At 65.0% G+C, this 115,343-nt stretch carries 96 protein-coding genes and 1 tRNA gene (2 of these 97 running past the window's edge); 48 read left to right on the top strand and 49 right to left on the bottom strand.

The window, feature by feature from the left end:
- Positions 1-705, top strand: partial view of a hybrid sensor histidine kinase/response regulator gene (locus tag DFR52_RS22410; RefSeq protein WP_210205896.1) — the 3' portion only. Its footprint begins 2,214 nt before the window's first position; 705 of the gene's 2,919 nt are visible here — the last part of the coding sequence; its start codon lies beyond the left edge, outside the window; it ends in the stop codon at positions 703-705.
- Positions 706-923: 218 nt separating this feature from the next.
- Here the strand turns inward: DFR52_RS22410 and pyk are convergent, their stop codons facing one another.
- Both pyk and DFR52_RS22400 read right to left on the bottom strand, forming a co-directional pair.
- The gene (pyk, locus tag DFR52_RS22405; RefSeq protein WP_110034296.1) at positions 924-2,363 is read right to left on the bottom strand and encodes a pyruvate kinase; all 1,440 of its coding nucleotides are present in this window, start codon (positions 2,361-2,363) and stop codon (positions 924-926) included.
- Positions 2,363-2,836: a DUF1036 domain-containing protein gene (locus tag DFR52_RS22400; protein WP_245415449.1), complete on the bottom strand. Its 474-nt coding sequence runs from the start codon at positions 2,834-2,836 to the stop codon at positions 2,363-2,365. The genes pyk and DFR52_RS22400 overlap by 1 nt, the downstream gene beginning before the upstream one ends.
- Before the next feature lie 193 nt (positions 2,837-3,029).
- On the opposite strand from DFR52_RS22400, the gene DFR52_RS22395 reads away from it, so the two are divergent.
- Both DFR52_RS22395 and DFR52_RS22390 read left to right on the top strand, forming a co-directional pair.
- Positions 3,030-3,812 carry an N-formylglutamate amidohydrolase gene (locus DFR52_RS22395; RefSeq protein WP_110034344.1) on the top strand — a complete coding sequence of 261 codons (783 nt, stop codon included), beginning with the start codon at positions 3,030-3,032 and terminating at the stop codon, positions 3,810-3,812.
- Between the two features lie 135 nt (positions 3,813-3,947).
- The gene (locus tag DFR52_RS22390; RefSeq protein ID WP_110034294.1) at positions 3,948-4,214 is read left to right on the top strand and encodes a DUF2312 domain-containing protein; all 267 of its coding nucleotides are present in this window, start codon (positions 3,948-3,950) and stop codon (positions 4,212-4,214) included.
- A 254-nt stretch (positions 4,215-4,468) separates the two neighbouring features.
- On the opposite strand, the gene DFR52_RS22385 is transcribed toward DFR52_RS22390, so the two are convergent.
- Together DFR52_RS22385 and DFR52_RS22380 are read right to left on the bottom strand one after the other, a co-directional pair.
- Positions 4,469-6,181: a peptidoglycan L,D-endopeptidase MepK gene (locus DFR52_RS22385; protein ID WP_170132331.1), complete on the bottom strand. Its 1,713-nt coding sequence runs from the start codon at positions 6,179-6,181 to the stop codon at positions 4,469-4,471.
- A 289-nt stretch (positions 6,182-6,470) separates the two neighbouring features.
- Entirely contained in the window at positions 6,471-8,036 is a 1,566-nt protein-coding gene (locus DFR52_RS22380; RefSeq protein ID WP_110034293.1) for a sigma-54-dependent transcriptional regulator, read from the bottom strand.
- A 176-nt stretch (positions 8,037-8,212) separates the two neighbouring features.
- On the opposite strand from DFR52_RS22380, the gene DFR52_RS22375 reads away from it, so the two are divergent.
- From DFR52_RS22375 to DFR52_RS22320, 12 genes are all read left to right on the top strand, one after another.
- Positions 8,213-10,063 carry a M3 family oligoendopeptidase gene (locus tag DFR52_RS22375; RefSeq protein ID WP_110034342.1) on the top strand — a complete coding sequence of 617 codons (1,851 nt, stop codon included), beginning with the start codon at positions 8,213-8,215 and terminating at the stop codon, positions 10,061-10,063.
- Between the two features lie 16 nt (positions 10,064-10,079).
- The gene (locus tag DFR52_RS22370) at positions 10,080-11,243 is read left to right on the top strand and encodes an aminodeoxychorismate synthase component I (protein ID WP_110034292.1); all 1,164 of its coding nucleotides are present in this window, start codon (positions 10,080-10,082) and stop codon (positions 11,241-11,243) included.
- Complete coding sequence (locus tag DFR52_RS22365; RefSeq protein ID WP_110034291.1) at positions 11,224-11,892, top strand: aminotransferase class IV family protein; 669 nt, start codon at positions 11,224-11,226, stop codon at positions 11,890-11,892. Before DFR52_RS22370 ends, DFR52_RS22365 begins: the two co-directional genes overlap by 20 nt.
- Before the next feature lie 68 nt (positions 11,893-11,960).
- A complete protein-coding gene (locus DFR52_RS22360; protein WP_110034290.1) occupies positions 11,961-12,368 on the top strand; it encodes a toll/interleukin-1 receptor domain-containing protein in 408 nt (135 codons plus the stop codon).
- Positions 12,365-12,775, top strand: coding sequence for a toll/interleukin-1 receptor domain-containing protein (locus tag DFR52_RS22355; RefSeq protein ID WP_110034289.1), 411 nt, complete (start codon positions 12,365-12,367; stop codon positions 12,773-12,775). Before DFR52_RS22360 ends, DFR52_RS22355 begins: the two co-directional genes overlap by 4 nt.
- Before the next feature lie 182 nt (positions 12,776-12,957).
- The gene (locus DFR52_RS22350; protein WP_110034288.1) at positions 12,958-14,409 is read left to right on the top strand and encodes a homospermidine synthase; all 1,452 of its coding nucleotides are present in this window, start codon (positions 12,958-12,960) and stop codon (positions 14,407-14,409) included.
- A gap of 121 nt (positions 14,410-14,530) precedes the next feature.
- Complete coding sequence (gene omp10, locus DFR52_RS22345) at positions 14,531-14,893, top strand: outer membrane lipoprotein Omp10 (RefSeq protein ID WP_110034287.1); 363 nt, start codon at positions 14,531-14,533, stop codon at positions 14,891-14,893.
- A 33-nt stretch (positions 14,894-14,926) separates the two neighbouring features.
- On the top strand, positions 14,927-16,180 hold the full coding sequence (locus DFR52_RS22340; RefSeq protein ID WP_110034286.1) for a phenylacetate--CoA ligase family protein: 1,254 nt from the start codon (positions 14,927-14,929) through the stop codon (positions 16,178-16,180).
- A gap of 152 nt (positions 16,181-16,332) precedes the next feature.
- On the top strand, positions 16,333-18,474 hold the full coding sequence (locus DFR52_RS22335; RefSeq protein WP_110034285.1) for a bifunctional metallophosphatase/5'-nucleotidase: 2,142 nt from the start codon (positions 16,333-16,335) through the stop codon (positions 18,472-18,474).
- 217 nt (positions 18,475-18,691) lie between these two features.
- Entirely contained in the window at positions 18,692-19,705 is a 1,014-nt protein-coding gene (gene hemH / locus DFR52_RS22330) for a ferrochelatase (protein WP_110034341.1), read from the top strand.
- Positions 19,706-19,813: 108 nt separating this feature from the next.
- Positions 19,814-20,821 carry an SPFH domain-containing protein gene (locus DFR52_RS22325; RefSeq protein ID WP_110034284.1) on the top strand — a complete coding sequence of 336 codons (1,008 nt, stop codon included), beginning with the start codon at positions 19,814-19,816 and terminating at the stop codon, positions 20,819-20,821.
- Complete coding sequence (locus DFR52_RS22320; RefSeq protein WP_110034283.1) at positions 20,818-21,276, top strand: NfeD family protein; 459 nt, start codon at positions 20,818-20,820, stop codon at positions 21,274-21,276. Before DFR52_RS22325 ends, DFR52_RS22320 begins: the two co-directional genes overlap by 4 nt.
- 24 nt (positions 21,277-21,300) lie before the next feature.
- Here DFR52_RS22320 and DFR52_RS22315 read toward each other — a convergent pair whose 3' ends face one another.
- Positions 21,301-22,296, bottom strand: a complete 996-nt coding sequence (locus tag DFR52_RS22315; protein ID WP_110034340.1) for a KpsF/GutQ family sugar-phosphate isomerase — start codon at positions 22,294-22,296, stop codon at positions 21,301-21,303.
- A 215-nt stretch (positions 22,297-22,511) separates the two neighbouring features.
- On the opposite strand from DFR52_RS22315, the gene DFR52_RS22310 reads away from it, so the two are divergent.
- A complete protein-coding gene (locus DFR52_RS22310; RefSeq protein WP_158285023.1) occupies positions 22,512-24,005 on the top strand; it encodes an outer membrane beta-barrel protein in 1,494 nt (497 codons plus the stop codon).
- Positions 24,006-24,044: 39 nt separating this feature from the next.
- On the opposite strand, the gene DFR52_RS22305 is transcribed toward DFR52_RS22310, so the two are convergent.
- Positions 24,045-24,923 carry a UTP--glucose-1-phosphate uridylyltransferase gene (locus DFR52_RS22305; RefSeq protein WP_110034339.1) on the bottom strand — a complete coding sequence of 293 codons (879 nt, stop codon included), beginning with the start codon at positions 24,921-24,923 and terminating at the stop codon, positions 24,045-24,047.
- Positions 24,924-25,184: 261 nt separating this feature from the next.
- On the opposite strand from DFR52_RS22305, the gene DFR52_RS22300 reads away from it, so the two are divergent.
- A complete protein-coding gene (locus tag DFR52_RS22300) occupies positions 25,185-26,342 on the top strand; it encodes a lytic murein transglycosylase (protein ID WP_425351246.1) in 1,158 nt (385 codons plus the stop codon).
- Positions 26,343-26,476: 134 nt separating this feature from the next.
- Positions 26,477-27,658: an SGNH/GDSL hydrolase family protein gene (locus DFR52_RS22295; protein ID WP_110034280.1), complete on the top strand. Its 1,182-nt coding sequence runs from the start codon at positions 26,477-26,479 to the stop codon at positions 27,656-27,658.
- 132 nt (positions 27,659-27,790) lie between these two features.
- Here DFR52_RS22295 and DFR52_RS22290 read toward each other — a convergent pair.
- Positions 27,791-27,865, bottom strand: a tRNA-Val gene (locus tag DFR52_RS22290).
- Positions 27,866-27,956: 91 nt separating this feature from the next.
- Positions 27,957-28,322, bottom strand: coding sequence for a cell cycle two-component system response regulator CpdR (gene cpdR, locus DFR52_RS22285; protein WP_110034279.1), 366 nt, complete (start codon positions 28,320-28,322; stop codon positions 27,957-27,959).
- A 181-nt stretch (positions 28,323-28,503) separates the two neighbouring features.
- Between cpdR and DFR52_RS22280 the strand changes: the two genes are divergently transcribed.
- The 3 genes from DFR52_RS22280 (at position 28,504) to hisN (ending at position 31,789) form a co-directional block, all read left to right on the top strand.
- Positions 28,504-29,406, top strand: coding sequence for an N-formylglutamate amidohydrolase (locus tag DFR52_RS22280; RefSeq protein WP_110034278.1), 903 nt, complete (start codon positions 28,504-28,506; stop codon positions 29,404-29,406).
- Between the two features lie 379 nt (positions 29,407-29,785).
- The gene (locus tag DFR52_RS22275) at positions 29,786-30,898 is read left to right on the top strand and encodes a diguanylate cyclase domain-containing protein (protein ID WP_110034277.1); all 1,113 of its coding nucleotides are present in this window, start codon (positions 29,786-29,788) and stop codon (positions 30,896-30,898) included.
- Positions 30,899-31,009: 111 nt separating this feature from the next.
- Positions 31,010-31,789: a histidinol-phosphatase gene (hisN, locus tag DFR52_RS22270; RefSeq protein WP_110034338.1), complete on the top strand. Its 780-nt coding sequence runs from the start codon at positions 31,010-31,012 to the stop codon at positions 31,787-31,789.
- 97 nt (positions 31,790-31,886) lie between these two features.
- Here hisN and DFR52_RS22265 read toward each other — a convergent pair whose 3' ends face one another.
- Positions 31,887-32,942 carry an alpha/beta fold hydrolase gene (locus DFR52_RS22265; RefSeq protein ID WP_110034276.1) on the bottom strand — a complete coding sequence of 352 codons (1,056 nt, stop codon included), beginning with the start codon at positions 32,940-32,942 and terminating at the stop codon, positions 31,887-31,889.
- 400 nt (positions 32,943-33,342) lie between these two features.
- Here DFR52_RS22265 and DFR52_RS22260 point away from each other — a divergent pair, with 400 nt between their 5' ends.
- Positions 33,343-33,810: an Hsp20 family protein gene (locus DFR52_RS22260; protein WP_110034275.1), complete on the top strand. Its 468-nt coding sequence runs from the start codon at positions 33,343-33,345 to the stop codon at positions 33,808-33,810.
- Positions 33,811-33,874: 64 nt separating this feature from the next.
- Here DFR52_RS22260 and DFR52_RS22255 read toward each other — a convergent pair whose 3' ends face one another.
- The 5 genes from DFR52_RS22255 to DFR52_RS22235 all read right to left on the bottom strand — a co-directional run bounded on the left by DFR52_RS22255 (position 33,875) and on the right by DFR52_RS22235 (position 37,802).
- Positions 33,875-34,471, bottom strand: a complete 597-nt coding sequence (locus tag DFR52_RS22255; protein WP_110034337.1) for a DoxX family protein — start codon at positions 34,469-34,471, stop codon at positions 33,875-33,877.
- A complete protein-coding gene (locus DFR52_RS22250) occupies positions 34,468-35,277 on the bottom strand; it encodes an HvfC/BufC N-terminal domain-containing protein (RefSeq protein WP_110034274.1) in 810 nt (269 codons plus the stop codon). Before DFR52_RS22250 ends, DFR52_RS22255 begins: the two co-directional genes overlap by 4 nt.
- Positions 35,264-36,184, bottom strand: coding sequence for an MNIO family bufferin maturase (gene bufB, locus DFR52_RS22245; RefSeq protein ID WP_110034273.1), 921 nt, complete (start codon positions 36,182-36,184; stop codon positions 35,264-35,266). The genes DFR52_RS22250 and bufB overlap by 14 nt, the downstream gene beginning before the upstream one ends.
- A 47-nt stretch (positions 36,185-36,231) precedes the next feature.
- Positions 36,232-36,525, bottom strand: coding sequence for a BufA1 family periplasmic bufferin-type metallophore (locus DFR52_RS22240; protein ID WP_110034336.1), 294 nt, complete (start codon positions 36,523-36,525; stop codon positions 36,232-36,234).
- A gap of 227 nt (positions 36,526-36,752) precedes the next feature.
- A complete protein-coding gene (locus DFR52_RS22235) occupies positions 36,753-37,802 on the bottom strand; it encodes a threonine aldolase family protein (RefSeq protein WP_110034272.1) in 1,050 nt (349 codons plus the stop codon).
- A 559-nt stretch (positions 37,803-38,361) separates the two neighbouring features.
- On the opposite strand from DFR52_RS22235, the gene gltB reads away from it, so the two are divergent.
- On the top strand, positions 38,362-43,080 hold the full coding sequence (gene gltB, locus DFR52_RS22230; RefSeq protein WP_110034271.1) for a glutamate synthase large subunit: 4,719 nt from the start codon (positions 38,362-38,364) through the stop codon (positions 43,078-43,080).
- A gap of 9 nt (positions 43,081-43,089) precedes the next feature.
- Positions 43,090-44,544, top strand: a complete 1,455-nt coding sequence (locus DFR52_RS22225; RefSeq protein WP_110034270.1) for a glutamate synthase subunit beta — start codon at positions 43,090-43,092, stop codon at positions 44,542-44,544.
- Positions 44,545-44,644: 100 nt separating this feature from the next.
- Here DFR52_RS22225 and DFR52_RS22220 read toward each other — a convergent pair whose 3' ends face one another.
- Complete coding sequence (locus tag DFR52_RS22220) at positions 44,645-45,268, bottom strand: 5-formyltetrahydrofolate cyclo-ligase (protein ID WP_110034269.1); 624 nt, start codon at positions 45,266-45,268, stop codon at positions 44,645-44,647.
- 325 nt (positions 45,269-45,593) lie between these two features.
- On the opposite strand from DFR52_RS22220, the gene DFR52_RS22215 reads away from it, so the two are divergent.
- The 7 genes from DFR52_RS22215 to DFR52_RS22185 all read left to right on the top strand — a co-directional run bounded on the left by DFR52_RS22215 (position 45,594) and on the right by DFR52_RS22185 (position 57,387).
- Positions 45,594-48,062, top strand: coding sequence for a glycogen/starch/alpha-glucan phosphorylase (locus DFR52_RS22215; protein WP_342587915.1), 2,469 nt, complete (start codon positions 45,594-45,596; stop codon positions 48,060-48,062).
- Entirely contained in the window at positions 48,059-50,260 is a 2,202-nt protein-coding gene (glgB, locus tag DFR52_RS22210; protein ID WP_110034267.1) for a 1,4-alpha-glucan branching protein GlgB, read from the top strand. The genes DFR52_RS22215 and glgB overlap by 4 nt, the downstream gene beginning before the upstream one ends.
- A gap of 34 nt (positions 50,261-50,294) precedes the next feature.
- On the top strand, positions 50,295-51,566 hold the full coding sequence (glgC, locus tag DFR52_RS22205) for a glucose-1-phosphate adenylyltransferase (protein WP_110034266.1): 1,272 nt from the start codon (positions 50,295-50,297) through the stop codon (positions 51,564-51,566).
- On the top strand, positions 51,566-53,017 hold the full coding sequence (gene glgA, locus DFR52_RS22200; protein WP_110034265.1) for a glycogen synthase GlgA: 1,452 nt from the start codon (positions 51,566-51,568) through the stop codon (positions 53,015-53,017). The genes glgC and glgA overlap by 1 nt, the downstream gene beginning before the upstream one ends.
- Entirely contained in the window at positions 53,014-54,642 is a 1,629-nt protein-coding gene (locus DFR52_RS22195) for an alpha-D-glucose phosphate-specific phosphoglucomutase (RefSeq protein ID WP_110034264.1), read from the top strand. The genes glgA and DFR52_RS22195 overlap by 4 nt, the downstream gene beginning before the upstream one ends.
- Positions 54,643-54,651: 9 nt before the next feature.
- On the top strand, positions 54,652-56,634 hold the full coding sequence (glgX, locus tag DFR52_RS22190; RefSeq protein WP_342587914.1) for a glycogen debranching protein GlgX: 1,983 nt from the start codon (positions 54,652-54,654) through the stop codon (positions 56,632-56,634).
- A gap of 264 nt (positions 56,635-56,898) precedes the next feature.
- Complete coding sequence (locus DFR52_RS22185) at positions 56,899-57,387, top strand: MaoC family dehydratase (RefSeq protein ID WP_110034263.1); 489 nt, start codon at positions 56,899-56,901, stop codon at positions 57,385-57,387.
- Positions 57,388-57,490: 103 nt separating this feature from the next.
- On the opposite strand, the gene DFR52_RS22180 is transcribed toward DFR52_RS22185, so the two are convergent.
- The 4 genes from DFR52_RS22180 to DFR52_RS22165 form a co-directional block, all read right to left on the bottom strand.
- A complete protein-coding gene (locus DFR52_RS22180) occupies positions 57,491-58,057 on the bottom strand; it encodes a sarcosine oxidase subunit gamma (protein ID WP_110034262.1) in 567 nt (188 codons plus the stop codon).
- Positions 58,050-61,046 (bottom strand): sarcosine oxidase subunit alpha, encoded by a 2,997-nt coding sequence (locus DFR52_RS22175; RefSeq protein ID WP_110034261.1) that lies wholly within the window; start codon positions 61,044-61,046, stop codon positions 58,050-58,052. Before DFR52_RS22175 ends, DFR52_RS22180 begins: the two co-directional genes overlap by 8 nt.
- On the bottom strand, positions 61,043-61,378 hold the full coding sequence (locus DFR52_RS22170; protein WP_110034260.1) for a sarcosine oxidase subunit delta: 336 nt from the start codon (positions 61,376-61,378) through the stop codon (positions 61,043-61,045). Before DFR52_RS22170 ends, DFR52_RS22175 begins: the two co-directional genes overlap by 4 nt.
- A 115-nt stretch (positions 61,379-61,493) precedes the next feature.
- Positions 61,494-62,747: a sarcosine oxidase subunit beta gene (locus DFR52_RS22165; protein WP_110034259.1), complete on the bottom strand. Its 1,254-nt coding sequence runs from the start codon at positions 62,745-62,747 to the stop codon at positions 61,494-61,496.
- Between the two features lie 287 nt (positions 62,748-63,034).
- Here DFR52_RS22165 and rpsU point away from each other — a divergent pair, with 287 nt between their 5' ends.
- Positions 63,035-63,334, top strand: a complete 300-nt coding sequence (gene rpsU / locus DFR52_RS22160) for a 30S ribosomal protein S21 (protein ID WP_245415453.1) — start codon at positions 63,035-63,037, stop codon at positions 63,332-63,334.
- A 130-nt stretch (positions 63,335-63,464) separates the two neighbouring features.
- Positions 63,465-64,307: a tetratricopeptide repeat protein gene (locus DFR52_RS22155; protein ID WP_110034334.1), complete on the top strand. Its 843-nt coding sequence runs from the start codon at positions 63,465-63,467 to the stop codon at positions 64,305-64,307.
- A 314-nt stretch (positions 64,308-64,621) separates the two neighbouring features.
- Here DFR52_RS22155 and DFR52_RS22150 read toward each other — a convergent pair whose 3' ends face one another.
- Positions 64,622-65,458 carry a hypothetical protein gene (locus tag DFR52_RS22150; protein WP_146215653.1) on the bottom strand — a complete coding sequence of 279 codons (837 nt, stop codon included), beginning with the start codon at positions 65,456-65,458 and terminating at the stop codon, positions 64,622-64,624.
- A gap of 210 nt (positions 65,459-65,668) precedes the next feature.
- Here DFR52_RS22150 and DFR52_RS22145 point away from each other — a divergent pair, with 210 nt between their 5' ends.
- On the top strand, positions 65,669-66,556 hold the full coding sequence (locus DFR52_RS22145; protein ID WP_158285022.1) for a LysR family transcriptional regulator: 888 nt from the start codon (positions 65,669-65,671) through the stop codon (positions 66,554-66,556).
- Positions 66,557-66,649: 93 nt separating this feature from the next.
- On the opposite strand, the gene DFR52_RS22140 is transcribed toward DFR52_RS22145, so the two are convergent.
- The 7 genes from DFR52_RS22140 to DFR52_RS22110 all read right to left on the bottom strand — a co-directional run bounded on the left by DFR52_RS22140 (position 66,650) and on the right by DFR52_RS22110 (position 77,025).
- On the bottom strand, positions 66,650-68,047 hold the full coding sequence (locus DFR52_RS22140) for an NAD(P)(+) transhydrogenase (Re/Si-specific) subunit beta (protein WP_110034255.1): 1,398 nt from the start codon (positions 68,045-68,047) through the stop codon (positions 66,650-66,652).
- 10 nt (positions 68,048-68,057) lie between these two features.
- Positions 68,058-68,474: an NAD(P) transhydrogenase subunit alpha part 2 gene (locus DFR52_RS22135; protein ID WP_110034254.1), complete on the bottom strand. Its 417-nt coding sequence runs from the start codon at positions 68,472-68,474 to the stop codon at positions 68,058-68,060.
- Positions 68,474-69,640: a Re/Si-specific NAD(P)(+) transhydrogenase subunit alpha gene (locus DFR52_RS22130; protein WP_425351242.1), complete on the bottom strand. Its 1,167-nt coding sequence runs from the start codon at positions 69,638-69,640 to the stop codon at positions 68,474-68,476. The genes DFR52_RS22135 and DFR52_RS22130 overlap by 1 nt, the downstream gene beginning before the upstream one ends.
- 59 nt (positions 69,641-69,699) lie before the next feature.
- Complete coding sequence (locus DFR52_RS22125) at positions 69,700-69,924, bottom strand: aa3-type cytochrome c oxidase subunit IV (RefSeq protein ID WP_110034253.1); 225 nt, start codon at positions 69,922-69,924, stop codon at positions 69,700-69,702.
- 132 nt (positions 69,925-70,056) lie between these two features.
- Complete coding sequence (locus DFR52_RS22120; protein ID WP_110034252.1) at positions 70,057-70,746, bottom strand: N-acyl amino acid synthase FeeM domain-containing protein; 690 nt, start codon at positions 70,744-70,746, stop codon at positions 70,057-70,059.
- 313 nt (positions 70,747-71,059) lie between these two features.
- On the bottom strand, positions 71,060-73,378 hold the full coding sequence (locus DFR52_RS22115) for a putative bifunctional diguanylate cyclase/phosphodiesterase (protein ID WP_245415448.1): 2,319 nt from the start codon (positions 73,376-73,378) through the stop codon (positions 71,060-71,062).
- Between the two features lie 167 nt (positions 73,379-73,545).
- Complete coding sequence (locus DFR52_RS22110) at positions 73,546-77,025, bottom strand: indolepyruvate ferredoxin oxidoreductase family protein (protein WP_110034332.1); 3,480 nt, start codon at positions 77,023-77,025, stop codon at positions 73,546-73,548.
- 466 nt (positions 77,026-77,491) lie between these two features.
- Here DFR52_RS22110 and DFR52_RS22105 point away from each other — a divergent pair, with 466 nt between their 5' ends.
- Positions 77,492-78,076: a TRAP transporter small permease subunit gene (locus DFR52_RS22105; RefSeq protein ID WP_110034250.1), complete on the top strand. Its 585-nt coding sequence runs from the start codon at positions 77,492-77,494 to the stop codon at positions 78,074-78,076.
- A complete protein-coding gene (locus DFR52_RS22100) occupies positions 78,073-79,869 on the top strand; it encodes a TRAP transporter large permease (protein WP_110034249.1) in 1,797 nt (598 codons plus the stop codon). Before DFR52_RS22105 ends, DFR52_RS22100 begins: the two co-directional genes overlap by 4 nt.
- 328 nt (positions 79,870-80,197) lie before the next feature.
- Here DFR52_RS22100 and DFR52_RS22095 read toward each other — a convergent pair whose 3' ends face one another.
- Positions 80,198-81,304, bottom strand: a complete 1,107-nt coding sequence (locus DFR52_RS22095; RefSeq protein WP_110034248.1) for a TRAP transporter substrate-binding protein — start codon at positions 81,302-81,304, stop codon at positions 80,198-80,200.
- Positions 81,305-81,643: 339 nt separating this feature from the next.
- Here DFR52_RS22095 and DFR52_RS22090 point away from each other — a divergent pair, with 339 nt between their 5' ends.
- A complete protein-coding gene (locus DFR52_RS22090) occupies positions 81,644-82,411 on the top strand; it encodes a gamma-glutamyl-gamma-aminobutyrate hydrolase family protein (RefSeq protein ID WP_110034247.1) in 768 nt (255 codons plus the stop codon).
- Between the two features lie 21 nt (positions 82,412-82,432).
- Here DFR52_RS22090 and DFR52_RS22085 read toward each other — a convergent pair whose 3' ends face one another.
- The 4 genes from DFR52_RS22085 to DFR52_RS22070 form a co-directional block, all read right to left on the bottom strand.
- Positions 82,433-82,855: a hypothetical protein gene (locus DFR52_RS22085; RefSeq protein WP_110034246.1), complete on the bottom strand. Its 423-nt coding sequence runs from the start codon at positions 82,853-82,855 to the stop codon at positions 82,433-82,435.
- A 103-nt stretch (positions 82,856-82,958) separates the two neighbouring features.
- Complete coding sequence (locus tag DFR52_RS22080) at positions 82,959-83,942, bottom strand: 2-hydroxyacid dehydrogenase (RefSeq protein WP_110034245.1); 984 nt, start codon at positions 83,940-83,942, stop codon at positions 82,959-82,961.
- The gene (locus DFR52_RS22075; protein WP_110034244.1) at positions 83,939-84,964 is read right to left on the bottom strand and encodes a LacI family DNA-binding transcriptional regulator; all 1,026 of its coding nucleotides are present in this window, start codon (positions 84,962-84,964) and stop codon (positions 83,939-83,941) included. Before DFR52_RS22075 ends, DFR52_RS22080 begins: the two co-directional genes overlap by 4 nt.
- Positions 84,965-85,043: 79 nt before the next feature.
- Positions 85,044-85,586, bottom strand: coding sequence for a MarR family winged helix-turn-helix transcriptional regulator (locus tag DFR52_RS22070; RefSeq protein WP_110034243.1), 543 nt, complete (start codon positions 85,584-85,586; stop codon positions 85,044-85,046).
- Between the two features lie 101 nt (positions 85,587-85,687).
- Between DFR52_RS22070 and DFR52_RS22065 the strand changes: the two genes are divergently transcribed.
- The 3 genes from DFR52_RS22065 (at position 85,688) to DFR52_RS22055 (ending at position 88,619) form a co-directional block, all read left to right on the top strand.
- A complete protein-coding gene (locus DFR52_RS22065; RefSeq protein ID WP_110034242.1) occupies positions 85,688-86,431 on the top strand; it encodes a creatininase family protein in 744 nt (247 codons plus the stop codon).
- Positions 86,432-86,535: 104 nt separating this feature from the next.
- Positions 86,536-87,630 (top strand): CobW family GTP-binding protein, encoded by a 1,095-nt coding sequence (locus DFR52_RS22060; protein ID WP_110034241.1) that lies wholly within the window; start codon positions 86,536-86,538, stop codon positions 87,628-87,630.
- Entirely contained in the window at positions 87,630-88,619 is a 990-nt protein-coding gene (locus tag DFR52_RS22055; RefSeq protein ID WP_110034240.1) for a WD40 repeat domain-containing protein, read from the top strand. Before DFR52_RS22060 ends, DFR52_RS22055 begins: the two co-directional genes overlap by 1 nt.
- Positions 88,620-88,827: 208 nt before the next feature.
- Here the strand turns inward: DFR52_RS22055 and DFR52_RS22050 are convergent, their stop codons facing one another.
- Positions 88,828-89,274 (bottom strand): glyoxalase superfamily protein, encoded by a 447-nt coding sequence (locus DFR52_RS22050; protein WP_110034239.1) that lies wholly within the window; start codon positions 89,272-89,274, stop codon positions 88,828-88,830.
- A gap of 208 nt (positions 89,275-89,482) precedes the next feature.
- The gene (locus DFR52_RS22045) at positions 89,483-90,550 is read right to left on the bottom strand and encodes a helix-turn-helix transcriptional regulator (RefSeq protein ID WP_110034238.1); all 1,068 of its coding nucleotides are present in this window, start codon (positions 90,548-90,550) and stop codon (positions 89,483-89,485) included.
- A gap of 248 nt (positions 90,551-90,798) precedes the next feature.
- Between DFR52_RS22045 and DFR52_RS22040 the strand changes: the two genes are divergently transcribed.
- The gene (locus DFR52_RS22040) at positions 90,799-91,047 is read left to right on the top strand and encodes a hypothetical protein (RefSeq protein ID WP_110034237.1); all 249 of its coding nucleotides are present in this window, start codon (positions 90,799-90,801) and stop codon (positions 91,045-91,047) included.
- 77 nt (positions 91,048-91,124) lie between these two features.
- On the opposite strand, the gene DFR52_RS22035 is transcribed toward DFR52_RS22040, so the two are convergent.
- On the bottom strand, positions 91,125-91,736 hold the full coding sequence (locus DFR52_RS22035) for a GNAT family N-acetyltransferase (RefSeq protein WP_110034236.1): 612 nt from the start codon (positions 91,734-91,736) through the stop codon (positions 91,125-91,127).
- A gap of 542 nt (positions 91,737-92,278) precedes the next feature.
- Here DFR52_RS22035 and DFR52_RS22030 point away from each other — a divergent pair.
- From DFR52_RS22030 to DFR52_RS22020, 3 genes are all read left to right on the top strand, one after another.
- A complete protein-coding gene (locus tag DFR52_RS22030; protein ID WP_110034235.1) occupies positions 92,279-93,172 on the top strand; it encodes a LysR family transcriptional regulator in 894 nt (297 codons plus the stop codon).
- Between the two features lie 162 nt (positions 93,173-93,334).
- Positions 93,335-93,994, top strand: coding sequence for a DUF1007 family protein (locus DFR52_RS22025; RefSeq protein ID WP_110034331.1), 660 nt, complete (start codon positions 93,335-93,337; stop codon positions 93,992-93,994).
- Complete coding sequence (locus DFR52_RS22020; protein WP_110034234.1) at positions 93,991-95,049, top strand: nickel/cobalt transporter; 1,059 nt, start codon at positions 93,991-93,993, stop codon at positions 95,047-95,049. The genes DFR52_RS22025 and DFR52_RS22020 overlap by 4 nt, the downstream gene beginning before the upstream one ends.
- Positions 95,050-95,066: 17 nt before the next feature.
- Here the strand turns inward: DFR52_RS22020 and DFR52_RS22015 are convergent, their stop codons facing one another.
- Both DFR52_RS22015 and DFR52_RS22010 read right to left on the bottom strand, forming a co-directional pair.
- Positions 95,067-95,273 (bottom strand): hypothetical protein, encoded by a 207-nt coding sequence (locus DFR52_RS22015; RefSeq protein WP_110034233.1) that lies wholly within the window; start codon positions 95,271-95,273, stop codon positions 95,067-95,069.
- 36 nt (positions 95,274-95,309) lie between these two features.
- The gene (locus DFR52_RS22010) at positions 95,310-95,993 is read right to left on the bottom strand and encodes a GNAT family N-acetyltransferase (RefSeq protein ID WP_110034232.1); all 684 of its coding nucleotides are present in this window, start codon (positions 95,991-95,993) and stop codon (positions 95,310-95,312) included.
- 82 nt (positions 95,994-96,075) lie between these two features.
- Between DFR52_RS22010 and DFR52_RS22005 the strand changes: the two genes are divergently transcribed.
- Positions 96,076-97,254 (top strand): pyridoxal phosphate-dependent aminotransferase, encoded by a 1,179-nt coding sequence (locus DFR52_RS22005; protein WP_110034231.1) that lies wholly within the window; start codon positions 96,076-96,078, stop codon positions 97,252-97,254.
- Between the two features lie 216 nt (positions 97,255-97,470).
- On the opposite strand, the gene DFR52_RS22000 is transcribed toward DFR52_RS22005, so the two are convergent.
- The 8 genes from DFR52_RS22000 to DFR52_RS21965 all read right to left on the bottom strand — a co-directional run bounded on the left by DFR52_RS22000 (position 97,471) and on the right by DFR52_RS21965 (position 107,108).
- The gene (locus tag DFR52_RS22000) at positions 97,471-98,100 is read right to left on the bottom strand and encodes a LysE family translocator (RefSeq protein ID WP_110034330.1); all 630 of its coding nucleotides are present in this window, start codon (positions 98,098-98,100) and stop codon (positions 97,471-97,473) included.
- A 284-nt stretch (positions 98,101-98,384) separates the two neighbouring features.
- Entirely contained in the window at positions 98,385-100,001 is a 1,617-nt protein-coding gene (locus DFR52_RS21995; protein WP_110034230.1) for a TRAP transporter large permease, read from the bottom strand.
- Positions 100,002-100,007: 6 nt separating this feature from the next.
- Positions 100,008-100,688 (bottom strand): TRAP transporter small permease, encoded by a 681-nt coding sequence (locus DFR52_RS21990; protein WP_110034229.1) that lies wholly within the window; start codon positions 100,686-100,688, stop codon positions 100,008-100,010.
- A gap of 130 nt (positions 100,689-100,818) precedes the next feature.
- Positions 100,819-101,823 (bottom strand): DctP family TRAP transporter solute-binding subunit, encoded by a 1,005-nt coding sequence (locus DFR52_RS21985; RefSeq protein ID WP_110034228.1) that lies wholly within the window; start codon positions 101,821-101,823, stop codon positions 100,819-100,821.
- A gap of 279 nt (positions 101,824-102,102) precedes the next feature.
- The gene (locus DFR52_RS21980; protein ID WP_110034227.1) at positions 102,103-103,485 is read right to left on the bottom strand and encodes a sigma-54-dependent transcriptional regulator; all 1,383 of its coding nucleotides are present in this window, start codon (positions 103,483-103,485) and stop codon (positions 102,103-102,105) included.
- 84 nt (positions 103,486-103,569) lie between these two features.
- The gene (locus tag DFR52_RS21975) at positions 103,570-105,354 is read right to left on the bottom strand and encodes a sensor histidine kinase (protein ID WP_110034226.1); all 1,785 of its coding nucleotides are present in this window, start codon (positions 105,352-105,354) and stop codon (positions 103,570-103,572) included.
- A 187-nt stretch (positions 105,355-105,541) separates the two neighbouring features.
- Positions 105,542-106,240, bottom strand: a complete 699-nt coding sequence (locus tag DFR52_RS21970; protein WP_110034225.1) for a tellurite resistance TerB family protein — start codon at positions 106,238-106,240, stop codon at positions 105,542-105,544.
- A gap of 106 nt (positions 106,241-106,346) precedes the next feature.
- The gene (locus tag DFR52_RS21965) at positions 106,347-107,108 is read right to left on the bottom strand and encodes a 2-dehydro-3-deoxy-phosphogluconate aldolase (RefSeq protein WP_425351241.1); all 762 of its coding nucleotides are present in this window, start codon (positions 107,106-107,108) and stop codon (positions 106,347-106,349) included.
- A gap of 47 nt (positions 107,109-107,155) precedes the next feature.
- Here DFR52_RS21965 and trhO point away from each other — a divergent pair, with 47 nt between their 5' ends.
- From trhO to DFR52_RS21950, 3 genes are read left to right on the top strand one after another with little or no spacing between them, the layout of a single operon-like run.
- Positions 107,156-108,091, top strand: coding sequence for an oxygen-dependent tRNA uridine(34) hydroxylase TrhO (gene trhO / locus DFR52_RS21960; RefSeq protein ID WP_110034329.1), 936 nt, complete (start codon positions 107,156-107,158; stop codon positions 108,089-108,091).
- Positions 108,088-109,335, top strand: a complete 1,248-nt coding sequence (locus tag DFR52_RS21955; protein WP_110034223.1) for an NAD(P)/FAD-dependent oxidoreductase — start codon at positions 108,088-108,090, stop codon at positions 109,333-109,335. Before trhO ends, DFR52_RS21955 begins: the two co-directional genes overlap by 4 nt.
- Before the next feature lie 24 nt (positions 109,336-109,359).
- Positions 109,360-110,364 carry a 4-hydroxyproline epimerase gene (locus tag DFR52_RS21950; RefSeq protein ID WP_110034222.1) on the top strand — a complete coding sequence of 335 codons (1,005 nt, stop codon included), beginning with the start codon at positions 109,360-109,362 and terminating at the stop codon, positions 110,362-110,364.
- A 100-nt stretch (positions 110,365-110,464) separates the two neighbouring features.
- On the opposite strand, the gene DFR52_RS21945 is transcribed toward DFR52_RS21950, so the two are convergent.
- The 4 genes from DFR52_RS21945 to xylB all read right to left on the bottom strand — a co-directional run.
- Positions 110,465-111,844: a GH1 family beta-glucosidase gene (locus tag DFR52_RS21945; protein ID WP_425351240.1), complete on the bottom strand. Its 1,380-nt coding sequence runs from the start codon at positions 111,842-111,844 to the stop codon at positions 110,465-110,467.
- Positions 111,845-111,867: 23 nt separating this feature from the next.
- A complete protein-coding gene (pcaD, locus tag DFR52_RS21940) occupies positions 111,868-112,668 on the bottom strand; it encodes a 3-oxoadipate enol-lactonase (protein ID WP_110034221.1) in 801 nt (266 codons plus the stop codon).
- 108 nt (positions 112,669-112,776) lie between these two features.
- Complete coding sequence (xylA, locus tag DFR52_RS21935) at positions 112,777-114,087, bottom strand: xylose isomerase (protein ID WP_110034220.1); 1,311 nt, start codon at positions 114,085-114,087, stop codon at positions 112,777-112,779.
- Positions 114,084-115,343, bottom strand: partial view of a xylulokinase gene (gene xylB, locus DFR52_RS21930; RefSeq protein WP_110034219.1) — the 3' portion only. 195 nt of this gene lie beyond the right edge of the window; 1,260 of the gene's 1,455 nt are visible here — the last part of the coding sequence; its start codon lies beyond the right edge, outside the window; it ends in the stop codon at positions 114,084-114,086. Before xylB ends, xylA begins: the two co-directional genes overlap by 4 nt.

Raw genomic sequence — 115,343 nt, 5'->3', positions numbered from 1 at the left:
GCCCTCGATGTCATCGAAACCGGTGTGCCGATCGACCTGCTCTTCACCGACGTGGTCATGCCAGGCTCGATGAAGAGCACCGAGCTTGCCCGGGAGGCCGCCCGCCAGCGGCCCGGCATGGCGATCCTGTTCACCTCCGGGTACACGGAGAATTCCATCGTCCACGAAGGTCGGCTCGATTCCGGCGTCCATCTGCTGAGCAAGCCCTACACCAGCGATGCAATGGCCCGCAAAGTGCGGCAGGTGCTCGAAAAGGCCGCCGCCGACACAGCGGCCGCCGAGGCCGCCATTGCCGCCAGTCCGCAGCCGGGAACGGCCGCGGTTCCCGCAACCGCCGCGGGCCTGGTGGTGCTCCTGTGTGAAGACGACATTCTCATTCGGATGAGCACCTCCGACATGCTGGCGGACATGGGAATGACCGTGGTGGAGGCAGGCTCGGGCGCAGAAGCGCTTCAGGCCATCCTGGCCAATCCGATCGATGTTCTCGTCACCGATGTCGGCCTGCCTGACTTCTCCGGCCTCGAGCTCGCGCTCCGGCTGCGCGAGACCCTTCCCGACCTGCCCGTCATCTTTGCCACCGGTCACACCGAAGTTCCCGGCTCGGAAATGCTCGGCCGGACGAAGATCCTGACCAAGCCCTACGTCGAATCGATGATCGACGCATGCCTGCGCGAACTGGGGCTGATCGCGGCCGCTCAGGGCTAGAGCATTTCCCGACGAGGTGAATGTCACTTCGTCCGGAAATGCGGCAAGCAGTAGCCTGGAACGCCTCGGCGATTGGTCATGTCGCCCAACGGGAACCGACGGTCCCATGCGCCGGATGGTCGGCGGCGCGGCGCCAACCGGCCGTCGGCCGCAGCGCGTTGCAACCGATAACTGCGAGTGACGCGCCTCAGCTTCTGCCTGTCGGCACGGCGCCGGTATCAGTGACCGGTGAGGCCGTCCGAGCCGATATAGGCGATGCGGAGCATGTTGGTCGATCCGGGCGTCCCGAGCGGCACGCCTGCGGATATGATCACCCGGTCGCCGGGCTTGGCCAGTTCCTCGCGGAAGGCGATCCGGCAGGCACGATCGACCATGTCGTCCAGATCGGTCGCATCCTCGGTCACCACGCAGTGCAGCCCCCAGACAACGGAGAGGCGCCGGGCGGTCTGGATGACGGGCGACAGGGCGATGATCGGCACTTGCGGCCGCTCGCGCGCCGAGCGCAGCCCGGTGGTGCCTGACGAGGTATAGCAGACGATGGCGGCAAGATTCAGCGTCTCGGCAATCTGCCGCGAGGCGAGCGAAATCGCGTCGGCGCCCGTCGGCTCCGGCTGCGGTCGCTGGGCATAGATGATGCCCGGGTAATTCTGGTCGCGCTCGATGCTGCGGGCGATGGCGCCCATCATCGCCACGGCCTCCACCGGATAGTCGCCGGCCGCCGATTCCGCCGACAGCATCACCGCATCGGCGCCTTCGAAGACGGCGGTGGCCACATCGGAGACTTCTGCGCGGGTCGGCACCGCAGCCGAGATCATCGATTCCAGCATCTGGGTGGCGACCACCACCGGCTTGCCGGCGCGGCGGCAGAGGCGGATCAGATGCTTCTGGGTACCGGGCACGGATTCGATCGGCATTTCCACTCCGAGATCGCCGCGCGCCACCATCAGCGCGTCGGAAAGCTCGATGATCTCGTCGATCCGCTCGAGCGCCTGCGGCTTCTCGATCTTCGACATCAGCGCAACCCGGCCGCGGGTGATCTTGCGCACTTCGGCCAGATCCTCCGGCCGCTGGATAAACGACAGCGCCACCCAGTCGACATCGTTGATGGCCAGCACGGCCTCGAGGTCCTTGTGATCCTTCTCCGTCATGGCACCGGTGTGAAGGATCGTGTCAGGCAGGCTCACGCCCTTGCGGTCGGAGATCTTGTTGCCGTTGACGACGACGCAGACGATGGACTTGCCATCGCACTTCTCGGCCTTCAGCTGCAGGCGGCCGTCATCGATGAGCAGGCGATCGCCCGGCTTGACCGATTCGAGGATTTCGGGGTGCGGAAGATAGACACGGTTGCTGTCGCCGGGAACATCCTTGCCGTCCAGCGTGAAGGACTGGCCTGCCTTGAGCTCGACAGCGCCGTCGGCGAACTTGCCCACGCGCAGCTTGGGTCCCTGCAAATCCGCAAGAATGCCGATCGGACGACCGCATTGCGATTCCACCGCCCGGATCCGCGTGACAAGGGTGCGCAGCATCTCGTGATTGGTATGGCTCATATTGATCCGGAACAGATCCGCGCCCGCCTCATGCAGTTTGCGGATCATGCCCTCTTCCGAGGAGGCCGGTCCGAGTGTGGCGAGGATCTTGACCTTGCGTAGCCGCTTCATCAATTCGGGCTTTCTTGAGCTGTTGCCGGCGCGTCGGACAGTTGGACCATCCAGCTGCCTTGTCGCCCGGTGTCATATTCCTTGAACCCTGCGCGCTGGAAGCCGCGGGCAAAACAGTCCTGCACTCCGACAACCTTGAACTCGTTGTCGGCGACGCACATGTTGACGTCGCCCGCCCAGCGGCCGCCACCCCCGGCGTCCTCGGCGTAGAGATAATAATAACGCGATTCCAGCTGCCCCTCGATCAGGGTTGCACAGGAATTGGCGGGGATCTGCCACCATCCCTCGGTCACCCAGCCCTCGGCCGTCCGGTACCCGATGGCCCCTCCCACGAGGGACTGGGTGCCGTTGCAGACGCGAAAATCAGCGCGGGCAACCCCGGATCCGGCAAGCAGGGCGACAGCCGCGATCGCCGTGGCCGCCGCGACACTGCACAACGATCCCCGGCACGATAGAAACAACTTTCCAAACATGGATATCGGACAGTCTCCGCAATGACTTTGACATGCGCTTTTTGCGCCGCAGTGGGACGAAAGTCAACGAAAGACCAAGCATCGCGGCATCACCGGAATGTTCCCCTCGCACTGCTGGTTGCAGCTCGAGACACCCCGTGCGATGGAGCAGTCGGCGCTTCGCGGCGTTCTCCAGCCCAACCCGGACACAGCCATGACCGATTTCCAGCCATTCGAGATCATCCCGGGCGACCCCCGCCAGACGATGGTGCTGCTCGCCGATCACGCAATGAACCGGCTGCCCGCCGAATACGGCGATCTGGGCCTGCCCGCCAGCGCCTTTGACCGTCACATCGCCTATGACATCGGCGTCGAGCAATTGACGAGGCGATTGGCCCACCGATTGGGAATGCCGGCGGTCCTGAGCTGCTTCTCCCGCCTGCTGATTGACCCCAATCGCGGCGAGGACGACCCGACGCTGATCATGAAGCTCTCGGACGGCGCCGTCATTCCCGCCAATCATCCGCTCGGCGACGCGGAGCGCCAGCACCGGCTCGATGCCTTTCACCGCCCCTACCACGCCGCCGTCGCCGCCACGATCGAGGACAGCACCCGAACCACCGGGCGCGCGCCTGTGGTGATCTCGATCCATTCCTTTACGCCCATCTGGAAGGGGGCTGCCCGACCATGGCACGCGGCTGTTCTCTGGGACAAGGACCCCCGCGCGGTCGCGCCGTTCCTCGACGCCCTGCGCGCCGATCCCGCCCTGGTCGTGGGCGACAACGAACCCTATGAGGGCGCTCTGGAGGGTGACACCATTTACCGTCACGGAACCTCGGCAGGACGCGCCCATGCGCTTCTGGAGATCCGTCAGGATCTGATCGGCGACGATGCCGGCATCGAGGCCTGGGTCGACCGGCTTGCCCCGATTCTCGAAGGCATCAACGCGCTGGCCGACCTGCACGAGGTGCGCCACTACGGTTCGCTCGTGGACTGACACCCGCTGCAAACCGAACCGGCATTCATTTTGCCGCACTCGGATGGAAATGTCGGGGAAATCCAACTCGGCCCTTGACCGCGGCGCGCGGGTTGGGCAGTTGACTGGCTCCAACCGACCAACGAGGAGTACTCCATGTCCGATGCAGGTGCTGTCGCACGCGACCAGCTTCGTTCCTTTGTCGAGCGTATCGAGCGCCTCGAAGAGGAGAAGAAAACCATCTCCGACGACATCAAGGATGTCTATGGCGAAGCCAAGTCGACCGGCTACGACGCCAAGGTGCTGCGCAAGGTGATCGCCATCCGCAAGCAGGACGCCAATGACCGTCTCGAGCAGGAAGCCATTCTCGACACCTATCTCCACGCGCTGGGCATGGCGCCCGAGCCGGAAGGTGTCGAATAATCCGCAGGCCTTTGCTGGACCCGACCCCTGCGCAAGCAATTGCGCGGGGGTTTTGCTGTCGGGCGCGAGGCCGGAGCACCCGGCAGCGGACCGGCTCGAATCGTCCCGAAGTGCTGGCAAGCCATGACTGTCGTTGGACCGCGCGAAATGCCGCGCCCATCCGCTCGACCGATGTGGTGATGCCAAAATGTCGGCGCTTCGGAGCCGTGATGCCTTGCCCGTTCAGGCGCCCCATGCCAAACCCTGCGCCGCTGTCAGCCGCCGGTTGAGAACTTTGCCATGGTGACGAAGTTGACGGCCGGGCCGGTGAAGGCGGCATGCGGCAGGTCGCCGGCATTCGGCGCGAAACCTGCGGCATAGACCTCCTCCGGAGCCGCGCGCAGCTGCGAGGCGACGAAACGCTGACCGTGCGCGGAGGTCGCTGCCAGCGGCGCAGCGGTGTCGCGAGCCAGCGCCCAGCGCGAGATGATCGTCTCGGTCAGCTTCGGCGCGATGCGGACGGACGCCCGCCGTCCCGCCGAGGCATCCCGTGCACTGGGACGGTCACCCTTGTGCGCGACAGCCACGGACGCATCGAAGGCGGAGGCAACCGGGCTGTCCGGCTGAGGCGCAAGCGCGGCGACCGCGAGGGCGGGTTCGGCCGCAGGCACCTGCGCATCGCCCGGCCGTCGGATCGGCAGCGGCACGAACGACTCCATCGACGCCAGCGCGGCAATCGTCGCCGATGCGCTTCCCGGTTCGGGTGCTTCGGCCGGCACGGGGAGAGCGGCCAGTGCCGTCACCCCGGTGGCAGGCGCCGCCAGGGCGGCAATCTCGGTTTCCGGAACGCTCGCGGCCGGTTCGACCTGCGGCTTGGCGGCGCGTTCCGCAAGCAACAGCGGAATCGGCGCCTGGATCTCGCTCAGGTCGCGTATCGTGGCAGTCGCGGGTGGGACGGTGGCGGCCGCGGCGGCCGCACTGGCAAAGGCGTCGATTTCCGCCTGCGCAGGAACCTGCGGGATCGGCGCCACCAGCGCCGCCGCACGGATCTGCGGCTCAGTTGCCGGACGAGACAGCGGGATCGGTGCCGTCGACGGCAGCACCACAACGCCGCCCACGGACTGCGCCTCGGTCACGCCGTCGCCTGCCGGCACACCCGGCAGGGCGGCCACTTCCACCTCGGCGGGGGGGACCGGCGCCCGTGTGGGTGTGGGCGCGGATTCGCCCGTATCGGCGACTTCATCCTCATCGCCACCGCCGAACAGCGCCGCCAGCAGTCCGCCGGACTTCTTGTCCGACCCGCTGTCGGCGCTCGAAGCGACGGAGGCCACGGCGCCATTGCGGCGCTTGTAGTCGGCGACGGCGACCTGATAGCCCGGCAGCGGCTTGCCGTCCGGAGGAAGATGCATGGTCTTGCCGTTGGGAAACAGCCGCACCAGTTCGTCGCGGCTCATGCGCGGCCATGCGCGCACGCCGCCGACATCGAGGTGCACGAAAGGCGAACCGGACTTGGGATAGTAGCCAACGCCGCCGCCCTGGAGCTTCATGCCGATTTCGCGAATCCGCGACAGCTTGACGCCGGGAATGTAGAAGTCCATCGCCTTGCCGAGCATGTGCTGGCTCTTCTTGGCCTGGCCGCCGCGGGTGCGGCGCAGCATGTCATTGGTGGCCGGCGAGCGATAAGCGGAGACGACATTGATATATCCACGCGCGCCGCTCTGGCGGTAGGTTTCCCAGAGCAGGTCAAACAGCCGGGGATCCATCTTGGTCGGTTCGTTGCGACGCCAGTCGCGCAGGAAACGGTTCAGCTTCTGCAGCCCGGCCTGATCGTATCTGCCGTTGCGCTTGTAGACGATCTCTGCCTTCTCTTTCGTGTGCAGGTAGTAGAGCTTGAGAGACCGCGTTTCGGCCATCGCCGAGCCGACGGTGACTGTGCCAATTGTGGTCAGGCCGGCCAAGAGCAGCATCACAAGCAGGCCCGCACGCATCACACGCGCCCCGGCTACCCGAAACGCGCGAGAGATCGGGGCCGCTTGGGCCACGGCGATGGATCGCTGGATTGTCGCTGCTATTGCCAATTCTGTCCCCGAGTATCGGAATGATCCGCCTTTGTCTCCAGATGAGAGACAAATGCGGTGACACCATGGCAAAAAGGTCACACGAACCCGCATTACGCCGCCATGGCATCGAACAGAACCATTTATAGTGAATCAAACACTAACAAGGAATGAACCAGATCAATCCGGCCACAGGAATCTCGTCAGCGGCGTCTTTTGGTCAGGCTGCGGTTCGCACCGGATTCTCCGGATCGATCGAATAGTCCTTCAGCTTGCGGTAGAGGGTCGAGCGGCCGATTCCGAGGCGGCGGGCGACCTCGCTCATCTGCCCGTTGTAGAAGGCCAGTGCGAAGCGGATCAGTTCCTCCTCCACCTCTGCCAGCGCTCTCACTTCGCCGTCCGGACTGGTGGCCAGCACGGCCTGACCCAGATCCGGCCCGTCATGGCCGGATCCCGGCCTCTCGGGCTCGATGGAAACGACATCGCGGGCGCCTCCGACGGGCGAGGAGATATCGGCCGGGCTGCCTCCCGGGACATCCTCGGCCTGGGCGAAGGACGCAAGCTTGGCAAAGCTCTCCGCCACGGCCGGATCAAGTCTCAGGTCGTAGCCCGGCCTCTGCGCGGCAATCTGCGGAAACAGGTCGGGCGTCAGCATGCCGGTATCGCACAGCACCACCGCCCGGTGGATGGCGTTCTCGAGCTCCCGGATGTTGCCGGGCCAGTCGTAGCCTGTGAGCATCGCCAGGGTTTCGGCGCTGACGCCGACGGATCCGGTCCGGCCGGTCATCTCGGAGAAACGCATCGCAAAATGCCGAACCAGTTGCGGTATGTCTTCCTTGCGGCGACGCAGGGCCGGCACGTGGATCGGGAACACATTGAGGCGGTAATAGAGATCCTCCCGGAAGCGCTCCGCCTTCACCTCTTCGATCAGGTCCTTGTTGGTCGCCGAGATCAGCCGGATGTCGACCTTCCTCGGCAGCCGTGCGCCGACGGTCTCGATCTCCCCAAGTTGCACCGCGCGCAGCAGCTTGACCTGGATGTCGGCGGGAAGATCGCCGATTTCATCAAGGAACAGTGTCCCGCGGTCCGCCTCCACGAATTTGCCCTGGTGCTTCTCCGCCGCACCCGTGAACGCGCCCTTCTCATGGCCGAACAGGATGCTTTCCACCAGATTGGCCGGGATGGCCCCGCAATTGACCGTGACGAAGGCCTTGGACCGCCGGTTGCTTTCGGACTGAATGGCGCGGGCGATCATTTCCTTGCCGACGCCGGACTCGCCTTCCAGCACCACGGGAATATCGGAGTTCGCCGCCCGCCGCGCCAGCTGCAGCACGCGCTCCATCGCCGGGCTGGCGGCGATGATGGTGCCGAAGCCTTCCTTGGCGACACCGGGCCGCACCGGCTCGGCCTGGGTCGATCGCAGCGCGATCGCCAGCGCATGGGCCAGCCGCTCCGGCGAGACCGGCTTGACGACGAAATCGAAGGCGCCGGCGCGCATGGCCCGGACGACCGTGTCGATGCCGCCCTGCCCGGTCTGGACGACGACCGGCTGCCTCAGCCCGGCGGCGGTCATGGCGGCCATCACCTCGATGCCGTCCATTCCCGGCATCATCAGGTCGAGCACCACCGCCTCGACCGGCTGCGCGGTGTCGGAGAGCAGCTCCAGCGCCGCCGCTCCGTCGAATGCCAGAACCGCCACATATCCGGCGCGCTCCACGGCCGCCTTGAGCAGGCGGCGTTGGACCGGGTCGTCATCGACGATGAGAATTCGACTGGTAACAGACATGGGCACCCCGTAGCGTGAATCGGCATGGCAGCAGGCTCGGCCACCGCGTTGCACGATGCCAGCAAAGGCTGAAAATCGCATTTCGGGAAAAGATTGCATTTTAGGGACCCTTGCCGCAAAACCCCATGGACGCCGAATCCGCGGTTTCGACCGCGTTCCCAACGAGGAATTGGATCATGTTGAGACATCGCCCTGCCACGACCATGTCCCGGGCTGCCGCAGCGGAAGCCGGCACCCGCCCCACCCTTGGCGCCCTGCCGTCCTGGAACCTGGCCGATCTCTATCCCGGCGCGGCCACGCCGGAATTCAAGCGCGATCTTGCGGCTTCCCTGTCCCGGTCCAAGGCCTTCGAGAGCCGTTGGAAGGGCAAGCTCGCCGACGCCGCCGCAACCTCCGGCGCCGACGGGTTGGGCGCCGCGATCGCCGACTACGAAGCCCTGGAAGAACTGATGGGCCGCATCATCTCCTATGCCGGGCTGAACTATTTCGCCGACACCTCGGACACCGCGGCCGCCAAGGTTTACGGCGACGTGCAGGGAGCCATCACCGACGCGACCGCCCATCTGCTGTTCTTCTCGCTGGAACTCAACCGGCTCGACGACGCACTGGTGGAAACGAGCTTTTCCCATGACGCGCTTGCGGCCCACTACAAGCCCTGGGTGATCGACCTCCGTCTCGACAAGCCCTACCAGCTGGAAGACCGCATCGAGCAGCTGTTTCACGAAAAGTCCATGACCGGTCACGGCGCCTGGAACCGGCTGTTCGACGAGACCATGAGCGCGCTGCAGTTCGAGATCGACGGCGAGAAGCTGTCGCTGGAGCCGGCTCTGTCGATGCTTCAGGACGCCGACCGGAACAAGCGGAAAAGCGCCGCCATGGCTCTGGCCGCGACCTTCAGGACCAATATCCGGACCTTCACGCTGATCACCAACACGCTGGCCAAGGACAAGGAGATTTCCGATCGCTGGCGCGGCTTCGAGGACATCGCCGACAGCCGCCATCTGGCCAACCGGGTCGAGCGGTCCGTGGTCGATGCCCTGGCCCAGGCCGTGCGTGAGGCCAGCCCCCGGCTGGCGCACCGCTACTACGCCATGAAGGCCCGGTGGCTCGGCCTCGAAAAGCTCGAGTTCTGGGATCGCAATGCGCCCCTGCCCGAGACCTCCGACCGGATCATTCCCTGGGACCAGGCCCGCGACACGGTGCTGTCGGCCTATCACGGATTCGCGCCGGAAATGGCCGACATTGCGCGCCAGTTCTTCGACCGGAACTGGATCGATGCGCCCGTCCGGCCGGGCAAGGCACCCGGTGCCTTTGCCCACCCCACAGTCCCCTCGGCCCATCCCTATGTGCTCGTCAACTACATGGGCAAGCCGCGCGACGTCATGACGCTCGCCCATGAGCTCGGCCACGGCGTCCATCAGGTGCTGGCAGGCTCGCAGGGCGCGCTGATGGCCTCCACTCCCCTGACGCTGGCCGAAACCGCCTCGGTGTTCGGTGAGATGCTCACCTTCCGGGCGCTGCTTGCCGCCACCCGCGACAAGCGCGAGCGCAAGGCCATGCTGGCGCAGAAGGTCGAGGACATGATCAACACGGTCGTGCGCCAGATCGCCTTCTACGAGTTCGAGCGCCGGGTCCACACCGCCCGCCGCGAAGGGGAACTGACCTCTGAGCAGCTGGGCCAGCTCTGGCTCGACGTGCAGGCCGAGAGCATCGGCCCATCCGTCAATCTTTCGGAGGGCTACGAGACCTTCTGGGCCTATATCCCGCATTTCATCCATTCGCCCTTCTATGTCTACGCCTATGCCTTCGGCGATTGCCTGGTCAATTCGCTCTACGCCGTCTACCAGAACGCACCAGAGGGCTTTCATCAGCGCTATTTCGACATGCTCAGGGCCGGCGGCAGCAAGCATCATTCCGAGCTGCTGGCGCCCTTCGGTCTGGATGCCTCCGATCCCGGATTCTGGGCCCGCGGCCTGTCGATGCTGGAAGGCCTGATCGACGAGCTCGAGGCGATGGAGGCCGGCTGACCGCGGCATCCCGGCCATGGCAATGGACCGTTCCCGAGCCCTCTTTCGCAACGACATCTCCGGCCACTGCATGGTTTTCACCAGGCCGCGGGATCTGATCATGGCACGCACCGCGGACGAGCTTCCGGTTGCTCTGGCGCGCCTGGAGAATGCCCGGGCGGACGGGCGATGGCTGGCGGGCTACCTGTCCTACGAGGCGGGCTTCGACTTCGAGGACAAGCTCAGGCCGCTGATCCGGGATCATCGCGAAACGCCGCTGGCCTGCTTCGGGGTCTTCGACGCTCCGGCCGGAAACGAACATCCGCTGGCCCAGCCGCCGGCGGAGCCTGCCGCCCGCCCTTTCCTGACCGATGTCCGGGCCGCCTGGGATCTCGAAGCCTACCGGATCCGCTTTGACCGCCTGCACGGGCATCTGCGCCGCGGCGACTGCTATCAGGCCAATCTGACGATGCCGATCACCGCAACCTGGCACGGCGACGCCCGCTCCGCCTTCTGGTCGCTCATCGAGCGCCAGCCCGTTCGCCACGGCGCCCTGATCGAACTCGGCGGCCCGGTTGTCCTGTCGCGGTCGCCGGAACTGTTCTTCTCCGTCGATGACCATGGTGTCATCGAAACCCACCCGATGAAGGGCACGGCCGCCCGCGGCGCCACGGTCGAAGAAGACATCGCCATCATCGCGGCCATGCGCGGTGACGAGAAGACCCAGGTCGAAAACCGCATGATCGTGGATCTGCTGCGCAACGATATCTCGCGCATCGCCGAGGTCGGCAGCGTGTCCGTGCCCCGCCTGTTCGACATCGAGACCTATCCGACGGTGCACCAGATGGTGAGCCACGTCCGCGCCAGGCTGTCACCCGGCGTCTCCGTTCCGAATATCCTCGCCGCCCTCTTTCCCTGCGGCTCGATCACCGGAGCGCCGAAGCTGCGCGCCATGCAGATCCTCCATGACCTCGAGACCGGGCCGCGCGACGCCTATTGCGGCGCCATCGGCTGGATCGACCCCGCCGGTCCGATGGCCTTCTCTGTGGCGATCCGCACGCTGACCCTTTTCAACGACGCCCGGGCCGTATTCAATGTCGGCGGCGGCATCGTCTTCGATTCAAGTGCCGAGGCCGAATACGAGGAATGCCTTCTGAAGGCCCGTTTTGCGGTGGAACGCGATGCAATTCACCTTGATTGAAACGTTTCGCTGGGAGCCGCAGACCGGCTTTGTCCGCCTCGACCAGCATCTGCGGCGCCTGTCCCGGTCAGCCGATGCGCTGGGCTTTCGCCAGCCGACCGACGCCCCTGCCCTGCTCGACGCGCTGGAGACCGGCGACACGCCCCTGCGCGTGCGGATGTCGATGAACTTCCGCGGCAGGATCGAGATCACCACCAGCCCTTTCGCGCCGCTGCCGGAGGGAACCGTCTGGAAGCTCCGCCTCGCTTCCGCTCGCCTCAACTCCGAGGATTCGCTCTACCGCCACAAGACCTCGCGCCGGGAACCCTACGAAGCGGCACGCGCCGAGTTCAAGCCGGAGGAGGCCGACGAGGTGCTCATGCTCAACGAGCGCGGCGAACTCTGCGAGGGCACCATCACCAACCTCTTCGTCGGATGCGGCGACGGCACTTTTCTGACGCCGGCTCTGTCCAGCGGTCTGCTGCCCGGCGTGCTGCGGGCCGAGATGATCCGCGAGCGCAAGGCCATGAGCCGGGTGCTGCTGCCCGCCGATCTCGTCGGCCGACCGCTCTATGTCGGCAACTCCCTGCGCGGATTGATCCGCGCCGAGTTCATCGAGGAGCAGACGAGGGCCGAAGCGATCGCTGTGGCCCATGAGAAGCAGCGATAGTCACAGGCGTGCCCCGAAGAGCTGGACTGTCACCTCCGGTCATGGAATCCTGTCCTCAAGGGGGCAGCATGGGCTACAAGATCTTCATTTCGCACGCTTGGGCAGACCGATGGCTGGCGTCTCAGATCGAACGTCGCGTCCGCGCTCTTGGCGCGGAGACCTTCATGGACACAAATGATATCGAGAAGGGCGACGATATTGAGGATCGTATCTTCACCGAACTGCCGAAATGCGACGAATTGTTTGCCCTCTTCACGCCATGGGCCATCGACCGAAACTGGCTATGGGTCGAAATCGGCGCGGCGCGAGGGCTTGGGCTGCGTATCGTGACCGCACTCTATTCGGTGGCGTTGTCCACGATCGATGCGGAGCGCGGAGGCTTGGCCTTTCTCAAAGCCAAGAATGCAGTGGACATCAACGATCTCGAATCTTATTTTGACGAGCTTAAGGATCGACTTGAAAAGGTTCGGCCATGAAGGACCAGAGCAGGTTTCCGGACAAGGGCTACTTCCTTTCCTACAGCCACGCCGACAGGGCATTCGCTCATCATATTTCCAAGCTCCTCCGGCAGCGCGGACTTGCGGTGATTGACTGGGAATCGGCCATCGAGCACGGCGCGGATAGTCAGGACACCATTTTCCGCGACCTTGAGAACGCCCGTAGCATGATCTTCATCGTCCCCGCCCGCGAGGGCGACGGAAAAAATGCGCTTGCCGAGTTGGGCGCGGCACGGGCACTGGGAAAACACATTGTGGCGGTCATGCCGGATTCCTCTCGCGCTTCGAATGCCGGTTTCGCCCGCCGTCTGACCGATTCTGCGGTGATTGATGCCAGCACCATGCGGGAAGACGCCCTGATCGACGCCTTGGCCTTGGCGAGCTGATGTGGAAAATCTTATGCGGCCGCCGTGACGGCAGGCGCGATTGAGGTCGGGGTCACCCCCATAACCGCCGACGCGCCAGGGAGGGCAAATCCCGAATCCGCTTTATTGTGACGCCGAAATGTGGTTTACGCCGCCGCTGTTGCGCTGCGGTTTTCCCGGCGCCCGAATTCATGGAGCATGAGATGGCCAAACAGGATTTCCCAGTCTACGGCGACATCACCGGACCGATCGTGATGATCGGCTTCGGATCGATCGGCCGCGGCACCTTGCCGCTGATCGAGCGCCATTTCCGCTTCGACAAGAGCCGGATGGTCGTCATCGATCCGCGCGACGACGCCGCCGACATGAAGATCCTTGCCGACGCAGGCATCCGCCACATTAAGGCTCATGTCACCAAGGAAAACTACAAGGACCTGCTCAAGCCCCTGCTGAGCGAAGGCGGAGGCCAGGGCTTCTGCGTCAATCTGTCGGTCGACACCGGCTCGGTCGACCTGATCAGGCTCTGCCGCAAGCTCGATGTGCTCTACATCGACACCGTGGTCGAGCCGTGGCTGGGCTTCTACTTCGACAAGAACATGAAGAACTCCGAGCGCACCAACTACGCGCTGCGCGAGACGCTTCGCCACGAGAAGAAGAAGAACCCCGGCGGCACCACGGCGGTCTCCACCTGCGGCGCCAATCCCGGCATGGTGTCGTGGTTCGTCAAGCAGGCGCTGGTCAACCTTGCCAAAGACCTGGACGTCAAGTTCGACGAGCCCGATCAGCATGACCGCGAAGGCTGGGCCAAGCTGATGAAGAAGGTCGGAGTCAAGGGCGTGCACATTGCCGAGCGCGACACGCAGCTGACCAAGAAGCCCAAGCCGCTCAACGTGTTCTGGAACACCTGGTCGGTCGAGGGCTTCATTTCCGAAGGACTGCAGCCCGCCGAACTCGGCTGGGGCACGCATGAGAAATGGATGCCGAAGAACGCCAAGAAGCACAAGAAGGGCTGCAAGGCAGCGATCTATCTCGAGCAGCCCGGCGCCAACACCCGCGTGCGCACCTGGTGCCCGACGCCGGGGGCGCAGTATGGCTTCCTCGTCACCCACAACGAATCGATCTCGATCGCGGATTACTTCACCGTCAAGGACAAGGACGGCGACGTCACCTTCCGTCCCACCTGTCATTACGCCTATCATCCGGCCAATGACGCGGTGCTGTCGCTGCACGAAATGTTCGGCAATGGCGGCACGGCCCAGCCGGTGCTGCACGTGCTCGACGAGAACGAACTGGTCGAGGGTCTCGACGAACTCGGCGTGCTGCTCTACGGCCACGACAAGAACGCCTACTGGTACGGCTCGCGCCTGTCGCTCGAGGAAACCCGCAAGATCGCTCCCTATCAGAACGCCACCGGCATGCAGGTGACCTCGGCCGTGCTCGCCGGAATGGTCTGGGCCCTGGAAAACCCCAAGGCCGGCATAGTCGAGGCCGACGAGGTCGACTACAAGCGCTGCCTGGAAGTGCAGATGCCCTATCTCGGCCCCGTCGAGGGTCACTACACCGACTGGACGCCGCTCACCGGCCGGCCGGGCCTGTTTCCGGAAGACATCGACGAGTCCGATCCCTGGCAGTTCCGCAACGTCCTCGTCCACTGAACGAAGCAAACGGGGCCGGATTTCCGTCCGGTCCCCCTTGCGCCTTGCTTTCGCCGCGTCCGCACGGCATGGTTTTATCCAGAATCGCCAGCAAGACGACATAAAGGGATAGAACCGAACCATGAACACCACCCGCATTGTCGCCATCGCGACCCTCGCCCTGACGCTGGCCGCCTGCCAGACCGAAACCTACAGCTATCGTGAGCCGGCGCCCCGCCAGGACACCATCGAAGGCCAGTGGGTGGACCCGAACGGCATCATTTCAAGCTTCTACAACGGTCGGTTCGAGACGCGCACCACGGATTCGAACTCGCTGCTGGCCGAGGGCAACTACCGTCAGATCTCGCCGCGGACGGTCGAGATCGAGCTGACATCGCTGTTGCGCAACACCACCTCGCGGGTCAACTGCGCCATGGTCACCCCGTCACAGCTCAATTGCACGTCTTCGACGGGTGCCCAGTTCTCGCTGGCGCGCCGCGCCTGACCTCACCTCTGCCGCGCCTTGGGAGGGGCAGGGATGACAGGACATTTCGACGCGCTTGAAACCCGCGACACCGCAGCGCGCGAGACGGATGCCTTCACGGCGCTCTCGAGCCTGTTGCGCACGGCCCTGCCGCGCCTGCCTGCGCTTGCCGCCTGGCTGGGCCATCCTGATCCCGACGCTCTTTCCGATCGCGCCGCGCTGGCGCGGTTGCCGGTGCTGCGAAAACCCGACCTGATGGCGATGCAGGCCGAGAATCCGCCCTTCGGCGGCCTGGCCGATCCGGATGCCCTCGCCGGCAACCGGGTCTTCCTGTCGCCCGGGCCGGTCTGGGAGCCGCAGGGGATCGGCATCGATCCCTGGTCGGCCGCCCGCGCGCTGTTCGCCGCGGGTTTCCGCAAGGGCGACATCATCCACAATGCCTTCAGCTATCACATGACCCCGGGCGGTTTCATCCTGGATGAGGGCGGTCGCGCGCTCGGCTGCCTTGTCTTTCCCGCGGGCACCGGCAACACCGATCAGCAGGTCGACGCCATCCGGCAGCTCAGGCCCGGCGGCTACACCGGAACCCCGGACTATCTCAAGATCATCCTAGAGAAGGCGGACGAGATGGGTCACGACCTTGGCTCGATCCGGCGAGCGCTGGTATCGGGCGGCGCGCTGTTTCCGGCGCTGAGGCAATATTACGCTAGCAGGGGAATCTCGGTGCTGCAGGCCTATGCCACCGCCGATCTGGGAATCATCGCCTACGAGAGTGCCGACAGCGACGGCCGACCGCATCCCGGCATGATCGTCAACGAGGATCGGATCGTCGAGATCGTGCGCCCCGGAACGTCCGACCCGGTGCCCGATGGCGAAGTCGGCGAACTGGTGGTCACCACGCTCAATCCCGCCTATCCGCTGGTTCGCTTCGGCACCGGCGACCTTTCGGCCATCCTGCCCGGTCAGTCGCCCTGCGGCCGCACCGCGCCGCGGATCAGGGGTTGGATGGGCCGCGCCGACCAGCGCACCAAGATCAAGGGCATGTTCGTCGATCCGAAGCAGGTGGCCGAACTGGTGGCGGCCCATCCGGACATTTTCCGCGCCCGGCTGAGCGTCACCCGCGTCAATGACGGCGACGCCATGGCGCTCCTGATCGAGCCGCGCGACGGCGCCAGCCCGGACACCGAGGCGGTGGCGGCGACTCTGACGGCGCTGACAAAACTGCGCGGCACGGTCAGCCTTGCAGCCCCAGGCAGCCTCCCCAACGATGGCAAGGTGATCTCGGATGAGCGTGACTATACGGCCTGACCGCGCCTGAGATTTCCCTAATCTCCGACCGCTCCTGACGAAGTGCTTGAACTTTCGCATCGTTGATGAAACCATTCTTTCAGTCATGGGGTCATCAACCTGACGTGGTTGGATGGCATTGCATGGATGGAACAGAGAGAGGGAGTCATCACATGAACGCTGCCATCAGGGCCGTGCTGTTGAGTACCGTGGTATTCGGCATTTCCACCGTCACCGCACTCGCCGACTACAGCCTCAACATTCTCCACATCAACGATCTGCACAGCCGCATCGAGGCCATCAACAAGTATGACTCCACCTGTTCGGCCGAAGAGGAGGGCAAGGGCGAGTGCTTCGGCGGCGTGGCGCGGCTGATCACCGCAATCGGCGAGACGCGCAAGGCGCTCGACGGCCAGAATGTGCTGCTGCTCAACGCCGGCGACAATTTCCAGGGATCGCTGTTCTACACCACCTACAAGGGGCTGGCGGAAGCGGAATTCCTCAACCTGATGAAGTTCGACGCCATGACCGTCGGCAATCACGAGTTCGACGACAGCGAGGACGGCCTGGCGGGCTTCCTCGACAAGGTCGAGTTCCCCGTCGTCACGGCGAATGTGCTGGCCAGCCACTCCTCCAAGCTCGGCGACCGCGTCAAGCCGTCGATCGTGCTGGAAGTCGGCGGCCAGAAGATCGGAATTGTCGGCGCGGTGGCCAACGACACCGAAGAGCTGTCGTCGCCCGGACCAAACGTGATGATCGCCGAGGATGTCGAGGCCATCACGGCCGAGGTCGCCAAGCTGAAGGCGGACGGGATCGACAAGATCATCGCGCTCACCCATGTCGGCTATCCGCGCGACCTCGAGGCCATTGCCAAGATCGCCGATGTCGACGTGGTGGTCGGCGGCCATTCCCACAGTCTTCTGTCCAACACCGACGAGAAGGCCGAAGGCCCCTATCCGACGATGGTCGACAATCCCGGCGGCTACAAGGTCCCGGTGGTCCAGGCCGGCTCCTACAGCAAGTATCTCGGCGACCTGAAGGTCGTCTTCGATGACAGCGGCGTGGTCAAGGAAGCCTCCGGCGATCCGATCCTGGTCGACGCCAAGTTCAAGCCGGACGAGGCCGCGGTTGCCCGGATCACGGAGCTTGCCGGTCCGATCGAGGAACTGCGCAGCAAGACCATCGGCGAATCCACCGCGGCCATCGAGGGCTCGCGCGATGTCTGTCGCGCCATGGAATGCTCGATGGGCAACCTGGTGGCCGACGCCATGGTCGATCGCGTCAAGGACCAGGGCGTGACCATGGCAATCACCAATGGCGGCGGATTGCGTGCCTCCATCGACGCGGGTCCGGTGACCATGGGCGAAGTTCTCACCGTGCTGCCGTTCCAGAACACGCTCGCCACCTTTGAGCTCAAGGGCTCCGACGTGGTGGCTGCTCTGGAAAGCGGGCTCAGCAAGATCGAGGAGGGCGCGGGCCGCTTCCCGCAGGTCTCCGGCCTCTCCTACAGCTTCGACGCCTCCAAGCCCGCGGGCGAGCGGGTCTCCGATGTCATGGTCAAGGAAGGGGACGCCTATCAGCCGATCGACCCCGACAAGATGTACGGCGTGGCCACCAACAACTTCATGCGCGGCGGCGGCGACGGGTATTCGATCTTCGAGACAGCCGGCGTGAACGCCTATGACTACGGCCCGGGGCTGGATCAGGTGGTGGCCGATTACGTGGCCGCCAACACGCCCTACACGCCCTACACCGACGGCCGCATCAAGGCCGCCGAGACGGCCGCCGCGGCTCCGGCCGCAGAGGTGCCAGCGACAGCTCCGGCTGCCGAGGCACCGGCAGCAACTCCGGCCGCTCCTGCAGCCGAAGCACCTGCAGCAGCTCCAGCGGCAGCTCCGGCAGCCGAGGCACCTGCAGCAGCGCCGGCGGCCGAAGTGCCCGCAACTGCCGCGGCTCCCGCTGCAAGCGAGCCCGTCAAGGTGCCGGAGCCCATGGCGGGATCCACCGACATCATGAACACGGCGCCGACGATTGCCGCAGAACCCTCCGCGCAACCGGCTCCGGCCGCGGAAGCCCCCGCGCCGGCTGCCGAAGCGCCCAAGACCGACATGGCTGCGCCCGCGACCGAAGCGCCCAAGACCGACATGGCCATGGACAAGTCCTCCCATGTGATCGCCTCCGGCGACACGCTGTGGGACATTGCCGGGGCTGTCTACGGCGACCCGACGATGTGGAGGAAGATTGCCGAGGCCAATCCGGATGCGGAAATCCGCGGCCTGACGATCGGCGAAACGCTGGCCATTCCGGCCAAATAGGCACCCACAGCCACCAGTTGTCGAAGGGCCCGGGTCAAACCGGGCCCTTTGTGCTGCCCTGCGACCCCATGGCGGTTGATTTGCACGCCAGAGCGCTTACTTTCGCGCCACCGCCTGTCACGGCTCCGGACCGCCCGGCCAAGCAGCAAACGAAGTGGAACTCCCCTTGAACACACCTGCGCCCCTCTCGGAAGAAACCGCCCGCCCGCTCGGGCCGCTGCCCGTCGGGCATCCGAGGGTCGAGGCGCGCAAGGTCGGCGTGCTGCTTGTCAATCTCGGCACGCCCGACGCCACCGATTTCAGATCCATGCGCCGCTATCTGCGCGAATTCCTCTCCGACCGGCGTGTCATCGAGACACCCAGGGCGATCTGGCTGCCGATCCTCTACGGCATCGTTCTCAACACCCGCCCGGGCCGTGTCGGCAAGGCCTATCAGACGATCTGGAACAAGGATCTCGACGAGAGCTACCTGCGCACCTACACCCGCAACCAGTCGGACCGGCTGGCCGAAGCGCTCGGCGACCACCCGACCGTCAAGGTCGACTGGGCCATGCGCTACGGCCAACCCTCGATCGCCGACAAGCTCGAGGCGCTCAAGGCCGCCGGCTGCGACCGCATCGTGCTGTTTCCGCTCTACCCCCAATACGCCGCCGCCACCACGGCCACGGTCAACGACAAGGCGTTCCAGGCGCTGATGAAGATGCGCTGGCAGCCGGCGCTGCGCACGGTTCCGCCCTATCATGACGATCCCGCCTATATCGAGGCCATCGCTGCCTCGATCGAAGCCCATCTGGCGACCCTCGACTGGGAGCCCGAGATCGTGCTGTCCTCCTTCCACGGCATCCCGCAATCCTACTTCGACAAGGGCGACCCCTATCATTGCCATTGCATGAAGACGGCGCGCCTGGTGCGCGAGCGGCTGGGCTGGTCGAAGGAGCGCTTCATGCCCACCTTCCAGTCCCGCTTCGGTCCCGAGGAATGGCTGCAGCCCTACACCGACAAGACGGTGGAGAAGCTTGCCAAAGAGGGGGTGAAGCGCATCGCCGTGATCAATCCGGGATTCGTCTCCGACTGCCTGGAAACGCTTGAGGAAATCGCCGGCGAAGCCGCGGAGATCTTTCACCACAATGGGGGCGAGCACTTCACCCACATACCGTGCCTGAACGATTCCACGGGCGGCATGGACGTCATCGAGGCGGTCGTCCGGCGCGAGCTGCAGGGCTGGGTCTGACATGCCGGGGGGCGTCCGGAGGCGCCCCGGCATTGCAAGTCCGGTCCGAAAGATCTAACTCACATTCGTGGCGCGAATTGCCGGCCACGCGCCAGGGGAGTGCCCGCCATGACCGGTCTCGACATCACAGTCATTGCATTCGTAGTCATCGTCATCCTGATCCTGTTCGCGGGCATCAAGACCATTCCGCAGGGCTATGCCTACACGGTGGAACGCTTCGGCCGCTACACCCGGACGCTGACGCCCGGCCTCAACATCATTGTTCCCTTCATCGACCGCATCGGCGCCCGGATGAACATCATGGAACAGGTGCTCGACGTCCCCACCCAGGAAGTCATCACCCGTGACAATGCCAGCGTGTCGGCCGACGCCGTGGCCTTCTACCAGGTGCTCAACGCGGCCGAGGCCGCGTACCAGGTGTCCAACCTTCAGCAGGCGCTGCTCAATCTGACCATGACCAACATCCGCTCGGTGATGGGCTCGATGGATCTCGACGAACTGCTCTCGAACCGCGATTCGATCAACGACCGGCTGCTGCGCGTCGTCGACCAGGCGGTCACCCCCTGGGGGATCAAGATCACCCGCATCGAGATCAAGGACATTGCCCCTCCCCGCGACCTCGTCGAATCGATGGGCCGGCAGATGAAGGCCGAACGCGAGAAGCGGGCCGAGGTGCTGGAGGCGGAGGGGTCCCGCAATGCGCAGATCCTGCGCGCCGAAGGCGCCAAGCAGTCCGCCATCCTGCAGGCCGAAGGGCGCCGCGAGGCCGCCTTCCGGGACGCCGAGGCGCGCGAGCGGCTTGCTGAGGCCGAGGCCAAGGCGACACAGCTGGTGTCGATCGCCATCGCCGAGGGCGACGTGCACGCGCTCAACTACTTCATCGCCCAGAAATACACCGAGGCTCTCGGATCCATCGCCTCGGCCAACAACCAGAAGGTCATCCTGATGCCGCTCGAATCCTCGGCGCTGATCGGGTCGCTGGGTGGAATCGGCGCCATCGCCCGTGAAGTCTTCGGCGGCCCCGACACCCCGTTGCCCACGCGACCGAGCTCCGTGCCTTCGCAGCCGGGCCGGCGCAACCGCCCCGCCGACACGCCTGAAGGCCAGGGCCAGTGATCCGCGCGCTCGTCATCGAACTCGGTCCCTGGAGCTGGTGGATCGGCGGCCTGGTGCTGCTGGCGGCCGAAATCGTTGTCCCGGGCATCTTCCTGCTCTGGATCGGCCTGGCGGCCATCGCCATCGGCGCGCTCTCGTTTCCCCTCTGGGACACGGCGGTCTGGAGCTGGCAGCTGCAGTTCGTGCTGTTTGCAGTGCTGTCGGTCGCATCTGCCCTTGTCGGCCGCAGGGTGATGGCCGGTCGCGGCAGCCAGTCCGACCAGCCGATGCTCAACCGGCGGATGGAAGGCCTCGTCGGCCGCACCGCCACGCTGGAGGAGCCGATCCTCGAAGGCCGCGGCCGCATCCGTCTCGACGACACGTTCTGGGTGGTCCAGGGACCGGACCTGCCGTCCGGGGCCAGGGTGCGCGTCGTGGCGCACGACGCCCGCAACCTGACGGTCACGCAGGCCTGAACGGGTCCGGGCGGGCCTGCGCCGTCAGGCCACGCCGATGCGAAGCAGATCGTGGAAGTGCACGATTCCCACCGGCACCCGCTCGGCATTGGTGACCACCAGCGCGCCGATATTGTGCTTGTTGAGAATGCCCATCGCCGTGCTGGCGAGCGCTGTCGGCGCGATCGTCTTGGGATTGGCGGTCATGATGGCATCGATCGGCAGCTCGACCAGATTGCGGCCGAGATTGCGCGCCACGTCGCCATCGGTGACGATGCCGATCAGAACGCCCGCATGATCGAGCACGCCGACACAGCCGAACTTCTTCTCCGACAGCGTCATGATCGCCCGCTGCGCGCTGGTTCCGCTCGGCACCAGCGGCATGGCCTCGCCGACATGCATGATCTCGCTGACATGGGCGAGATTGGCGCCCAGCTGGCCGCCGGGATGGAAAGTGTGGAAGTCGCCCGCCGTGAACCCCTTTGCCTCCAGCAGCGCCACGGCCAGCGCATCGCCTAGCGCCAGCTGCATCAGCGTCGAGGTGGTCGGCGCCAGTCCGTGCGGACAGGCCTCCTGCTCGCGCGGCAGCAGCAGCACGATGTCGGCCTCCCGCGCCAGGGTGGAGTCAGCGCCTGAGGTGAAGGCCAGCAGCGGGATCTGGAAGCGCCTGGAATAGGCGACGATGCCCTTGAGTTCGGCGGTCTCGCCCGACCAGGACAGCACCAGGATGGCATCATCGCGGGCGATCATGCCCAGATCGCCGTGATTTGCCTCGGCGGGATGGACGAAATAGGCGGGCGTGCCCGTCGAGGCGAGAGTGGCCGCGATCTTCGCCCCGATATGGCCGCTCTTGCCCACGCCGGTGATGATCACCCGGCCGGTGATCCCGCTCATCGCCTCGACCGCGCGCACGAACGCGTCGGAGAGACCGTTTGCGACGGCATTTGCCAGCGCATCCAGGCCGTTGCGCTCGATGGTGAGGGTGCGGGCGGCCGACTGCATGATGTCGGCGGCAACAAGTCCGGGGCGTATGGTTTTCATGCTGTCCGCATATCGCCTTCGCCGGACGCTGTCCATCATTTGCCGTTCCCGCAGCCATCGCCGGAATGGAAACCAAGCGTTAACCACAAGTGTTTACGGTTTGCAAAGAATTCAGGGATTCCGAGCCAGGCATGTTGTTTCCGGACCGCCGACACAGTTCACGACTCCGCAGCGGCCGAGGCCGCCTGCTGATGCTTGGCGTCGCGATGGCCGCCTTGACGGTCCAGACAGGGCAGGCTTCGGCCCAGTCCGCTTCTGGGGCTCTTGATTCCGACACCCCCCTGCGCAGCACCCTGGTGGAGCCGGCGAACGGCACCCCAATCGGGGCGGCCGCAGGCAGCCCGGCGCAGCGCCGCGACCCGACCGGCAATGATGAAGCTGCGGACACCGCCGATCCCGACGAACCTGCCACAGGCACTGTTCCCGCGACGCGGATCGAGCCGTTGAATGCCCGCGCCGCATCGGTGGACACGCTCGATGCGACCGAGGACAAGGCAGCCGACACCGAGGCCGGTTTCGGCCGCCAGAACGACCGCGCCGCGCCCGTCGACGATCTCAAGCCCGGTCCTGCCGCCGATCCGGACGCGGTTCCCGGATTTGCGATCGGGACATTGGTGCTAAGGCCCACGGTTTCGGAGAAGATCGTCCACGAGACCAGGCGCGACGGGTCGGGCACGACCGGCCGGACCTTCAGCGAGACCACCCTGACCGGCACTCTCGAATCCGACTGGTCACGCCACAGACTGACGGTGGACGGCGTCGCGACCCTGCAGAAGAACCTGTCGGGGACCGGGTCGGAGCAGCCAAGGGCGACTCTCGACGCCGTTCTCCTGCTCGATCTCTCCCGCGACCTCCAGGCGACGCTGAAGGCGGGGTATGACTTCAGCCGGGAAGACCGCACCGATCCCAACGCGGTCAGCGGTGCCGTGACCCAGGCGACGGTGGAGGTGTTCAGCGCCGGGGCGGCGGTGGAAAAAAGCATCGGCAACCTGCGCGGCACGGTAGCCACGGAAGTCACCCGCTCGGTCTATGGCGACGTGGTGCTGGCCGATTCCTCGGTCCTTTCCGGCGCCGACCGCGACACGCTCGCCGGCACGGTGAGCGGCCGCATCGGCTACGTGCTGTCGCCGGCGCTGATCCCCTTCCTGCAGGCCTCGGTGCAGCGCACCCGCTACGACCAGACGCTGGATGACAACGGCTTTGCCCGTTCCTCGACGGCCTATGCGGCGAAGATCGGCGCGGAAATCGATCTGGGCGAAAAGCTCAACGGCGAACTGGCCGCGGGCTATGTGCTGCGCGACATCGACGACGCCACCCTCACCGACATCGGCGCCGTCACCGTCGACGGCACGCTCAACTGGTCGCCGATGCGCGGCACCATGCTCACGGCAGGGCTTGCCACCAGCGTGGAGGCCGCGACCGCCGCAGGCGAGAGCGGATCGGTGGTCTACGCGCTGACCACAGGCCTCACCCGCGAACTGCGGCGGTCCGTGGTCGCCCGGTTGGGCTCGAGCATCACCTACCGCGACTACGCCTCAGACAGCCTGAGCCCCGACCAGGTGCTGTTCGGCGCCACGATGGGATTGAGCTGGTCGCTCAACAGATATCTCAGCCTGGATGCCGATGTCGGCTTCGAGCGCACCACCCAGCCGGGCAGTCCCGATTCGGACACCGCGCGCGTGGGACTCGGGCTGAAGCTCAAACGCTGAGACACACAGGGCGGCAGGTGGCAGGTGGCGGCTCCCGCCTCAGCCCAGCATCGCACGGATGCGGTCGGCCACCAGCGGCCTGATGTCGTCACGCTCCAGCGCAAAAGCCATGTTGGCGAGAATGAAGCCATCCTTGGAACCGCAGTCGAAGGTCTCGCCACCGAAGACATAGGCGGAGAACTCCTGCGACCTGGCCAGCGTGAGCATGGCGTCGGTCACCTGGATCTCGTTGCCGGCGCCCCGCTCCTGATGCGCCAGGATGTCGAAGATCTCCGGCTGCAGGATGTAGCGGCCATTGATGAAATAGTTCGACGGCGCCGTGCCCCTGGCCGGCTTTTCCACCATCTCGGTGATCCGGAAGCCGCCCGACAGGTCCTCGCCGCGCCCGACGATGCCGTATTTGTGCGCCATGTCCGGATCGCATTCCCCGACGGCGACGATGTTGCCGCCGACCCGGTTGTAGAGCTCGACCATGCCCGACATGCAGCCGATCGTGTCACGCATGATCATGTCCGGCAGCAGCAGCGCGAACGGTTCGTCGCCGATGATGTCGCGCGCGCACCAGACGGCGTGGCCGAGGCCCAGCGGAGCCTGCTGGCGGGTGAAGCTGGTCTGTCCGGCCTTGGGCAGCATGTCGTCGAGCGCCTTGAGCTCCGCCGTCTTGCCGCGTTCGCGCAGCGTCGCGTCAAGTTCCACCTGAATGTCGAAATGGTCCTCGATGACGCCCTTGTTGCGGCCGGTGACGAAGACGAAATGCTCGATTCCCGCGGCCATGGCTTCCTCGACCACATATTGCACCACCGGCTTGTCGACGATGGTCAGCATTTCCTTGGGCACTGCCTTGGTGGCGGGAAGGAAGCGCGTGCCGAGACCGGCAACGGGAAGGATGGCTTTTCTGATCTTGCGGCGGGTGGTCATCTTTGGGTCCAATTCCTCATGAAACATGCAACGGGCAACATATCAGCTTCGGCGGCAATTTCCTGCCGACTGTGTCTTAACACTCGGCAAAGGCTGCAAACTGACGTCCAATATGGTAAACGATTTGTTGACTCCTGTGTGCCATGATCACCGCTTCTCGCCCATTGATCACCTACGCAAACAAAGGATGGCTGTATTATGTTCCGCGCACCCCGGAAAATTCTCGGCGCCTCGACCATTGGCCTTGCCGTAGCCCTCAGCATGTTTTCGACCGCGGCGTATGCCGATGCCGGCTTCCAGGGATGGATCGCCAGCTTCTATGCCACCGCCGCCAAGAGCGGCATCAGCAAGAGCACCTATCAGCGGGCTTTTTCCGGCGTCCGCACGCCAGACGCATCGGTCCTGGAGAAGGCTCGCTATCAGCCGGAATTCACCACCGAGGTCTGGGACTATCTCGATTCGCGGGTCAACCCCTACACCGTGGCCAAGGGCCGCGAGCTGGCCAAGCGCCATGCCTCGACCCTGTCGGCCATCGAGCGTCATTTCGGCGTCGACAGGTCGGTGCTGCTTGCCATCTGGTCGATGGAATCCAACTACGGCGACATTCTCGAGAAGACTGATCGTCTGCACTACGTGCCGCAGGCGCTCGCAACCCTTGCCTATGGCGACAAGCGCCGTGCGAAATTCGCACGAACGCAGCTGGTTGCGGCACTCAAGATCCTGCAGGCCGGCGACATCGAGCCAAGCAGCATGACCGGCTCCTGGGCCGGCGCCATGGGCCACACCCAGTTCATCCCCACCAGTTACCTGGCCTTCGCGGTCGATGCCGACGGCAACGGACATCGCGATATCTGGAACTCGATTCCGGACGCCCTGGCGACCGCTGCCAATCTCCTGCACAAGAACGGCTGGCAGACCGGCAAGACCTGGGGATATGAGGCTGTGGCCCCGTCCGGAGGCAGCAAATATGCCGGCGCCACGAAGACGCTCAACCAGTGGGCTTCGCTCGGCTTCACCCGCCCGGGCGGCAAGAGCTTTCCACGCGGCTCCGAGCGGGCGGAACTGAAGATGCCGGCGGGCGGAAATGGACCGGCATTCCTGATGACGCGCAACTTCTTCATGATCAAGCGCTACAACAATTCCGACCTCTATGCCCTGTCGGTCGGCGTGCTTGCCGACCAGATCGCCGGCTATGGCGGTATCGACCAGCGCTGGCCGCGCCCGGCCGGCACGCTCGACATCACCGAGAAGTTCGAGTTGCAGACCCGGCTCAAGCAGTTGGGATATTATGACGGCGAGATCGACGGCAACTTCGGCTCGGGATCCAAGGCCGCCATTGCCGCATTCCAGTCGCGCGCCGGCTTGACCCAGGACGGCAATCCGTCGCAAAAGGTGCTCGAGAAGATCCGGGACCGCTGAGCATCGCGACGCGGCTCGGCCTTGCCGCAGGCAGGCTTGGTCCAGCGCACTGGAAGGCCTGTCCTTCGGGTCCGCAATCTGCAGCGTCCATCGGCGGCGGCCGTCCGGCGCCGCGTCACGGCAGGAGCCAAGCGATGCCATTGCCCCATCAGCCAAGACGTCCGGCATTCTTCGCCGCGCTTGCGATGGTTCTGGCATTGGCGCTCGTGGCCACCATGGCCGGCACCGCCTCCGCCCAGCAGCGCACGGAGCGCAAGTCGATCCTGCAGCTGCTGTTCGGCGGCGGCGGCGGCAATGCCAGCACGCCGGAGCCCGAGCCGACCAGGCCGGCGCGCACCAGCCGTCCGAAGACCGTGACGCGCAGCGCCGTGCAGGCGGCCGCGCCGGCGCCGGAAGTCACCAAGCTGGAGAACGCCCGTAAGATCCTGGTCATGGGGGATTTCCTGGCCAACGGCGTCGCCGAGGGACTGACGACCGGCTTCGCCGAGTCGCCAGGCGTGGTGGTGATCGATCGCAGCAACGGATCGTCCGGCCTGGTCCGGGACGACTACTACGACTGGCCGGCCGAGGCGGCAGGCATCATCAGCGACGTCGCGCCTGCGGTCATTGTCATGCAGCTCGGGTCCAACGACAGGCAGCAGATGCTCGTCAATGGAACGCGGGAAGCGGTCCGGTCCGCCAACTGGCTGGCTGAGTACCAGCGGCGTCTTGACGGACTGCTCGCGACGCTCGCCGCACCGAAGATCCCGGTGCTCTGGGTCGGGCTGCCGGCCTTCAAGTCTTCGTCCATGACCGCCGACATGGTGGCCCTGAATGCGATCTATCGCAGCCGCGTCGAACGCGTGGGCGGCGAGTTCATCGACATATGGGACGGATTCGTCGACGAGGATGGCAAGTTCGTCTTCACCGGCTCCGACATCAACGGCCAGCAGGTGCGGCTGCGCGGCTCGGATGGCATCAACCTGACCAAGGCCGGAAGGCGCAAGGTCGCCTTCTACGTGGAGAAATCCGTCCGGCGACTGCTCGGCGATGCCGCCGACGCCGACATCGCCACGCTGGGCGAGGACAACCTGCCCGAACTCAATTTTCCCTCTGCGCCCGCCGAGTCGGTCAACATCCTGCGCACCGTTCCCGTCAGCATGACCGACCCGGACCTCGATGGCGGCGGCGAACTGCTTGGCGGATCGACGACGCAGGCGGCCTTCATCCCGTCGCCGCGCGACCTGTTGGTGGAAAAGGGCGAGATCGCGCCGGCCCCGGAGGGCCGCGCCGATGATTTCAGCTGGCCGCGCAAGCCGGCCACCGCGGTGAAATAGCCCGCCGGCAGCGCTGGTCGAGCAGACGAGCCCGCATGGTGGATGAAGCCGATTGCCGAGGGCGCCTCGGCCCATGCAGCCCGCAGTAGCGGTGACGGGCTTCAAATTTGAAAGACTTGAAAGAGGATCGGATGGTGGGCGTAACAGGGATTGAACCTGTGACCCCTACAATGTCAATGTAGTGCTCTCCCGCTGAGCTATACGCCCATCCGATTGGGCGCATACACCACACATTGGCCCGCCCCGTCAACAGAAAATCGGAGCTATTTCGCTGCTCCGGTCGCCAGGCGCTCCGTCCTCAGGCCGCGTTGAGCAGCTTGTTGACCTCATCGACCAGATCGCGCAGGTGAAACGGCTTCGAAAGCACCTTGGCGTTGCGCGGTGCCTTCGAATCGGGATTGAGCGCCACCGCCGCAAAACCGGTGATGAACATGACTTTCAGGTCCGGATCGAGTTCCGTGGCGCGGCGCGCCAGTTCGATGCCGTCCATCTCCGGCATGACGATGTCGGTCAGCAGCAGTGTGAACGGTTCTTCGCGCAGCCGGTCATAGGCACTGGCGCCGTTGTCGAACGAACGAACCTCGTAGCCGGCCTTCTCGAGAGCCTTGACCAGGAACCGGCGCATGTCGTTGTCATCTTCTGCAAGGAGAATTTTCGGCATCATTCGAGTATCCAGACCTGTCATGGCGGTTGTGGCTTCTTGATGCCACCACAAATGCCTCACTCCAGTAAACATCCAGTGAATGCGGAGCGACGAAATCACTGCCCAGCCGCCATACTGGACAGGTTTGCAGGCAACTGGCAACATGGATTTGACAACGCAGCGACAGGGCGGAAGACAGGACATGCAGGAACACGACGCCGAGCCGCTTTTCCCGACGTCGTCCCCCCTGTTCGAAGTCCGGCAGCCGCGCCGGCAGACCGAGCCGTTCGTCTTCAACTCGCCCCATTCCGGCCGCGTCTATTCCGAATCATTCATGGAATCGTCGCGGCTCGACCGCGACGCCATCCGCCGTTCGGAAGACCTCTTTGTCGATGAGCTGTTCTCCGTCGCGCCGGTGCTCGGAGCGCCGTTGCTGCAGGCGAACTTTCCGCGCGCCTGGCTCGACGTCAACCGCGAGCCCTATGAACTCGACCCGCGGATGTTCGATGGTCCGTTGCCGCCGTTTGCCAATATCGGCTCGCTGCGGGTTGCAGGCGGACTGGGGACGATTCCGCGCCTTGTGGCCGAGAACATGGATATCTATCGCGCTAGGCTGCCCGTCGCCGAGGCGCTTTCCCGCATCGATACGGCCTATCTGCCGTATCACGCCTGCCTGCGGAAGCTTCTGGCGCAGACCCATGTCCAGTTCGGACGCGCGGTTCTGGTCGATTGCCATTCCATGCCGGCAAGCGTCCGCTCGTCGAGCAACGGCCCCAAGCCGGACTTCATCGTCGGTGACCGCTACGGCTCAAGCGCCGCCCACGACATCTCCCACGCCGCCGTCTGCATCCTTGCCGAACTGGGCTATCAGGTGGCGCGCAACAAGCCCTATGCCGGCGGCTTCATCACCGAGCATTATGGCCGTCCCGCGCGCGGCTTCCATGCCCTGCAGATCGAGATCAACCGAGGCCTCTACATCGACGAGAGCAGCCTTGTGAAGAACTCCGGCTTCACCGCTCTCCGCATCAATCTGGCTGAATTCTGCGATCGCCTGATGGCCTATGTGCGCGACGATCTCGCCGGCAGGCGCCTGGCAGCCGAATAGCGGACGGAATCGAAGCCCCCAAGCCGGCAGCCTGATCGGTGCCGCCGTTCGCCGCAGCGCCGTCCATCACAACCCAAAAAAAACCGCGCCATTGAGCGCGGTTAAAGTCTAGGGAGGAAACGCCCAAGGAGGGCATTCGCAGTCATAGACTGCACGATCAAATTAATGTTGCGTTGCAACATTGTCAACCCTCCCTGCTTAAATTTATTGCAGATATTTCAATTGCCCGTGAAAGGGCGGAAAGGCGTTTCTGTGGATAACCTAGGCAGAAAGCCGCCGACGATGCGTCTTTGGCGACTCCGGCGGGTGGTCTAGAGATTCTGTTAATCGCGCTATGCGACCTTGCAGGGACCATAGCCACAAGGTGCTTCAATCATTCATGCCTGAGTTCAGACGCACATCTCCGCTGACGGTGACCGGCAGCCGCATGGTCGAGAGACTGCTGTCGCTGGCTGTGAAGATGATGCAGGTCCGGACACCGCGGCAGATCGCACGGCTGCAGGCGGATCTGCTGGCCCAGGCCGCCGTGATCGCGTCCCAGGCCGCATCGCTGGAACAGAGCCGGAAGATCTTCGACCGTGCGTCGGCGGCCGCGAAAATCGGGGTCTGGCAGTGCCGGCTTCCCTGCGAGACGCTGGAATGGACCGACATGGTCTATGACATTTTCGACCTCCCCCGCGGCACTTCGCTGGACCGAACCCGGACGCTTGGCTGTTACACCCCGGAATCGGCCGAGCAACTGCGACGCCTTCGCGACCGCGCGATCCAGGATTGCGGCGGCTTCAGCATGGACGCCGAGATCACGACTGCGTTGGGCAACCGGCGGTGGATCCGGATCACCGCGACCGTCGAATGCGAAGACGGCGTCCCGGTCCGCATCTTCGGCATGAAGCAGGACATCACCGAGGAAAAGATCCTGGCCGACCGGACCCGCTATCTGGCGGAGTTCGACGTCATGACCGGACTTGCCAACCGCAGCCAGTTCCAATCAAGGCTCGATCAGCTCGATGAGGCAGCGACCGGGGACAACAGGATCGCCGCCCTGATGCTGGTCGATCTGGACGGCTTCAAATCAGTCAACGATACCTTCGGCCACGCGGTGGGCGATGCCTGCCTGATCCGCTCCGCCGAACGGCTGAGAATCGCCTGCAGCAAGGCGGAACTGGTCGCGCGGATCGGCGGCGACGAATTTGCCGTTCTCATCGGCGCGGGCCACGATCGCGCGGACGTGGCTGGCGTCGCCCGCGAGATCGTCGAGGCGCTGGGACGTCCCATAGAGCAGAAGGGCCATAGTCTGGGGCTCGGGGCGTCCGTCGGCGTGGCGTTCACGGCGGATTGCGCCAGCAGCGATCTCTTCACCATGGCCGACATCGCCCTCTATGCCGCCAAGGCCGCCGGCAAGAGCACATTCCGCGTCTACAAGCCGGGGCAGGATGCCGTCTCGCGCGAACTCACTCCCATGGCGCAGAGCATTCTCCAGGCGTTCCGCTGAGCGGCGGGCGACCCGGACCAAGGCTTCGGTCTGCCGCCGTCGGACGCAATGCGGTTGACGCGGTGCGCTATTGACGGCAAACCCACGGGCTCTGGCCCCTGGAGAACGATGATGCTGCCCGACCTGGCGTTTTTCGATGAGATTGCCGATGCCGCCGCGCGCGAAACCCTGCCGCGCTTCCGGGCGGCGGGTTCCGTCGACAACAAGTGGAGCACCGGCTTTGATCCGGTCACCGAAGCCGATCGCGAAGCCGAGCGCGCCATCCGCGCGCTGATCACCGATCGCTTTCCGGACCACGGCATCCTCGGCGAGGAATATGGCGATGTCGGCCTAGACCGCGACTATGTCTGGGTCATCGACCCGATCGACGGCACGCGCGCCTTCATCTCCGGCCTGCCTGTCTGGGGCACCTTGGTCGGTCTCTATCATCATGGCCGGGCGATCATGAGCATGATGGACCAGCCGTTCACCGGCGAACGCTTCGTGGCGGGACCGGAGGGGGCTTTCCTGGCGCATCGCGGGCAGCGACGCCCGATCCGCACCCGGACCGGCCGCACGCTGGCCGAGGCCACGCTGATGACCACCTCGCCGTTTCTGTATGCCGGCGCCACCCAGGCGCCCTACCAGGCGCTGGAAGGCGCGGTGCAGCTCACCCGCTACGGCTGCGACTGCTACGCCTTTGCCATGGTGGCGGCCGGACACATCGATCTGTGCGTCGATTCCGGCCTCAAGCCCTACGATGTCGGTGGACTGATCGCGCTGGTCGAACAGGCGGGCGGGGTCTTCACCGACTGGCAGGGCGGCAGGGCGGAATTCGGCGGCAATGTGGTTGCCGCCGCCACCGGCGAGCTGCACGCGGCGGCGCTGGAAATCCTCAACCGACCAGTCTGATCCATGTCGCCCGAACGTGTGCAGCGGCTTCGGGATCACGACGCATAACCCCAAAGAGCCAAAGCACATCGCGTGAATCCGAATTCCGCGAAGTGCTTTAGAGTTCTTGGCCTGTCTCATTGTCCCGGGACGAAGTGCGGCTCGCTTCGTCTGCGAACGCTCCAGCCGCGGCGGCATCGCGGGACTTGGCCGCGGGTTCGTCGGACTGGTCGACCGGAATGAAGGCATCGATCGCCGCCAGGGTTGGCAGCCGGTAGCGGTCGGCTTCCTGCAGCAGTTCGTGCCTGGCCCCATCGATGGTGATTGCGCTGCCCGCCCGGAAGCGATTGGCCAGCCCGGTGACGGCGCGCACATCGACGATGCTGTCGTTTCCTGCGGCGATCAGGAGCGTCGGCACCCTTATGCGGTCGAGGTGATCGAAGCGATTGACGCGGCGGATGGCGCGGCTCATTTCCAGCACCCATCTCACCGTCGCCGGGCCCTGCCGCAGCCCGGGATGCGTCAGAATGATTCCCTGATTGCGCTCGAACCGCTGCCGATCGCTGGTCAGCGCGTTGTCGGCGAATGGCCTGGGAAACCCGTCCCGGCTGAGCCTGAGCCAGCCAAGACCGATGCTGCTGAGCATGCGCGCCATCACTCCGAGCGTGCCGGCGCTGACCGGCAGCCCCGACATGGCGACGAATGGCGCCACCAGCGCCATCCGCTCGATCCGGTTGGCAAGCTTCGGCGCTGCTGACAGGGCGACGAGCGATCCCATCGAATGGGCCACCAGAAAGAACGGCAGCCGGGTCTCGGGAAGGACGATGGTTTCGAGAAAGACGGTCAGATCGCGTTCGAAATCGGCGAACCGGCGGACATGGCCGCGCAGCGGGTTCTTCAGCAGCCGCGGCGAGCCGCCCTGCCCGCGCCAGTCGAAGGTGGCAACCCAAAGGCCGCGGGCGGTGAAATGGCGGATGGTCTCGTAATATTTCTCGATGGTTTCGTTGCGGCCCTGCAGCAGCACGATCGTCCCGCGCGCCACGGTCTTCTCGGTCTTGAAGATCGCATAGCGCAAGCGCCGCCGGTCGAAGGTGGTGAAATAACCCGAAACATGATTCCCCGGCGTCGGATTGTCCGCCGTCGAGAACAGCACGCCTGGGTCTGATTGTTCCATGGCCATTCGATTAAAGCTTCGCCGGGGGCAGGTCAAAAGGAAAAGCGTGCCACCGCCTGTCGGACGGCCGTGCTCAAGGCAAAAAGGAGCCGGAGCCGCACAGGCGACTCCGGCTGTAAGCGACCGGAACTGAAGGGACGGGATGCTCCGGCCGATCAGGTGGATGAGCACCTGATGACCCGATCATGCCCGGCGGCGTCTGAACACAGTCCGAACTGTTCGTTCATCCGGCGTTCATGGACGCGGCAATGTTCGGACGCAGGCTCTTGAACCGCGGAAAAGCAGTTCCCACATTGGTCGTGCAGGCGCCATACCGGGCCTGCTGGTCCAGACCATCGCCCATTCGCGGGATGTTCGACGGACCACCAACGCACCCAATGTTGCTCTGAAGGAGGACACCATGCGTCACGTTGACTTTTCACCCCTCTACCGTTCGACGGTCGGCTTCGACCGCCTTGCCACCATGCTCGACAGCCTGGCCGCGCCCGAGCAGGCGCAGACCTACCCGCCCTACAACATCGAGCTGACCGGAGAAAACGCCTACCGCATCACCATGGCGGTGGCCGGTTTCGACGAATCGGAAATCTCGATCGAGGCGCGTGAACATGCGCTGACCGTCAAGGGCGAGAAGGCCGATGAGAAGGACGCCGACAAGACCGAGTATCTGTATCGCGGTATTGCCAAGCGCACCTTCGAACGCCGCTTCCAGCTGGCCGACCACGTGGAAGTGACCGGCGCCAGCCTGCGCAACGGGCTCCTGCATATCGACCTGGTGCGCGAGCTGCCCGAAGCGATGAAGCCGCGCCGGATCGAGATCCGCAAGGATGCCGGCGCCAAGCCGCAGCAGATCGAAGCCAAGACGGCCTGAGGCCCGAGAGGGTTATGAAGGGCGGCGTCCGGGCGACCGGGCGCCGTTCTGTCTTTGGAACCAGTCAGGCAGCGACGGGGCCGCCGCGGAGCGGCGCCAGCCGCGAGCGGGCGAGCAGATGATCCAGCGAGATCATCCCCGGGCCCTTGACCGCCACATAGACGAGCGGCACGGCCCACAACAATCGCTGGTCGGCCACCAGTCCGTCGGGGAAGCGGTCGAACAGCGCGCCCACCGTCTCGGGGCCCACCATGTGGACGGTGACGTCGACCAGCGTCTGCACCCCGATGAAGATGAGCATCCCCAGCGACGCGACCCGCGCGAAAAGGCCGGCGATGATCAGCACCGGCAGGATGAACTCGGCGTAGGTTCCGAGCGTGACGATCAGGCCCCAGGGCAGGAAGGCCACGGCTTCGACGTCTCCGCCGGCGGCCTCCACCGCCGGAAGCGCGATCTGGTAGTAGGCGCCGGGCGATATCTGGAAGAATCCCGACAACCCCTCGCCGACCTTGGTGCCGGCGGAGCTGAGGAAATAACCCCACAGTACCGCGGCGAAGACGAAACGCGAGAGCAGGCCCATGAACCAGCCCTCGAGCAGCCGTTCAAGCGTGGTGAAGAAGCGGTGGTGAAGGGCGACGATGAAGGTCGAGAGACGGGTCATGCCGAAAGGCTCCCTGCTGGCGCGCGGGCGGCGCATCTGATGAAAACTCCTGCCTCCAGCATCGCGGCGAGCGCGGCGGGGAGGTCGAACTGCGGATGGGCGGCAAGCGCGTCCCCGGCAGCCTCGCCGAGACGAACGCCGGCGATCAGCGCCTTGAACAGGGTGGAGGCGCCCGGCGGCAGGCCGCGGACCTCGACCCAGTCCCCGGGTCGCGTCACCAGCGCCGACTGGGCCTGGCGCGGCCTGATGCCGCTGATGTCCTGATCTTCGCGACTGGCCGAGAAAATCGATACGATGGCGAAATCGCTGTCGATGATCCGGGTTGCTGGATGGACCGTGAAGGTCAGCTCGGCCAGCGCTTCCGGCGCGACCCGGCCCAGCGCGCCCGGATCCAGCGGCTCGACATCGGCGGCATGGAAAGCATCGAGCCAGGCCCGTTCCAGCCGGGCGACGTCCGGCAGATAGAGCAGTTGAGACACCGGCTCGAAATCCTCCAGAAAGGCGGCGAAGCCCTGCCCGTATTCAAACATCAGAGGCGAGCCCGGCGGCTCCTGGGCGACATAGACCAGGGCCATGGCCCGGAAGAAGCCGTCGCCCACCAGTTTGCGCACAACAGGAAAGATGTCGCCGAGCGCGCCGGCGAGCCCGACGGCGACATTGTTGCGGTAGACTGCGAAGCGCTTCCCGGCCTTCTTTCCGCGCGGGCCCACGACACCGGCGGGAACGGGCAGATCCGGCGCCAGCAGCGACGCGGCGAAGCCGGCCTGCATTCCGCCGGCCGCGGCGGCCCGATCAGGCGCTGGCATGGCGCGACCCCAAGAGCGACGCGGGGCCGCGGGCAGCGAGGATGGCGTCGGCGGCTTGCGCCTCGCGCCGCAAAACCGGCCAGTCCGGCACGTCATTGTCCCATTCGATCAGCGTCGGCACAGGCCCGATCTGGCTGATGACCACATCGTAGAGGCTCCAGACATCGCTCGAGACCGGTCGGTCATGGGCGTCGATCAGCAGCCGGTCGCCCTCGTCGTCGACATCCTCCGAATGGCCGGCGAGGTGGATTTCTTCCACCAGTTCGAGCGGAAAGTCGCGCAGATAGTTCATCGGTTTCCAGCCGTGATTGGTGGCGGAAACATAGACATTGTTGATGTCGAGCAGCAGGCCGCACCCCGAGCGGCGGGCCACCTCGGCGATGAATTCGGTTTCGCCCATGGTCGAGCCCTCGAAGGCGACATAGGTGGAGGGATTTTCAAGCAGGATCCTGCGCTTCAGCCGGCCCTGCACCTCAGAGATGTGCGCGACCACCCGGTCGAGCGTCGACCGGTCATAGGGCACCGGCAGCAGGTCGTTGAGATATCCGGCATCATGGCTCGACCAGGCGAGATGTTCCGAGACCAGCGCCGGCTCGTAGCGTTCGACCACCCGCGCCAGGCGATCGAGATGAGCGGGATCGAGCCCTCGTTCCGAGCCGATCGACAGGCCGACGCCATGGACGGAGAGCGGAAACTCCCTCCGGATCGCCGAGAGCGCCCGGTGCGCCGGGCCGCCATCCCCCATGTAGTTTTCGGCATGGACCTCGAGAAAGCCGATGCGGTAATCGTCTGCGAGGATCTGGTCGACATGGTCGCCCTTCAGTCCCGCCCCCGCACGTGGCGGGAGCGGAGCCTCAGGGAAACGGGTGCCACCGACGGTCTGGATCCGGATGTCCTTGCGCGTCATGTCCGTACTCCCGTTTCGATTGCTTGCGTCAGGCCCCGACCTTGGGCTTACATGGCTTCCGTCGTGCCCATGTGGCCGTTGCCGAAGTCCATCTTGCCGCAGGTGCCTGCGTCGACATAGGACCAGGCATTGGCCTGATAGTCGACTTTCGAGGTGCCTGCGCATGTGGTGCCGGCGCCGGCGGCGCAATCGTTCTTGCCGGCGAGCGCCACACCGTAGCATTTTTCCTTGCCGTCGGCGGCAACGGCATGATCCGCCGAGTTGAAGAAGGTTGCGCCGGAAAGCGCCATGGCGACGGCGCCTGCGAGGGCGGATGCGCCGAGTGCTGTTTTGCTGGACATGCTGTTCTCCTGGATGATCTGTTGAAACTTTCGTGCCGCGACTTCCGTCTCCGGCAGTTGAAGCATCGCCAATTGCGCAATCAACTGGAAATCAAGCCGCCGTTATCCGGGGTCACTTGCACGTGAGGCCGGCGTGATGACGATGTGAGTCTTCGACGGCGCGTGTCCTGACAGCGCGAACAGCGAGGCGGCAGTCGGGACAGGTCAGCGCGGCGCAGGGCCGGCTCTCAGCCCAGGGCCTCGATGAAGCGGTCGACATCATCGGCGGTGGTGGCAAAGCTCGTCACCAGCCGGGCCAGCGTCTCATCCGGGGTGGTCAGTCCGCGATTGGAGCGCGGCAGGTTCCAGTCATAGAACATCGCTCCGAGCTCCCTCAGATGCGCGGCCTTGGCCTTGCCCATCACCGCGAAGGTCTCGTTGGCGGGACCTTCCCATCCGAGCCGTGCGCCGGACGAGGCCTTGATGCCGGCCTGCAGTCGCGCCGACATGGCATTGGCGTGACGGGCCAGGTCAAGCCAGAGATCGCCCTCGAAATAGGCCTCGAACTGCGCGGCGATGAACCGGCTCTTGGAGAAGAGCTGTGCGGCTCGCTTGCGGATGAAGGGCAGATCCCGCGCCATCGCCGGGTCCATGAACACCAGTGCCTCCGCACACCAGCAGCCGTTCTTGGTGCCGCCGAAGGAAACGATGTCGATGCCGAGGTCGGCGGTCATCTCGTCCGGCGACAGATCGAGCGCCACCAGGGCGTTGGCGAATCGGGCCCCATCCATGTGCAACGGCAACCCGTGCGCCTTCGCGATGGCCGAGATCGCCCGGATTTCATCGGCGCTGTAGACCGTGCCGATCTCCGTGGACTGGGTGATGGTGATGGCCATCGGCTGTCCGGCGTGGACGAAGCCCGGGGGGAAGCGTCCGATCTCCGATTCCAGCGTTTCCGGATCGATCTTGCCGTAGGCCCCATCCACCGGCACCAGACGGGCACCATGGGTGAAGTATTCCGGCGCGCCGCACTCGTCCTCGATCACATGCGCCTCCCGGTGGCAGAAGCTGACACCGCCGGGACGGTTGATGCTCGACAGGGCCAGCGAGTTGGCCGCCGTTCCGGTTCCGACGAAGAACACCGCCACCTCGCGCCCGAAAATGCGGTTGAACGTCGCTTCCACCTTGCGGTCCAGTTCGCTGGTTCCGTATGCGGCCGCGAAGCCGGATGCATTTGCCTCCAGACCGCGGGAAATGGCGGGATGCGCGCCGGCCCAGTTGTCGGATGTGAAGATCATGTCGGCCTCGTGCGTTGAGCGGAAACTGCCCTCCCGCCTATCGCAGATTCCGGCTTGAGCAAAGCTCGGAAATTCTGGCCCTCTCGCAGCCGGACCGAGACGGGCTGGCTCTCCGCGCATTCCGGGCGCGGGGAATAGTCGCTTTGGCTCGCAATAAATCCGAATAGTGCTTCGATACGCAATTATAATTCGCCTACACGCAATTTTGCGCCATATCCGGTCTTAAGACTGGTGAAAATTGCAGTCCCGCCCTTGCCTTGCGGTCGGCATTCTGTCATAGAGCATTGGAAATAGGACAGCCTTACTGTCCTATTTGCCTCCGGCGGCCACGGCAGCAACTGCCGCACCGGCGGAAGGAGGGAAATGGCCCAGGGTCCGCCCGGTCGTCCGTGACCGGCAGGCCCTGCCGTGATATGAATACGGCAGCGTCGACCGGGTGATAACCAGTCACCGGCGCAGCACGTGACCAGACGAAATGCCATCCGGATTGCCGCACCTCCGCCCTTGCGGGCTGCGGTGCGCCGGGATCGCCCAGCGGGCGTCCAGAGGGGGAATGAGGATGACTGACATGTCACCATCACAGAAGGCAGCCATCGACAGCCGCAGGGAGACCGCCGCGGTGCGTGTCACCGCTGGCGCCCACGGCCTGCCTCCCAAACAGGGCCTCTACGATCCGCGCAACGAGCATGACGCCTGCGGCGTCGGCTTCATTGCCCACATGAAGGGCGAAAAGTCGCACCAGATCGTGCGCGACGGGCTGTTCATGCTCGAAAACCTCACCCACCGCGGTGCGGTGGGCGCCGACCCGCTGATGGGCGACGGCGCCGGAATCACCGTGCAGATTCCCGACCGCTTCTTCCGCGAGGAACTGGCGGCTGACGGAATCGACCTGCCGGCGGTTGGCGACTATGCGGTCGGCTTTGTCTTCATGCCCCGTGACGAGGCGCTGTGCATCCACCTCAAGCAGCTTATCGCCGAGGTCATTGCCGACGAAGGCCAGGTCCTGCTCGGCTTCCGCGACGTGCCCGTCGACAATTCCTCGCTGTCCAAGGCGCCCGAAATCGCCGCCACCGAGCCGATCCATGTCCAGGTCTTCATCGGCCGCGGCGAAAGCACCGATCCGGACGTGTTCGAGCGGCGGCTTTTCGTGTTGCGGAAGGTGATCTCCGGCCGGGTCTACCGCGAGAACGACGGCAACGACCGCGGCTTCTACTTCGTCTCGCTGTCGACCCAGACGGTGGTCTACAAGGGCATGTTCCTGGCCTATCAAGTGGCTGCCTACTACAAGGACCTGCAGGACCCGCGATTCGAATCCGCCGTGGCGCTGGTTCACCAGCGGTTTTCCACCAACACCTTCCCCTCTTGGCGGCTCGCCCATCCTTACCGGATGGTCGCCCACAACGGCGAGATCAACACGCTGCGCGGCAACGTCAACTGGATGGCGGCGCGCCAGGCTTCGGTGACCTCGCCCCTGTTCGGCGACGACATCTCCAAGCTCTGGCCGATCTCCTACGAGGGTCAGTCGGACACCGCGTGCTTCGACAATGCGCTCGAGTTCCTGGTCCAGGGCGGGTACTCGCTGTCGCACGCCATGATGATGCTCATCCCGGAAGCCTGGGCCGGCAACCAGTCGATGGCCGCCGAGCGCAAGGCCTTCTACGAATACCACGCGGCCCTGATGGAGCCGTGGGACGGCCCGGCCGCCGTCGCCTTCACCGACGGTCGCCAGATCGGCGCGACGCTCGACCGCAACGGCCTGCGGCCTGCGCGCTACATCGTCACCAGTGACGACCGCGTCATCCTGGCCTCGGAATCCGGCGTGCTGCCTGTCGACGAATCCACCATCCTCACCAAGTGGCGGCTGCAACCCGGCAAGATGCTGCTGATCGACATGACCGAAGGCCGCATCATCTCGGACGAGGAGCTGAAGTCGGGGCTGGCCTCCAACCACCCCTACAAGGAGTGGCTGGAGCGCACGCAGCTCATCCTGGAGGACCTCAAGCCGGTCGAACCGCGCGCCTTGCGTCGCGACGTCTCGCTGCTCGACCGCCAGCAGGCCTTCGGCTACAGCCTCGAGGACACCCGCATCCTGATGGCGCCGATGGCCACCACCGGCCAGGAGGCGATCGGCTCCATGGGCACCGACACGCCGATTTCGGCGATGTCGTCGAAGTCCAAGCTGCTCTACACCTATTTCAAGCAGAACTTCGCCCAGGTCACCAATCCGCCCATCGACCCGATCCGCGAGGAACTGGTCATGAGCCTGGTCTCCTTCATCGGCCCGCGGCCCAACATTCTCGACCACAAGGGCGCCGCCAAGAAGAAGCGGCTCGAGGTCCGTCAGCCGATCCTGACCAATGGCGATCTCGAGAAGATCCGGTCCATCGGCCACACCGAGGACCGCTTCGACACCAAGACACTCGACTTCACCTATGCCTCGGAGAAGGGCGCGGAGGGCATGCAGCCCGCCCTTGAACGGCTGTGCGACCGCGCCGAGGAGGCCGTCACCGGCGGCTACAACATCATCATCCTGTCCGACCGCCAGGTCGGTCCGGACCGGATCGCCATTCCGGCGCTGCTCGCCACCGCCGCCGTGCATCATCACCTGATCCGCAAGGGCCTGCGCACCTCGGTCGGTCTGGTGGTGGAGACCGGCGAGCCGCGCGAGGTGCATCACTTCGCCTGCCTGGCAGGCTACGGCGCCGAAGCCATCAACCCCTATCTCGCCTTCGACACGCTGCTCGACATGCATCAGCGCGGCGAGTTCCCGCCGGAAGTCGATCGCTACGAGGTGGTGTCGCGCTACATCAAGGCCATCGGCAAGGGCATTCTCAAGGTGATGTCGAAGATGGGCATTTCCACCTACCAGTCCTATTGCGGCGCGCAGATCTTCGACGCCATCGGACTGGCGACCCCGTTCGTCGACGCCTACTTCACCGGCACGGCGACGACCATCGAGGGAGTCGACCTGGCCGAGGTCGCCCGCGAGACCGCCGAGCGGCATCGCTCCGCCTTCTCCAACGACCCCGTGCTTGCCTCCACGCTGGAGATCGGCGGCGAATATGCCTACCGCATGCGCGGCGAAGAGCATGTCTGGACCCCCGACGCGGTGGCCACGCTGCAGCACGCCGTGCGCGGCAATGCGCTTGATCGCTACCGCGAGTTCGCTTCCATCGTCAACAACGCGACGCAGCGCATGAACGCCATCCGCGGTCTGTTCGACATCCGTCTGGCTGCCGCCACCGGCCGGACGCCGGTGCCGCTCGGCGAGGTGGAGCCGGCCGTCGATATCGTCCGCCGCTTTTCCACCGGCGCCATGTCCTTCGGCTCGATCAGCCGCGAGGCGCATTCGACGCTCGCCGTCGCCATGAACCGCATCGGCGGCAAGTCCAACACCGGCGAAGGCGGCGAAGAGCCCGACCGCTACCTGCCGCTGTACGATGGCAGCGCCAATCCGGAGCGCTCGGCCATCAAGCAGGTGGCCTCGGGCCGCTTCGGCGTGACGGCGGAATATCTCGTCAACGCCGACATGATCCAGATCAAGGTGGCCCAGGGCGCCAAGCCCGGCGAAGGCGGCCAGCTGCCCGGCCACAAGGTCGACGCCACCATCGCCAAGACCCGGCACTCGACGCCCGGCGTCGGCCTGATCTCGCCGCCGCCGCACCATGACATCTATTCGATCGAGGATCTGGCGCAGCTCATCTACGACCTGAAGAACGTCAATCCGCAGGCAGACATCTCGGTCAAGCTCGTCTCCGAGGTCGGCGTCGGCACGGTTGCCGCCGGCGTCGCCAAGGCGCGCGCCGACCACATCACCATTTCCGGCTATGACGGCGGCACCGGCGCCTCGCCGCTGACCTCGCTCAAGCACGCAGGCAGCCCCTGGGAGATCGGCCTCGCCGAGACCCACCAGACACTGGTTCTCAACGGCTTGCGCTCCCGCGTCGCCCTGCAGGTCGACGGCGGTCTCAAGACCGGCCGCGACATCATTGTCGGCGCCCTTCTCGGCGCCGACGAATTCGGCTTCTCGACCGCGCCGCTGATCGCGGCGGGCTGCATCATGATGCGCAAGTGCCATCTCAACACCTGCCCGGTCGGCGTCGCCACGCAGGACCCGGTGCTGCGCAAGCGGTTCAAGGGAACACCCGAGCACGTGATCAACTATTTCTTCTTCGTCGCCGAGGAAGTGCGCGAAATGCTGGCGGCCATGGGGTACCGCAGGCTGGACGAAATCATCGGCCAGTCGGAGCTGCTGGCCAAGGACGGGATGATCGATCACTGGAAGGCCAAGGGCCTGGATTTCAGCCGCATCTTCCACAAGCCGGACGCCCCGAAGGCGGCCACCCACTGGACCGAGCGGCAGAACCACCCGATCGCCGACGTGCTCGACCGCAGGCTGATCGCCGACGCGATGCCGGCGCTGGAATCGCGCACCCCGACCGTGGTCGGATCGGACATCGGCAACGTCAACCGCTCGGTGGGCGCCATGCTCTCGGGCGAGGTCGCCAAGCGCTTCGGCCACAAGGGCCTTCCCGACGACACCATCACGGTGAAGCTGAAGGGCACTGCGGGACAGTCCTTCGGCGCCTTCCTTGCCCACGGCATCACCTTCGACCTCGCCGGTGACGCCAACGACTATGTCGGCAAGGGCCTTTCCGGCGGCCGCATCATCGTCCGTCCGCCCGCCAATTCGGTGGTCAAGGCCGAGCAGTCGATCATCGTCGGCAACACCGTGCTCTACGGCGCCATCGAGGGCGAATGCTATTTCCGCGGCGTCGCCGGCGAACGCTTCGCGGTGCGCAACTCCGGTGCCATTGCGGTCGTCGAAGGCGTCGGCGACCACGGCTGCGAGTACATGACCGGCGGCCTCGTCGTCGTCATCGGCGAGACGGGGCGCAATTTCGCCGCCGGCATGTCGGGGGGCGTCGCCTATGTGCTCGACGAAGCCGGCGATTTCGCCAGCCGCTGCAACATGGCCATGGTCGAACTCGAGCCGGTTCCCGAGGAAGACGACATCCTCGAAAAGCTGCATCATCACGGCGGCGACCTGCAGCACATGGGCCGCGTCGACGTGTCCGGCGACATGACCCGGCATGACGAGGAGCGGCTGTTCCAGCTGATCTCCAACCACATGCACTACACCGGCTCCGAGCGGGCCAAGGCCATTCTCGACAACTGGGCCGACTATCGTCCGAAATTCCGCAAGGTGATGCCGGTGGAATACCGCCGCGCGCTCGAGGATATGGAGCGCAATCGCATGGGCATGGCAGCGGAGTAAGATACGATCATGGGTAAAGTTACAGGTTTCATGGAGATCGACCGGCAGACGGCGAAGTATCAGCCGGCGTCCGACCGCATCCGCCATTTCCGCGAGTTCACCATCCGCATGACCGACCAGGAGGTCGTCAAGCAGGCGGCGCGCTGCATGGATTGCGGCATCCCCTACTGCCATGGCCCGACAGGCTGCCCGGTGCACAACCAGATCCCCGACTGGAACGACCTCGTCTACAACAACAAGTGGGAAGAGGCGATCCGCAACCTGCATTCGACCAACAACTTCCCCGAATTCACCGGGCGCATCTGCCCGGCGCCCTGCGAGGAGGCCTGCACCCTCAACCTCGAGGATGCGCCCGTCGCCATCAAGACGGTCGAGCAGGCGATTGCCGACAAGGCCTATGAAATGGGCTTCATCGTGCCGCAGCCGGTGCTGCGCAAGACCGGCAAGCAGGTGGCCATCATCGGTTCGGGACCCGCCGGGCTTGCCGCCGCCCAGCAGCTGGCCCGCGCCGGTCATGCGGTGCATGTCTACGAGCGTGAAAGCCGCCCCGGCGGTCTGCTGCGCTTCGGCATTCCCGATTTCAAGATGGAGAAGCACTTCATCGACCGCCGGGTCGAGCAGATGGAAGGCGAAGGCGTCACCTTCTTCTGCAACGTCAATGTCGGCGTCGACAAGACCGCCGAGGAGCTGCTGTCCAGTTACGATGCGGTGCTCTATTGCGGCGGCTCGGAGAAGCCGCGCGATGTCGGCATACCCGGCGTCGAACTGATCGGCGTCCATGACGCCATGCCCTATCTCGTCCAGCAGAACAAGCGGGTCGGCCGCGAGCGCGGCGACAGCGTGCTCTGGGCGTCCGAGCCGGTGATCGCCGGCGGCAAGCATGTGGTCGTCATCGGCGGCGGCGACACGGCGTCCGACTGCGTCGGCACCGCCTTCCGCCAGGGTGCCGTGCGCGTGTCGCAGCTCGACATCCGCCCGCAGCCTCCGGAAAAGGAGGACAAGCTCGCCGTCTGGCCCTATTGGGCCACCAAGATGCGGACCTCCTCCTCCCAGGCCGAAGGCGTGGTGCGGGAATTCCAGGTCGGTACCCTGGCGCTTGTCGGCGAGAACGGCATCCTCACCGGCGTCAAGTGCTGCCAGGTCGATGAACACCGCAAGCCGATCGCCGGATCCGAATTCATCATCAAGGCCGACCTGGTGTTCGTCGCCATCGGCTTCCGCGGTCCAGATGACAGCAGCGTCATCAAGGAACTCGACGGCAGGCTGACCATGAACACCGACCGCCGCGGCTCGGCCAACGTGGTTGCCAACGAACAGGACTACGAAACCTCGGTGCCGAAGCTGTGGGCGGCCGGCGACGTCCGCCGCGGCCAGTCGCTGGTGGTCTGGGCGATCCGCGAGGGTCGCCAGGCGGCCCGCGAAATCGATCTCAAGCTGATGGGCGCGACCGACCTGCCGCGTTGACGCCTGCCCCCTTCCCGCCGCGTGCCACGGCGCGCGGCGCGTGTCCGCACCGCACCGCTGGCGTCCCGGCCACCCGTGCACGGGAGCAAGCCTGGCGGCGCTATCCGTTCTGTCGGCCGGCGGGGATCGGCCGCACCCCCGATTCGGTGACGATCAGGCTCATGGCGATGTCGTGGGGCAGCGGGTGGATGGTGTCCATCCGCGCCAGATCGTAGCCGACACCGATGACGAGCGGACTGGCAGCCATCGCCGCGAGCGTGCGGTCGAAGAAGCCGCCGCCATAGCCCAGCCGGTAGCGGTCGGCGTCAAAGCCAACCACCGGCGACAGCACGATGTCGGGAATGACCGTGTCGCGGATTATCGGAATCGGGATGTTCCAGACGCCTGGGGCAAGCGCGTCGCCGGGCTGCCACGACCAGAACTCCAGCGGCTTGCCCTTCTCCACCACCACCGGCAGCGCGCATCGTCCGCCCCGCGCCAGCACGATTGCGGCCAGCGGCCGCAGATCCGGTTCGCCCCGGAACGGCCAGTAGAAACTGACCGTCCTGTCGGCAAGGTCGGCGCTGTCGGCGACAAGGGCCACCAGGCTTTTCGACCATTGCAGGCGCAGGTCGGCACCGACCGACATGCGCACGGCCAGCAGTCGCGCGCGTTCGAGCTTGCGCCACCGCATCACCTGCTGCCGGTGTTCGGCACTGCCATCATGCGCCGTGACTGGTTCCATCTGCCGTCTCCGCCATTCCCGAGGGACCGGGCTTCGCTTCTACACCCAGCGGCCGGCGGCGGCCACCGCATTGCGACCGGCCGCGGCCCCTCTTCCGGCAGCCGTCGGCAGCCTCGAATCGGTCTGTCCTGCCCCCGCCGGATCGCCGTTGCGCCAGCGGAATCTGCGGTTTACTCCTCGAAAAATGCCAATCTAATTGATTTAACTGGTGGATGGACAGCACGAAATCATTCATTGCATATGGACGCGCGGACTGCTTCACTCGGGCTGGAGGAAGTGTCCGAAACCAGGCTTGGCCTGACATGAACCCAGGAACATTGTGATGATGAACAAGGCTGCATCCGCCGCGCTTCCTTCTCCGCCGCCGCGCGTCTCCACGCCGGAAACCCTCGCCGCCGAGATTATCGAGCGGCTGACCTATTCCATCGGCAAGGACGCCAAGGTCGCCAAGCCGCACGACTGGATGACGGCCACCATCCTGGTCGTTCGCGACCGCATCATTGACCGATGGATGGCCTCCACCCGGGAGACCTACGAAACCAGCGGCAAGCGGGTCTACTACCTGTCGCTCGAGTTCCTGATCGGCCGCCTCACCCGCGACGCGGTCTCCAACCTCGGACTGCTGGAAGAGGTGAGAACCGCCCTCGGCTCCCTTGGTGTCGATTTCGACGTGATCGCCGCGCTCGAGCCCGACGCCGCGCTCGGCAATGGCGGCCTCGGCCGGCTCGCCGCCTGCTTCATGGAATCGATGGCCACCGTCGGGGTCCCCGCCTATGGCTACGGCATCCGCTATGTCCACGGCCTGTTCCGCCAGCAGGTCAGCGATGGCTGGCAGGTGGAACTCCCCGAAACCTGGCTTGCCCACGGCAACCCCTGGGAATTCGAACGCCGCGAAAGCGCTTACGAAATCGGTTTTGGCGGCATCGTCGACACCGTGGGCGACGCCAGTTCGGACACGCAGCGCTGCATCTGGCGGCCTCAGGAGCGTGTCATCGCCACCGCCTATGACACGCCGGTGGTCGGCTGGCGCGCCAAGCGCGTCAACACGCTTCGCCTCTGGACGGCCCAGCCCATCGACCCGATCCTGCTCGACGCCTTCAATGCCGGGGACCACATCGGCGCGCTGAAGGAGAGCAACAAGGCCGAGGCGCTCGCCCGCGTGCTCTATCCGGCCGACGGCACGCCTGCCGGGCAGGAATTGCGGCTGCGCCAGGAATATTTCTTCTCCTCCGCATCGCTGCAGGACATTTTGCGCCGGCATCTTCAGCAGTATGGCGACCTGCGCACGCTGCCCGACAAGGTGGCCATCCAGCTCAATGACACCCATCCGGCGGTCTCCGTGGCCGAGATGATGCGGCTGCTCATCGATGTGCATCGCATGGATTTCGATCAGGCCTGGGACATTACCCGCAAGGTGTTCAGCTACACCAACCACACGCTGCTGCCGGAAGCGCTGGAAAGCTGGCCCGTGCCGCTGTTCGAGAAATTGCTGCCGCGGCACATGCAGCTCGTCTACGCCATCAATGCCAAGATCCTGCGCTTCGCGCGGCTTGAAAAGAAGTATGACGACGAGAAGATCCGCTCGGTCTCGCTGATCGATGAGGGCGGCGACCGCCGCGTCCGCATGGGCAACCTGGCCTTCCTCGGCTCCCATTCAACCAACGGCGTCTCGGCCCTGCACACCGACCTGATGAAGCAGACCGTGTTCGCCGACCTGCACGGGCTCTATCCCGACCGCATCAACAACAAGACCAACGGCATCACCCCGCGGCGATGGCTGATGCAGTGCAATCCCGGCCTGTTCTCGCTGCTGCGCGAGACCATCGGCGACGCCTTCATGGACGACGCGGAACGGCTGAAGGGTCTTGACAGCCACACCGGCGACAGCGAGTTCCGCGCCCGTTTCGCCGCCGTCAAGCACGCCAACAAGGTGCGGCTGTCAAACCTCGTGGCCCGCCGCATGGGCATCAAGGTCGACCCTTCGGCCATGTTCGACGTACAGATCAAGCGCATTCACGAATACAAGCGGCAGCTGCTCAACATCATCGAGACCGTTGCGCTCTACGATCAGATCCGCTCGCATCCGGAGCGGGACTGGGTGCCGCGGGTCAAGTTCTTTGCCGGCAAGGCGGCGCCGAGCTACCACAACGCCAAGCTGATCATCAAGCTCGCCAACGACGTCGCCCGGGTGATCAACAACGACCCCTCCGTCCGCGGGCTGCTGAAGATCGTCTTCATCCCCAACTACAATGTCTCGCTGGCCGAGGTGATGGTTCCCGCCGCCGATCTGTCCGAGCAGATATCGACCGCCGGCATGGAAGCGTCGGGCACGGGCAACATGAAGATGGCGCTCAACGGCGCGCTCACCATCGGCACGCTCGACGGCGCCAATGTCGAGATGCAGGACTGCGTCGGCGCGGAGAACATCGTCATCTTCGGCATGACCACCGCCGAGGTCGCCGAGCGCCGGGCAAACGGCTATGTCCCGCGCGAGGTGATCGAAGGCTCGCGCGAACTCTCACAGGCGCTGACGGCCATCGCCTCCGGCGTGTTTTCGCAGAATGACGAGGACCGCTTTGCCGACCTGACCAACGGCATCTACGAGCACGATTGGTTCATGGTCGCCGCCGATTTCGATGCCTATGCCCGGGCACAGCGCTCGGTCGATGCTTTGTGGCTTGACGAGGAGGCATGGTATAGCCGTACAATCAGGAACACGGCGCGCATGGGCTGGTTCTCCTCGGACCGGACGATCCGCCAGTATGCGAAAGATATCTGGAAAGCCGGCCCATGACACAAGAGGGAACCGCGCGCACGGCCGGGGGATCCGTTCACCTCCCGGTCGATGAGGCTTCTGCCATCGCCTCCGGCACGCATGGTGACCCTTTTGCCGTCCTTGGAGTCCATCCGCTGGGCACGGGCCTCGTCGCCCGCACCTTCATTCCCGACGCCGCCGCGGTCGCCGCCCTCACGCTGGACGGAGCCCCGGTCGGGGAACTGCAGGCCGGTGCGGCTCCGGGCCTGTTCGAGGGCGCGGTCCGCCTGTCCGGCCGGCAGCCGCTCCGCTACAAGGCGCGCAACGATCAGTCGGAATGGGAGTTTGTCGATCCCTACTGCTTCGGCCCGGTGCTCGGTCCTATGGACGACTACTTCATCGGCGAAGGCTCGCATCTCAGGCTGTTCGACAAGATGGGCGCCCATCTCGTCACCCATGAGGGCGTCGAGGGGGTGCATTTCGCCGTCTGGGCGCCGAGCGCCAGCCGTGTCTCCGTCGTCGGTGACTTCAACGCATGGGACGGCCGGCGCCACGCCATGCGTCACCGGGTTGACAGCGGCATCTGGGAAATTTTCATTCCCGGCCTCGATGCCGGCCACACCTACAAGTTCGAGATCCTCGGCGCCGGCGGCGAGCGGCTGCTGAAGGCCGATCCCTTCGCCCGGCGCGCCGAATTCCGGCCTGCGACCGCGTCCGTCGTCGCCGCCGACATCAGGCACGAATGGGGCGACGCCGCTCATCGCGCCCACTGGAGCAAGGTCGACAGCCGCCGCCAGCCGATGACGACCTACGAGGTGCATGCGGGCTCCTGGAACCGACACCACGACGGCGGCTTCCTCAGTTGGGACGAACTGGCCGACCGGCTCATCCCCTACTGTGTCGAGATGGCGTTCACCCACATCGAATTCATGCCGATCAGCGAGTATCCCTACGACCCGTCCTGGGGTTACCAGACGACCGGGCTCTATGCGCCCAGCGCCCGCTTCGGCGAGCCCGAGGGTTTCGCCCGCTTCGTCGACGGCGCCCACCGCGCCGGGCTCGGCGTCATTCTCGACTGGGTCCCGGCGCATTTCCCCACCGATGCCCATGGGCTGGCGCGCTTCGACGGCACCGCGCTCTACGAGCATGCCGATCCGCGTCAGGGTTTTCACCCCGACTGGAACACGGCGATCTACAATTTCGGCCGCAAGGAAGTGCTCTCTTACCTGATCAACAATGCGCTGTACTGGGCCGAGGTCTTCCACATCGACGGGCTGCGGGTCGATGCGGTGGCCTCGATGCTGTATCTGGATTACTCGCGCAAGCAGGGCGAATGGATTCCCAACGCCGAGGGCGGGCGCGAAAACCTCGAATCGGTCCACTTCCTTCGCGAGATGAACAAGGCCGTCTATGCCAGCCATCCCGGCATCGTCACCATCGCCGAGGAATCGACCTCCTGGCCGAAGGTATCGGCGCCCGTCTTCGATGGCGGCCTCGGCTTCGGTTTCAAATGGAACATGGGTTTCATGCACGACACGCTCGCCTACATGCAGCGTGAGCCGGTCTACCGCCAGCACCATCACGACGAACTCACCTTCGGCCTGCTCTACGCCTTCAGCGAGAATTTCGTCCTGCCGCTGTCCCACGACGAGGTGGTCCACGGCAAGGGATCGCTGCTGACCAAGATGCCCGGCGACGAATGGCAGAAATTCGCCAATCTGCGCGCCTACTATTCGTTCATGTGGGGCTATCCCGGCAAGAAGCTCCTGTTCATGGGCCAGGAATTCGCCCAGCGCGGAGAATGGAGCGAGGCGCGCGCGCTCGACTGGGATCATCTCGACGACCCGCGCCATCACGGCGTCCAGTTGCTGGTGCGCGATCTCAACCGGCTCTATGTCGCCCACCCGGCGCTGCATGCGCGCGACTGCGAGCCGGAGGGGTTCGGCTGGCTCATCGCCGACGACAGCGCCAACTCGGTCTTCGCCTGGGAGCGCCGCGCACCCGGCACGCCGCCGGTGGTGGTAGTGACCAACTTCACCCCGGTGGTGCGCAACGCCTACAGGGTTCCGGTGCCGCACGGGGGCGTCTGGCGCGAGATCTTCAATTCCGACGCCACGGTTTATGGCGGATCCGGACAAGGCAACCTTGGCAGCGTGACCGCGTTGAAGGCCGACGGTGCGACACATCTCGAGCTAACCCTGCCGCCCTTGGCGACCGTGATGCTGATGCCCGGCTAAATCTAGCAATGCTTGGAATGGGGAGGAACAGACAATGGACAAGACACCGAGGCCGCAACCGCTGGCTCGTGACGCAATGGCCTATGTGCTGGCCGGGGGCCGCGGCAGCCGCCTGAAGGAGTTGACCGACCGGCGCGCCAAGCCGGCCGTCTATTTCGGCGGCAAGACCCGGATCATCGACTTTGCCCTTTCCAACGCGCTCAATTCCGGCATCCGCCGCATCGGGGTCGCGACCCAGTACAAGGCGCATTCGATGATCCGGCACCTGCAGCGCGGATGGAACTTCCTGCGCCCAGAGCGCAACGAGAGCTTCGATATCCTGCCCGCCAGCCAGCGGGTCTCCGAGACCCAGTGGTATGACGGCACCGCCGACGCGGTGTTCCAGAACATCGACATCATCGAGAGCTACGGGCCGGAATACATGGTCATTCTCGCCGGCGACCACATCTACAAGATGGACTACGAACTGATGCTGCGCCAGCACGTCGATTCGGCCGCCGACGTCACGGTCGGCTGTCTCGAAGTGCCGCGCATGGAAGCCGTCGGTTTCGGCGTCATGCATATCAACGCCAAGGACGAGATCATCGCCTTCGTCGAGAAGCCCGCCGATCCGCCGGGAATGCCCGACAAGCCCGACAGGGCGCTGGCCTCGATGGGCATCTATGTCTTCAACACCAAGTTCCTGATGGATGAACTGCGCCGCGACGCCGCGACGCCCGGCTCCAGCCGCGATTTCGGCAAGGACATCATCCCCCACATCGTCAAGAACGGTAAAGCCGTCGCCCACCGCTTTTCCGATTCCTGCGTGCGCGCCAACATGGAGGCGGAAGCCTACTGGCGCGATGTCGGCACCGTCGATGCCTACTGGCAGGCCAATATCGACCTGACCCACATCGTTCCGGAACTCGATCTCTATGACCGGTCCTGGCCGATCTGGACCTATGCCGAGATCAAGCCGCCGGCGAAATTCGTGCACGACGAGGAGAACCGCCGCGGCTCGGCCGTCTCCTCGCTGGTGTCGGGGGATTGCATCATCTCCGGCTCCTCCCTCAACCGCTCGCTGATCTTCACCGGCGTGCGCGCCAACTCCTACTCCCATCTCGAGGACGCGGTGGTGCTGCCCGACTGCATCATCGGCCGTCATGCGCGGCTGACCAAGGTGATCATCGACCGGGGCGTCGAAATCCCGGAAGGGCTGGTGGTCGGCGAGGATCCGGAGCTCGACGGCAGGCGCTTCCGGCGCACTGAGTCCGGGATCTGCCTGGTCACCCAGTCCATGATCGACCGGCTGGGAACCGTCACCTGATGAAAGTGCTGTCGGTCGCCTCCGAGATGTACCCGCTGATCAAGACCGGGGGCCTCGCCGATGTGACGGGCGCCCTGCCCTCCGCGCTGGCGCTCCTCGGCATCCACATGCGGGTGCTGCTGCCCGGATACCCGGCGGTCAAGGCGCAGATCAAGCGGCCGAAAGCGGTGATGCATCTCGACGATCTGTTCGGGGTCCGCGCCAGCGTGCTGGCGGTGCGCGTCGGTCAGGTCGACTGTCTGGTGCTCGACGCGCCCGAGCTCTTCGAGCGTGCCGGCGGGCCCTATACGGATGCATCCGGCAAGGACTACCCCGACAACTGGAAGCGGTTTGCGGCGCTGAGCCGGGTTGCCGCCGACATCGCCGAGGGCTCCATTGCCGGCTGGACCCCCGATCTGGTCCATGTCCACGACTGGCAGACCGGGCTGGTGCCGGTCTACATGGCCCAGGGCCGCGCGGCCGGCACGCCCACCGTGCTGACCATCCACAACCTCGCCTTCCAGGGCCAGTTCGGCCCGGAGATCTTCGCCGGCCTCGGCCTGCCGGTGTCGGTCTTTGCCATGGACGGACTCGAATATTACGGCGACGTCAGCTTCCTCAAGGGCGGGATGCAGATGGCCTCGGCGATATCCACCGTCAGCCCGACCTATGCCCAGGAGATCCGCACTCAGGAGTTCGGGATGGGACTTGACGGGCTGGTCCGCGCCCGGACCGACGACCTGCACGGCATCGTCAACGGCATCGACACGGAAGTCTGGAATCCGGAGACGGATCCGCTGATCCCCGCCAATTACGGCCGCGGCAGCCGCCGCAGGCGCGCCATCAACCGGGCCGCGCTGGTGAGCCGCTTCGGCCTCGACGACGCCCCCGGTCCGATCTTCATCGTCATCAGCCGCCTGACCTGGCAGAAGGGCATGGATATCCTGGCCGGGATTGCCGACGACCTTGTCGCCATGGGTGGCAAGCTGGCGGTGCTCGGCTCCGGAGACCAGGCGCTCGAAGGCGCCCTGCTGGCAGCCGCCGCCCGGCACCGCGGCCGCATCGGCATGGTCAAGGGCTACGACGAGCCGCTGTCGCACCTGATGCAGGCCGGCGGCGATGCGATCCTGATCCCGTCGCGATTCGAGCCGTGCGGCCTGACCCAGCTCTACGGCCTGCGCTACGGCTGCATCCCGGTTGTCAGCCGCACCGGCGGGCTCGCCGACACCGTCATCGATGCCAACGAAGCCGCACTGGCTGCCCGGGTCGCCACCGGCTTCCAGTTTTCGCCGGTCTCCGCCGACGCCGTGCGCGAAGCCATCCGGCGCACCATTCGCGCCTATGCCGATCCGCAGGTCTGGGCCCGGCTGCAGAATCAGGGCATGAAGGCCGACGTCTCCTGGGATCGCAGCGCCGCCCGCTATGCCGATCTTTACACAAGCCTGACACAGCCAAGGACCGCCACGCCATGATCCGGACCGTCTCCTCCACGCCCTATTCCGACCAGAAGCCCGGCACGTCCGGCCTGCGCAAGAAAGTGCCGGTGTTCCAGCAGCAGAATTACACCGAGAACTTCATCCAGTCGATCTTCGACAGCCTGCAGGGGTTCAAGGGGGAGACGCTGGTGATCGGCGGCGACGGCCGTTACTACAATCGCGAGGTCATCCAGATCGCCCTGCGCATGGCGGCGGCCAACGGCTTCGGCCGCGTTCTCGTCGGTCAGGGCGGCATCATGTCAACGCCGGCGGTCTCGCATGTGATTCGCAAGCACAAGGCCTTCGGCGGCATCATCCTGTCGGCCAGCCACAATCCGGGCGGGCCGAACGAGGACTTCGGCATCAAGTACAACGCCTCCAATGGCGGGCCGGCACCCGAATCGCTGACCGATGCCATCTTCGCCCGCTCCAGGGTGATCGACCGCTATCTCACGGCGGATTTCCCGGACGTCAATCTCGACAGCATCGGCAGCCTGAACGCGGGCGGGCTGATGATCGAGGTGATCGATCCCGTCGACGACTATGCCGAGTTGATGGAGCATCTGTTCGACTTCGGCGCTATCCGCGACCTGATCGCCGGCGGCTTCAGGGTGACCTTCGACGCCATGCATGCGGTCACCGGTCCCTATGCGCGCGAGATCCTCGTCAACCGCCTCGGCGCCGACCCGGCGCTCATCCGCAACGACGTGCCGCTCGAGGATTTCGGCGGCCACCACCCGGATCCGAACCTGGTGCACGCCAGGGAACTCTACGATACCATGATGGCACCGGACGCGCCGGATTTCGGCGCCGCGTCGGATGGCGATGGCGACCGCAACCTGATCATCGGCAGGTCGATCTTCGTCACCCCGTCGGATTCGCTCGCCATGCTGGCCGCCAACGCCCATCTCGCTCCGGGCTACAAGGCCGGGATCGCCGGCATCGCCCGCTCGATGCCGACGAGCGGAGCCGCCGACCGGGTCGCGGCGAAGATGGAAGTGCAACTCTACGAGACCCCGACCGGCTGGAAGTTCTTCGGCAACCTGCTCGATGCCGGCAGGGTGACGATCTGCGGCGAGGAAAGCGCGGGCACCGGTTCGACCCATGTGCGCGAGAAGGACGGTCTCTGGGCGGTGCTGCTGTGGCTCAACATCCTCGCCGTCCGCCGCCAATCGGTGCTCGAAATCGTTGAGGACCACTGGGCCACCTACGGCCGCACCTATTACTCCCGCCACGACTACGAGGCCGTCGACACCGATGCCGCCAACACCCTGATGGCGCGGATCGAGGAGAGGTTCGGCGCGCTGCCGGGAACGAAGCTCGGGCCGCTGACCGTGGCGCGCGCCGACAATTTTTCCTACCACGACCCCGTCGACCTGTCGGTGAGCCGGAACCAGGGCATCCGCATCCACTTCGAGGGCGGCGCACGCATCGTCTTCCGGCTCTCCGGCACCGGAACATCGGGCGCCACGCTGCGCGTCTACATGGAATTCTACGAGCCCGACCCGGCCCGCCACAACCGCGACACCCAGGAGGCGCTCTCCGACCTGATCGCCGCCGCCGAGGAACTGGCCTCGATCCGCGCGCTCACCGGTCGCGATGCGCCGACCGTGATCACCTGAGGGCAGCACTTGCCAGGCAGCCCGGCGCAATCCCAGACACTCTCCGGACCCGGCGCCGAACTGGCGCCGGGCGGCGTCCGCTTCACGGTCCGCGCCCCGGCGGCCACGGCTGTCTCGGTCTGCCTGTTTGATGCCGATGACAGGGAAACCGGCCGCCATGCGCTGCCACAGACCGATGATGACCTGTTCTCCGGCCTGATCGCCGGCGTGAAAGCCGGCGACCGCTACGGGCTGCGCGCCGACGGGCCCTGGCAGCCGGAACAGGGCCATCGCTTCGATCGGACCAAGCTGCTGATCGATCCCTATGCGGTGCGGCTCGACCGACCCTTCGTGCATGATTCCCGGCTCGGCCAGCGTGGCGTGGACACCGCCGACATCGTCCCCAAGGCGGTCATCGAGGCGCCGCTGCCGGCGCGCAGCGTTGCCCCGCCGCTGTTCACCCCCGGCGGCCTGATCTACGAACTGCCCGTCCGCGCCTTCACCATGCTGCATCCGGACGTGCCCGCGGAAATCCGCGGCACACTCAGTGCTCTCGCCCATCCGGCCATCATCGCCCATCTCAGGTCGCTGCATGTCTGCGCCGTCGAACTGATGCCGATCGCCGCCTGGATCGACGAACGGCACCTGCCGCCGCTGGGCCTTTCCAATGCCTGGGGCTACAACCCCGTGACCATGCTGGCGCTCGACCCGCGGCTGGCGCCCAGCGGCGTGGCCGATCTGCGCCTGGCGGTGGACGCCCTGCACGAGGCCGGCATCGGCGTGCTCGTCGATGTGGTCTACAATCACACCGGGGAAAGCGATCTGGAGGGGCCGACACTCTCGCTGCGCGGGCTGGGTAACGCCGCCTACTACCGGCACCAGGCCGACAATGCCGGCATCCTCGTCAACGACACCGGCTGCGGCAACACGCTCGCCTGCGACCGCCTGGTGGTGCAGGAACTGGTGCTGAGCGCCATGCGGTTTCTGGTCGAGCAGGGCGGTGTCGACGGCTTCCGCTTCGATCTGGCGCCCATCCTCGGCCGCGACGACGCCGGCTTCAACCCGGACGCGGCGCTTCTGCGCCGAATCGCGCAGGATTCCGTGCTCTCGGACCGGGTGCTGCACGCCGAACCCTGGGACATCGGCCCGGGCGGCTACCAGCTCGGAAAATTCCGCCGGCCCTGGCTCGAATGGAACGACCGGGCGCGCGACGACATCCGCCGGTTCTGGCGCGGCGACGCGCAGATGCTTGGCGCGCTCGCAACCCGGCTTGCGGGCTCGTCCGATGTCTTCGCCGGCGACGGCGCCACCGGGACCCGCACCGTCAACTTCATTGCCGCCCATGACGGCTTCCCGCTCGGCGATCTCGTCCGCTTCGAGCACAAGCACAACGAGGCCAACGGCGAGGAAAACCGCGACGGGCACGGCGAAAACCTGTCATGGAACGCCGGCGTCGAGGGCGACACCGCCGACGCCGGCATACTCGCCGCCCGCAGCCAGGATGCCGAAGCGCTGATCGCCACCCTGTTTGCCAGCCGCGGCACCATCCTCATGACCGCCGGCGACGAGTTCGGCCACAGCCAGGGCGGAAACAACAATGCCTATGCCCAGGACAACGCGATCACCTGGCGCGATTGGTCGCGGATCGACGAGCGCAGGCTGGACTTCACCCGCGCCTGGGCCAGGCTCAGGGCCGAACTGCCGCCGCTCATGCGCGCCGCGTTCCTGCATCAGGGCGAGGGAGCGGACGGCGCGGACCGGGTGGAATGGCTCGCCGCCCATGGCGGCCGCCTGACGGTGGACGAATGGGAAGATCCGCACACCCATCTGCTTGTCATGATTCTGGGCGATGGTGCCGGCCGACTGGCATTGGCGTTCAATCGCGGGCGCGACGCCATCCCGATCACCCTGCCGCCGACGGACGGCCATTGGCGACCGGCAGCACCCGGATTGGACGAGATGTCACGGGTTCCCGCCCGTTGCGTCGCCTGCTGGATCGAGCGGGCGGAGTGAGCCAACGGCAGGCAGAGGCCTGCAGCGCATGACGTTGAGAGGCGGGTTTCACTTCCTGGCCGAACAATGCGACAAGTCGATGAGTTGGGCGCTTTTGCGATTCCATGAGGAGCAAAAGCGTTCTAATGCATGTCGCCCGAAAGTGTGCAGCGGTTTCGGGCGACATGCATAAGCAAAGAGCTAAGGCACATCGCGCGAATCTGAATCCACGCGATGTGCTTTAGATGAAGACCTTGAACCCGTTTCAACTGCAGGACACACTCCATGGCGCCGCGCGAAATAGCATTGGCCGATATCATCGGCCTGATCGGAAGCGAACAGGGAATTTCCGAATGGATGGCGATGCCGCAATCGCGGATTGACCAGTTTGCCGCCGCCACGGACGACCATCAGTTCATCCATGTCGATCCTGCCAGGGCGGCCGAAACGCCGTTCGGCGGCACCATCGCCCACGGCTTTCTCACCCTGTCGATGCTCTCGGCGATGAATTACGACTGCCTGCCCAAGGTGCGCGAGCAGACGATGGGCATCAATTACGGCTTCGACAAGGTCCGCTTCATGGCTCCGGTCCCGGCGGGTGCCCGCATTCGCGGCCGCTTCGTGCTGGCCGATGCACGGTTTCGCGGCGCCGGAATGGTGATGGTCACCTATGACGTTACGATCGAGATCGAGAGCCAGACGAAGCCGGCGTTGGTCGCCAAGTGGCTGACCATCATCCAGTTCGACCCCAAGGACCGCCCCGCGACCGTCTGACGACGCCGGATCGGGAGCCAGCGGCGCTTCATCCGCCGACCGCGCCGAAACCCGCTGTCGGCGGAATCGGTCGCTGTCGTCCGCCACCCGGCCGAAGCCTGGCTCAGGCGAGCGCGTCGCCTGCCGCGTCGGCGAGGAAGGTGAAGGCGTAATCGGAGAACGAGCGCCAGCACTCGACCCGGAACGCCTCAGCGCCGGTGCGCAGGATCACCACCTCGATCTTGCCGAGAACCGTGCGCGAACAGGCGCCGACCGGAAACGCCGTCAGCGACAGGTTCTGCGGGCAGCCCGATTCGAGCGTCGCCTGCGCGCCTGCGCCTTCGACCAATATCGCGGTGTTGCGGTGGGACACATCGACCGCCGAGACCAGCACGCCGGCCTCGCACAGCGCCGAGGTCAAGTGCGGGCCGGCGTCGACCGACGCATCGATCAGCAGCCATTCATCGGGACCGAGCCACAGTGCCATGCGTCCGGTCTCGGTCGTGACCGATGTCTTCGGACTGAGCGGCAGCGCGAGGCCGAGGATCGACGACAGCTGTCCGGCTTCGGACGGATTGACCCGGAGCGCCACGCGGCCGGCGGCAGGCGCCGGCGTGACCGTGACACCAGCGGCGCCGGCGACGCGCCCGGACAATGGCTCGGAACGGTGGGCGTGCGCGATATCAGCCATTGAGGCGTTCTCCCTGCTTGTCGATGAAGACCGTGTCGGTGACCGTGACCTCGATGGTCCGGTCCGGCATCGGCACATAGAGTGTCTGGCCCATCAGCGATCGGCCGCCGGCGACCACGCCCATGGCGATGGAGCGGCCGCAATTCTCGGACCAGTAGGACGACGTGACGTGGCCCAGCATTTTCATCGGCACGGTCTGGTTTGGATCGGCGACGATCTGTGCGCCCTCCTCCAGCACGATCTTCGGATCGCGCGTCTGCAGGCCCACGAGCTGCTTACGGCCCTCGCGCACCAGATCGGGGCGCTTCATGCCGCGAATGCCGACAAAGTCCGGCTTCTTCTTCGCCACCGCCCAGTTGAGACCCGCGTCATCGGGCGTCACCGTGCCGTCGGTGTCCTGGCCGACGATGATGTAGCCCTTCTCGGCGCGCAGCACATGCATGGCCTCGGTGCCGTAGGCGCAGGCGCCCATCGGCTCCGCCCGGGCCCAGATGGCCTCCCAGACGGCCTTGCCGTAATCGGCGGGCACGTTGACTTCGAAGCCGGCCTCGCCGGTGAACGACATGCGGAACAGCCGCGTCGGCACGCCGCAGATCCGGCCCTCGCGGACGCTCATATGCGGCATCGCCTCGCTGGACATGTCGATGCCTTCGACCAGCGGCGCGATGATCTCGCGCGCCTTCGGACCCTGGACGGCGATCACAGCCCACTGCTCGCTGGTCGATGTCAGCCACACCTTCAGGTGCGGGAATTCGGTCTGCAGGTAGTCCTCCATGTGGTGCATCACCCGCGGCGCGCCGCCGGTGGTGGTGGTGACATGGAAGCGGTCCTCGGCCATCCGGCCGACGACGCCGTCATCATAGATGAAGCCGTCCTCGCGCAGCATGATGCCGTATTTACAGCGGCCCGGCTCCAGCTTGTCCCAGCTGTTGGTGTAGAGCAGGTTGAGGAAGGCGGCCGCGTCGGGGCCGACCACCTCGATCTTGCCGAGCGTCGAGGCGTCGAACAGCCCGGCGGCCTCGCGGACGGTGCGGCACTCGCGGTTGACGGCCTGATGCATGTCTTCGCCGGTGCGCGGATAATACCAGGCCCGCTTCCACTGGCCGACATCCTCGAACACCGCGCCATGTGCAGCTTCCCAGTCGTGCATCGGCGTCTTCCGCGTCGGATCGAACAGCGCGCCGCGGGAATGGTTGACGATGGCGCCGAAGGTCACCGGGGTGTAGGGCGAGCGGAAGGTGGTCAGCCCCACCTTCGGCAGCGGCCGGTCCAGCATCTCGGCGGCGATCGCCAGGCCGTGGATGTTGGAGGTCTTGCCCTGGTCGGTGGCCATGCCGTTGGTGGTGAAGCGCTTGACGTGCTCGATCGACTCCATGCCCTCGCGCACAGCCAGACGGATGTCCTTGGCGGTGACGTCGTTCTGGAAGTCGACGAAGGCCTTGACCGTGGTGTCCGGTCCGGCGCCCTCGCCGCTGCCCATCATGTTGCCGGCCCAGCTGGTGCCGGCCACAGCTGCCGGAGGCGCCCAGCCGCCGCCCGAGGCGACGCCGGCCTTCTCGGCCGATTCGCGGCCGGCGCGGACGGCTTCGGCGATGGTCTCGTTGAGATCATCGGTGCCGTTGCAGGCGCCGATGCTCATGCTGGCCTGCGGATGCACGCCCGGCAGGAAGCGTTCCGACGCCTCGTCCCAGACCACCTTGCCGCGCGACTGCGAATACATGTGCACCGACGGCGTCCAGCCCGACGACATGATCAGCGCATCGATGGCGTAGTCCTTGCCGCCCCCGCCGCCGATGCGGGCCACCTTCATCGACCTGACGCGGAGCGAGCCCTTGGTGTCGACCACCGCGTGACCGGTCAGCACCTCGATGCCGAGGTCTGCCGCGCGGGCGAGAAGCGCCGCATCGACCTGGGGACGCACATCGACGATCACCGGAATGGAAACGCCGGCCCGCTTCAGGTCGAACGCCGCGTTGTAGGCCGAATCATTGGCGGTGTAGACGCCGACCCTGGCGCCGACAGCGACGCCGAAATGGTTGAGGAAGGTGCGCGCCGCCGAGGCCAGCATGATGCCGGGACGGTCGTTGTTGGCGAATACCATGTGCCGCTCGATGGCGCCGGTGGCGATCACCACCTGCCTGGCGCGCACCTGCCACATCCGCTCGCGCGGCAACCGCGCATCGGGCGCGGCCAGATGCTCGGTGACGCGCTCGACCAGTCCGACATGGTTCTGTGCCTGGTAGCCGAAAGCGGTGGTGCGGGTGAGCACCCGGACATTGTCCATGGCGCGGAGCTCGGCCACGACGGCCTGGGCCCAGTCAAAACCGGATTTGCCGGCGATCGTCGTGTCGGTTTCGTGGCGGAACGCGCCGCCCATCTCCGGCTGTTCGTCACAGATGATGACCTCGGCGCCCGCATGCGCGGCCGACAGCGCCGCGGCAAGCCCGGCGACGCCGCCGCCGATGACCAGCACGTCGCAATGGGCGTGATGATTGGCATAGTGGTCCGGGTCGCGCTCCGAGGGCGAGACGCCGAGACCGGCGGCGTTGCGGATCACCGGCTCATAGAGCTTCTTCCAGGCGGCCTTCGGCCACATGAAGGTCTTGTAGTAGAAGCCCGCGGCAAACATCGGCGAGGCGAGATTGTTGACCGCGCCGATGTCGAAGGACAGCGAAGGCCAGCGGTTCTGCGACTTGGCCTGCATGCCGTCAAAGACTTCCTGGACCGTGGCGCGCACATTGGGAGTGCGGCGCGCGCTGTCGCGACCGATGTCCATCAGCGCATTGGGCTCCTCCGGACCGGCCGAAAGCATGCCGCGCGGACGGTGATACTTGAACGAACGGCCGGTGAGGTGGATGCCGTTGGCAATCAGCGCCGAGGCGAGGGTGTCGCCTTCGACCGCCGTCAGCGCCTGGCCGTCGAAGGTGAAGCGGACAGTCCTGGCCGGCGTCAGCCGTCCCTTGCCTGCAATCCGGTTGGCGCCGCTCATAGACCTGCTCCTTCGACACGGTCGGAAACCCTGACCGAACCATCGTCAGCACGAACCACGGCCACCTTCGGCAGGCCGGCCTTGTAGGTGGTCACGAACTTGTCGGAGACCGTGTCCCGCACCGCATTGAAGAAGCGCCCGCAGCCGTGGATGTGGCGCCAGCGCTCGTAGGTCAGGCCCTTGGGGTTGTCACGCAGGAAGAAGAACACCTCGAAGGCCTCGTCGCTGATATTGGCAATGTCGGCGGGACGGGCGATATGGGCCTCGCCGGTGTTGCGAAACTCAAGCTCCGGGCGCTCTTCCTGGCAGTAGGGGCAGTGGATCAAAAGCATGGGATTGGCCTCGGTCAGATCTTGGTTTTGAGTGCGGCTGTCGCCGGATCGCCCGTGTTCGGGGTTCCCGCAGGGGCGCGTCGCAGCGAAATGAAACGATCAGGGTTCGCCATGCTCAATGCGCCACGGCCGCGGCCGCGGCCTCGTCGATGAGGCGACCGGAGCGGAACCGGTCGAGCGTGAAGCCGGCGTTGATCCTGTGCGGCTCGTCGCGGGCGATGGTGTGGGCAAAGACATGCGCCGAGCCCGGAGTCGCCTTGAAACCGCCGGTGCCCCAGCCGCAATTGACGAAAAGCCCCGGCACCGGCGTCTTGCCGACGATCGGCGAGCGGTCCGGCGTCACATCGACGATGCCGCCCCAGGAGCGCAGCATCTTCATGCGGTTGAAGATCGGGAACATCTCGCAGATGGCGTCGAGCGTGTGACTGAGGATGTGCAGCCCGCCGGTCTGCGAATAGGACGTGTACTGGTCGGTGCCGGCGCCGATGACCAGTTCGCCCTTGTCGGACTGGGAAATGTAGGCATGCACGGTGTTCGACATCACCACGCAGGGAAAGATCGGCTTGACCGGCTCGGAAACGAGCGCCTGCAGCGGAAAGCTTTCGAGCGGCATGCGCACGCCGGCCATCTCCATGATCACCGATGTGTGGCCCGCGGCAACAACGCCGACTTTCCTGGCGCCGATGAAGCCGCGCGTCGTGTCGACGCCCTCGACAGCTCCGTCCGCGCCGCGGCGCACGCCGGTGACTTCGCAGTTCTGGATCACATGCACGCCGCGGTCGGCGGCGCCGCGGGCATAGCCCCAGGCCACCGCGTCGTGGCGGGCGACCCCGCCGCGGCGCTGCAGGGCGGCGCCCATGACCGGATAGCGGGCCGTCTGCGAGATGTTGAGCGGCGGGCAGAACGCCTTCGCCTGTTCCGGCGTCATCCATTCGTTGTCGACGCCGTTGAGTCGGTTGGCGTGGATGTGGCGCTTCGCACCCTGCACGTCATGGACATTGTGCGAGAGCATCATCACGCCGCGGGCCGAATACATCACATTGTAATTGAGGTCCTGCGACAGGCCCTCCCAGAGATTGAGCGCGTGATTGTACAGCCCGGCGCTCTCGTCATAGAGATAGTTCGAGCGGATGATGGTGGTGTTGCGTCCGGTGTTGCCGCCGCCAAGCCAGCCCTTCTCGATCACCGCGATGTTGGTGATGCCGTGCTCCTTGGCCAGATAGTAAGCGGTGCCGAGACCGTGGCCGCCGGCGCCGACGATGATGACGTCGTACTCCTTCTTCGGCTCCGGCGAAGTCCACTGCTTGTCCCACCCCTTGTGTCCACGCATCGCCTCCCGGGCGACGGCGAAGATCGAATATTTGCGCATGGCGTCAGCTCCAACAATCCGGGACAATTCAGGCATGAAAAGCAAATTCCGTGTCGCGGCAAAGGCCCCTTTGCGACTCCGGAAGCCGCAGAGACGTCGCACGATTTCGAGCCTGGATCAATTCGCCCTGCGCGGCCGCCCGTTAACCCTTGCGAACCACCAAATGCGGCAAAAACCCGCACCAAAGGTGCCGCGACCGGGTCCGGAAATCGAAAACCCACTGGACTCGGGAAACCAAAACTGGTATCCGCCACGTCAATCGTAACGCTACCCGGCCGAACGAACAATTGTTTGTTTGTCCGAAAGCAATTTTCAGCCAACGAAAAACTCGAAGGAACGGGATCAACGTGCAGGTACTTGTCCGCGATAACAATGTCGATCAGGCGCTCCGCGCTCTGAAAAAGAAGATGCAGCGCGAAGGCATTTTCCGCGAAATGAAGATGCGCGATTTTTACGAGAAGCCTTCCCAGAAGCGCGCCCGTGAGAAGGCAGAAGCCGTGCGCCGCGTGCGCAAGCTTGCCCGCAAGCGCGCCCAGCGCGAAGGCCTCATCGGCGGTGGCCGTCCGGTCGCGGCGCCCGCACGCTGAACTTGCCGTTTTTTTGCCTGATTGGGCAATGATAAGAGACGAGGCGGGGACGATTCATTCGTTGCCGCCTTTTTCATGGAATTTTGTCAGTTGCGATGCTGGCGGCGGAATGAGGTATGGCGTGGCAGACATGACAAACCGGCGCGACGCCCGATTGGGCGGTCATCAGATTGCCATGCTCGCCGCCATGGCGGCACTCGGTCTGGCCCTGTCGGGCTGCGCCACCACGAGCACTCCGGTCGACGCCATCCAGCTCGACAGCGCCCAGGGCACCAGCGAGAACATCTCGTCGCTGACGGATGTGATCCGGCGCAATCCGAGCGACCCCGAGGGCTACAATGTCCGCGGTGCTGCCTATGGCCGCAGCGGCCAGTTCAGCAATGCGCTCGCCGATTTCGACATGGCCATCAAGCTCAAGCCGGGCTTCTACCAGGCCTACGCCAACCGCGCGCTGATCCAGCGCAACACCGGAAATGTCGCCGAAGCCGCCAACGACTACAACCGGGCCCTGCAGATCAATCCGCGCTACGATGTCGCCTATATCGGTCGCGGCAACCTCTACCGTCAGGCCGGGCGCATCAACGAGGCGGCTGCCGACTACGACCGCGCAATTGACCTCGACACCACCGACCCGCGCGCCTACCACAACCGCGGCCTGATCTTCCAGCTGCGCGGCCAGCACGAGAAGGCGATCGAGGATTTCTCCAACTCCATCTCGCTGGCGCCCAACTCCCCCGAGCCCTACAATGGCAGGGGAATTTCCTATGTGGCGCTCAACGACGACGACAATGCCTTCGCGGATTTCAACCGGGCCATCGATCTCAATGCCAAGGTTGCGGAATCCTGGGCCAACCAGGCCCTGATCTATGAGCGCCGTGGCGAGAAGGCCAAGGCGATCCGCTCCTACTCCCATGCGGTGCAGCTGGATCCGAAGTACAAGCCGGCGACCGACGGCCTGGCAAGGGTCCGCTAAAGCCCATCGCATGAGCTCAGATTCACGCGATGTGCTTTAGCTCTATGATTTTGCATGTCGTGGTCCCGAAACCGCTGCACACTTTCGGGCGACATGCATTAGGCCCATTGGGCAAGCAACCGCGGAACCTGCCCATACATTTTATCCCAGGGGCTTGGGCCTTTAACGGCGCCTGCCCCACGCACATTCCACTTGATGCATAGAGACGGATAAGCCTCTGGCCTATGCCTGCAGCGCTCAGTGAGACCCCCTGAAGACTGCTGGCATAAGCATCTGGGCCAATTGCAGATGCGGTATCTACAAATGGTGCAGTTTCAGGCCGCCTGACGATCGCCGGCACTGACCTGGCTGTCGAATTCGGGGACGCTGCTCTTGTTTCCGACTGCATCGGCGACCACAACCTCGGCGCTGCTGCGCGGGAACTGTGTGGTGCGGAAAATCTGATCCGCCACCATTAGCGTCTGGGTGAATTCCCGGCCGGGAAAACGCCGGACCGGGATCGCGCCGCCGCCAGATCGTTGCTTGCCAGGTCCAGCATTTGTATTGACATTTTGGGTCAGTAGCGCCGCTGCCTTTGCATCGCGCGGCGCGAAGGCGACAACCGTACCGTCGACCTCATAGCTCAGCCTGAGTTGCCAATACCAGATCGTCGATTCCGGCTTGTCAGTGGTTGCGTCGAAGGTTGTCGACAACGTCGTCTTGCTGCTCGTCTGAATTGACTGCCGCGTCACGGCCGACAGGGTCGTCGAAATCATTGCGCCAAGGTTGAGACTCGGCACGCCGAGATCTACTCCGATGGTTGCGGCGAAGGAACGCTCCTCTTCGCTACTGGTGACGATCCCCATTTCTTCAGTCAACTGCTGCGTGATGGGCGTATCCCTGCTGATCGTTGTGGCAAACACCAGATTCCACTGGCCATAGACCTGCAGGTTCATTGCCCGGCGGTCGAAGTTCAGAAATTGCCCGTCCTGTCGTATGAAGGCATAGAGCGGTTCCGCGATGACATCAGGAATGGGATCCTGCTTGGGGTCGTTGAGCAGCACTCGATCGCCCACTGACGGCGGGATTTCGTTGATATTCGTGGGCGCTGGAGGTGGTGTGGTCATGATGAAGGGCATGGTCTTTCCTTTCCTGTTGAAGCCATTCTGCATGGGCCCGCCTGCGACAGAGGCCCAACCAAAAGCCTGAAGGAAAACGCTGGAACCGACCAGACACCTGCGACTAACGAGACGTTACGCTCCGCGCAACGCCGCTAATCCGCAGATTGTCCGCCGCATGCATTCATGAGATTATGCCCTCCCGGGTTGTGGGAAGGAGCAGAAGCTGCATGCCTCTCAATGCGAATTCGCCAGGAGACCGACATGGAAATGCACCAGATCCGCTATTTTCTGATGGCCTGCGAGACACTGAATTTCACCCGCGCGGCGCAACGTTGCGAAGTTTCGGTGCCGTCGCTGACGCGCGCCATACAAGCCTTGGAAGATGAATTTGGTGGCCAGCTTTTTCGCCGCGAACGCAGCCTCACCCATCTCACCGATCTCGGGCGTCTTATGCGCCAGCATCTGGGTGCCGCACGGGAAGCGACGGAGGCCGCGCGACGCGATGCCCGCCGCTATGCGGATGCTGACACGGCTTTGAAGCTAGGCGTTGTCGCAACAATGCCCGCACGTCATCTGACAGGGTATCTGCGGACCCTTGGAGAAGCCGCCTCGGAATTGCGTCTTCATGTCTGGGAGGCCAACTGCGAGGAACTGACTGAAGCGCTCCGGCATGGCGAAATTGACATCGCCATAAGCACCGCAGCAAATTTCGATGACTGGATGCGGCCGACCCCATTGTTTCGCGAGCGCTACATGGTGGCATTCCCGCCCGGTCATCGCTTTGAGCAAATGAACGCGGTACCCCTCTCAGAATTCGAAGGCGAAGCCTATGTCAAACGGCTGCACTGCGAGTTTCCCAGCAACTTTGCGCGCCTTGACATAGCAAGACCCTATCAGACCGTGGAGATCCGATATGTCGGCGAACGTGAGGACTGGGTTCAGGCGATGGTGAATGCCGCCCTCGGCATTACCGTCATGCCGGAATTCCTGCCGATGCAGAACGGGATTCAAACCCGTCTGGTGGTCGAGCCGGAGGTCTATCGCCAGGTCAGTCTTGTTACCGTGGCTGGACGACCGCACTCCCGACCCGTTGCGCTGGCTGTCCGCACGGCGCGATCATTCCCCTGGCAGTCAATCGGTGGCCAATAGCCACTCTTCGCAGCGCGCGGCCGGATGGCTGCCACTGACCGAAAAGGCCCGCAGGCCATAGCGTGCGGGCCGATGTGATCCCAATGTTGAGGATCAGTGATCCATCGCCTTGACGATATCGTCGGTCATCTTCTTGGCGTCGCCGAGCAGCATCATGGTGCCGTCCTTGTAGAACAGCGTGTTGTCGATCCCGGCATAACCGGAGCCGAGCGAGCGCTTGACGAAGAGGCAGGTCTTGGCCTTGTCGACATCGAGGATCGGCATGCCGTAGATCGGCGACGTCTTGTCGTCGCGCGCCGCCGGGTTGGTGACGTCGTTGGCACCGATCACGTAGGCGACGTCTGCCTGGGCGAATTCCGAGTTGATGTCCTCGAGTTCGAACACCTCGTCGTAGGGCACGTTGGCTTCCGCCAGGAGCACGTTCATGTGGCCGGGCATGCGGCCAGCGACCGGGTGGATGGCGTATTTGACCTCGACACCGTTTGCCTTGAGCTTGTCTGCCAGCTCGCGCACCGCGTGCTGCGCCTGGGCCACCGCCATTCCGTAGCCGGGCACGATGATGACCTTGGAGGCGTTCATCATCAGGAAGGCCGCGTCGTCGGCCGATCCAAGCTTGACGCTGCGGTCGATGTCGTCGCCGCCGGCGGCGGCGGCTTCACCGCCGAAGCCGCCGAGAATGACCGAAATGAAGGAGCGGTTCATCGCCTTGCACATGATGTAGGACAGGATCGCGCCCGACGATCCCACCAGGGCACCGGTGATGATCAGCGCCAGGTTGCCCAACGTGAAGCCGATGCCCGCGGCTGCCCATCCTGAATAGGAGTTGAGCATCGAGACCACCACCGGCATGTCGGCGCCGCCGATCGGAATGATCAGCAGCACGCCGAGGGCCAGCGCGCAGAGAACGATCAGCCAGAACACGGTGTGGCTTTCGGTGGCGACCAGGATGGCGATGAAGACGACGATGGCGATCGCCAGCCCGGCATTGAGCACATGGCGCATCGGCAGCATGATCGGCTTGCCGGACATGCGGCCGTCGAGCTTGAGGAAGGCGATGATCGAGCCGGTGAAGGTCACCGCGCCGATGGCGACGCCGAGCGACATTTCCACCAGAGCCTGACCGTGGATCTGCCCCACCTCGCCGATGCCGAAGGCGTGCGGCGAATAGAGCGCGGCGGCGGCCACCAGCACGGCGGCCAGGCCGACCAGCGAATGGAAGCCGGCCACCAGCTGCGGCATCGAGGTCATCGGGATCTTGCGCGCGATCCAGGCGCCCGCGCCACCGCCGGCCGCGATGCCGACGAGGATCAGCCCGAGGCTGCTCAGCGACGGCTTGGCCAGAAGCAGCGTGGTGACGATGGCAATTCCCATGCCGACCATTCCGTAGGTGTTGCCCTGCCGGCTGGTGGTCGGATGCGAAAGCCCGCGCAGCGCCATGATGAACAGCACGCCGGAGACAAGATAGAGGAAAGCTGCAAGGTTCTCGGACATCAGCTTTCCCTCACTTCTCTTTTTTCTTGTACATGGCCAGCATGCGCTGGGTCACGAGGAAGCCGCCGAAGATGTTCACCGAGGCAAGCACCAGCGCGACAAAGCCAAATCCGGTCGCCATCCCTGTCGCCGAGGCGCCGACGGCCAGCAGCGCGCCGACGACGATGACCGACGAGATCGCATTGGTCACGGCCATGAGCGGGGTATGCAGGGCCGGAGTCACCGACCAGACGACGTAGTAGCCGACGAAGATCGCCAGGATGAAGATGGCGAAGCGGAAGATGAAGGGATCGATCACTCCTCCGGTGGCCACATGGGCGGCGGCGGCGGCGCCGTCGGCGACTGCCTGCGACTGGGCGGCGGTGCGAACCGCCTCAAGCGCCTGGTCGAGGTTTTCGAGGGCTGTGTCGAGCACGGTTCCGGCCATCACTCTGCTCCCTTGCTGGTCTGGCCGCCAAAGGCGGGATGGACGATGGCGCCGGCATGGGTGAGCGCCGTGGCCTTGACCAGCTCGTCATCCATGTTGACTTTGACCGACCCGGATTCCTTGTCGACCATGGTTTCCAGGAATGTGTACAGGTTCTTGGCGTAGAGCAGCGACGCACTGGCGGCGATGCGGCCCGGCAGGTTCAGCAGTCCGATGACCGTGACGCCGTCGATGACGACCGTCTCGCCGGGCCTGGCGCCCTCGATGTTGCCGCCGCGCTCGACGGCCAGATCGACGGCCACGGAGCCCGGCTTCATGCCCTTGAGCATGTCGCGCGATATCAGCCTCGGCGCCGGACGTCCGGGGATGAGCGCCGTGGTCACCACGATGTCCTGCTTGGAGATGTGGTCGGCGACGAGGGCGGCCTGCTTGGCCTGGTATTCCTTCGACATTTCCTTGGCGTAGCCGCCGGCGGTCTCGGCCGCCTTGAACTCGTCGTCCTCGACCGCGATGAACTTGGCGCCGAGCGAGGCAACCTGCTCCTTGGCCGCGGGGCGAACATCGGTGGCCGAAACCGCGGCGCCGAGCCGGCGGGCGGTGGCGATGGCCTGAAGTCCGGCGACGCCGGCGCCCATCACGAACACCTTGGCGGCCGCCACCGTGCCGGCCGCCGTCATCATCATCGGCATGGCGCGGCCGAAGCTGTGCGCCGCCTCGATGACCGCCTGGTATCCGGCCAGGTTTGCCTGGGACGACAGCACATCCATCGACTGCGCCCGGGTAATGCGCGGCATCAGCTCCATGGCAAAGGCGGTCACGCCGGCCTTGGCAAGGGCGGCCAGTGCCGGTTCGTTGCCATAGGGATCCATCTGCGCCAACACGATGGCGCCTGCCTTGAGCGACTTGATGTCGGTGTCGGACGGGCGGCGCACGCGCAGCACCACATCGGCCTTCTTGGCGTCGGCCGCGGTTCCGATCCGGGCTCCCGCCGCCTGGAAGGCCTCGTCGGATATCTGCGATCCTGCCCCCGCGCCTTTCTGGACGATCACGTCCAGGCCCAGCGCCGTCATTCTCTTCACGGTATCCGGTGACGCGGCGACTCGCGGTTCGAGCGCGTCGGATTCCTTGGCTATGTAGACAGTATCACCCACAACAAGCCCCTCCATTTGCTGGCAATCATCTGCTCGGGCCGGGCCAGGCAGCGCTACGGCTTCAGCAATTCAGCTCAACGCATCAGATAGCTGATGCCGGCAGCCAGAACCACGAAGGTCAGGAAGCTGACGATGGCGCCTGCGCCGGTGAAGAAGAAGACCGCCATTGCGATCAGCAGCGCGATGATGTGGATCGTGCCGTATTTTGCCATGGCCAGAAAGCCGCCATAGGTCTTGTCGTGTTCGGAATAATCCATTGCCGCGCCGGTTTCGGCTGCACCGCCAACATGTTCAGACATGGTGTTCTCCCATTGATCCAGATACAGACGGCTTACACAAACGCATCTCGATGTGCAATGGAGAAGGGCGCCCCGGCGCCATCGTCATCGTTCAATTGCGTCACCCAGCGCAGCTCCGCCGGGTCGAGCCGGTCAGTTCAGCCGTTCGAATGCATACTGGGCGGTCGGTCGCACGGTCAGTGACGGCATACCCAGCTGGGCCTGCGGCGCAAACATCAGGCGCCGCTCTATGGGCTTGGAATTGAAGAAGGGGAAGCGGTCATAGATGTTCTGCAGATCGGCAATCCTGTCGGACCAGTGCAGCTCGATATTGCTGCCGTACTTCGGAAAGTAGCGGGGCTCGACCATCGGCTTGAAATTGAAGATACGCTTGTAGAACGCTCGGTGGTTGGGCTTGATCACCGACAGGCAGTAATCGGTCTGGAAATAGTCTGTCGCCATGGTGACGATCCGCAATGTCAGATAGGGCAGCATCGGATATTCCCGCATGATTGCAGGATCAGCGGCAAAGCGCACCGGGTCGATGAAGGTGTGCCCCGCGTCGAGCAGCGGATTCATGACGTCGGGAAAGTGGGCCACGGCCACCGAATCGCGCTCGCTGGATGTAACGTGATGGATGCGAAGCGTCGACACCAGCCGCTCGTCGAAATAGATGCCCAGGATATGGGCATTCGGCTTGAAATCGAGATCGTCGATCAGGATTGTCCCGTCCGGCGGTGCCAGGCCGACGGAGGACATGGCCCGGTAGCGGATCCTCGCGATGTCCTCGAGATCCTCGGTGGATTCGATGCGTCGATACTCGATGTTGTTCAGGAAGCGCATCACATTTGCGCCAAACCGGGACGCAACCGGTTTCTCGACAGTCCTATCTAGCATCACAGCCCCCGGTGGATATCCGATGAGTGGAGCTTATCCTTAATAGGAGGTTAATCAATCAAAATTGAATGATTTCGAAGTCCGGAAATTCAGTTATGGTTAATAAACTCAATGGTTAGGGGGCTTCGGCCGGCCCGGCTGTCAAAAAGCACCTGCAACTTCCTCTGGTGAAAAGCAGGCGGCGGACAGCCGCGCGCAGCCTGCAAAATGGTCCCGATTTGCCCACGCCGGATGTGCGGGACGCCCGCGCCGGTCCGGATCAGTTCCGTCCGGCGTCCCGGTGGCTGGCCATGCTGACCGGCTGCCTGCGGTAGGGACCGTTTCCAAGCTTGTTCATGAGTTCGACAAGAGCGCTGTTCGGCATCGGCATTCCGAAGATGAAGCCCTGGATGAGATCGGCACAATTGTTGTCCTGGATCAGCTTCAACTGCGCCTCGGTCTCCACGCCCTCGACCACGATGTCGAGACCGAGTTCGCGCGACAGATGCACGACACCGCGCAGCAGTTTCAGCTTGCGCTCGTCCTCGGTGATGTTCATCACGAAGGCGCGGTCGATCTTCACCTTGTTGATGGGCAGCATGTCGAGATAGCTCAGGCTGGAATAGCCGGTCCCGAAGTCATCGATGGCCATCGTGACACCCATCGAGCGCAATTCCTGCAGGATGGTCCTCACGCTTGCGAGATCATCCATCAGCGCGCTTTCGGTGATCTCGAGGTGCAGGCGCTTCGCATCCAGATTGTGGCGATCCAGCGTGTCGGCCACGACGGAGACGATTTCCCGGCTTCGAACGTCGTGCGCGGAGAGGTTGACCGAGACGAACAGGTGATCCGGCCAGGTGGCGCAATCCCGCGCCGCCTTGTTGATCATGCCGTGGGTGAGATCGCTGATGATGCCCAGCTCTTCGGCCAGGGGAATGTAGACGGCCGGCGAGATGGGTCCAAGATCCGGATGGTTCCAGCGCGAAAGCGCTTCCGCGCCGACGATCCGGGTGCCCGTGGGTTCGAACATCGGCTGATACACGATGCCCATCGTTTCGCCGCGAATGGCTTCGCGGAGATCCGCCTTAAGGCGCTGGCGCGCGGAATACTTGGCGTCCATCGATTCGACGAACAGCGACCAGCGATTCTTGTCACGCCGCTTGGCGTCGTAGAGCGCCAGATCCGCACGGATCTGCAGATCCTCGAGAATTGCCTCCCGGGCCGGAGCCAGGGCCACGCCTGCGCTGAGGCTGACATAGATCTTGTTTCCGTCGATGAGGTAGGTGCCGCGCACCGTGTCGATCACCTTGTTCATCAGTTGCGTCAGCCGCGCCGCGTCGGGAGCATCGGGGAAGAACAGGACGAACTCATCGCCGCCGAAACGCGAAACGACAAATTTGTGCCGCGCCATCGACCTCAACCGTGCCGAGATCGCGCACAGCAGCTTGTCGCCGGACACATGGCCGCGGGTATCGTTGACGTGCTTGAAGTCATCGATATCCAGCACTGCCAGGGCCACCTTGTGGTCGCCGTCGACCCTGGAGAGCTTCTCGGCCACCAGTTCGCCGAACCAGTTGCGGTTGGGCAGTTCGGTCAGGCTGTCGAACCGGGCCATGTGCAGGATCCGGTCATCCTGCTCGATCCGCGAGGTCACATCCTCGAATATCAGCACGACGCCGTTTTCGCCCCGTCTCCGCGAGGTGAATTCCAGCCATGTCTTTCGGTCGAACTTGATCAGCGTGCGTGCTTCGCCGCCGCTCGTCAGCCGTTCCAGCTGGCTGGTGATCTGTGCCAGGTTGCCGCGATCGATCTTGCCGTTGCGTGTGCCGAGCCTGAGTGCCGCCTTGAACGAGCGTCCGCGCAGATCCAGCCCGTCTTCGATATTGAAGATCTCGCGGGCCTTGTGGTTGGCGACCTCTATCCGGCCGTCGCCGTCCAGCATGAACAGCCCATGCGACATGTTGTTGAGCGCCGTGTCGAAGCGTTCAGCGATCTGGGCTGTCTCGCGTTCGGCGGTCACCGTGTTGAACAGGAAATCGCGCACCCCGTTGGCCATCGAGCGTGTGGTCAGGAAGAACGGCAGCAGCATGATTGCCAGCACGATCATGAATGGGTCGCCGGCGAGCATGAAACCGGCCATCAAGGGCAGGCATGCAGCCAGAATGATCATGTCCGCGTTCAGACGCGAGCCGAAATTGCGCCCGACGACGGAAATCATTGTCGCCATGGTCACCGAAATCGTCGCCAGTTCCGCGAAGGGATCGTTCGCCACCACCAGGGCGTAGGCGCTCATGGAGCCCAGTGTGAAAGCGATGCTGAGCGAACCCGCGACATACCACCGCTCCCACAAGAGCGTTTCGGCCAGCGTGAACTTGCTGCTGTCGCAGCGGTCGAAGGCGCGCATTCCGAGCACGCGGCAAAACCAGATGCAGAACACCGCCAGGGCGCAGAAGAGGTAGAACGGATCGTTGAGGCGCAGATACACCGCCATCGCCACGATGACATGCACGATCATGCCGGCAAACAGCGTTTCCCGCTTCTGGTAGAGCGACTCGACGAAGGAGAGCCGGACGTCGGCCGCTAGCACAGTGTTGCCCATTGGCTGCATTTTGGGACCTATTGAATCAGGCCCCCACTCTACACGGGGTTCATTAAGAATGGGTTCACCAAAAGCATTACCTGCGATTGCAATTGTCGTATAGCCTGACCTTCTCACTAGAAGATACACTTCAAGAAGAAACGTAAGTAGTAAAATTATATATTGTACTATTCTGCCGCCGACAGATCTGGAACATAGGCGTCTGTTACGAAAGAATCCCAAAGTTTTTTCTTATTTTCATCTGAAATTTGCTTACTCTTGGTTTTGACGTGCCCGTATCCTCTGATCTGAAGCGGGTAGCAAAGGAAGTCAGATGCCGCTTTCATGTTATGCGACGACAATGCCGCGGGAATTTCTTGCAATTCGGTTTCAAAATCCACAAGCAGCTTCCGCTCCATGCGCCTTTCGGTTGCATAACCGAACACATCGAAAGCCGTCCCCCGCAGCACCCGCAATCGCGCCAGGACGGAGAACAGAACTCCCATCCTGGGGCCGAAAGAGGACTTCACCGGATGCCCCGCCGAGTTCCTGCGCCCAAGGAACGGTGGCGCCAGGTGATACTCGATGCGATCATAGCTCTCGAATTGAGCCAGGATCTGCCGATTGAAACTGCCGTCCGAATAAAGCCGGGCGACCTCATATTCGTCCTTGATAGCCATCAGCTTGAACAGCGAGCGGGCGGCGGCGCGCGAAACCGCTCCCGGCGCGCCGGTCAGCCGGATTTCGGCCGCAACCACGGGCTCCAGCAGGGCCCGATAACGCAGAGCGTATCGAGCGTTCTGATAGGAGGCAAGAAAGCTCGCCCGCTTGTCGATGAGGTCCGCCACCGGTTCCGGCGCCGGCTCCCCTTCGGTCGCCCTTGCTCCGATTCGCGCAAGAACCGCCTCCGGATCATGCGCCGCGCTGCGCCCCCAGCGAAAGGCTTCGATGTTCATCTCGACGGCCTGGCCATTGAGGCGGACTGCCGCCTCGATCGACCCGGACGATAAGGGAAGCGCACCCTTCTGGCACGCCATGCCGAGCATCAGCATGTTGGCCGCCAGTGCGTTGCCAAAAAGCCGGGTGGCCGCCAGGCTTGCGTCGAAGAAGGTCGACTGCGCCGGTCCGGCCGCGGCGACGATCGCCCGCTTTATGCGTTCGGTCGGCAGCGAGAAATCGGCGTTGCGGGTGAATTCGCCGGGCATGACTTCATTGGTGTTGACGAGCACCCGGGTCTCGCCCTCCCTCACGGCCGCCAGCACCTTGCGTGACCCGGAGACCACGAGATCGCAACCGAGCACCAGGTCCGCCTTTCCGGCACTGATCCGGATGGCGGTGATGTCGGCGGGTGACGCTGCGATGCGGACATGGCTGAAGACGGCGCCGCCCTTCTGTGCAAGCCCTGCCATGTCGATCATGCCGCAGCCCTTGCCGTCCAGATGCGCGGCCATGCCGAGAATCGCACCGATGGTCACCACTCCGGTGCCGCCGATCCCGTCGATGATCGCCGCCCACCCGGCGTCGAGCGGCAGCAGGGGCGCCTCCGGCACGCCCTCGAGCGGATCGACCGCGCCGCGCGCCGCACTGGTGTCGGCCCTGCGGATGCGTCCGCCGTGAACGGTGACGAAGGAGGGGCAGAATCCGTCGAGGCAGGAGAAATCCTTGTTGCAGCTGGATTGGTCGATGCGACGCTTGCGCCCGAATTCTGTCTCCACCGGCTGCACCGAAACACAATTGGACTTCACGCCGCAATCGCCACAGCCTTCGCAGACAAGCTCGTTGATGATGACGCGCCGGTCGGGATCGGGATAGTTGCCCCGCTTGCGGCGGCGGCGCTTTTCCGCGGCACAGGTCTGGTCGTAGATCAGCACGGTGGTGCCGGGAATGTCTCGCAGTTCGCGCTGGACTTCATCCATGTCGGCGCGGTGACTGATCGTCATGCCGGACGGCCAGTTCATAGCCGTCCCGTAGCGTGAAGGGTCGTCGGACACCAGGGCAACCCGCTCCACGCCCTCCGCCCGCACCTGACGGGCGATCGCGTCGACGCTCAGCCCTCCCTCATGGGTCTGGCCTCCGGTCATGGCGACGGCATCGTTGTACAGGATCTTGTAGGTGATGTTGACGCCCGAGGCCACGGCGAAGCGAAGCGCCAGCACACCTGAGTGATTGTAGGTTCCGTCGCCAAGGTTCTGGAAAATGTGGGTTCGCTCGCTGAACGGCGCCTGGCCCACCCATTGCGCGCCCTCGCCGCCCATCTGGGTGAAGCCGACAGTGTCGCGGTCCATCCACAGCGACATGAAATGGCAACCGATCCCGGCGGCGGCGATGGACCCTTCGGGCACCTTGGTCGATGAGTTGTGCGGGCAGCCGGAGCAGAAATAGGGTGTGCGCGAGGCCACGTCGGTCATCTCGCCCAGCATGGACTGGAACTGCCGGATCCGCTTCACCTTGGCGTCGATGTCCTCGACATGGCCGACCACGCGCAGGATACGCTCGCCGATGGCAACCGCGATGTCATTCGGGTCCAGCGCCCCCTTGGCCGGGAACAGCCAGTCGCCGCGCTCGTCCCGCTTGCCCACCACCACTGGCTGGTTGGCCGTGCCGTAGAGCGCTTCGCGCAACTGGCTCTCGAGCAACGACCGCTTTTCCTCCACCACGATCACCATGTCGAGCCCCTCGACGAAGGGCTGCATGTCCTCCCGGTCGAAGGGCCAGGGGCAGGCGACCTTGAACAGGCGGATGCCCAGTTCGTTGGCGCGCCGTTCGTCGATGCCGAGATCGTCCAGCGCCTGGCGCACGTCGAGATAGTTCTTGCCGACGGTCAGGATGCCGATCCTGGCGTTGGCGCCACCGGAATAGATGATGCGGTTGAGCCCGTTGGCGCGAATGAACGCGCTGGCGGCGCCGCGCTTGTATTCGTGCAGGCGCGCCTCCTGCCCGAGGAAATCGAGCTCCCCATGGCGGCTGTTGAGACCGCCCGGCGGCATGGCGAACTCGGGGATGACAACCGACAGCCGTTCGAGCGCCGCATCGACCGAGGCGGTGGACTCGACATTGTCCTTGACGCATTTGAGGGCGGCCCACGTGCCGGCGAAGCGCGACAGGGCGAAGCCGTAGAGCCCGTAGTCAATGATCTCCTGCACGCCGGCCGGATTGAGAACCGGAATCATCGTGTCGATGAAGTTGAACTCGGTCTGATGCGCGTTGGTGGAGGATTCGGCGGTGTGGTCGTCGCCCATCAGCGCCAGCACACCGCCATGGGTGGCCGACCCGGCCAGATTGGCATGCCGGAATACGTCTCCCGCCCTGTCGACGCCCGGCCCCTTGCCGTACCAGAGCGCGAACACGCCGTCGAACTTGCCTTTTCCGTCGAGCCCGGTCTGTTGCGATCCCCAGCAGGCGGTCGCCGCCAGTTCCTCGTTGAGGCCCGGCTGGAAGACGATGTTGCGCGGCGCCAGCTGCCGCCTTGCACGCTCGATCTGCTGGTCCAGGCCGCCCAGCGGCGAGCCGCGGTAACCCGAGATGAAGCCTGCCGTATTCAGTCCGGCGCGCCGGTCCCGCTCGTGCTGCATCAGCAGCATTCGGACGACCGCCTGCGATCCGGTGACAAAGATCCGCTCCCTGTTCAGGTCAAACTTGTCATCCAGCGACACATCATGCACGGTCATCTTCATCCTCCATTGCCTGCCGATGGCGCCAGTTCGGCATGGCCGGCCGGCCGCAAGCGCGGCAGGCGCTTCCTCCGGACAGATACTTGAACCGGAACGACGACCGGTCAATCGATTTCGCTGTCATTGCCGGGCTTTGCAAGGCTTCGTCCGCAACCAGGCGCGTGGCGCAATATTCTTTCGTTCGGCGACCGCCCCCGTGCCCGCTTCATTGTCCGTCACAATCGGGAGGGCCATGGCGAAAGCCGCACGGGCTTGCGATGCCGGCATTATAAGCCACGGAACGCCACCTTCCCGGGCGTATCGGGATGCCATCCTCACTGGTCAGAAAAGTGCACCAGTCGTTGCACAGCAGAGCCTTTTCCTGCTAGGGGAATCGAGGGAACTCAAAACCGACCGCAACAGCGGCGGGGCTGTCGAAGCTTTATCAGGCCCTTTCCAGGGGTGGCCTGTGCGGGAGGAACGAATGGATATTCTGCTGGCACTGAGCCGGTTTGTCGACCGCATCAACGAGGTCATCGGCAAGAGCGTTTCGTGGCTGATCCTGGCCTCCGTTCTCATCAGCGCCGGCAATGCGGTCATCCGCAAGACCTTCGACATATCATCCAATGCCTGGCTGGAAGTGCAATGGTACCTCTACGGCACCGTCTTCCTGCTGGCTGCCGCCTACACGCTGCAGAAGAACGAGCATGTCCGAATCGACTTCATCTCCAACATGCTGACCAAGCGGACGCGGGACTGGGTCGACCTGATCTGCCACATCGTGTTCCTGCTGCCCTTCACCTTTCTTATCACCTACCTGGCTGTTCCCTGGGTGCTCAAGTCGATGAACTCCGGCGAGATATCCGCCAATGCCGGCGGCCTCATTCTCTGGCCCGCCAAGATCATGGTGCTCATCGGCTTCACGCTGCTGACGCTGCAGGGCTTTTCGGAGATCATCAAGCGATGGGCCGTGATCATCGGCAGGATCGATGATCCGATGGAAACCCACATCAACCCTCCATCGGTCGAGGAAATGCTGGCCGGCATGCCCAGGGAGCAGGGCAAATGATCGACATCATCGCGCACAATCTCGCTCCGATCATGTTCGTTTCCGTGATGGCGATGCTGATGATCGGCTATCCGGTCGCCTTCACGCTGGCCGCCGGCGGACTGATCTTCTTCGTCATCGGCGTCGAGATGTCGAGCATCTCCCCCGAGATCCGCCTGTTCTGGCCGCTGTTGCAGGCGCATCCCGAGCGCATCTACGGCATCATGTACAACGACACATTGCTGGCGATTCCGTTCTTCACCTTCATGGGGCTCATCCTCGAGCGTTCCGGCATGGCCGAGGATCTGCTCGAGACGATCGGCCAGCTCTTCGGCCCCATTCGCGGCGGCCTCGCCTATGCGGTCATTCTGGTCGGCGCGCTGCTGGCGGCGACCACCGGGGTCGTCGCCGCGTCGGTGATTGCCATGGGCCTGATCTCGCTCCCGATCATGATGCGCTACGGCTACAACCGGTCCCTGGCGACGGGCACGATCACCGCCGCCGGCACGCTGGCGCAGATCGTGCCTCCGTCCCTGGTCCTCATCGTCATGGCGGACCAGTTGGGCCGTTCGGTCGGCGACATGTATATCGGCGCGCTCTATCCGGCGCTGATCATCGTCACCAGCTACTGTCTCTACATCTTCGCCGTCACCCTGATCAAACCACACTGGGCGCCCGCGCTGCCCATCGAAGCCCGCACGCTCGGTCGTGGCGTCACCTCGCTGATTGCCATCCTGGCGATTTCCATTGCCGTGCATTTCATCGCCTACCACTTCATCTTTGACGGTCTGCGCTACGAGACCCGGTTCGTCTGGTCGGCCACCAGCGCCGCTGGGCTTGCGCTCGCCGCCTCGATGGTCAACCGCCGCTTCCAGCTCGGACTGATGTCGCGTCTGGCCGAGCAGGTCGTCATCGTGCTGATCCCGCCGCTGGCGCTGATCTTCCTGGTGCTCGGCACCATCTTCCTGGGGATCGCCACGCCCACCGAGGGCGGCGCCATGGGCGCCACCGGCGCGCTGGTGCTTGCTGTCATCAAGCGCCGCATGAGCGTGACCACGCTCAAGCAGGCTCTTGATTCGACGACCCGGCTGTCGGCATTCGTGATGTTCATCCTGATCGGCGCCCGCGTCTTTGGCCTGACCTTCTATGGCGTCAACGGCAACATCTGGATCGAGGAACTGCTGCTCGGCCTGCCCGGCGGAGCCACCGGCTTCCTCATCGTGGTCACCATCCTGATCTTCGTGCTCGGCTGCTTTCTCGATTTCTTCGAGATCGCCTTCATCATGGTGCCGCTGCTGGCGCCGGTGGCGGACAAGCTCGGCATCGATCTCATCTGGTTCGGCATTATCATCGGCATCAACCTGCAGACCTCGTTCCTGACGCCGCCGTTCGGTTTCGCGCTGTTCTATCTTCGCTCGATTGCGCCGACCGCCGCCTGGAAGGACGGGCCGTCAGGGCGGATGCTGCCGGGCGTCAAGACGACCGAGATCTACAAGGGGGCGCTGCCCTACATCATCATCCAGTTCATCGTCATCATGATCGTCATCGCCTTTCCGCAGCTTGTCACCCATTACAAGGACGAACATGTGGCGCGGGATCCCGACATGAAGATCGAGGTGCCCGGCTTCAACGGCAATGCGCTCGATGGCGGCCTGCCCGGCATGGCGCTGCCGCCGCTGGGCGGCAACGGCGGAAACGGGCTGCCCGGCTTGACGCTTCCGGGTCTCGGACTGCCTGGCGCCGAACCGGCCAAGCCCACGGATCCGGCACCGGCCTCCGGCATGGATCTGGGGCAGCCACCCAAGATCAACTGATCCGCCGCACCGAACGGCAGGGCCCGGGAATCCCGTTTGCGGACCCTGCCGGGCAGCGAGAGATCGGCGCAACCTGCGGGCCAGCCATCGGACGCAACCGACGAAGACCGGTCGGCGGCCCCTGGCCGGACCATCCTCACATTGATGACCGGCCTTGGCCGGGCCGGGCGCCAGCCGTTCGTCCAAGCGTCCGCCGACGCTGTCCGCACCGTGCGAGAGCCGGGGGCCGCCTCCCTTTCCATCCGCCTTCGGCCTACCGCCGGCTCCGGATACAAAAAACCCGGGGATGCTGCCATCCCCGGGTTCAGGATCCTCGGATGCGGGAGGCCTAGAGCTTGCCCGAACGCTGCTGGATCATCATGTAGGTATCGAAGGTGTACTCCGACAGCTGCTGCCAGAGATAGGCATCCTTGGCGTAGGCCAGCTGCGAATCGTAGATCTTCTTGAAGGCGGGATTCGCGGCGTTGACTTCGGCGTAGACTTCCTGGGTCGCGGCATAGCAGGCATCAAGAACGTCCTGGTTGAACGGACGCAGGACGGCGCCGTCGGCCACCAGCTGCTTCAGCGCCGCCGGGTTCTTCATGTCGTAGCGCGCCTGCATCGAGGCGTTGCCGAAATAGCAGGCGTCCTGCAGGATGGTCTTGTAGTGCTCCGGCAGCTCGTTGTACTTGCCCAGATTGGTCATGGCGTGCAGCGCCGCGCCGCCTTCCCACCAGCCCGGATAGTAGTAGTACTTGGCGACCTTGTTGAAGCCGAGCTTCTGGTCGTCGTAGGGGCCGACCCATTCGGTGGCGTCGATGGTGCCCTTTTCGAGCGCGGCATAGATGTCGCCGCCCGCGATCTGCTGCGGGGCTACGCCGAGCTTGGCGAGAATCTTTCCGGCAAAGCCGCCGATCCGCATCTTCAGGCCGTTGAGATCTTCGATCGTGTTGATTTCCTTGCGGAACCAGCCACCCATCTGCGCGCCGGTGTTCCCGCACGGATAGGCCTGCAGGCCCTGGGTGTTGTAGAATTCATTCAGCATGTCGGTGCCGCCGCCCTCGATGAACCAGGCATTCTGCATGCGCGAGTTCATCAGGAAGGGCGTGGCGGTGCCGAGCTGGAACGTCGCATCCTTGCCCCAGAAATAGTAGGAGGCGGTGTGGCACATTTCCACGGTGCCGTCGGAAACGGCATCGACGGCCTGCAGGCCAGGCACGATCTCGCCCGCGGCGAACACCTGGATTTCAAAATTGCCGCCGGTGGCCTCCTTCACACGCGCCGCCATCGTTTCGGCCGCGCCGTAGATGGTGTCGAGCGACTTCGGAAACGATGACGTCAGACGCCAGGTGAATTTCGGATTTTCCTGTGCGATTGCCGGCGCGGCCAGCGCGGTTGCGGCTGCAGCACCGGCACCGGCGACGCCCGCCTTCTTGATAAAGGAACGACGATCCATTTTGTACCTCCCAGTTGAATCACAACCGCAAGACAGGAGCATCGCCCCTCACATTCCCGCAGCCTCTCGCGACCTAACCATGTTGCCGCATGCCTTTCAAGCATTTCGCCGGTTTTTCGAAGCTCATTGGTCAATTTATTTGGCCAGTTGCCATTTCGATCGAATTGAGGATTTCCGCATGCAAACGGGATATTGTTTTGGGGCCAGATTGCTATAGTTGTTCGCAGTCGCCGGAGTTGCCTTTCTCTTTTGCAGCACCGTCAATCCTGCGGCGACCCGATCGACATCAGCGCCGCGCAGTCAGCCGGCGACCTAACAGACCGTGGAAGGACCTGTGACATGAGCGGTGGACTTGTTGCCATTCCGGCGGACATTCGCGTCTTCGAAGGCTACACCTGGCATGCCGCTCCCGACCAGTATGTCCAGGCGGCGGTGCGCGGTTCGGGTGTGCTGCCGCTCATTCTTCCCGCCCTCGGCGACGCGGGCGACGTCGACATGGTGCTCGACCGTGTCGATGGCGTGCTCATCTCCGGTTCGCGCACCAATGTCCATCCGGCGCTTTATGGCGAAGCCGAGACCGAGGGGCACGGCCCCTTCGACCGCTTGCGCGACCACACCAGCATGCAGTTGATCCGGCGCGCCATCGAGCGCGGAATACCGCTGCTTGCCATCTGCCGCGGCATCCAGGAACTCAACGTCGCGCTCGGCGGATCGCTCGCCACCGAGATCCAGGAGCTTCCCGGCCGGATCGACCACCGCAAGCCCGACACCCAGGACCGGGACGAGGCCTTTGCCATCCGTCATGCCATCCATGTGCGCGAAGGCAGCTGCCTGGCGGGAATCGTGGGCGCCGGCGAGGTGAAGGTGAACTCCCTGCACCGGCAGGCCATCTCCCGGCTGGCTCCTCGCCTGGCCGTGGAAGCGGCCGCCGAGGACGGAACCGTCGAAGCCGTCAGCGTCATCGACGCTCCGGGCTTTGCGCTGGGCGTCCAATGGCACCCGGAATACTGGGTCGGAAGCGATGCCATCTCGGACCGGATCTTCGCGGCCTTCGGCGACGCGGTGCGCGCACGCCATTCCGGGCTTGGCCGGGTGGCAGCCGAGTAGCGCCGAGGAGCGGCAGCAATCCTATTCGAGGATCGTCAGCGTGACCACCGACTGGCCCGAGCCAGTGCCGCGAAACGCTGCGCCGTCCGGACGCGCGAGCGTCAGAACCGGCCGACCGTTCCGCTCGATGAGATCAATTCCGCCGCCGGCAGTCAGGCGCCAGCGCTGGGCTCCGCCCAAACCGGGCCATACGGCATCGCAGTCGCTGCCCGGGCTGAGAAGATCGAGCGGCGACGAGGCATCGTGCGCGCGCTCGAGCAGGCAGATCTCGCCGCTTTCGGCATTCGACGCCATCATCATCTCGACGCCTGCGGCGGCGTCAGCGGCCCTGCCGATCGAGCCGACAATCAGGTCTCCGTCGACATCCCTGCCCTCGGGTGCGAGCCAGACCGCTCCGGCAAGCAGGCCCGATGACATCAGCGCCGTAAGGATGATTCCGCGCATGAAGAGACCTCGCCGGTGAATCGATGACGGAAAGTCTGGCCCCAAGCCGTTTCGATAGGGTTAACGGTCGGTGAACGATCGGCCGTCGACCGTCAAACGCGCCTCAGGAACTCCGGTCGGCGGCCGAATTGTGCTGCACGGTCTCGGGAACCGATGTCAGTGCCGGCTTGCCGGCAAACCAGGCGCTCAGGTTGTCGACCACCAGATCGGCCATGGCCTTGCGCGTCGCAACCGACGCGGACGCCACATGTGGCAGCAGGCAGACATTGGGCATGTCGAGCAGGGCCTGCGGGACATGCGGCTCCCTGGCAAACACGTCCATGCCGGCCGCCGCAATCGTGCCTGATGACAGCGCGGCGATCAGCGCCGGCTCGTCCACGGTGGAGCCGCGGCCGACGCTGATGAGCACGCCATCCGGGCCGAGCGCCTTGAGCACTTCGGTCGAGACCGCGTTCTCGGTCGCCGCACCGCCGGGAACGACAACGACCAGCAGATCGACGGCGCCGGCGAGCCCGGACAGCGTGTCGTGCCAGGGCCAATCGACATCGGTACGGCGGTTGCGGGTGTGATAGTGGATCGGGAGCCCGAACGCGGCAAGGCGTTCGGCGATGGCCATGCCGATGCGTCCAAGCCCGTAGATGCCGGCCGTGCGGCCGCGCAGGGTCAGACGCGTCAACGGATAGGGGCCCTCGGCGGTCCAGCGGCCTGCGCGGAGATAGGCCTCGGCCCGCGGAAGTTCGCGAAGCGTGTTGAGGATCAGGCCAAGAGTCGTGTCGGCCACCTCGTCGGACAGCACATCCGGCGTGTTGGTGACCACGATGCCGCGCGTGGCCGCATGCTTGGCGTCAACCGCGTCATAGCCCACCCCGAAATTGGCGATGATTCCGAGATTGGGAAAGCGGTCGATGAAGGCGGCGGAAATGCCGGTCATCGCCGCGATCCCCTGCACGCGCGCAGCATCGGCCTCGCTGACAAGCGCCGGGTCGGCGGCGCTGATCGACACGCTGTCGAACTCGGCCTCCACACGGGCGCGCACATGCGGGTTGATGTTTCCCGGCAGCAGGATCACTGGGCGCGTTTCGGTCATGCTTGGTCCCTTTTCATTGGCATTGTCGATTGCCGGATTCGCATTTCCGGCTTGATCAGGTGCAGCCCGTCAGCCTCGGTGGAGCCGTTGAGCTTGTCGAGCAGCGCCCGGGCGGCCAGCCGGCCCACTTCCGACTGTCCGTTCCACACGGTGGTCAGCGCCGGCGTGGCGATGGCCGCTTCCTCGAGATCGTCATAGCCGGTCACGGAAATATCCCTTCCCGGCACCAGGCCGGCTCGAGCGATGCCATTCATCAGGCCGATGGCGACGAGGTCGTTCCAGCACACCGCGGCTGTCGGCTTTTGCGGCATGGCAAGAAAATTCACCGCCGCCTCGAAGCCGCCCTGCTTGGTGCGGGGTCCGGGGATCCGCAACGCCGGATCCACGTCGATCCCCGCCTTCTGCAGCGCGTTGGCGTAACCCTGATAGCGGTCGCGCCCGGTCGAGGTCTGGTCGGTGCCGCCGATCATCGCAATGCAGCTGTGCCCGAAGCTGATCAGGTGATTGGTGGCAAGCGCGATGCCGTAGGCGTCGTCGCCACGGAAGGTCGGCACGTCGATGCCGGGCACGGACCGGGCGATGAGGATGGCCGGCATGCCGTTGTCCTCGGCCAGGCGGATGTCGGCGGCCGGAGTGCCGATGGCGGGCGACATGATGACGCCGTCGCCGCCCAGTTGCAGCAGCGTTTCGATGAAATTGCGCTGCTTCTCGACGGAATCGTAATGGTTGGACAGGATGAAGGTCTGGCGGTTGCGGTCGAGCTCGGTCTCGATCGCCCGCAGGATCTCGGCATAGAACGGGTTCATGATGTCATGCACCACGACGCCGATGATGCCGGAGCGCGACGTCCGCAGGCTCGCCGCGCGCCTGTTGTAGATATAGCCAAGCTCGATCGCCTTGCTCTTGATGCTGTCGCGCGTCGCATCCGCCACCAGCGGACTGTCGCGCAATGCCAGCGACACGGTCGCCGTCGACAGGCCCAGTGCCTCGGCGATCGTCGAGAGCTTTACCTTTTGCGCCAATCCAGTCCCCTTCCCCGTCGGGCTCGCCCGCCCGCTCATCCACCCAGTCAGATCTAAAAGCTTTGAACCGCAGAGGCAATCAATCAGTTTGCAGATCGTCGATGTCGGCCTCTTTGGAGGGCGACAGCATATCGGTCTGCGGCCGCAGCGGTGCCGCCGGCGAAGACGACTGCGCGAGGTTGCCGTCAACCAGTTGCAGGAGGTCCAGCAGCTGACGCACCTGCTTGCCCTTCAGACCGGCCAGCGCGGTCTTCTCCGTCCGCCGCTGCGCCTTGCCAATGGCCCTGATCTGGCTGCGGCCCGCATCGGTGAGAAAGACCAGCGACATCCGCCCGTCGGTGGTGGAATCCTCGCGCCGCACAAAACCCTGCACGGCAAGCCGGGAGATGGTCTTGGTAATGGTCGGCGCCTTGACGCCGAGCTCGGAGGCGATCATCCCCGGCGTTTGCCCGTCCTGCCGGTCGAGCGCCAGCATGACGCCGTCCTGGCCGGCATACAGGCCAAGGTCGAGCAGGTTCCGGGACAGGACCGTGCGTGAATTGCGCGCCACCTGCCCGAGCAGCGTCACCACCGCCCCGATCGGGACGTCCCTGGACTTGCCTTTTTTGCTCTTGCCCGCCACGGTCCCATCCTCCAGCGATCGCCTGCGGCCCAACCCGCCGTCGGCATGCTACAAAATCGCCAAGCCTGCACCATAGTCAAAAAAGTTTGAAAAACCACAGCATGACCCACGACCCCACATCAATCGCGATTCTGCCGCTCGGCGCGCACGAGCAGCACGGACCGCATCTGCCGTTCGAGACCGACACGCTGATCGCGCAGGCCGTTGCCGACCGGCTTGCCGCGCTCGCCCCACGCGGCGTGGTGCTCACGGTCCTTCCCGTCGAGCCGGTCGGCTACTCGGTCGAGCATCTGCATGTGGAGGGCACCCGCAGCCTGACGCCAGAGGCGGCCATCGCCCGCTGGCTGGCCATAGCCGAAACGGTCTCCCGGTCGGGCACGCGGCGATTGATGCTGCTCAATGCCCATGGCGGCAACTCGCCGCTGCTGACCATCGTCGCCACCGAGGCGCGGATTCGCTTCCGCATGCTGGCGGTGGCGACGAGCTGGACCCGTTTCGGGGTTCCGGCCGGCCTCATCTCGCCCGAAGACAAGGCGCTCGACATCCATGCCGGCGACATCGAGACCTCGGTCATGCTGGCGATCCGTCCCGACCTCGTCCGCATGGACCGGCTTGGCGACTTCCCCTCGCGCCAGGCCGACTTTGCCGCCCGCTTCCGGCATTTGCGCGCCTATGGCCCCCATGCCTTCGGCTGGAAGATGTCGGATCTCAACCGGGATGGCGCCGCGGGCCGCGCCAGCCGCGCCACCGCGGAAAGGGGCGAGGCCTTTCTCGACCACGCGGTCGGGGGCCTTGCCGAACTGCTCGCTGACATGGCCGCATTCGACGTGGATGAACTGGACTGACGGGCGGCCCGCGATGACGGCAAATTCCCCTCGGCATGTGTGGCGCGCGGCGGCATGAGCGCCTATATGGGGTCGACACAATCCATCGAGACCGAGGCTACCCCATGAGCGAAGCGCCCGCACCCATCCCCGTCACCGTCCTGACCGGCTATCTCGGCTCCGGCAAGACCACGCTGCTCAACCGCATCCTCTCGGAGAACCATGGCAAGCGCTACGCCGTCATCGTCAACGAGTTCGGCGAGATCGGCATCGACAACGATCTCATCGTCGAATCCGACGAGGAAATCTACGAGATGAACAATGGCTGCGTCTGCTGCACCGTGCGCGGCGATCTGGTGCGCGTCGTCGAGGGCCTGATGCGCCGTCCCGGCCGGTTCGACGCCATCATCGTCGAGACCACCGGGCTTGCCGATCCGGCGCCGGTCGCCCAGACGTTCTTCATGGACGAGGACGTCCGCGCCAAGACCAGACTCGATGCCGTCGTGGCCCTGGTCGATGCCAAGCACCTGCCGCTGCGGCTGAAAGACAGCCGCGAAGCCGAGGACCAGATCGCCTTCGCCGATGTGGTGCTGCTCAACAAGACCGATCTGGTCACACCGGATGAGCTCGACCGCATCGAGCGCACCGTGCGCGCCATCAACCCGTCCGCACGCATCCATCGCACCAGCCGCGCCGTACTGCCGCTCGACGCCGTGCTCGATCGCGGCGCCTTCGATCTGTCCCGCGCGCTCGAGAACGATCCGCATTTCCTCGATCACGACCATCCCGACCACGCCTGCGGTCCCGATTGCGACCACGACCATGACCATCATGGACATGAGCACCATGGGCATGATCACCATGGGCACGATCATGGTCATGACCATCACCATCATGACCACGCCGAGCCGGCCGCCATTCATGACGTCACGGTCCAGTCGGTGTCGCTGCGCGGCGGCGAGATGGACCCGAAGCGGTTCTTCCCCTGGATCGAGAAGATCACCCAGATGGAAGGCCCCAACATCCTGCGGCTGAAGGGCATCATTGCCTTTGCCGACGACGCAGACCGCTATGTCATCCAGGGCGTGCACATGATCGTCGAGGGCGACCATCAGCGCGCCTGGAAGGAGGGCGAGAAGCACGAAAGCCGGCTGGTCTTCATCGGCCGCGAACTGGATCGCGAGAAGCTCGAGCGCACCTTCAAGGCCTGTGAAGCCTGATGCCGACCGTTGCTCCGCTTGATCTCGATGGTCACTGCATGGCCGCGGCGTTTCTCGGCGATGTCCCGGTGTTCGCCCTGGCTTCCGGCATGGTCCACCGCCTCGACCATGGAACCCACGCGCACGAACTCCACGACGGCCTGCTGACCGCCGCCCGCAGCCAGGACGGCCTGAGCCTCCTCAGCGGCGGCGAGGACGGCAAGGTGATGCGGATCGACCGCGACGGAACGATCACCGAGATCCGGGGGCCGGCACGCAAATGGGTGAGCGTCGTCGCATCGGGTCCGCAGGGCGCAGTTGCCTGGGCCGAGGGCCGCCAGGCCACGGTCCGGCTGGCCGACGGGACCACCCGGGAACTGACCGAGGACCGCACCGTCGAAGCCATCGGCTTTGCGCCCAAGGGGATGCGCGTGGCGCTGGCGCGTTACAACGGCGTGTCGCTGCACTGGGTTGCCGGTTCGGCCCGGCCGGTCGATCTTGAATGGAAGGGGGCGCACTCGGCCGTCACCTTCAGCCCCGACGGCCGCTTTGTCGTCACCGCCATGCAGGAAAACGCCCTGCATGGGTGGAAGATCGACGGCAAGCCCGGCGACGAGCCCAAGCACATGCGCATGACCGGCTACCCGGCCAAGATCAAGTCGCTGTCCTGGTCGGTGAAGGGCCGCTGGCTGGCCTCGTCCGGCGCCATCTCGGCCATCGTCTGGCCGTTCTCCGGCAAGGACGGGCCGATGGGCAAGCCGCCGCTCGAGCTCGGGCTGCGCAGCGACACCATGGTCACCTGCGTTGCCTGCCATCCCGCCGAGGAACTGGTGGCCATCGGCTTTGCCGACGGCATGGTGCTGGCCGTCCGCCTGGCCGACAGCCGGGAGGCACTGCTGCGCCGTCCCGGCAAGGGCCCGATCTCCAGCCTGTCCTGGCGCGCCGACGGCCGCCTGCTGGCCTTCGGTTCGGAGACCGGCGACTGCGGCGTCATCGACATCGCCGGCTGAACCGGCGCTCGAGCGCTTCTGCATTTCAATGAATCGCAGAAGCGCTCTAAGCTCTTGCGCTGCCGCATTTCCGGTCGACGGGAATCCCGTCCTCTGGAAATGCGCTAAGGCACATCGCGGGAATTCCGATTCACGCGATGTGCTTTAGCTCTTTTTAATCATGCATGTCGTGATCCCGAAACCGCTGCACACTTTCGGGCGACATGCATTAGAGCCAGGACAGCTGCAGCTGCGGCCGGCCGTTCGAGGTCTTCTCGCGGCTCTGACCGTCCTCGCCGATAACCCCGTTCACCCGTTTGCGGAAAGCCGAGAAGCTGTCGAAGCTGACGACGTCGACGGCCTCGTCGAGGTCGAGCGAGACGCGCAGCAGACCGGCCGCGGATGTCAGTGTCTGGACGCCGACCACCCGGGCCGTGAACGGCTGGCCGAGATAGGCTCCCGTGACCCTGGCGCCCGGCGTCAGCCGATCGATGCCGGGCCGGTTTCCGGCGGCGGCATGCAAGGTGTTCCAGTCGGCAAAGCCGTGCTGGGCGGCGACAAGCTCCAGCGCCTGCGAATGGCTGATGGGCCCGCCTTGCGATTCAAGCCGGGCGCGAAGCCGTCTGGCCTGGTCCTTGAGGGCGGAAAGAGTGGGTACGGGCGTGAGATCACGCATGGCAGTGCTCCATGAACGACATGACCGTGAGAGGGGTGTCCGCATTCCGCTGTCTGCATGTCATCGATAGAGGTGACTGCTCGAAAACCGGAGACTTCACCCAAGCAACCTGCTCGCGGACGGCCGGGGCTCCAGACCCGTGGCAGCGGAGATAGGTCCGCCGCTCGCCAAAGTCAACGCCGCCGCGGCCAGGCCGGCGTCGGGCGGCCTATTCCGCGGCCGTCCGGTTCAGGGCGCCCTCGCGAAATTCGCTGGGGCTGACGCCGACGCGCTCGCGGAAGGCGCGGTTGAAGGGCGCCAGGGAGGCATAGCCGAGGGAGAAAGCATGCTGGATGATCTGCTCGCGGGCCATTGCCGGGTCGGCGAGCCGCCGCTTTGCCTCGTTGATCCGGTAGTCGTTCACGAAGGCCGCGAAGTTCCGGTAGCCCAGGCCCCTGTTGATCAGCCGCCGCAGCCGGTGCTCGGGAATGTGCATCAGGTCGCCCAGGCCGCCGATGGTCAGCCCAGGTTCCAGATACAGTCCGCCATCCATCGCCTTGACCACCCGGTCGAGCTCCAGCCGGTCCGCGCCGGTCAGCGGTGCATCCTCCGGAGTGCCCTCCTGGCCGGTTTCGCTCCGGGCGAACATGCCGCCCTTCAGGCTGGTCAGCCAGTAGGAAAATCCGAGCGACATGAGGAAATAGATGGCGGCATAGATGTTGCAGACGACCGGATTGAGCGCGGCCCACATGTTGAGCAGGCTGACGATCGAGACGAAGAGCGTGAAGGGCGGCACAGAGAGCGCCAGCGCGCGGCGAAAGGCCCGTCGCTCGTTGACCAGGTCCGTGGCGCGGTCACGCAACGCGTCGCTGACGATCAGTCCCAACAGCACCACGTTGAGCGCCACCAGCGCGCCGCGAAGGACGAACACCGCAGGCCCCTCGAGCAGGATCGCCGCCAGCACGATGGGCGTGGCGATCGCCGCCGGGATGAAGCAGGGCAGCCGCCATTCGAACCGGTCGTCGAAGAGGCTGCGAACGAACCACCACATGCAGATGAAATGCGCCTGCTCCAGCGGCAGCATCAACTGGAGCGGCAGCGGCGCGACCTGCGCCAATAGCGGCGTGTGGACGATCGCCTCGGCGATGCCCGTGAGACAGAACGCGATGCCCGTGAGCCTGATGGGGCCGGTCGCCGGCTTGTTGAGGAGATGCACCACCACGAGCAAAAGAATGCCGATGGTTCCGCCGCGCAGGAATAGATCGATCAGGTCCGAGGCCGTAAGCACAATCGCCATGGGGGTCCACCTTCTGGGCGATCCCGCGCCGCCCGCAACGCCGCCTCGCGATCGCTCATGAGATGCGAGGCCTGAGATAGGCACGATCGGCGCGCGCGTCCAATCGATTTCGAAAATCTGCGATCAATTCCGAAAAAACCGCGGCGATTTTCAACTTCGCGCGGCGCCTGATGCCGTCCGGACCCAGGTTGAGGCCATCGCCGGACCGCCCGGCCCGACATCAACCATGATCCCGAAAGGACACTCCAATGACCCGCATCAACCGCACTGCCGCACTCCTGATCGCAGCAGCCGTGATCTCCCCCCTCACCCTCTCCACCGCCCTGGCCGCCGGAACGCCGGCCAGGGAGCAGCCCGCCTGTACCCAGTCCGACAGCGTCGAGGGCGTCGATTGCACCGTCACCCATTCGACCGGCGAACGGGACCAGCGCGAGCCGTCGAAGGCCAGCAAGTACCCGGACGGTCCCGTCAACATGGGCAGCGGCGTCTGGTTCTGACCCCGGCTTCCATCTCCTGCCGAAACGCAAAACGCCGGGGCTGCGACAGTCCCGGCGTTCGGCGTCATGGGATCCGCTCAGGCAGCCAGCCGCATGGCCCTGCCGGCCGCGACGCGGCGGCCCGAGGCGACCAGAACGCCCGCGGCGCCATCCAGATGCCCCGGCTTGAGTTCCAGCGCGAGGAAGCGCGAGCGTTCGACCGGTCCGGGCATCGCCAGCGTGGATGTGAGGTCCGCCAGGAAGCCGAAACGCGCATAGTAGGGCGCATCGCCGACCAGGATGATGGCGCCGTGACCGGCGGCTGTCGCGGCGGAGACGGCGGCCCGCATCAGTTCCGAGCCCACGCCCATGCCCTCGGCCGAGGGATCGACCGCCAGCGGCCCGAGCAGCAGCGCGCGCACCCGCGACCCGGCCCTGTCCGTGCCCGCCGTCACATCCCACAGGCGCACGGTCCCGATGATCCGGCCGGTCTCGTCAAGCGCCGCGAAAGCCAGTCCTTCCGATGGCAGGCGGCCGCGCCGCAGGCGCTCGGAGGACTTGCGCTTGCGGTCCGCACCCATGGCGCGGTCGAGCAGACGCTCTCGCGCCGGCGCCAGTTCGGGCGTCTCGGCGACAATGCAGTATCCGCGTGCGGCGGCGGATCCGGAGACCGGCGCGACGATGCAGTGCTCGACAACAGTGACAGGCATGCGATTCTCCCCGGGCCGGAACGACCGGCCGCAACAAATACAGGACATCGATGGCTTCCCGGCGAACACCGGCCTTTGGATCAGCCGGTCGGTCTCGGGACGCCAGATGCGTCGAAGAACCAGCGCCATTCGGGCGTCGGTTCGCTCAATTCTGCCTTCGATTGGGAGGGAAAACCCGACCGCACGTTCGGCAAGGATGGTGTGCCTCTGAAGTAATTCCGGCGGTTGGAATGCCGGAGGAGACTAGAAAGGCCCGCACCGTCGTTGCTTCAAGATGTCCTCGCTCTTCCAGTAGGCCGGAGAAACGACTGGAGGGGTTAGTTCCAGGTACCTTACCGATTCCTCACCATATCGAGGGTCGGCGGACACCCACAGGCACGTGCGACTTTGGGCAAGGCGTCAGATATGAAGTTGGCCTGACACAATCAAGTGTTTTCTCGTCCTGGCGCGAAAAAACACTTTGTTGGACAAACATGTGCCTTCGGCTTCATATGGATGCGATTGCGGCGCAGGTTCGGCGCCCAGGGATTCAGGAATTTGCCATGGATACACTCACCCGCATCAGGGCCTTCATCGATGTCGTCGAAGCCGAGGGGTTTTCCTCGGCATCCCGCAAGGTCGGCCGTTCCAAGGCGCTGCTGTCGAAATATGTCCGCGAGCTCGAGGACGAGCTTGGCGCCCTGCTGCTCAATCGCACGACGCGGCAGTTTTCCCTGACAGAGGCGGGGCACACCTATTACCGCACCGCCTCGGACATCCTCAAGGAGATCGACAACCTCGCCGATCTGGTCCGGGAGAACAACACCGACATCAAGGGCCGCATCCGGGTGACCGCCCCGCGCACCTTCGCCGATGCCGCCATCGGCCAGTCGCTGATCGATTTCGTCGTGGCCCATCCGGATGTCACGCTGGAGGTGATTTCCGATGACCGTTTCATCGATCTGGTCGAGGAAGGTTTCGACGTCGCCATCCGCATCACCCGGCTCGAGGACAGCGGGCTGATTGCCCGCAAGCTGTCCGCTTTCAGGCTGATTGTCTGCGCGTCGCCGGAGTTCCTGGAGAGAAACGGTCCCCTCACCCATCCGGCCGACCTGGCCAAGCTGCCCTGCATCATCGACACGAACGGTCGCTTCCTCAACAACTGGCGCTTCGAGAATCCGGACGGCTCCGCCTTTGCTGTCTCGGTGCAGGGCCGACTGGAGGTCAACAGTCCTCTGGCGGCAATGCGCGCCGCCCAATCCGGCGTCGGCGTGGCCATCCTGCCCGATTTCATCGCCCGCGAGGCCATCGCCAACGGCTCGCTGGTGCAGGTCCTCGACGGCTTCATTTCCAATGATCGCGGCATCTACGCGGTGTATCCGCACCGCCGCTATCTGCCTGCCAAGGTGCGTGCCTTTGTCGACTTCCTGTCGCAATGGTTCAAGGCCGTCGAATAGCAGCGGGATGGCGGCTGCCGAAATTCGGTCCATATTGGATGGCAGGTATCGGCCGCGTCGTGATTTGCCCGCATGGACGGACAGGACAGGTTGCATGGAATCGGGGACGCGGCCGCCGCGGTCGGGACGGACCTGAAGACGGAACGGTCGGGGATCGGAATGATGGATAGTCGCAATCTCATACGGGGTTCGGTGCTGGCATGTTGCCTTGTGCTCGCCCTGCCGGCGGTTGCCCGCGCCCATCCGCACATCTTCGCGGAGGCCCGACTGGAAGTGGACACGGCGTCCGATCACACGATCTCGGAATTGCGTCACGTCTGGCGGTTCGACGAGGTCTTTTCCTCCAGCGTCGTCATCGATTTCGACGCCAACAAGAACCTGGTGCTCGATCCCGATGAACTGGCGAGCGTCAGCCAGTTGGTGAAGGACTCGCTGATGGACTTCGACTACTACACCACCATCATCGACAACGGCGCCGACATCGGCGTGACGCCGCCCGACAGCATCAACGTCGACTACCGGGACGGGCAATTGCTGATGTTCTTTGCTGTCCGTCCGTCAAAGCCGGTGGCCTTGACCGGCAAGCTGGACTTCGGCGTCTATGACCCGACCATGTACGCCGCGATCGATTTCCTCAACGACTCCGACATGGTGGTCACCGGGTCCGGCGCCGCCGGCTGCACGCACAAGGTCATACGTCCCGACCCGGACCAGGTGATCGCGGAGAACCAGGCCTCGCTGACCGAGGCCTTCTTCGAAAATCCCGGCGGCAACGACCTCTCCAAGCTGTTCGCAACCCGGATCGAGCTCACCTGCAAATGACCACCAATCCGGCTTGCAAGCTCCTCACCATTGCTGCGCTCATGGTCATGGCGGCCGGCGCGGCGCACGCCCAGTCCTCGCTCGGCATCGGCGCGGCCGAACCCTCGCTGATGCCGGGCAATCCCGGCTGGCCGCTCTTGTCCTGGGTCAACAGCGAGCAGCAGGCATTCTACCGGGCGCTCACCGGATCGCTGAAGGCGATGCGGAGCGACCCTTGGCAGCTCTGGACCCTCGTCGGCCTGTCCTTCGCCTACGGTGTCTTCCATGCCGTCGGCCCGGGCCACGGCAAGGCGGTGATTTCCTCCTACATGATCGCCAACGAAGTGGCGTTGCGGCGCGGCGTGGCGCTGTCGTTCCTGTCCTCGATGATGCAGGGGCTGATGGCCATCGGCGTCGTGGCGCTCGCCTATGTGGTGCTGCGCGGCACCACCGTGTCCATGACCGATGCGACCGGCTATCTCGAAAAGGCGAGCTACCTGCTGATCGCGGCTTTTGGCGGCTGGCTCCTGTGGAAGAAGCTGGCGGCGCTGCTGCCTGCGCGGGTCGCCGGCCTGGCGCCCGCTTTGGCCGTGGCGGCTGCCGGTGACCACGGTCATGGCCATCATGACCATCAGCACTCCCACGGGCACGCGCACAGCCACTCCCATGCCCATCACCCGCATGCCCATGGCCCGGGCGAAGTCTGCTCCAGCTGCGGCCATTCCCATGCCCCAGACCCGGCGCTGCTGTCGGGCAAGGATCTGGGGCTTCGCGAAGCCTGGTCGGCGGTCGTCGCCGTCGGCCTCAGGCCCTGTTCCGGCGCACTGCTGGTGCTGACTTTTTCGCTTCTCAACGGGCTCTATCTGGGTGGCGTGCTGTCGGTGTTCGCCATGGCGCTCGGCACCGCCATCACCGTGTCGGCACTGGCGACGCTGGCGGTGACGGCAAAGGGCTTCGCCGTGCGGCTGGCCGGAAGTTCGCGCGCCGGAGCGGTCGGCTCGAGCATCGAGATCGCCGGCGCGACACTGGTGCTGGTGCTGGGTCTCGTTCTCTTCGCGGCCGCCCTGCAGGCCTGACCGGTGCGTGGCCGCGCTCAGTCGTCCTTGCGGCGCGCGACCCAGCGACCCCTAAGCCAGAAGACGGCAAAGAACGCCAGCACGAAACCGATCGCCAGCGCATAGGACAGGATCGGCGAAGTCTCCGACAGGGACATCACCATGGCCGGCATGTAGTAGAACCCCAGGCCGGTCACACCGAGGATGATGGCGGCGGCAAGCGCCGAGGATTGGCCTTCAGTCATGGGCAAAGCCCTCCATTTGTCTGTGGCCGGCCGGCATCATGGCTGCGCCAGATCCGCCCGGATGTCTTCCAGCCTGCGCTTCTGCCTGCCGCCCTCGTCAAAATTCGATTCGTCGAGCCAGGCCTCGAAGGCCTTGCGGAGCAACGGCCACTCGCTGTCGATCATCGAGAACCAGGCGGTGTCGCGGTTCATTCCCTTGGCGACGATATGCTGGCGGAACACGCCCTCGAAGGTGAAGCCGAGCCGCCGCGCCGTCACTTTCGACGGCTCATTGAGATTGTGGCATTTCCATTCATAGCGGCGGTAACCCAGATCCTCGAACACATGCCGGGCCATGAGATAATGGGCGTCGGTCGAGATCGGCGAGCGCGCCATCGCCGCGCCATGGGCCACGGACCCCACTTCGATGACTCCGTTGGCCGGATCGGGCCGCATGTAGCTCGCCATGCCGACGACATCGCCGCTGCGACGCGACCGAATGACATTGGTGATGATGCCGGTGGACCGGATATGGTCCAGCCAGTCGGCCAGTCCCGCCGGGCCCTCGTAGGGCCCGTTCGGGAAATAGCGGATCAGGTCGTTGACGGCCTCGCCGCCGAAGGCATCCCAGAGCGCCTGTTCGTGCACGTCGCGCAGATAGGGTTCGACCATGGCGTATTTGCCGGTGAGAGTGACCGGCTTGGGTGCGGGACGCGGCGTCCACTGGCTCAGATCCTGCATCGAACTCCCCGATTTGACTTTTCGGCGCGATAGGACATGAATCGCCCCCGCAAGACAACTGCCCGAGGATGGAATTCACCTGATGCTGACCACAATTGCCGCTTTCGACCGCCTGGGCGAGGAGAATGCCTTTGCCGTTCTCGCCCGCGCCACAGCGCTTGCCGCCCAGGGCCGCGACATCATCAATCTCGGCATCGGCCAGCCCGATTTCAAGACGCCGCCGCACATCGTCGAGGCGGCGGTCAAGGCGCTCCGGGACGGCCATCACGGCTATACGCCCGCCAACGGCCTGCTGCCGGCGCGAGAGGCCGTCTGCCGCCGCACGCTTGCCATGACCGGCGCCGAGGTCTCCCCCGACAATGTGATGATCACGCCCGGCGGCAAGCCGGCCATGTATGCGGCCATCACCCTGTTCGGCGAGCCCGGCGTCGACATTCTCTATCCCGATCCTGGATTTCCGATCTACCGGTCGATGATCGACTACACCGGCGCCCGTGCCATCCCCGTGCCGATGCGCGAGGAAAACGGTTTTGCCTTCTCGGCCGAGGAGACGCTGTCGCTGATCACGCCCGAGACACGGCTTCTTATTCTCAATTCGCCGGCCAATCCGACAGGGGGAATCACCCCGCGCGCCGAAATTGAGAAGCTGGTGGCGGGTCTGGCCGATCATCCGCAGGTGGCAATCCTGTCCGACGAGATCTACGACGTCATGACCTATGACGGCGAGAGCCACACATCGCTGCTGGCGTTTCCCGAACTGCGCGACCGTCTGATCGTGCTCAACGGCTGGTCGAAGACCTGGGCAATGACCGGCTGGCGGCTGGGCTGGTCGATCTGGCCCGACAGCCTGATCGATCTCGTGCGCAAGCTGGCGGTCAATTGCTGGTCCTGCGTCAACGCGCCGGCGCAGTGGGCGGGCATAGCCGCCATCGACGGGCCGCAGGATGCGGTGGACGACATGCTCGTCGCCTTCGACCGGCGACGGCTGCTCGTCACCGACCTGCTCAACGGCCTGCCGGGGGTTTCCTGCATCGTGCCGAAGGGCGCCTTCTACGCATTCCCCAACATCAGCGGGACCGGCTGGAAGGCAAAACCGCTGGCAACGGCCATTCTCGACGATGTCGGCGTCGCACTCATCGGCGGGCCGGATTTCGGCGAGTATGGCGAGGGATATTTGCGCGTCTCATGCGCCAGTTCCGACGAGAACATCGAGAAGGCGGTGTCACGGATGGGCGAGTTCCTTGCCCGCCGCAGACCATGACACGAAGAAAGGGCGGCTTGCGCCGCCCTTTGGAAAAGCCTTGCTTGGGAGGAGTGAACTTGGCTTGTCTGACAATCAGATTGCGCCCGAAAGGTTAACGAAACCTTAATCGGACAGCGTGACTTCTACCCATGCATTACGTCGCCCCAAGAGACACGACATGATTGCATTTCGGCGGCCGGCCCTCGCGATCCGGCAGCGCAAGCCCTTGAAATGCTAGCCGGTCAACCGCGCAGTCAGCAACCTGAAGCCGGCATAGCCGAAGGCCAGCGCGAAGGTGGCCTCGAATCCGCGCCTGAGCCGGCCATAGATCCTGACCATGCGCGGATTGGAAAACAGCATCGCGTAACAGACGAAGATGCTCAGGCTCTGCAGCCCTACACAGCCGATCACAAGAGCAAGCTGGGCCGGCGTGGCGTTTGCCGGCATGCCCACCGAATAGAGCGCGCTGAAGAACAGGATCGCCTTGGGATTGGTCAGATGCATGGCGATGCCGCGCCCGAAGGTCGATGCAAAGGAGGCGGCGCCCGGATTTCGCGTCTCGGCAGCCCTGCTGGACAGGGCGCTTCGGCCGGCCCTGATCGCCAGATAGATGAGGTACCCTGCGCCGGCATAGCGAAGCACCTCGAACGTCCAGGCATTGGCCATCATCACCGCGCTCATGCCCAGCGCCGCCATGGTGGACCAGGCCAGCGATCCGGAGGCAATTCCCAGAGCAAGCACCAGTCCGGCGCGGCGCCCGACATTCATCGAGGTGCCCGCGATCGCCATGGTCGAGGGGCCGGGGCTGGCGCTGGCAAGGAATGCGGCGGCAAGGATGAGGGGCAGGTGAAGGGACTCGATCATGCCGGCGACACTGGCACCCGCAGGAAACGGAAGCAAATCAGATCGATTGCTGCTGGCTCCACAAAAATTGATGGATTGAGCGTGCCGGAGTGAAGGCCGTGATCCGGCGCGAAGGCGCCAACGGCACAGGGAAGACCGCACGCATGCTTATGCGTGCGTGCGGAGTTCGGCGCATACATATCTAAGGCCCATCGCGTGAATCCAGGTTCACGCGATGGGCCTTAGATCCTGTGATCGTGCAGGTCGTGATCCCGAAGCCGCTGTACACTTTCGGGCGACATGCATCAGCGTGTCATGATCTCCGGCCCCATCAGGCTATAGGGCAGCCAGGTGGACAGCGCCGGCACATAGGTGACGATGATCAGGAACAGGAACAGCACGCCGACGAACGGCATGGCGGCCTTGACCACCTGCACCAGGCTCATTCCGGTGATACCGGAAGTGACGAACAGATTGAGCCCGATCGGCGGGGTGATCATGCCGATTTCCATGTTCACAACCATGATGATGCCCAGATGCACGGGGTCGACCCCGAGTTCCATCGCGATAGGAAAGACCACCGGCGCAACGATCAAGAGCAACCCCGACGGCTCCATGAACTGGCCGCCGATCAACAGCAGGACGTTGACGGCGATCAGGAAGGTGAACCAGTTGAAGCCGTAGCCGAGCATCAGGCTGGTGATCGCGTCCGGAATCCGTTCCGACGTCAGCACATGGGCAAACAGCAGCGCATTGACGATGATGAACATCAGCATGATGGTCGTCTTCGACGCGTCGACCATGACCTTGCGGGTGTCCTCGTTGAAGAAGGCACGGCCGAAATTCCGGGCCATCAGTCGGAGATTGCGGCTCCAGATCGACAGGCCGGCGATCAGGCTTCCCGGCACGGCGCCGAGCCCGCCGCCGCCCCGCCAGGTGCCGTAGGCGAGCACGATCAGCACCGAGATCATGCCGCCGAGCCCGGCGCGCTGGCCGAATGTGACGCTCTCCCAGTCGGAGGTGATGAAGAAGGTGAGGATCATCCAGACGAAGAAGAAGCCGACCGCATAGACGACGGCGGAAAAGCCGGCGCGCGCCAGGCGGCTGTCATCGTCCGTCGCCCAGTTGATCCCCTTCATCGGTCCCATGTCGCGGTAGATGAAGATGGCGATGAAGAAGGAATAGACCGCCGCCACCGCCGCCGCCTCGGTCGGCGTGAAGACGCCGCCATAGATGCCGCCGAGGATGATGATGATCAGGAACAGCCCCCAGCCGGCTTCCTTGCCGCCGGCGATGATCTCGCCGAAGCCGCGCCAGGGCTCGGCCGGCAGGTTCTTGATCCGGGCGACGATGTAGATGGCGCCCATCAGCATCAGCCCGGCTACCAGGCCGGGAATCACACCGGCAAGGAACATGCGCCCGACAGACACATTGGTCGCAGCCGCATAGACCACCATGACGATGGAGGGCGGGATGAGAATGCCGAGCGTTCCGGCATTGGCGATGATGCCGGCGGCAAATTCCTTCGAGTAGCCCACCTGGCGCATGCCGGCGATGGCGATGGTCCCGATGGCGACCACGGTGGCGGGCGACGAGCCCGACAGCGCCGCAAACAGCATGCAGGCCAGCACGCTGGCCATGGCGAGGCCGCCGCGAAAATGACCCACGGTGGCAATGGCGAAGCGGATCAGCCGCTTGGCCACCCCGCCCGTCGACATGAAGGCCGATGCCAGCACGAAGAAGGGAATGGCCAGCAACGTGTAGTTCTGGGCTGCGGTGAACAGCTGCAGCGTCACCGAGGACATCGAATCGGTGGAGAAGAAGGCGATCAGCAGGATCGACGACAGGCCCAGCGAGATGGCGACCGGCACTCCAAGGAAAAGAAGTCCGAGCACCAGTATGAACAGGATCATGGTTTCCATGGCGCGTCAGTCCTTCAAGATGTCGCGGTTTTCGGCTACGAGCTCTTCGGCTTCGTGTCCGGCGATGACCATGTCACGGTCGCCGCGCCAGATGGCGGCCATGGCCTGCAGCGAGCGGTAGGCGAACAGCCCCAGCCCGATCGGCAGGATCAGATAGGCGATCCAGCGCTGCACCCGCTCCTTGGTGCCGAAGGTCTCCTGCACCCATTCCGGATAGCGCACGTCATCGAGCCCGATGCCGATCTTGTACATGGTCGACCAATAGGCCACCGCGCCGCCCTTGGTGTCGGCGCCGAAAAAGGTGAGCCAGCCCGACGAGATCAGGATCATGGCGTACAAGAAACAGCAGAAGGCGCCGAAGATGGCAAAGACCTTGAACACAGGCTTCGGAAAAAGCCGGATCAAGGCGTCGACCCCGAGATGCATGCCCTGCTTGAGCCCGTAGCTCATGCCGAACAGGATCATCCAGGCAAACAGGATGCGGGTCAGTTCCAGTGCTCCGGTCCAGCCGCTGTTGAAGCCATAGCGCGCCACCACTTGCGAAAACGAGATCAACGTGATCAGCGCCAGCAGTGTCGCCAGCACATTCTCCTCGAAGCGCGTCACCGCCTCGGGGCTGCGCCGCTCGGCGAGATAAACAATTCCAATGACGATGAGCATGCCCACATAGGGCCAATATCCGGCCATGACCGTCTCCCCTGCCTCTTCCGACGCGCGCGCGGATCGGCGCATCCCCTCCGGCTGTCGCGTCCGAATGGACGCCTGGCCATTTGATGAACCGGGCCCGGCCATCAGGCCGGACCCGGTTGCTTTGAGCCTAGTTGTTGGAGGCCACGGCCGCGTCGATCAGGTCCTGGCCGATATCGGCTTCGAACTTGCTCCACACCGGCTTCATCGCGTTGACCCAGGCCTGACGCTGTTCAGGGGTCAGTTCGACGATCTTGCCGCCGGCATCGATGATGTTCTGGCGGTTCTTGGTTTCGGTGGCGGCAACGCTGGCGTTGGCTTCCATCGTCACCTCGTCGACGATCTTCATGAACTGGTCGCGGAATTCCGGCTCGAGGCCGTTGAGCCATTCCGTCGAAGTGACCAGCAGATAGGCGAGCAACTGGTGGTTCGTCTCGGTCACGCCGTCCTGCACCTCGAAGAACTTCTGGGTGTAGATGTTGGACCAGGAGTTCTCCTGACCATCGACGACGCCCGTCTGCAGTGCGCCGTAGACTTCCTTGAAGGCCAGCTTCTGGGCCGAGCCGCCCATCGCCTCGATCATGGCTTCGGCCACGTCGGAGGTCTGGATGCGGAACTTGAGGCCGTTGGCATCGGAAGGAAGCAGCAGCGGCTTGTTGGCCGAGAACTGCTTGAGACCCGACGACCAGTAGCCGAGACCGGTGTAACCGACGTCTTCCATCACCGTGAGCAGGCCCTTGCCGTCATCGCTCTGGATGAAGGTATCGACGGCGTTCAGGCTCGAGAACAGGAACGGCAGGTCGAACAGGCGGTACTTGAGGGTGTAGGCCTCGAACTTCGACAGCGAAGGCGCGGCGAGCTGAACGTCGCCCAAAAGCAGAGCCTCGAGCACCTTGTCGTCATCGAACAGGGTGGAGTTCGGGAAGACCTCCATGCAGGCCTTGCCGTCCATCTCCTTGTTGACGCGGGCGGCAAGCATTGTCGCGGCGTCGCCCTTGGGGTGACCGGTGGCAGCCACCACATGGCTGAACTTGATGACCATTTCGCCGTCATCGCAGCCTTCGGAAGCCATTGCGCCGTTGGCGCCGAGCATCAGGGCGGCGGCGGACACTGCGCCGAGAAGAATGTTTTTCATAGGAAGTCCTCCACTGTGGGCCGAAAGGCCCGGAACGGTTGCTGAAGCGACCGGGGAGAAACCAGCCGAACAACCCGGATCTGAATCCGGACCACCCTCCGCCGATGTCCTCCCGTCCATCGCGTTCACGGGAGACCTTTGCAAGGCCTGTGCCAGTTGCATCCGGGCATGCGATTGGTCGCGGAGTCTTGCAGATGTTCGGCCTGAAACGGGCCAGGGCGGGAACGGTGAGGGCAGACCGGAGAATCAATGGGTCGAATTCGACCCATTGCGCCCTGGCTATTGGGCAGCGGCCGACCCGTCGGACGTCTCGGCCGCAGACAGTCCCAGCCGGCGCATCTTCTCGTAGAGCCCCTTGCGGGAGATGCCCAGCGCCTCGTAAGTAGGCTTCAGGGCCCCGCCGTTGCGGCCGATCTCCGCCTGGATGATCGACCGTTCGAAGCTGTCCATCTGCTCCGACAGCCGCCCCGTGCCGGGCGCTGCCTGCTCACCGGTCAGCGGTCCGAAGCCGCTCCACATGCCGAGGACGAACCGATCGGCCGCATTGCGCAGTTCGCGGACGTTCCCAGGCCAGTCATGCGCCACCAATCCGGCCTCCAGCGCCGGCGTCACTTCGGGGATTTCGCGCCGGTAGCGGGCTCGGGCCTCGCGGCACATGTGAAAGAACAGCACCGGAATGTCGTCCTTGCGCTCCCGCAGGGCCGGAATCATCAGCGTGACCACGTTGAGCCGGTAATAGAGGTCGGCGCGGAACCGGCCCGGATCGCGGGCGAGATCCGCCTTGGTCGCGGCGACGAAGCGCACGTCGAGCGTCACCGATCGGTTCGATCCCAGCCGTTCGACGGAGCGCTGCTCGATGGCGCGCAGCAGCTTGGCCTGCAGGTCGATCGGCATGGATTCGATCTCGTCGAGGAAGATGGTGCCGCCATTGGCGTGCTCCAGCTTGCCCACGCGCAGTTTCTGCGCCCCTGTGAAGGCGCCCGCCTCATGACCGAACAACTCGGATTCGAAGATCTCTGCCGGCAGCGCCGCGCAGTTGATGGCGACGAAATTGCCTTTGCTGCGCGGGCCGAAGTCATGCAGCGCGCGCGCCACCACTTCCTTGCCGACGCCGGTCTCGCCGGTGATCAGCACATCGACATCCGTGCCCGCGACGGCCGCGATCTGGGCACGGAGGTGCTGGATTGCGGGATTGCGGCCAACCAGCCGTGCCGAAAGTTCGTCCGCGCCTTCGAGCGCGCTCCTCAGCGACCGGTTTTCGAGCACCAGCCGGCGCTTTTCCAGAGCCCGCTCCACCACCGAGAACAGCCGGTTGGCTGCAAACGGCTTCTCGATGAAATCATAGGCGCCCGCCCGCATCGCATCCACAGCCATCTGCACGTCGCCGTGGCCGGTGATCAGGATCACAGGCATGGTCGGGTCAACCGCCAGCACATTTCGCATCACATCGAGGCCGCTGGCGCCGGGCATGCGGATGTCGGAGACGATGACGCCGTAGAGCGAGCGCAACGGCAGATCCGCGATGTCGTCGCCGTTGGAATGACTGACGACACACAGCGATTCCAGCTCCAGTGACTGGGTCAGGGCATGGCGCAGGTCGGCATCGTCATCGATGAGATGAACGACGCGGTCTTCCCGCCGCAATTCAACCGATCCAACCATCCCGTCCTCCCCATCCGCCAGTGACCGCCGGCCCGTGCCGGCGCCGTGGTGCTTGAAACCATGCACAACGCCGCTTGTCCAGCGTCAGCCCGCACCGGCGGCAACCGCTCCCTTGTCGGTTCCGGAGTCCGTTTCGGCTGCGCGCAGCCGGATCTCGAAACAGGCGCCGCCCTCGTCGCGGTTGAAGACCCGTATCGATCCGCCGAAATCCCGGATGATGTTGTCGACGATCGAAAGACCGATGCCGATGCCCTCGCCGACGCCCTTGGTGGTGAAGAACGGATCGAAGACCTGGCCGATTTCGTCGGCCGCGATGCCCGGACCGTTGTCGCTGACCGTGACCAGCACCATGTCGCCATCGGCCCGCGCCTCGATCCGCACGCATCCGTCGCCGCGACCCGTGAGCGCATCGACGGCATTGTTGACCAGGTTGACGAACACCTGGCTCAGGCGGATGCGGCCGCCTTCGACGTGGAACCGGGCGAGGCTTTCGGCCGTCTCGATCATCACGCCCGCGGCCCGGGCGCTTGGCCGGGCAAGCAGCAGCGCCTCGTCGACAACATGGCCGAGCGGCACCGGGCCGGTGATGATGCCAGGCTTGCGCGCGAAGGCCAGCAGCGTTCTGGACAGTTCCGCCATGCGGTCGATCAGGCTGTTGATGCGACCCAGATTCCCCGCCACCTCCCCGGTGTCGCCACGGTCGAGAAACCGGACCGCATTGTCGGCATAGGACCGGATGGCTGCCAGCGGCTGGTTGAATTCGTGGCTCAGCGCCGCCGACATCTGTCCCAGCGCCGCCAGCTTCGCCGCCTGGATGAGCTCCGCCTGGGTCTTGCGCAGGCGCGTCTCGGCTGTGCGCCGCACCTCCACCTCGCGCGACAGCGACTGGTTGGTCACAGACAGGGCGCGCGTCCGGTCGCGAACCAGCCGCTCCAGCCGCAACGCCGTCGCGCGGTCGCTGCGGGCGCGAAAGATGGCATTCTCGTTGCGCCGCATCACAATGAGTGCCAGCAAGCCGGCAATCAGACAGGCAAGCGTGGCGATGGTGCCGGCCGACAGCCTTGCGGCGAAGACCGGCGCCGGATCTGCGAGCACGTGCAGGTCCCAGCCCAGCAAAGGCAGGTTGCGCGTCAGATCGATCCGGCTCTGCAGACCCTCGCCGAATCTGAACGCCGGTTCCGTGCCGGCGGCAGACTTGAACCGGCCGATTGGCTTCAGCAGCCAGTCCGGCTGGTTTGACAGCAGCACCGTGCCGCCCCGGTCGGTGACGAAAATCGGATAGGCCGACAGCGCCCAGGCTGCCTCGACCCGATAGAAATCCACATAGACGATGACCACCCCGACGAGCCTGCCGTTGCGGCGAACGCCCGAGGAAAACGCATAGCTTCGCTCGCCATCCGGCAGCGCCAGCGCCATGCGGCCCAGCCTCCCCTGCCGTGCAGCCTCGAGCAACTCATGCAGCCCGACTCCGTCTTCGACAAAGGCGCCATGCGCATGCCCCAGGATCTCGCCGTCGGGGAAGAGGAATGCCACGTCCTTGGCCGCCGACATTCCGGCCAGTTCCAGCGCCATGTGTCGCGCGTCGAGCGCCTGCGGATTGCCGTCGCCATCGCGGATGAACAGAGAAGCGACCGAGGACTGGCGCGACAGCAGCGGCGACATCAGCCGGTATTTGTCGAGAACCCCGGTCAGCGTCTCCGTCTGGACGGACAGCGTTTCACCCGCCTTCTGCAGCACATCGACCGTGGCCCGGTCATGGGCCGCGCGCACGGACCAGAAGACAACGGCCATCGACGCCAGGGCCCAGACGATGAAGAGCGTCGAGCGGGCGAGGCGAAACCGGCGTTCAATGGAGGCGCGCGACTGCATTGCCGGACCTTAGAGCGCTTCCGCGTCCCGGGAAATCGCAAAAACGCTCGGGCCTTCCGTTTGCCTCATCGGGTCGCCAAAGGTTCAGCCCGCTGGTCCGAGATACCTTCGGACGGCGCGTGCCCGATGGGCAGAAAGAGCCGATCCCGGCCCGTCCGCCCGCCATCAGGCCAGGCGGAGCGGGGGATCAGACCTTCGCGCTCGAGACCGTGGCCTCGATATGCTCGATCAGACCCTCGGACAGTCCGAGCCGCCCGGACAGGTGGTTGAGAAAGACATGCTCGGCAGGGGTGTCGGGATCAATCGCCAGCCGGGCAGCTGTGTACAGCTCCACTTTTTCGGCCTCGTTGCCGGCCTGGGCGACGATGCCGTCGAGATCGACAGGCAGGGTCAATTCGTCCTCGATAAAGCTCATTGCGTCCGGGCCCAGTCCCGCCAGGGACAAACGGCTGATGATCCGGGACCGCTCCGCGTCATCGACATGGCCGTCGGCCCGCGCCGCCGCCAGCATCACCCGCAGCAGCGCCGTGGTGAAGGTCGCGTTCACGCCAGCTGTCGAGGCGGCGAAGTCCGAATCCTTCGGCGGCAATGCGATTGGAGCCTCGGCGACCGGACCTGCGGGCTGCGGCGAGCCGCCGGCCTGGTAGCTTTTCCAGGCCTGGTATCCCAGGCCCGCGACGACGGCCAGGCCGCCCAGCTTCAGCGCCGAGCCGGTCAGCGACCGTCCGGCACCCGTGCCCAGCAGCACCGCGGCGATGGCCCCGGTGGCGAGCGGATTGTCCTTGGCCATCTGCAGCCCCTGTCCGGCCTTCTCGCCGACAGTGCCTTGAGTGCCGGGAACCTGCGCTCCGAAAAACTGGTCCAAGAGTGCTTTTGGGTCGAACATGGCTGGCAATCCTCCTGTTGGATGGCGGCGGACGGGGTCCACCCTTCCCATCAGATAGGAACGCCGGTCCGCGCATGCAAATGCACGGACCACACCGGGGTGTCGATCAGCGGGCGAGCTTGCAGGCTTCCATCGCCAGACGGGTGATGCCGTCCCAGTCGCCGGCCTCGACCATCGCCTTCGGCGCGACCCAGGATCCGCCGACGCAGATGACGTTGGGCAGCGAGAGGTAATCGCCGGCATTCTGTGCCGTGATGCCGCCGGTGGGACAGAAGACGGACCCTGCAAGCGGCGAGGAGAGCGACTTGAGATAGGCTGCGCCGCCCGCCTGTTCGGCGGGAAAGAACTTCATGACCGTATAGCCTTCCTCGCGCAGCGCCATCACTTCGCTGGCCGTGGCCGCGCCCGGAAGCAGCGGCACGCGCGACTTGCGGGCGGCTTCGAGGATTTCCAGCGTTGTGCCGGGCGACACGATGAAGCGAGAACCGGCGTCGACCGCCTCTTCGTACTGGCGGGCATTGAGGATGGTGCCGGCGCCGGGCACCGCGCCCTCGACCTCATTGGCGACGGCGCGGATGGCATCGAGGGCCGCAGGTGTCCGCAAGGTGATCTCGATGGCCTTCAGGCCTCCCGCGACGAGCGCCCGTGCCAGCGGAACGGCCGTGGCGACATCATCGATGACCAGCACCGGCACGACAGGCTGCAGTTTCAGGATGGACAGCAGGGCATTGGTCTTGTCAGCCACGGTGCAGTTCCTTTCAATCGATTGGGATGGCGTTTCGCATAGACCTTTGCCCCGGGATTGTCCATGCCGGCGCCGCCCGCCGGCATCGCCCGCTCCCATCCGTCCGGCGGCAGGATGCCGCAACCGATTGCCTGACAACATGAGACGCGCTATTGCGGCTTGCCATGACCATGTCCGACGCCACCACCACCACCACCATGCCCGTCACCGTGGCGGCGCTCTATCACTTTGCCCGGCTCGCCGATCATCCGGCGCTGCAGGCGCCACTGGCCCAACTCTGCTGCGGCCTGGGGGTGAAGGGGTCGATCCTGCTGGCGGCCGAAGGCATCAACGGCACCATCGCCGGCGACCGCGCCGGCATCGACGCGGTGCTTGCCCATATCCGCTCCATTCCGGGACTGGAGCATCTCGAGCACAAGGAAAGCCACGCGCCGAGAATGCCGTTCCGACGCATGAAAGTGCGGCTGAAGAAGGAGATCGTCACGATGGGCGTCGAGGGCATCGACCCACTGGTCAATGTCGGCGCCTATGTCGATCCGCGCGACTGGAATGCGCTGATCGCCGATCCCGACACGCTCGTCATCGACACCCGCAACGACTATGAGGTCGCCATCGGCTCGTTTGCCCGCGCCGTGGATCCGGAGACGAAGAGCTTCCGCGAGTTCCCCGCCTGGGTCGAGCAGGCGGGACTGGATCCCGAAAGCGAGACCGCGCCCAAGCGCATCGCCATGTTCTGCACCGGCGGCATCCGCTGCGAGAAGGCCACCGCCTTCATGCGCTCGAGGGGCTTCGACAATGTCTTCCATCTCAAGGGTGGCATCCTCAAATATCTCGAGGAGGTTCCTGAAGAGGAGAGCCTGTGGGAGGGATCCTGCTTCGTCTTTGACGAGCGGGTCTCCGTCACCCATGGTCTGCGCATCGGCGACGACACGCTGTGCCGCGCCTGCAGGACGCCGCAGACCGCCAAGGACCGTGCCTCGCCGCTCTACGAGGAAGGCGCCTCCTGCCCGCACTGCCATGCCAGCCGCAGCGAGGAGGACCGCGCCCGCTACCGCATCCGCCACCGGCAGATGCTGGCGGCGCGCAAGTCAGGCGAGGTCCGATGAGCGACGGGCGTGACGTCATCGTCATCGGCGCGGGCATAGTTGGCGTCAGCGCCGCGGCCCTGCTCGCCGAGGCCGGCCACAAGGTCACGGTGCTCGACCGTTCGGGCATCGCCGAGGAGACCAGCCGGGGCAACGCCGCTGCGCTCGCCTTTTCCGACATCATGCCGCTGGCCTCGCCGAAGATCATGCGCAGGGCGCCGCGCTGGCTGCTCGACCCGTTGGGCCCGCTGGCCATCCGCCCTGCCTATCTGCCGAAGCTGACCCCCTGGCTGTGGCAGTTCTGGCGCGCTTCCCAGCCGTCGCGGGTCGAGGCCAGCATCCTTGCGCAGGCGTCCCTGATGCAGCTGGCGGAACGTGAGGCTCTCGCCCTCTATGAGCGTGCCGGCCTGTCCTCGATGATCCGTCATGACGGATCGCTGGAGCTCTATGAATCCGAGACGGAATTCCGCGCCGCGGCGCCCGGCTGGCAGCGCCGCGAGAAGGCCGGCATCGCCATCGCGCATCTGCGCGGCGGCGAACTGGCGGATCTGCAGCCGGGACTGGCCCCGAGCTTTGTCGCCGGCACCTTCGTGCCGGGCTGGAAGACCGTCTCCGATCCCCACAGCCTCGCGCTCAGGCTCTGGGATCATGCCGAGCGGCATGGAGCCCGTTTCGAGCGCGCAGGCGTTCGCGCGCTCGAACGGGACGGCTATGGCACGCGGCTGGTGATGGAGGATGGCAGCCGCCGCGCCGCCGCGCGCATCGTCGTCGCCGCCGGCGCATGGTCGACCCGGCTGCTCGGCTCCCTGACCGGGCCCCGGATTCCGCTCGAGACCGAGCGCGGCTACGCCACCACCCTGCCGGTGGGCGCCTTCGATGTCCGCCGCCAGTTGATCTTCGGCGGCCACGGCTTCGTCATCACGCCGCTCGAGACCGGATTGCGGGTCGCCGGAACCGTCGAACTCGCAGGCCTCGACCTGCCGCCCAATTTCGACCGCGCCAGGACCATTCTCGACAAGGCATCGAGATTTCTGCCCGGCCTCAAGCCGGAAGGCGGCACGCAATGGATGGGCTATCGGCCCTCCTTGCCCGACAGCCTGCCGGTGATGGGTGAACTGCCCGGCGCACCGGGCGTGATTCTCGCCTTCGGCAACGGTCATCTGGGACTGACCCAGTCGGCCGCCATGGGCCGGCTAGCCGCCGATCTAGTGGCGGGCAAGGCGCCGTCCATTGACATTCGGCCTTTCCGGCCCGACCGTTTCTGACCCCTATCCGTCTCCGAGGACTCCATGGCGCGCAACACGTTCTTCTGCATTGACGGCCACACCTGCGGCAATCCGGTCCGGCTGGTGGCCGGCGGCGGGCCGCTGCTCGAAGGCGCCACCATGCTGGAGCGGCGGGCGCATTTCCTGGCCGAGTTCGACTGGATCCGCACCGGGCTGATGTTCGAGCCGCGCGGCCACGACATGATGTCGGGCTCCATCCTGTATCCGCCGACCCGCGACGACTGCGACATCGGCTTCCTGTTCATCGAGACCTCCGGCTGCCTGCCGATGTGCGGCCACGGCACCATCGGCACGGTGACCATGGCGATCGAGAACGGCCTGGTGCGACCGCGCGAGCCGGGCGTGCTGGCCATCGACACGCCGGCCGGCCGCATCGTCGCCCGCTACACCCAGACCGGCCGCAAGGTCACCGAGGTGCGGCTCACCAATGTGCCGGCCTTCCTGCATTCGACCGGCCTCAGGACCCACTGTCCGGGTCTCGGCGATCTCATCGTCGACGTCGCCTATGGCGGCAATTTCTACGCCATCGTCGACGCCCAGGACAATTTCCGCGACATGGCCGACATGACGGCCGGCGATCTGGTCCGGCTCAGCCCGGCATTGCGCGACGCGCTCAACCGCGACCACACATTCGTCCATCCCGAAAAGCCGGAGATCCGGGGGCTCAGCCACATCCTCTGGACCGGAGCGCCGACCCGGCCGGAAGCCAGCGCCCGCAACGCGGTGTTCTATGGCGACAAGGCCATCGACCGCTCGCCCTGCGGCACCGGCACATCGGCGCGCATGGCGCAGTGGGCGGCAAAGGGCAAGCTCAAGCCGGGCGACGATTTCGTCCATGAGAGCATCATCGGCTCGCTGTTCCACGGCCGGGTGGAAGCGGCGGCGGAAGTCGGCGGCAAGCCCGCCATCATTCCGTCGATCGCCGGCTGGGCGGTGGAAACCGGACGCAACTCCATCGTCATCGATGACGACGAGGATCCCTTCGCCCACGGCTTCGTGGTGCGCTAAAGCGCATCGCATGAATTCAGATTCACGCGATGCGCTTTAGCTCTTTGTAATGATGCATGTCGTGATCCCGAAACCGCTGCACACTTTCGGGCGACATGCATTAGGCCGAAGCGTCGGCGGACCGGTGCACGGTGACCAGGTCCCGGTACCAGTGGCCGGACTGCTTGATGGTGCGGATCTGCGTCCCGTAATCGACATGGATCAACCCGAAGCGCATGGCGTAGCCCTCGGCCCACTCGAAATTGTCCATCAGGCTCCAGGCGAAGTAACCCTTGAGCGCAAATCCCTCGGCGATCAGGTCGGCGGCCACATTGAGATGCTCGGTGAGATAGTCGAGCCGCATCGTGTCGCTGACGGCGCCGTTCTCGATGCCGGTGTTGTCGGCCGCACCGTTCTCGGTGATGTAGAACTGCGGCAGCTTGTAGCGTCCGTAGAGGTCGCGCACCACGTGGCTCAGTCCCGTCGGGTCGATTTCCCAGCCGATGTCGGTCTTCTCCGGGTGGACGAAGGGCGCGGCCACGGTCCGCGGGAAGACTGCCTTGGGATCGCTGTCGTGAGCCACCCGCATGGGCGTGTAGTAGTTCAGGCCCCAGAAATCGAGTGGCTGCCGGATCTTCGCCATGTCGCCGTCACGGATCAGCGGCGCCAGGTCGGCGCAGGCGGCGAGCATCGCGTCCGGATAGCGGCCGGCGAACAGCGGGCCGAAGAAGGCGCCGTTGTGAAAGTCGCTGGCGCGTTCGGCGGCATCCAGGTCCGCCGACCTGTCGCTGGCCGGGATCACCGCCATGGCATTGAGCACGATGCCCGTCGCAAGCCCGCCGCGCTCGGCGCGGATCGCCTGCACGCCGAGTCCGTGCGCCAGATTGGTTGTGTGCAGGGCCGCCATCGCCGCCTGCATCGAGCGTTCTCCGGGCGCATGCACGCCCATCAGATGGCCGAGATAGACCGAGCACCATGGCTCGTTGAAGGTGGCGACACTGTCGAGCCGGTCGCCCAATCGCCTTGCCACCAGTCCGGCATAGCGGGCGAACGCATGGGCCGTGTCACGGTTGGTCCAGCCGCCGAAGCCGGCGATCTGCAGCGGCAGGTCCCAGTGATAGAGCGTCGCGAAGGTCTGGATGCCGCGGGCCTTGCAGCCGTCGATCAGCCGATCGTAGAAATCCAGTCCCGCCTCGTTGACCCCGCCTTCCCCGTCGGGGAGCACCCGCGGCCAGGCGATGGAAAAGCGATAGGCGCCGACGCCGAGCGAGGCCATCAGGTCGAGATCGGCCTCGAGCCGGTTGTAGTGGTCACAGGCGACGTCGCCGGTGTCGCCGTCGCGGACCCGGCCAGGCATGTGCGAGAACGCATCCCAGATCGACGGCCTGCGGCCGTCGGCGCGCACGGCGCCCTCGATCTGGTAGGCGGCCGTGGCCACGCCGAAAACGAAATCCCCGGGAAACCGGTGGGCCAGTGCCTTGGGCGAACGGATCATGGGCATGGGAACCTCCTTGAAGGGCGGAGCTACTCGGCGGTCGGCAGGCGATCAACAAATGCGCGGATCACGTCGGCAAGCACCACCGGCGCCTCGATGCTGGGCAGATGCGCCGCGTGTGGAATTTCCTGGTACAGCGCACCGGGGATCAGACGGGCGAGTTCGCCCACCAGCGACGGCGGCGTCGAGCCGTCTTCCGTGCCGACCACGCAGATCGTCGGCACCTCGATCAGGCCGGCATGCATGGTGTAATCGGCGTCGCGGATGGCGGCGCAGGTGCCGATGTAGCCGTCCAGCGGCGTGCGCTCCAGCATCATCCGGTAGCCGGTGAATTCGGCATTCTCCGGCTTGCGGAACTCCTTGGTGAACCAGCGCTCGAGAATGGCGTCCGACATCGAGGCGAGGCCCCCCTCCCGGCAGGCGGCGATGCGGGCGTCCCACATCTCGGGCGTGCCGATCTTGTGGCCGGTGTCGCAAAGGATCAGCGCCCGGACCAGGTCCGGCCGGCTTGCCGCCAGCCCCTGCGCGATCATGCCGCCGACCGAGACGCCGCAGACGATCACCTGGCTTGCCTGGTAGTGGTCGAGCAGAGCCGCGAGATCGCCGACATGGTCGTCCATCGTGTAGGGCGAATTGCCCGTTTCGGAGAGACCATGGCCGCGCTTGTCGTAGGTGATGAGGCCATAGTCGCCGGCGAGCCGGACGATCACGTCGCGCCAGATGCGGAAGTCGGTGCCGAGCGAATTGGCGAACACGATGGTGGGCCGGCCCGGCGCCGCGCCGATGACCTGGTGGTGAAGGGTGACACCGTTGAGGCGGGCAAACTGCATTTCATTCTCCAGACACGGGTTCCCGAAGGAATATTGCGCCCGGATTACCGCGCATCAGGGTCGAATGCAAACCGGCGGCGACATCTGCCGCCGCCGGAGAGGGGATCGTCAGACGTAGCGGTTGACGATGTTTTCGAGATATTCCTGCCTGCCCGAACGCGGCTGCGGATCGATGCCGTCGGCCTCGACGCGGGCCGCAATCGAATCCAGCGTTTCCGGTCCCTTCAGCATCGCCTGCGCCTGCGGCTTGTCCCAGCCGGCGTAGCGCTGATCGAGCGGACCCGACAGCGCCTTGTCCTCGACCATCGCTGCGGCTGCCTTGAGGCCGCGGGCGCAGCAGTCCATGCCGCCGATATGGGCGATCAGCAGGTCTTCCGCATCCAGCGACTGGCGCCTGAGCTTGGCGTCGAAATTGGTGCCGCCGGTGGTGAAGCCACCCGCCAGCAGCACCTGGTAGTAGGCCAGCGCCATTTCCGGCACATTGTTGGGGAACTGGTCGGTGTCCCAGCCGGACTGGTAGTCGTTGCGGTTCATGTCGATGGAACCGAAGATGCCGAGCGCGCGCGCGGTCGCCAGTTCATGCTCGAAGGAATGGCCGGCGAGGATGGCATGGCCCTGCTCGATGTTGACCCGGACCTCGTTCTCAAGCCCGTAGCGCTTGAGGAAGCCATAGACCGTGGCAACGTCATAGTCGTACTGGTGCTTGGTCGGCTCCTGCGGCTTCGGCTCGATCAGGATTGTGCCGGTGAAGCCGATCTTGTGCTTGTACTCGACGACGAGATTGAGAAACCGGCCCATCTGGTCGAGTTCGCGGCCCATATCGGTGTTGAGCAGCGTCTCGTAGCCCTCGCGGCCGCCCCAGAGCACGTAGTTCTCGCCCTTGAGCCGCTTGGTCACGTCCATGCAGGCCTTCACGGTTGCCGCCGAATAGGCGAACACGTCCGGATCCGGATTGGTCGAGGCTCCCGCCATGAAGCGGCGGTGCGAGAACAGGTTCGCCGTGCCCCAGAGCAGCTTGACGCCAGTTTCGGCCATCCGTGTCTCGAAATGGTCGGCGATGGTCTCGAGGTTCTTTCTGCTCTCGGCGAAGGTATCGCCTTCCGGCCGGACATCGAGATCGTGGAAGCAGAAATACGGCGCCTTGAGCAGGCTGAACATCTCGAAGGCGACGTCGGCCTTGAGCCGCGCCTTGTCCATCGTGTCACCGAACCAGGGCCGCTCGAAGGTCTGGCCGCCGAACGGGTCGCCGCCCGGCCAGGTGAAGGAGTGCCAATAGGCGACGGCGAAGCGCAGATGGTCCTCCATCCGCTTGCCCATCACCATCTCCTCGGGATTGTAGTGGCGGAACGCCAGCGGGTTCCTGCTGTCGGGGCCCTCGAACGGGATTGAGGTCAGATTGCCGAAAAAACCCGTGCTCATGCTGTTGCTCCTTTGATGGCGGGATAGAGGGCGCGATAACGCTGATAGGCCGCATCGAAGGATGCCGCGTGGTCGCGATCGGGAAGAATGGTGCCGGCCGTCTCCGGCTGCGTGCAGACGGCCAGCGGATCGGCGTTTTCGGTGGCGATCAGGCCCAGCCGGGCCGCGCCGTAGGCGGCGCCGAAGTCGCCGTCGGCGGGGATGTCGACCGGCAGGTCGAGCACCGTGGCCAGCACCTCCAGCCAGTAGCGCGACCGCGATCCGCCGCCGATGGCCGTGACCCGCTCGAGCGTGGTGCCGGCCTGGCGCAGCGCCTCGAGGCTGTCGCGGAAGGCGAAGGCCACGCCCTCGACCACGGCGCGGGTCAGCGCCGGCCGGTCCGATTCGTGCCCGAGACCGGTGAAGGAGCCGCGAATGCGGGCATCGTTGTGCGGCGTCCGCTCGCCCGAGAGGTAGGGCAGGAAGGTGACGGATCCCGGCGCCTGCAGCGTCTCGCCCAGTTCTCCGGTCAGCACCGACGGATCTGTGCCGGTCACGCCCGAAAGCCAGTTGAGCGAATCCGTTGCCGACAGGATCACGCCCATCTGGTGCCATGTGCCCGGCAGGGCGTGGCAGAAGGCATGCACGGCGCTGGCGGGGTTCGGCAGATAGCTGCCATTGGCCGCAAACAGCACCCCGGAGGTGCCGAGCGAGGCAAAGGCATGGCCGTCGGCCACGGTGCCCATGCCGCAGGCCGAGGCCGCATTGTCGCCGGCCCCGCCCGCAACCGGAATGCCGGCGGGCAGGCCAAGCTCAGCCGCAGCCTCGCGGCGCAGCGCACCGGCCCGCTCGGTTCCTTCCACCAGCGACGGCATCTGGCTCATCGTCAGTCCGGTGGCGGCCAGCAGATCGCTGTTCCAGGCACGCCGGCCGGTGTCGAGCCAGGAGGTGCCCGCCGCATCCGACATCTCGGAGATCTTCTCGCCGGTCAGCCACAGCCGCAGATAGTCCTTCGGCAACAGCACCGTGGCGACGCGCGAGAACAGCTCCGGCTCGTGGCTCTGCATCCATTTCAGCTTCGGGGCCGTGAAACCGGGGAAGACGATGTTGCCGGTGAGCGCCCGGAAGATCGGATTGGCGTCGAGTTCTGCTGCCTCGGCATGGCTGCGGGTGTCGTTCCACAGGATGCAGGGGCGCAGCACCGCGCCGGATGCGTCGATGGCGGTGGCGCCGTGCATGTGGCCGGACAATCCGATGCCGCGCACCGCGCTCAGCGC

Source organism: Hoeflea marina, from assembly GCF_003182275.1.
In the GTDB taxonomy this organism is placed as follows: domain Bacteria; phylum Pseudomonadota; class Alphaproteobacteria; order Rhizobiales; family Rhizobiaceae; genus Hoeflea; species Hoeflea marina.
The sequence above is the reverse complement of the archived record's forward strand: the minus strand, read 5'-3'. Positions and strand labels throughout refer to the sequence as shown.

Bases quoted from the DNA above. Each gene is read 5' to 3' on its own strand.
- pyk (WP_110034296.1), bottom strand. From the start codon at position 2,363: ATGAAGCGGCTACGCAAGGTCAAGATCCTCGCCACACTCGGACCGGCC.
- DFR52_RS22400 (WP_245415449.1), bottom strand. From the start codon at position 2,836: ATGTTTGGAAAGTTGTTTCTATCGTGCCGGGGATCGTTGTGCAGTGTC.
- DFR52_RS22395 (WP_110034344.1), top strand. From the start codon at position 3,030: ATGACCGATTTCCAGCCATTCGAGATCATCCCGGGCGACCCCCGCCAG.
- DFR52_RS22390 (WP_110034294.1), top strand. From the start codon at position 3,948: ATGTCCGATGCAGGTGCTGTCGCACGCGACCAGCTTCGTTCCTTTGTC.
- DFR52_RS22385 (WP_170132331.1), bottom strand. From the start codon at position 6,181: ATGCGTGCGGGCCTGCTTGTGATGCTGCTCTTGGCCGGCCTGACCACA.
- DFR52_RS22380 (WP_110034293.1), bottom strand. From the start codon at position 8,036: ATGTCTGTTACCAGTCGAATTCTCATCGTCGATGACGACCCGGTCCAA.
- DFR52_RS22375 (WP_110034342.1), top strand. From the start codon at position 8,213: ATGTTGAGACATCGCCCTGCCACGACCATGTCCCGGGCTGCCGCAGCG.
- DFR52_RS22370 (WP_110034292.1), top strand. From the start codon at position 10,080: ATGGCAATGGACCGTTCCCGAGCCCTCTTTCGCAACGACATCTCCGGC.
- DFR52_RS22365 (WP_110034291.1), top strand. From the start codon at position 11,224: ATGCAATTCACCTTGATTGAAACGTTTCGCTGGGAGCCGCAGACCGGC.
- DFR52_RS22360 (WP_110034290.1), top strand. From the start codon at position 11,961: ATGGGCTACAAGATCTTCATTTCGCACGCTTGGGCAGACCGATGGCTG.
- DFR52_RS22355 (WP_110034289.1), top strand. From the start codon at position 12,365: ATGAAGGACCAGAGCAGGTTTCCGGACAAGGGCTACTTCCTTTCCTAC.
- DFR52_RS22350 (WP_110034288.1), top strand. From the start codon at position 12,958: ATGGCCAAACAGGATTTCCCAGTCTACGGCGACATCACCGGACCGATC.
- omp10 (WP_110034287.1), top strand. From the start codon at position 14,531: ATGAACACCACCCGCATTGTCGCCATCGCGACCCTCGCCCTGACGCTG.
- DFR52_RS22340 (WP_110034286.1), top strand. From the start codon at position 14,927: ATGACAGGACATTTCGACGCGCTTGAAACCCGCGACACCGCAGCGCGC.
- DFR52_RS22335 (WP_110034285.1), top strand. From the start codon at position 16,333: ATGAACGCTGCCATCAGGGCCGTGCTGTTGAGTACCGTGGTATTCGGC.
- DFR52_RS22325 (WP_110034284.1), top strand. From the start codon at position 19,814: ATGACCGGTCTCGACATCACAGTCATTGCATTCGTAGTCATCGTCATC.
- DFR52_RS22315 (WP_110034340.1), bottom strand. From the start codon at position 22,296: ATGAAAACCATACGCCCCGGACTTGTTGCCGCCGACATCATGCAGTCG.
- DFR52_RS22305 (WP_110034339.1), bottom strand. From the start codon at position 24,923: ATGACCACCCGCCGCAAGATCAGAAAAGCCATCCTTCCCGTTGCCGGT.
- DFR52_RS22300 (WP_425351246.1), top strand. From the start codon at position 25,185: ATGTTTTCGACCGCGGCGTATGCCGATGCCGGCTTCCAGGGATGGATC.
- DFR52_RS22295 (WP_110034280.1), top strand. From the start codon at position 26,477: ATGCCATTGCCCCATCAGCCAAGACGTCCGGCATTCTTCGCCGCGCTT.
- cpdR (WP_110034279.1), bottom strand. From the start codon at position 28,322: ATGATGCCGAAAATTCTCCTTGCAGAAGATGACAACGACATGCGCCGG.
- DFR52_RS22280 (WP_110034278.1), top strand. From the start codon at position 28,504: ATGCAGGAACACGACGCCGAGCCGCTTTTCCCGACGTCGTCCCCCCTG.
- DFR52_RS22275 (WP_110034277.1), top strand. From the start codon at position 29,786: ATGCCTGAGTTCAGACGCACATCTCCGCTGACGGTGACCGGCAGCCGC.
- hisN (WP_110034338.1), top strand. From the start codon at position 31,010: ATGCTGCCCGACCTGGCGTTTTTCGATGAGATTGCCGATGCCGCCGCG.
- DFR52_RS22265 (WP_110034276.1), bottom strand. From the start codon at position 32,942: ATGGAACAATCAGACCCAGGCGTGCTGTTCTCGACGGCGGACAATCCG.
- DFR52_RS22260 (WP_110034275.1), top strand. From the start codon at position 33,343: ATGCGTCACGTTGACTTTTCACCCCTCTACCGTTCGACGGTCGGCTTC.
- DFR52_RS22255 (WP_110034337.1), bottom strand. From the start codon at position 34,471: ATGACCCGTCTCTCGACCTTCATCGTCGCCCTTCACCACCGCTTCTTC.
- DFR52_RS22250 (WP_110034274.1), bottom strand. From the start codon at position 35,277: ATGCCAGCGCCTGATCGGGCCGCCGCGGCCGGCGGAATGCAGGCCGGC.
- bufB (WP_110034273.1), bottom strand. From the start codon at position 36,184: ATGACGCGCAAGGACATCCGGATCCAGACCGTCGGTGGCACCCGTTTC.
- DFR52_RS22240 (WP_110034336.1), bottom strand. From the start codon at position 36,525: ATGTCCAGCAAAACAGCACTCGGCGCATCCGCCCTCGCAGGCGCCGTC.
- DFR52_RS22235 (WP_110034272.1), bottom strand. From the start codon at position 37,802: ATGATCTTCACATCCGACAACTGGGCCGGCGCGCATCCCGCCATTTCC.
- gltB (WP_110034271.1), top strand. From the start codon at position 38,362: ATGACTGACATGTCACCATCACAGAAGGCAGCCATCGACAGCCGCAGG.
- DFR52_RS22225 (WP_110034270.1), top strand. From the start codon at position 43,090: ATGGGTAAAGTTACAGGTTTCATGGAGATCGACCGGCAGACGGCGAAG.
- DFR52_RS22220 (WP_110034269.1), bottom strand. From the start codon at position 45,268: ATGGAACCAGTCACGGCGCATGATGGCAGTGCCGAACACCGGCAGCAG.
- DFR52_RS22215 (WP_342587915.1), top strand. From the start codon at position 45,594: ATGAACAAGGCTGCATCCGCCGCGCTTCCTTCTCCGCCGCCGCGCGTC.
- glgB (WP_110034267.1), top strand. From the start codon at position 48,059: ATGACACAAGAGGGAACCGCGCGCACGGCCGGGGGATCCGTTCACCTC.
- glgC (WP_110034266.1), top strand. From the start codon at position 50,295: ATGGACAAGACACCGAGGCCGCAACCGCTGGCTCGTGACGCAATGGCC.
- glgA (WP_110034265.1), top strand. From the start codon at position 51,566: ATGAAAGTGCTGTCGGTCGCCTCCGAGATGTACCCGCTGATCAAGACC.
- DFR52_RS22195 (WP_110034264.1), top strand. From the start codon at position 53,014: ATGATCCGGACCGTCTCCTCCACGCCCTATTCCGACCAGAAGCCCGGC.
- DFR52_RS22185 (WP_110034263.1), top strand. From the start codon at position 56,899: ATGGCGCCGCGCGAAATAGCATTGGCCGATATCATCGGCCTGATCGGA.
- DFR52_RS22180 (WP_110034262.1), bottom strand. From the start codon at position 58,057: ATGGCTGATATCGCGCACGCCCACCGTTCCGAGCCATTGTCCGGGCGC.
- DFR52_RS22175 (WP_110034261.1), bottom strand. From the start codon at position 61,046: ATGAGCGGCGCCAACCGGATTGCAGGCAAGGGACGGCTGACGCCGGCC.
- DFR52_RS22170 (WP_110034260.1), bottom strand. From the start codon at position 61,378: ATGCTTTTGATCCACTGCCCCTACTGCCAGGAAGAGCGCCCGGAGCTT.
- DFR52_RS22165 (WP_110034259.1), bottom strand. From the start codon at position 62,747: ATGCGCAAATATTCGATCTTCGCCGTCGCCCGGGAGGCGATGCGTGGA.
- DFR52_RS22155 (WP_110034334.1), top strand. From the start codon at position 63,465: ATGACAAACCGGCGCGACGCCCGATTGGGCGGTCATCAGATTGCCATG.
- DFR52_RS22150 (WP_146215653.1), bottom strand. From the start codon at position 65,458: ATGCAGAATGGCTTCAACAGGAAAGGAAAGACCATGCCCTTCATCATG.
- DFR52_RS22145 (WP_158285022.1), top strand. From the start codon at position 65,669: ATGGAAATGCACCAGATCCGCTATTTTCTGATGGCCTGCGAGACACTG.
- DFR52_RS22140 (WP_110034255.1), bottom strand. From the start codon at position 68,047: ATGTCCGAGAACCTTGCAGCTTTCCTCTATCTTGTCTCCGGCGTGCTG.
- DFR52_RS22135 (WP_110034254.1), bottom strand. From the start codon at position 68,474: ATGGCCGGAACCGTGCTCGACACAGCCCTCGAAAACCTCGACCAGGCG.
- DFR52_RS22130 (WP_425351242.1), bottom strand. From the start codon at position 69,640: ATGGAGGGGCTTGTTGTGGGTGATACTGTCTACATAGCCAAGGAATCC.
- DFR52_RS22125 (WP_110034253.1), bottom strand. From the start codon at position 69,924: ATGTCTGAACATGTTGGCGGTGCAGCCGAAACCGGCGCGGCAATGGAT.
- DFR52_RS22120 (WP_110034252.1), bottom strand. From the start codon at position 70,746: ATGCGCTTCCTGAACAACATCGAGTATCGACGCATCGAATCCACCGAG.
- DFR52_RS22115 (WP_245415448.1), bottom strand. From the start codon at position 73,378: ATGGGCAACACTGTGCTAGCGGCCGACGTCCGGCTCTCCTTCGTCGAG.
- DFR52_RS22110 (WP_110034332.1), bottom strand. From the start codon at position 77,025: ATGACCGTGCATGATGTGTCGCTGGATGACAAGTTTGACCTGAACAGG.
- DFR52_RS22105 (WP_110034250.1), top strand. From the start codon at position 77,492: ATGGATATTCTGCTGGCACTGAGCCGGTTTGTCGACCGCATCAACGAG.
- DFR52_RS22100 (WP_110034249.1), top strand. From the start codon at position 78,073: ATGATCGACATCATCGCGCACAATCTCGCTCCGATCATGTTCGTTTCC.
- DFR52_RS22095 (WP_110034248.1), bottom strand. From the start codon at position 81,304: ATGGATCGTCGTTCCTTTATCAAGAAGGCGGGCGTCGCCGGTGCCGGT.
- DFR52_RS22090 (WP_110034247.1), top strand. From the start codon at position 81,644: ATGAGCGGTGGACTTGTTGCCATTCCGGCGGACATTCGCGTCTTCGAA.
- DFR52_RS22085 (WP_110034246.1), bottom strand. From the start codon at position 82,855: ATGCGCGGAATCATCCTTACGGCGCTGATGTCATCGGGCCTGCTTGCC.
- DFR52_RS22080 (WP_110034245.1), bottom strand. From the start codon at position 83,942: ATGACCGAAACGCGCCCAGTGATCCTGCTGCCGGGAAACATCAACCCG.
- DFR52_RS22065 (WP_110034242.1), top strand. From the start codon at position 85,688: ATGACCCACGACCCCACATCAATCGCGATTCTGCCGCTCGGCGCGCAC.
- DFR52_RS22060 (WP_110034241.1), top strand. From the start codon at position 86,536: ATGAGCGAAGCGCCCGCACCCATCCCCGTCACCGTCCTGACCGGCTAT.
- DFR52_RS22055 (WP_110034240.1), top strand. From the start codon at position 87,630: ATGCCGACCGTTGCTCCGCTTGATCTCGATGGTCACTGCATGGCCGCG.
- DFR52_RS22050 (WP_110034239.1), bottom strand. From the start codon at position 89,274: ATGCGTGATCTCACGCCCGTACCCACTCTTTCCGCCCTCAAGGACCAG.
- DFR52_RS22045 (WP_110034238.1), bottom strand. From the start codon at position 90,550: ATGGCGATTGTGCTTACGGCCTCGGACCTGATCGATCTATTCCTGCGC.
- DFR52_RS22040 (WP_110034237.1), top strand. From the start codon at position 90,799: ATGACCCGCATCAACCGCACTGCCGCACTCCTGATCGCAGCAGCCGTG.
- DFR52_RS22035 (WP_110034236.1), bottom strand. From the start codon at position 91,736: ATGCCTGTCACTGTTGTCGAGCACTGCATCGTCGCGCCGGTCTCCGGA.
- DFR52_RS22030 (WP_110034235.1), top strand. From the start codon at position 92,279: ATGGATACACTCACCCGCATCAGGGCCTTCATCGATGTCGTCGAAGCC.
- DFR52_RS22025 (WP_110034331.1), top strand. From the start codon at position 93,335: ATGGATAGTCGCAATCTCATACGGGGTTCGGTGCTGGCATGTTGCCTT.
- DFR52_RS22020 (WP_110034234.1), top strand. From the start codon at position 93,991: ATGACCACCAATCCGGCTTGCAAGCTCCTCACCATTGCTGCGCTCATG.
- DFR52_RS22015 (WP_110034233.1), bottom strand. From the start codon at position 95,273: ATGACTGAAGGCCAATCCTCGGCGCTTGCCGCCGCCATCATCCTCGGT.
- DFR52_RS22010 (WP_110034232.1), bottom strand. From the start codon at position 95,993: ATGCAGGATCTGAGCCAGTGGACGCCGCGTCCCGCACCCAAGCCGGTC.
- DFR52_RS22005 (WP_110034231.1), top strand. From the start codon at position 96,076: ATGCTGACCACAATTGCCGCTTTCGACCGCCTGGGCGAGGAGAATGCC.
- DFR52_RS22000 (WP_110034330.1), bottom strand. From the start codon at position 98,100: ATGATCGAGTCCCTTCACCTGCCCCTCATCCTTGCCGCCGCATTCCTT.
- DFR52_RS21995 (WP_110034230.1), bottom strand. From the start codon at position 100,001: ATGGAAACCATGATCCTGTTCATACTGGTGCTCGGACTTCTTTTCCTT.
- DFR52_RS21990 (WP_110034229.1), bottom strand. From the start codon at position 100,688: ATGGCCGGATATTGGCCCTATGTGGGCATGCTCATCGTCATTGGAATT.
- DFR52_RS21985 (WP_110034228.1), bottom strand. From the start codon at position 101,823: ATGAAAAACATTCTTCTCGGCGCAGTGTCCGCCGCCGCCCTGATGCTC.
- DFR52_RS21980 (WP_110034227.1), bottom strand. From the start codon at position 103,485: ATGGTTGGATCGGTTGAATTGCGGCGGGAAGACCGCGTCGTTCATCTC.
- DFR52_RS21975 (WP_110034226.1), bottom strand. From the start codon at position 105,354: ATGCAGTCGCGCGCCTCCATTGAACGCCGGTTTCGCCTCGCCCGCTCG.
- DFR52_RS21970 (WP_110034225.1), bottom strand. From the start codon at position 106,240: ATGTTCGACCCAAAAGCACTCTTGGACCAGTTTTTCGGAGCGCAGGTT.
- trhO (WP_110034329.1), top strand. From the start codon at position 107,156: ATGTCCGACGCCACCACCACCACCACCATGCCCGTCACCGTGGCGGCG.
- DFR52_RS21955 (WP_110034223.1), top strand. From the start codon at position 108,088: ATGAGCGACGGGCGTGACGTCATCGTCATCGGCGCGGGCATAGTTGGC.
- DFR52_RS21950 (WP_110034222.1), top strand. From the start codon at position 109,360: ATGGCGCGCAACACGTTCTTCTGCATTGACGGCCACACCTGCGGCAAT.
- DFR52_RS21945 (WP_425351240.1), bottom strand. From the start codon at position 111,844: ATGCCCATGATCCGTTCGCCCAAGGCACTGGCCCACCGGTTTCCCGGG.
- pcaD (WP_110034221.1), bottom strand. From the start codon at position 112,668: ATGCAGTTTGCCCGCCTCAACGGTGTCACCCTTCACCACCAGGTCATC.
- xylA (WP_110034220.1), bottom strand. From the start codon at position 114,087: ATGAGCACGGGTTTTTTCGGCAATCTGACCTCAATCCCGTTCGAGGGC.